This is a genomic window from Spirosoma rhododendri (assembly GCF_012849055.1).
GTDB classification, from domain to species: Bacteria; Bacteroidota; Bacteroidia; order Cytophagales; family Spirosomataceae; genus Spirosoma; species Spirosoma rhododendri.
The window spans coordinates 115,344-230,686 of record NZ_CP051678.1; the positions used below are offsets into that span (position 1 = coordinate 115,344).

General features: G+C 51.0%; 103 protein-coding genes, 1 tRNA gene and 6 pseudogenes (1 of these 110 only partly in view). 69 read left to right on the top strand and 41 right to left on the bottom strand.

Features of this window, described 5'->3' with window-relative positions; genetic code table 11:
• Window positions 1-226, top strand: the 3' end of a protein-coding gene (locus tag HH216_RS24730; RefSeq protein ID WP_254448890.1) for an alpha/beta fold hydrolase. The gene continues 659 nt to the left of window position 1, outside the view; 226 of the gene's 885 nt are visible here — the last part of the coding sequence; its start codon lies off the left edge, out of view; it ends in the stop codon at window positions 224-226.
• Window positions 227-653: 427 nt separating this feature from the next.
• Here the strand turns inward: HH216_RS24730 and HH216_RS24735 are convergent, their stop codons facing one another.
• Window positions 654-989 (bottom strand): hypothetical protein, encoded by a 336-nt coding sequence (locus HH216_RS24735; RefSeq protein ID WP_169553592.1) that lies wholly within the window; start codon window positions 987-989, stop codon window positions 654-656.
• A 329-nt stretch (window positions 990-1,318) separates the two neighbouring features.
• Here HH216_RS24735 and HH216_RS24740 point away from each other — a divergent pair, with 329 nt between their 5' ends.
• The 5 genes from HH216_RS24740 to HH216_RS24760 all read left to right on the top strand — a co-directional run bounded on the left by HH216_RS24740 (window position 1,319) and on the right by HH216_RS24760 (window position 10,917).
• Window positions 1,319-2,425 carry a FecR family protein gene (locus tag HH216_RS24740; RefSeq protein ID WP_169553593.1) on the top strand — a complete coding sequence of 369 codons (1,107 nt, stop codon included), beginning with the start codon at window positions 1,319-1,321 and terminating at the stop codon, window positions 2,423-2,425.
• A gap of 38 nt (window positions 2,426-2,463) precedes the next feature.
• Window positions 2,464-5,835 carry a TonB-dependent receptor gene (locus HH216_RS24745; RefSeq protein WP_169553594.1) on the top strand — a complete coding sequence of 1,124 codons (3,372 nt, stop codon included), beginning with the start codon at window positions 2,464-2,466 and terminating at the stop codon, window positions 5,833-5,835.
• 89 nt (window positions 5,836-5,924) lie between these two features.
• Window positions 5,925-7,382, top strand: a complete 1,458-nt coding sequence (locus HH216_RS24750) for a RagB/SusD family nutrient uptake outer membrane protein (RefSeq protein WP_169553595.1) — start codon at window positions 5,925-5,927, stop codon at window positions 7,380-7,382.
• A gap of 164 nt (window positions 7,383-7,546) precedes the next feature.
• Window positions 7,547-10,048 carry a glycoside hydrolase family 2 TIM barrel-domain containing protein gene (locus tag HH216_RS24755; RefSeq protein WP_169553596.1) on the top strand — a complete coding sequence of 834 codons (2,502 nt, stop codon included), beginning with the start codon at window positions 7,547-7,549 and terminating at the stop codon, window positions 10,046-10,048.
• A 284-nt stretch (window positions 10,049-10,332) separates the two neighbouring features.
• On the top strand, window positions 10,333-10,917 hold the full coding sequence (locus HH216_RS24760; RefSeq protein ID WP_169553597.1) for an RNA polymerase sigma factor: 585 nt from the start codon (window positions 10,333-10,335) through the stop codon (window positions 10,915-10,917).
• Between the two features lie 328 nt (window positions 10,918-11,245).
• Here HH216_RS24760 and HH216_RS24765 read toward each other — a convergent pair whose 3' ends face one another.
• From HH216_RS24765 to HH216_RS24780, 4 genes are all read right to left on the bottom strand, one after another.
• Window positions 11,246-11,623 carry a VOC family protein gene (locus tag HH216_RS24765; protein ID WP_169553598.1) on the bottom strand — a complete coding sequence of 126 codons (378 nt, stop codon included), beginning with the start codon at window positions 11,621-11,623 and terminating at the stop codon, window positions 11,246-11,248.
• 402 nt (window positions 11,624-12,025) lie between these two features.
• Window positions 12,026-12,511 (bottom strand): DUF305 domain-containing protein, encoded by a 486-nt coding sequence (locus HH216_RS24770; RefSeq protein ID WP_254448891.1) that lies wholly within the window; start codon window positions 12,509-12,511, stop codon window positions 12,026-12,028.
• 392 nt (window positions 12,512-12,903) lie between these two features.
• Complete coding sequence (locus HH216_RS24775) at window positions 12,904-13,110, bottom strand: PH domain-containing protein (protein ID WP_169553599.1); 207 nt, start codon at window positions 13,108-13,110, stop codon at window positions 12,904-12,906.
• Window positions 13,111-13,364: 254 nt separating this feature from the next.
• Complete coding sequence (locus HH216_RS24780; RefSeq protein ID WP_169553600.1) at window positions 13,365-13,913, bottom strand: RNA polymerase sigma factor; 549 nt, start codon at window positions 13,911-13,913, stop codon at window positions 13,365-13,367.
• 1,154 nt (window positions 13,914-15,067) lie between these two features.
• Here HH216_RS24780 and HH216_RS27000 point away from each other — a divergent pair.
• The 4 genes from HH216_RS27000 (at window position 15,068) to HH216_RS26395 (ending at window position 17,222) form a co-directional block, all read left to right on the top strand.
• Entirely contained in the window at window positions 15,068-15,280 is a 213-nt protein-coding gene (locus HH216_RS27000) for an IS3 family transposase (RefSeq protein ID WP_169553601.1), read from the top strand.
• 315 nt (window positions 15,281-15,595) lie between these two features.
• Window positions 15,596-15,751, top strand: coding sequence for an IS3 family transposase (locus HH216_RS27005; RefSeq protein ID WP_408641813.1), 156 nt, complete (start codon window positions 15,596-15,598; stop codon window positions 15,749-15,751).
• A gap of 489 nt (window positions 15,752-16,240) precedes the next feature.
• The gene (locus HH216_RS26390) at window positions 16,241-16,600 is read left to right on the top strand and encodes an IS110 family transposase (RefSeq protein WP_408641814.1); all 360 of its coding nucleotides are present in this window, start codon (window positions 16,241-16,243) and stop codon (window positions 16,598-16,600) included.
• A complete protein-coding gene (locus HH216_RS26395; protein ID WP_254448893.1) occupies window positions 16,593-17,222 on the top strand; it encodes a transposase in 630 nt (209 codons plus the stop codon). The genes HH216_RS26390 and HH216_RS26395 overlap by 8 nt, the downstream gene beginning before the upstream one ends.
• Before the next feature lie 1,831 nt (window positions 17,223-19,053).
• Here HH216_RS26395 and HH216_RS24800 read toward each other — a convergent pair.
• Both HH216_RS24800 and HH216_RS24805 read right to left on the bottom strand, forming a co-directional pair.
• Window positions 19,054-19,182 (bottom strand): annotated as a pseudogene (locus HH216_RS24800) (IS3 family transposase); the annotation flags it as partial.
• 177 nt (window positions 19,183-19,359) lie between these two features.
• Window positions 19,360-20,752: pseudogene (locus tag HH216_RS24805) on the bottom strand (DUF389 domain-containing protein).
• A 102-nt stretch (window positions 20,753-20,854) separates the two neighbouring features.
• Between HH216_RS24805 and HH216_RS26400 the strand changes: the two are divergent.
• The 10 genes and pseudogenes from HH216_RS26400 to HH216_RS24845 form a co-directional block, all read left to right on the top strand.
• Window positions 20,855-21,373: pseudogene (locus HH216_RS26400) on the top strand (cation:proton antiporter domain-containing protein); the annotation flags it as partial.
• A 115-nt stretch (window positions 21,374-21,488) separates the two neighbouring features.
• A complete protein-coding gene (locus HH216_RS26405; protein ID WP_254448865.1) occupies window positions 21,489-21,860 on the top strand; it encodes a cation:proton antiporter domain-containing protein in 372 nt (123 codons plus the stop codon).
• Between the two features lie 29 nt (window positions 21,861-21,889).
• The gene (locus HH216_RS26410; RefSeq protein ID WP_254448866.1) at window positions 21,890-22,363 is read left to right on the top strand and encodes a helix-turn-helix domain-containing protein; all 474 of its coding nucleotides are present in this window, start codon (window positions 21,890-21,892) and stop codon (window positions 22,361-22,363) included.
• A 19-nt stretch (window positions 22,364-22,382) separates the two neighbouring features.
• Entirely contained in the window at window positions 22,383-22,898 is a 516-nt protein-coding gene (locus HH216_RS26415) for an IS630 family transposase (protein ID WP_254448867.1), read from the top strand.
• Window positions 22,856-23,170: a cation:proton antiporter domain-containing protein gene (locus HH216_RS24820; protein ID WP_332871526.1), complete on the top strand. Its 315-nt coding sequence runs from the start codon at window positions 22,856-22,858 to the stop codon at window positions 23,168-23,170. The genes HH216_RS26415 and HH216_RS24820 overlap by 43 nt, the downstream gene beginning before the upstream one ends.
• 170 nt (window positions 23,171-23,340) lie before the next feature.
• A complete protein-coding gene (locus tag HH216_RS24825; RefSeq protein WP_169553603.1) occupies window positions 23,341-24,252 on the top strand; it encodes a sensor histidine kinase in 912 nt (303 codons plus the stop codon).
• On the top strand, window positions 24,249-25,322 hold the full coding sequence (locus HH216_RS24830; RefSeq protein ID WP_169553604.1) for a response regulator: 1,074 nt from the start codon (window positions 24,249-24,251) through the stop codon (window positions 25,320-25,322). The genes HH216_RS24825 and HH216_RS24830 overlap by 4 nt, the downstream gene beginning before the upstream one ends.
• 307 nt (window positions 25,323-25,629) lie before the next feature.
• Window positions 25,630-26,646 (top strand): fatty acid desaturase, encoded by a 1,017-nt coding sequence (locus tag HH216_RS24835; RefSeq protein ID WP_169553605.1) that lies wholly within the window; start codon window positions 25,630-25,632, stop codon window positions 26,644-26,646.
• 335 nt (window positions 26,647-26,981) lie between these two features.
• Window positions 26,982-27,317, top strand: coding sequence for a hypothetical protein (locus tag HH216_RS24840; protein ID WP_169553606.1), 336 nt, complete (start codon window positions 26,982-26,984; stop codon window positions 27,315-27,317).
• A gap of 224 nt (window positions 27,318-27,541) precedes the next feature.
• Window positions 27,542-28,015 carry a response regulator gene (locus HH216_RS24845; protein WP_169553607.1) on the top strand — a complete coding sequence of 158 codons (474 nt, stop codon included), beginning with the start codon at window positions 27,542-27,544 and terminating at the stop codon, window positions 28,013-28,015.
• Between the two features lie 18 nt (window positions 28,016-28,033).
• On the opposite strand, the gene HH216_RS24850 is transcribed toward HH216_RS24845, so the two are convergent.
• The 4 genes and pseudogenes from HH216_RS24850 to HH216_RS24875 form a co-directional block, all read right to left on the bottom strand.
• The gene (locus HH216_RS24850) at window positions 28,034-28,753 is read right to left on the bottom strand and encodes an ATP-binding protein (RefSeq protein ID WP_169553608.1); all 720 of its coding nucleotides are present in this window, start codon (window positions 28,751-28,753) and stop codon (window positions 28,034-28,036) included.
• A gap of 33 nt (window positions 28,754-28,786) precedes the next feature.
• Window positions 28,787-32,743 carry a CheR family methyltransferase gene (locus HH216_RS26420; RefSeq protein ID WP_408641815.1) on the bottom strand — a complete coding sequence of 1,319 codons (3,957 nt, stop codon included), beginning with the start codon at window positions 32,741-32,743 and terminating at the stop codon, window positions 28,787-28,789.
• Window positions 32,732-33,261: pseudogene (locus HH216_RS27010) on the bottom strand (chemotaxis protein CheB); the annotation flags it as partial. The pseudogene HH216_RS27010 and the gene HH216_RS26420, both read right to left, overlap by 12 nt.
• Window positions 33,262-33,265: 4 nt before the next feature.
• Window positions 33,266-34,363 (bottom strand): chemotaxis protein CheB, encoded by a 1,098-nt coding sequence (locus tag HH216_RS24875; RefSeq protein ID WP_169553609.1) that lies wholly within the window; start codon window positions 34,361-34,363, stop codon window positions 33,266-33,268.
• Window positions 34,364-34,836: 473 nt separating this feature from the next.
• Here HH216_RS24875 and HH216_RS24880 point away from each other — a divergent pair, with 473 nt between their 5' ends.
• The 14 genes from HH216_RS24880 (at window position 34,837) to HH216_RS24945 (ending at window position 45,431) form a co-directional block, all read left to right on the top strand.
• Entirely contained in the window at window positions 34,837-35,763 is a 927-nt protein-coding gene (locus tag HH216_RS24880; protein WP_169553610.1) for a DUF937 domain-containing protein, read from the top strand.
• Window positions 35,742-36,110: an OmpA family protein gene (locus tag HH216_RS24885; protein ID WP_169553611.1), complete on the top strand. Its 369-nt coding sequence runs from the start codon at window positions 35,742-35,744 to the stop codon at window positions 36,108-36,110. The genes HH216_RS24880 and HH216_RS24885 overlap by 22 nt, the downstream gene beginning before the upstream one ends.
• A complete protein-coding gene (locus HH216_RS24890; protein ID WP_169553612.1) occupies window positions 36,101-36,550 on the top strand; it encodes an OmpA family protein in 450 nt (149 codons plus the stop codon). Before HH216_RS24885 ends, HH216_RS24890 begins: the two co-directional genes overlap by 10 nt.
• 408 nt (window positions 36,551-36,958) lie before the next feature.
• Entirely contained in the window at window positions 36,959-37,996 is a 1,038-nt protein-coding gene (locus tag HH216_RS24895) for a YrzE family protein (RefSeq protein ID WP_169553613.1), read from the top strand.
• 221 nt (window positions 37,997-38,217) lie between these two features.
• A complete protein-coding gene (locus HH216_RS24900) occupies window positions 38,218-38,688 on the top strand; it encodes a YsnF/AvaK domain-containing protein (RefSeq protein WP_169553614.1) in 471 nt (156 codons plus the stop codon).
• 84 nt (window positions 38,689-38,772) lie between these two features.
• Window positions 38,773-39,627 carry a YsnF/AvaK domain-containing protein gene (locus HH216_RS24905; protein WP_169553615.1) on the top strand — a complete coding sequence of 285 codons (855 nt, stop codon included), beginning with the start codon at window positions 38,773-38,775 and terminating at the stop codon, window positions 39,625-39,627.
• A 189-nt stretch (window positions 39,628-39,816) separates the two neighbouring features.
• Window positions 39,817-40,779, top strand: a complete 963-nt coding sequence (locus HH216_RS24910; protein WP_169553616.1) for a sterol desaturase family protein — start codon at window positions 39,817-39,819, stop codon at window positions 40,777-40,779.
• Window positions 40,780-40,803: 24 nt separating this feature from the next.
• The gene (locus HH216_RS24915) at window positions 40,804-41,067 is read left to right on the top strand and encodes a hypothetical protein (RefSeq protein ID WP_169553617.1); all 264 of its coding nucleotides are present in this window, start codon (window positions 40,804-40,806) and stop codon (window positions 41,065-41,067) included.
• Between the two features lie 461 nt (window positions 41,068-41,528).
• Window positions 41,529-41,666 carry a DUF4136 domain-containing protein gene (locus HH216_RS26430; protein WP_254448870.1) on the top strand — a complete coding sequence of 46 codons (138 nt, stop codon included), beginning with the start codon at window positions 41,529-41,531 and terminating at the stop codon, window positions 41,664-41,666.
• A gap of 169 nt (window positions 41,667-41,835) precedes the next feature.
• Window positions 41,836-42,396 (top strand): hypothetical protein, encoded by a 561-nt coding sequence (locus HH216_RS24925; protein WP_169553618.1) that lies wholly within the window; start codon window positions 41,836-41,838, stop codon window positions 42,394-42,396.
• Window positions 42,397-42,533: 137 nt separating this feature from the next.
• On the top strand, window positions 42,534-43,412 hold the full coding sequence (locus HH216_RS24930) for a mechanosensitive ion channel family protein (RefSeq protein ID WP_254448871.1): 879 nt from the start codon (window positions 42,534-42,536) through the stop codon (window positions 43,410-43,412).
• On the top strand, window positions 43,409-43,942 hold the full coding sequence (locus HH216_RS24935) for a DUF421 domain-containing protein (RefSeq protein ID WP_169553620.1): 534 nt from the start codon (window positions 43,409-43,411) through the stop codon (window positions 43,940-43,942). Before HH216_RS24930 ends, HH216_RS24935 begins: the two co-directional genes overlap by 4 nt.
• A 128-nt stretch (window positions 43,943-44,070) precedes the next feature.
• Window positions 44,071-44,472, top strand: coding sequence for a hypothetical protein (locus HH216_RS24940; protein ID WP_169553621.1), 402 nt, complete (start codon window positions 44,071-44,073; stop codon window positions 44,470-44,472).
• Window positions 44,473-44,498: 26 nt separating this feature from the next.
• The gene (locus HH216_RS24945; RefSeq protein ID WP_254448872.1) at window positions 44,499-45,431 is read left to right on the top strand and encodes a DUF3078 domain-containing protein; all 933 of its coding nucleotides are present in this window, start codon (window positions 44,499-44,501) and stop codon (window positions 45,429-45,431) included.
• Window positions 45,432-45,438: 7 nt separating this feature from the next.
• Here HH216_RS24945 and HH216_RS24950 read toward each other — a convergent pair whose 3' ends face one another.
• From HH216_RS24950 to HH216_RS27015, 6 genes and pseudogenes are all read right to left on the bottom strand, one after another.
• Window positions 45,439-46,218, bottom strand: a complete 780-nt coding sequence (locus tag HH216_RS24950; protein ID WP_254448873.1) for an endonuclease/exonuclease/phosphatase family protein — start codon at window positions 46,216-46,218, stop codon at window positions 45,439-45,441.
• 300 nt (window positions 46,219-46,518) lie between these two features.
• Window positions 46,519-46,839: pseudogene (locus HH216_RS24955) on the bottom strand (APC family permease); the annotation flags it as partial.
• Between the two features lie 102 nt (window positions 46,840-46,941).
• Window positions 46,942-47,289 carry a DUF1622 domain-containing protein gene (locus tag HH216_RS24960; RefSeq protein WP_169553623.1) on the bottom strand — a complete coding sequence of 116 codons (348 nt, stop codon included), beginning with the start codon at window positions 47,287-47,289 and terminating at the stop codon, window positions 46,942-46,944.
• 15 nt (window positions 47,290-47,304) lie between these two features.
• Window positions 47,305-48,636, bottom strand: a complete 1,332-nt coding sequence (locus tag HH216_RS24965) for a DUF2254 domain-containing protein (protein WP_169553624.1) — start codon at window positions 48,634-48,636, stop codon at window positions 47,305-47,307.
• Between the two features lie 752 nt (window positions 48,637-49,388).
• Complete coding sequence (locus HH216_RS24970; protein ID WP_169553625.1) at window positions 49,389-49,703, bottom strand: DUF1622 domain-containing protein; 315 nt, start codon at window positions 49,701-49,703, stop codon at window positions 49,389-49,391.
• A complete protein-coding gene (locus HH216_RS27015) occupies window positions 49,693-49,911 on the bottom strand; it encodes a DUF1622 domain-containing protein (RefSeq protein ID WP_408641808.1) in 219 nt (72 codons plus the stop codon). Before HH216_RS27015 ends, HH216_RS24970 begins: the two co-directional genes overlap by 11 nt.
• Before the next feature lie 546 nt (window positions 49,912-50,457).
• On the opposite strand from HH216_RS27015, the gene HH216_RS24980 reads away from it, so the two are divergent.
• The gene (locus tag HH216_RS24980) at window positions 50,458-52,614 is read left to right on the top strand and encodes a catalase (protein ID WP_169553626.1); all 2,157 of its coding nucleotides are present in this window, start codon (window positions 50,458-50,460) and stop codon (window positions 52,612-52,614) included.
• Window positions 52,615-52,945: 331 nt separating this feature from the next.
• On the opposite strand, the gene HH216_RS24985 is transcribed toward HH216_RS24980, so the two are convergent.
• Window positions 52,946-53,137, bottom strand: coding sequence for a hypothetical protein (locus HH216_RS24985; RefSeq protein ID WP_169553627.1), 192 nt, complete (start codon window positions 53,135-53,137; stop codon window positions 52,946-52,948).
• Window positions 53,138-53,771: 634 nt separating this feature from the next.
• Window positions 53,772-54,029 (bottom strand): type II toxin-antitoxin system Phd/YefM family antitoxin, encoded by a 258-nt coding sequence (locus HH216_RS24990; RefSeq protein ID WP_254448874.1) that lies wholly within the window; start codon window positions 54,027-54,029, stop codon window positions 53,772-53,774.
• Window positions 54,030-54,344: 315 nt separating this feature from the next.
• Here HH216_RS24990 and HH216_RS26435 point away from each other — a divergent pair, with 315 nt between their 5' ends.
• Window positions 54,345-54,485, top strand: a complete 141-nt coding sequence (locus tag HH216_RS26435) for a hypothetical protein (RefSeq protein WP_254448875.1) — start codon at window positions 54,345-54,347, stop codon at window positions 54,483-54,485.
• Window positions 54,482-55,321, top strand: coding sequence for a site-specific integrase (locus HH216_RS24995; protein WP_254448897.1), 840 nt, complete (start codon window positions 54,482-54,484; stop codon window positions 55,319-55,321). Before HH216_RS26435 ends, HH216_RS24995 begins: the two co-directional genes overlap by 4 nt.
• A 1,016-nt stretch (window positions 55,322-56,337) precedes the next feature.
• On the opposite strand, the gene HH216_RS27020 is transcribed toward HH216_RS24995, so the two are convergent.
• Window positions 56,338-56,688, bottom strand: coding sequence for a LytTR family DNA-binding domain-containing protein (locus tag HH216_RS27020; RefSeq protein ID WP_169553707.1), 351 nt, complete (start codon window positions 56,686-56,688; stop codon window positions 56,338-56,340).
• 463 nt (window positions 56,689-57,151) lie between these two features.
• Between HH216_RS27020 and HH216_RS25005 the strand changes: the two genes are divergently transcribed.
• From HH216_RS25005 to HH216_RS25020, 4 genes are all read left to right on the top strand, one after another.
• Complete coding sequence (locus HH216_RS25005; protein ID WP_169553628.1) at window positions 57,152-58,273, top strand: transposase; 1,122 nt, start codon at window positions 57,152-57,154, stop codon at window positions 58,271-58,273.
• 145 nt (window positions 58,274-58,418) lie between these two features.
• Window positions 58,419-58,679, top strand: a complete 261-nt coding sequence (locus HH216_RS25010) for a hypothetical protein (protein WP_169553629.1) — start codon at window positions 58,419-58,421, stop codon at window positions 58,677-58,679.
• 2,280 nt (window positions 58,680-60,959) lie between these two features.
• Entirely contained in the window at window positions 60,960-61,568 is a 609-nt protein-coding gene (locus tag HH216_RS25015; protein WP_169553630.1) for a DUF6436 domain-containing protein, read from the top strand.
• On the top strand, window positions 61,561-63,813 hold the full coding sequence (locus tag HH216_RS25020; RefSeq protein WP_169553631.1) for a response regulator: 2,253 nt from the start codon (window positions 61,561-61,563) through the stop codon (window positions 63,811-63,813). Before HH216_RS25015 ends, HH216_RS25020 begins: the two co-directional genes overlap by 8 nt.
• A gap of 77 nt (window positions 63,814-63,890) precedes the next feature.
• Here HH216_RS25020 and HH216_RS25025 read toward each other — a convergent pair whose 3' ends face one another.
• On the bottom strand, window positions 63,891-64,313 hold the full coding sequence (locus tag HH216_RS25025) for a BLUF domain-containing protein (protein ID WP_169553632.1): 423 nt from the start codon (window positions 64,311-64,313) through the stop codon (window positions 63,891-63,893).
• Between the two features lie 578 nt (window positions 64,314-64,891).
• Between HH216_RS25025 and HH216_RS25030 the strand changes: the two genes are divergently transcribed.
• Together HH216_RS25030 and HH216_RS25035 are read left to right on the top strand one after the other, a co-directional pair.
• Complete coding sequence (locus tag HH216_RS25030; protein WP_169553633.1) at window positions 64,892-65,302, top strand: response regulator; 411 nt, start codon at window positions 64,892-64,894, stop codon at window positions 65,300-65,302.
• Window positions 65,303-65,582: 280 nt separating this feature from the next.
• On the top strand, window positions 65,583-67,055 hold the full coding sequence (locus HH216_RS25035) for a PAS domain-containing sensor histidine kinase (RefSeq protein WP_254448898.1): 1,473 nt from the start codon (window positions 65,583-65,585) through the stop codon (window positions 67,053-67,055).
• A 307-nt stretch (window positions 67,056-67,362) separates the two neighbouring features.
• Here the strand turns inward: HH216_RS25035 and HH216_RS25040 are convergent, their stop codons facing one another.
• The gene (locus HH216_RS25040) at window positions 67,363-68,883 is read right to left on the bottom strand and encodes a hypothetical protein (protein WP_169553635.1); all 1,521 of its coding nucleotides are present in this window, start codon (window positions 68,881-68,883) and stop codon (window positions 67,363-67,365) included.
• 214 nt (window positions 68,884-69,097) lie between these two features.
• Between HH216_RS25040 and HH216_RS27025 the strand changes: the two genes are divergently transcribed.
• Entirely contained in the window at window positions 69,098-69,331 is a 234-nt protein-coding gene (locus HH216_RS27025) for a transposase (RefSeq protein WP_169553636.1), read from the top strand.
• A 171-nt stretch (window positions 69,332-69,502) separates the two neighbouring features.
• Here HH216_RS27025 and HH216_RS25050 read toward each other — a convergent pair whose 3' ends face one another.
• The 5 genes and pseudogenes from HH216_RS25050 to HH216_RS25070 form a co-directional block, all read right to left on the bottom strand.
• Window positions 69,503-71,455, bottom strand: a complete 1,953-nt coding sequence (locus tag HH216_RS25050; protein WP_169553637.1) for a hypothetical protein — start codon at window positions 71,453-71,455, stop codon at window positions 69,503-69,505.
• On the bottom strand, window positions 71,452-72,009 hold the full coding sequence (locus HH216_RS25055) for a hypothetical protein (protein WP_254448876.1): 558 nt from the start codon (window positions 72,007-72,009) through the stop codon (window positions 71,452-71,454). Before HH216_RS25055 ends, HH216_RS25050 begins: the two co-directional genes overlap by 4 nt.
• A gap of 5 nt (window positions 72,010-72,014) precedes the next feature.
• Window positions 72,015-73,241 (bottom strand): dsDNA nuclease domain-containing protein, encoded by a 1,227-nt coding sequence (locus HH216_RS25060; RefSeq protein ID WP_169553639.1) that lies wholly within the window; start codon window positions 73,239-73,241, stop codon window positions 72,015-72,017.
• Window positions 73,242-73,248: 7 nt separating this feature from the next.
• Window positions 73,249-74,226 (bottom strand): competence protein CoiA family protein, encoded by a 978-nt coding sequence (locus HH216_RS25065; protein ID WP_169553640.1) that lies wholly within the window; start codon window positions 74,224-74,226, stop codon window positions 73,249-73,251.
• Between the two features lie 82 nt (window positions 74,227-74,308).
• Window positions 74,309-77,106 (bottom strand): annotated as a pseudogene (locus HH216_RS25070) (DNA methyltransferase).
• A 150-nt stretch (window positions 77,107-77,256) separates the two neighbouring features.
• Between HH216_RS25070 and HH216_RS25075 the strand changes: the two are divergent.
• Window positions 77,257-78,663, top strand: a complete 1,407-nt coding sequence (locus tag HH216_RS25075) for an AAA family ATPase (RefSeq protein ID WP_169553641.1) — start codon at window positions 77,257-77,259, stop codon at window positions 78,661-78,663.
• Window positions 78,660-79,367: an RloB family protein gene (locus HH216_RS25080; protein ID WP_169553642.1), complete on the top strand. Its 708-nt coding sequence runs from the start codon at window positions 78,660-78,662 to the stop codon at window positions 79,365-79,367. Before HH216_RS25075 ends, HH216_RS25080 begins: the two co-directional genes overlap by 4 nt.
• 169 nt (window positions 79,368-79,536) lie before the next feature.
• On the opposite strand, the gene HH216_RS25085 is transcribed toward HH216_RS25080, so the two are convergent.
• Together HH216_RS25085 and HH216_RS25090 are read right to left on the bottom strand one after the other, a co-directional pair.
• Window positions 79,537-80,919 (bottom strand): McrC family protein, encoded by a 1,383-nt coding sequence (locus HH216_RS25085; protein WP_169553643.1) that lies wholly within the window; start codon window positions 80,917-80,919, stop codon window positions 79,537-79,539.
• Window positions 80,909-81,859, bottom strand: a complete 951-nt coding sequence (locus HH216_RS25090) for an McrB family protein (RefSeq protein WP_169553644.1) — start codon at window positions 81,857-81,859, stop codon at window positions 80,909-80,911. The genes HH216_RS25085 and HH216_RS25090 overlap by 11 nt, the downstream gene beginning before the upstream one ends.
• Before the next feature lie 568 nt (window positions 81,860-82,427).
• Here HH216_RS25090 and HH216_RS25095 point away from each other — a divergent pair.
• The 12 genes from HH216_RS25095 (at window position 82,428) to HH216_RS25150 (ending at window position 94,809) form a co-directional block, all read left to right on the top strand.
• Entirely contained in the window at window positions 82,428-83,024 is a 597-nt protein-coding gene (locus HH216_RS25095; protein WP_254448877.1) for a recombinase family protein, read from the top strand.
• 137 nt (window positions 83,025-83,161) lie between these two features.
• Window positions 83,162-83,320, top strand: a complete 159-nt coding sequence (locus HH216_RS25100) for a hypothetical protein (protein ID WP_169553645.1) — start codon at window positions 83,162-83,164, stop codon at window positions 83,318-83,320.
• 652 nt (window positions 83,321-83,972) lie between these two features.
• Window positions 83,973-84,143, top strand: a complete 171-nt coding sequence (locus HH216_RS25105) for a response regulator (RefSeq protein ID WP_169553646.1) — start codon at window positions 83,973-83,975, stop codon at window positions 84,141-84,143.
• 466 nt (window positions 84,144-84,609) lie between these two features.
• Complete coding sequence (locus tag HH216_RS25110) at window positions 84,610-85,365, top strand: hypothetical protein (RefSeq protein WP_169553709.1); 756 nt, start codon at window positions 84,610-84,612, stop codon at window positions 85,363-85,365.
• A gap of 169 nt (window positions 85,366-85,534) precedes the next feature.
• On the top strand, window positions 85,535-88,147 hold the full coding sequence (locus HH216_RS25115; protein ID WP_169553647.1) for a beta strand repeat-containing protein: 2,613 nt from the start codon (window positions 85,535-85,537) through the stop codon (window positions 88,145-88,147).
• Window positions 88,148-88,220: 73 nt separating this feature from the next.
• On the top strand, window positions 88,221-88,619 hold the full coding sequence (locus tag HH216_RS25120; RefSeq protein WP_169553648.1) for a hypothetical protein: 399 nt from the start codon (window positions 88,221-88,223) through the stop codon (window positions 88,617-88,619).
• 261 nt (window positions 88,620-88,880) lie between these two features.
• A complete protein-coding gene (locus tag HH216_RS25125) occupies window positions 88,881-89,405 on the top strand; it encodes a hypothetical protein (protein ID WP_169553649.1) in 525 nt (174 codons plus the stop codon).
• 4 nt (window positions 89,406-89,409) lie between these two features.
• Window positions 89,410-89,931, top strand: a complete 522-nt coding sequence (locus HH216_RS25130; RefSeq protein ID WP_169553650.1) for a CsgE family curli-type amyloid fiber assembly protein — start codon at window positions 89,410-89,412, stop codon at window positions 89,929-89,931.
• A gap of 68 nt (window positions 89,932-89,999) precedes the next feature.
• Window positions 90,000-90,422, top strand: coding sequence for a curli production assembly/transport component CsgF (locus tag HH216_RS25135; protein ID WP_169553651.1), 423 nt, complete (start codon window positions 90,000-90,002; stop codon window positions 90,420-90,422).
• A 63-nt stretch (window positions 90,423-90,485) separates the two neighbouring features.
• Window positions 90,486-91,895 carry a CsgG/HfaB family protein gene (locus tag HH216_RS25140; RefSeq protein ID WP_169553652.1) on the top strand — a complete coding sequence of 470 codons (1,410 nt, stop codon included), beginning with the start codon at window positions 90,486-90,488 and terminating at the stop codon, window positions 91,893-91,895.
• A gap of 23 nt (window positions 91,896-91,918) precedes the next feature.
• Complete coding sequence (locus HH216_RS25145; RefSeq protein ID WP_254448878.1) at window positions 91,919-93,454, top strand: carboxypeptidase regulatory-like domain-containing protein; 1,536 nt, start codon at window positions 91,919-91,921, stop codon at window positions 93,452-93,454.
• Window positions 93,455-93,969: 515 nt separating this feature from the next.
• Window positions 93,970-94,809: a DUF4041 domain-containing protein gene (locus HH216_RS25150; protein ID WP_169553653.1), complete on the top strand. Its 840-nt coding sequence runs from the start codon at window positions 93,970-93,972 to the stop codon at window positions 94,807-94,809.
• Here the strand turns inward: HH216_RS25150 and HH216_RS25155 are convergent.
• From HH216_RS25155 to HH216_RS25175, 5 genes are all read right to left on the bottom strand, one after another.
• Window positions 94,806-95,273 carry a hypothetical protein gene (locus HH216_RS25155; RefSeq protein WP_169553654.1) on the bottom strand — a complete coding sequence of 156 codons (468 nt, stop codon included), beginning with the start codon at window positions 95,271-95,273 and terminating at the stop codon, window positions 94,806-94,808. The two genes, HH216_RS25150 and HH216_RS25155, sit on opposite strands and share 4 nt — an antisense overlap.
• A 637-nt stretch (window positions 95,274-95,910) precedes the next feature.
• Window positions 95,911-96,402, bottom strand: a complete 492-nt coding sequence (locus tag HH216_RS25160) for a hypothetical protein (RefSeq protein ID WP_169553655.1) — start codon at window positions 96,400-96,402, stop codon at window positions 95,911-95,913.
• 11 nt (window positions 96,403-96,413) lie between these two features.
• The gene (locus tag HH216_RS25165) at window positions 96,414-96,779 is read right to left on the bottom strand and encodes a helix-turn-helix domain-containing protein (RefSeq protein WP_169553656.1); all 366 of its coding nucleotides are present in this window, start codon (window positions 96,777-96,779) and stop codon (window positions 96,414-96,416) included.
• Window position 96,780: 1 nt separating this feature from the next.
• Entirely contained in the window at window positions 96,781-97,143 is a 363-nt protein-coding gene (locus tag HH216_RS25170) for a hypothetical protein (RefSeq protein WP_169553657.1), read from the bottom strand.
• Between the two features lie 161 nt (window positions 97,144-97,304).
• A complete protein-coding gene (locus tag HH216_RS25175; RefSeq protein WP_169553658.1) occupies window positions 97,305-97,949 on the bottom strand; it encodes a recombinase family protein in 645 nt (214 codons plus the stop codon).
• A 126-nt stretch (window positions 97,950-98,075) separates the two neighbouring features.
• On the opposite strand from HH216_RS25175, the gene HH216_RS25180 reads away from it, so the two are divergent.
• On the top strand, window positions 98,076-101,159 hold the full coding sequence (locus tag HH216_RS25180) for a Tn3 family transposase (RefSeq protein WP_169553659.1): 3,084 nt from the start codon (window positions 98,076-98,078) through the stop codon (window positions 101,157-101,159).
• Between the two features lie 48 nt (window positions 101,160-101,207).
• On the opposite strand, the gene HH216_RS25185 is transcribed toward HH216_RS25180, so the two are convergent.
• A complete protein-coding gene (locus HH216_RS25185; protein WP_169553628.1) occupies window positions 101,208-102,329 on the bottom strand; it encodes a transposase in 1,122 nt (373 codons plus the stop codon).
• Between the two features lie 120 nt (window positions 102,330-102,449).
• Between HH216_RS25185 and HH216_RS25190 the strand changes: the two genes are divergently transcribed.
• Complete coding sequence (locus HH216_RS25190) at window positions 102,450-102,995, top strand: DinB/UmuC family translesion DNA polymerase (RefSeq protein ID WP_256366373.1); 546 nt, start codon at window positions 102,450-102,452, stop codon at window positions 102,993-102,995.
• Window positions 102,996-103,046: 51 nt separating this feature from the next.
• Here the strand turns inward: HH216_RS25190 and HH216_RS25195 are convergent, their stop codons facing one another.
• The 4 genes from HH216_RS25195 to HH216_RS25210 form a co-directional block, all read right to left on the bottom strand.
• Complete coding sequence (locus tag HH216_RS25195; RefSeq protein WP_169553660.1) at window positions 103,047-103,364, bottom strand: hypothetical protein; 318 nt, start codon at window positions 103,362-103,364, stop codon at window positions 103,047-103,049.
• Window positions 103,365-103,493: 129 nt separating this feature from the next.
• Window positions 103,494-104,999, bottom strand: coding sequence for a hypothetical protein (locus HH216_RS25200; protein WP_169553661.1), 1,506 nt, complete (start codon window positions 104,997-104,999; stop codon window positions 103,494-103,496).
• A gap of 988 nt (window positions 105,000-105,987) precedes the next feature.
• Complete coding sequence (locus HH216_RS25205) at window positions 105,988-106,149, bottom strand: hypothetical protein (RefSeq protein WP_169553662.1); 162 nt, start codon at window positions 106,147-106,149, stop codon at window positions 105,988-105,990.
• A 19-nt stretch (window positions 106,150-106,168) separates the two neighbouring features.
• Window positions 106,169-106,633 (bottom strand): DUF6934 family protein, encoded by a 465-nt coding sequence (locus HH216_RS25210; protein ID WP_169553663.1) that lies wholly within the window; start codon window positions 106,631-106,633, stop codon window positions 106,169-106,171.
• A 213-nt stretch (window positions 106,634-106,846) separates the two neighbouring features.
• Between HH216_RS25210 and HH216_RS25215 the strand changes: the two genes are divergently transcribed.
• The 7 genes from HH216_RS25215 to HH216_RS25245 all read left to right on the top strand — a co-directional run bounded on the left by HH216_RS25215 (window position 106,847) and on the right by HH216_RS25245 (window position 112,142).
• Window positions 106,847-107,446 carry a ParA family protein gene (locus HH216_RS25215; RefSeq protein ID WP_169553664.1) on the top strand — a complete coding sequence of 200 codons (600 nt, stop codon included), beginning with the start codon at window positions 106,847-106,849 and terminating at the stop codon, window positions 107,444-107,446.
• Window positions 107,447-107,453: 7 nt separating this feature from the next.
• Window positions 107,454-107,714 carry a hypothetical protein gene (locus HH216_RS25220; protein WP_169553665.1) on the top strand — a complete coding sequence of 87 codons (261 nt, stop codon included), beginning with the start codon at window positions 107,454-107,456 and terminating at the stop codon, window positions 107,712-107,714.
• A gap of 155 nt (window positions 107,715-107,869) precedes the next feature.
• A complete protein-coding gene (locus tag HH216_RS25225; protein ID WP_254448881.1) occupies window positions 107,870-108,694 on the top strand; it encodes a DNA/RNA non-specific endonuclease in 825 nt (274 codons plus the stop codon).
• Between the two features lie 97 nt (window positions 108,695-108,791).
• Window positions 108,792-109,289: a hypothetical protein gene (locus HH216_RS25230; protein WP_169553667.1), complete on the top strand. Its 498-nt coding sequence runs from the start codon at window positions 108,792-108,794 to the stop codon at window positions 109,287-109,289.
• A 288-nt stretch (window positions 109,290-109,577) separates the two neighbouring features.
• Window positions 109,578-110,447, top strand: a complete 870-nt coding sequence (locus tag HH216_RS25235) for an SDR family oxidoreductase (RefSeq protein ID WP_169553668.1) — start codon at window positions 109,578-109,580, stop codon at window positions 110,445-110,447.
• Window positions 110,448-110,462: 15 nt separating this feature from the next.
• Window positions 110,463-111,383: a helix-turn-helix domain-containing protein gene (locus tag HH216_RS25240; protein WP_169553669.1), complete on the top strand. Its 921-nt coding sequence runs from the start codon at window positions 110,463-110,465 to the stop codon at window positions 111,381-111,383.
• A 438-nt stretch (window positions 111,384-111,821) separates the two neighbouring features.
• On the top strand, window positions 111,822-112,142 hold the full coding sequence (locus HH216_RS25245) for a hypothetical protein (protein ID WP_169553670.1): 321 nt from the start codon (window positions 111,822-111,824) through the stop codon (window positions 112,140-112,142).
• 30 nt (window positions 112,143-112,172) lie between these two features.
• Here HH216_RS25245 and HH216_RS26470 read toward each other — a convergent pair whose 3' ends face one another.
• Together HH216_RS26470 and HH216_RS25250 are read right to left on the bottom strand one after the other, a co-directional pair.
• Window positions 112,173-112,307 carry a hypothetical protein gene (locus tag HH216_RS26470; protein WP_256366366.1) on the bottom strand — a complete coding sequence of 45 codons (135 nt, stop codon included), beginning with the start codon at window positions 112,305-112,307 and terminating at the stop codon, window positions 112,173-112,175.
• Window positions 112,308-112,416: 109 nt separating this feature from the next.
• On the bottom strand, window positions 112,417-114,630 hold the full coding sequence (locus HH216_RS25250; protein WP_169553671.1) for a PAS domain-containing sensor histidine kinase: 2,214 nt from the start codon (window positions 114,628-114,630) through the stop codon (window positions 112,417-112,419).
• 214 nt (window positions 114,631-114,844) lie between these two features.
• On the opposite strand from HH216_RS25250, the gene HH216_RS25255 reads away from it, so the two are divergent.
• Entirely contained in the window at window positions 114,845-115,150 is a 306-nt protein-coding gene (locus tag HH216_RS25255; protein ID WP_169553672.1) for a hypothetical protein, read from the top strand.
• 103 nt (window positions 115,151-115,253) lie between these two features.
• Window positions 115,254-115,329 (top strand) — tRNA-Lys (locus HH216_RS25260).
• Window positions 115,330-115,343 lie beyond the last annotated feature (14 nt).

Here is a 115,343-nt window from a genome sequence, read left to right on the forward strand (position 1 = left end):
TGGTTGGTATCAGGCCTTTGCTGAAGACATTGACGATATCAAGGGCAAGCGAATCGAAGTGCCCACAATGGGTATCGCTGGTCCTGCCGGCTTTGAACTGTTTTCTTATGCGTTACCCCCATACGTTGACCAGTTGACCTTAAAAGAAGTGAAAGGATCAGGCCATTTTGTACAGGAAGAAAGACCGCTTGAAACGAGTGAATTCATTCGCGATTTTCTTAGCTAGCTGGTTCAGTAAATGACAGGTGTATATGCTGTTTGTCGTAGTCGGCTCTTGTTTTACAGTATTGTCTCTCGAAATGCTCCCTATGAGACGACGAACGCTTCATTTTTGGAGATCAACGATGTCGACTGCCTTTCTACACCACCAAGAAAGTCCTGGTCAGCTAACCAGAACTTTCTTGGTGGTGTAGAAAGGCAACTAGTCAGAGGACTATAGGAAACAACTTCGTATCAGGCGAGAGCGTATCTGGTACAGGTGAAAGGCAGTTGTAAATCCGAGGGAAGTCACTCAGTAGGATCTACTAGCTGTAGTATAAATATCGCATTTACATCAATCCCCTACGGCAATACCCAGTTTGGACTCAGAAGACGAAGGTCCCTCGCGCGCTACTCTACAAGCGTGAGCAATCGAGAGGTGCACAAGCCAGCTTTCAGTTAAGACAATCAACGGGCTGGGACGCCAATAGGGCTGGTGCCGAGACAATCTCAACATCGGTGAAACTATGCAGGTAGGCTTCGATGAACGGCTTGTGGGCCGCACCAACGACTAACAGGGTCCGTCCCCCGGCGATCGGGGCCGTCGCTTCCCGGATGGCCATCGGTAAATTCTGAGCTTCCCAAGCCGCTACCCGCTGGCGGCCCACCCGGCCCATCTTGGTACTGCGTAGCATCGAGAACCATTGTGCGTCGGCATTCAGTGCCCCGAACTTGGCCGAGTTTTTCCACTTGAAAACAGGCTTCACCTGATCCGCCGATCGTAGCTTCATGGTATCCTCAGGCACCGCCGCAAAAGCCGCTGTACGATGGTTGAACAGCTCTTTTAACGCTGTAGTGGTCACCTATTCAGAAAAACTATTCAACCGACGGGATGCTAGAACAACCCTTTTCCTCTGAAAAAAACTGTTCTTCCACAAAGTAGTATTTCATCGAATTGCCACTCGGCTTACCTATAGAATGTACGTCATTGATAAGTGTCTATGAATGAGTGCGTATCAAATTAAATTTAATTTTTTCTGAAAAAACTTTCATTAAGTGAGTATCCAGACAGCTCCTCTTGGATAATAGCACTGAAGAGTTTAATCATGATAAGATTGCAATGCAGTACAAGGATGCGCTTTATCAACAGCTTTTAGAAGATCAGCGATTTGTCCGGTGGGCTACTGGTGAGGCTCCGCAGGATGATGAGCATTGGAAAAACTGGGCCCGGGAAGACAGTAGTCGACTCGATACGATGGAACTGGCTCGCCAAACGCTGTTGGCAATTCAGGGTGGTCCGGTAGACCTCTCTCAGGCCGACATTGACTATCAGATTCAGCGGGCCTTGTACACCGCTAAACAGCGCGAGATGCAGACTCGTATCCCGGTCGGGCGGGAGCATCGTCTGGCCCGCTTCAACTGGGTCGCGGCCGCTTCGTTGCTGTTCCTACTAGGTTTTGGCTGGTACGGGTATCTGAATCGGACCACGCTTACTAGGTCTTTGTCGGTGAAAAAAACGCAGCCTACAACTGACCCGCTATTGGTAAGCAACCGGCTTCAGTGTGTAGCCAATACAGACAGGCCGGCCCGGCATGTGCTGCTACCTGATGGCAGTTCGGTGGTTTTATACAAGAATAGTCAGGTCAGCTACGCGTTTGCGTTCAACGGCCCTAGGAGGGAGGTGTATCTGTCGGGCGAGGCTTTCTTTGAAGTGACCAAAGACCCCGCCAAGCCTTTCTTTGTGTACGCCGACGGATTAGTGACGAAAGTGCTGGGTACCAGCTTTACCGTGAAAGCGCACCAGCAGGCGGAGCAGGTAATCGTAGTAGTCAGAACGGGGAAAGTAGCCGTTTTTGCGCAGGCTGATCCAACGGCCGATGCGATCCGGACGAATCTCGAACTAACAGGGCTAGTGCTAACACCCAATCAGCAGGCGACGTTTGAACGAACCAACGCCCATCTGAGCCGAACAGAGACGGACGCGCCCACTGGACAGCCATCCTTTGAGTTCCGGGCAACACCGGCAGCCGACGTCTTTGCGGCGCTGGAAAAAGCGTATGGCGTAACCATCCGTTTCGACCGGGATGTCATGGCGCATTGTAGCCTGTCGGCTACGCTGGGCGACGAACCGCTACAGCAAAAATTGCAGTGGATCTGCACCATCCTGGAAGCTACCTATCAGGTAAAAGACCAGCAAATCAGCATTACCGGCAAACCCTGTCAGTAAGCTCTGTTTCGTACGCCTAACTCAACAAATTCCGATCAATGAAGCAATTCTCACCCTTACACAACGTGCTGCCAATCCTGATGCGCCTTAGTTTAATTCCGTTCGTCGTGATGATTATGTGTACCGGTTTCTCACTGGCCCGCGACGGATACGGGCAGGACGTACTTAACCGGCGCGTCACACTTCAGGTGACGAACCAAAAAGTAGAGACGGTACTTACGAAACTGGCCAAAGCGTCGGGCATCCGTTTTATGTACAGCCCGGAACTGATTCAGGCGGGACGAGCTACGTCGCTGAACGTGAAAGACGCCCGCCTGGCGATTGTACTGAATGAATTGCTGACACCTTTGAAAATTGGGTATGAAGTAGCCGGCGATCAGATTTTGCTTAAACGCCTGCCTCTGTCTGGTCAGCAGCCGGTGATCGAAACCACACTCCAGTTAGCCGTTGGTAAGAGTGCCGACATCACCGTGACGGGCCAGGTCATTGACAATACGGGCGGTACCGTGCCGGGGGCCACGGTGGCTCTGAAAGGCAGCGGCACGGTCGGTACGACGACCGATGCGAATGGGCAGTTTCGGCTCAACCTGCCCGAAACCGGCACCCATACGCTGGTCGTTTCGTCGATCGGGTACGTCACCCAGGAGGTAACCGTCAACAACCGCAAGCAGGTGGAAATTACCCTGGTGCCCGATGTAAAATCGCTCAGCGAAGTGGTGGTGGTGGGGTACGGCACCCAGCGTAAAGGCGACGTAACGGGCGCGCTGACGTCGATTTCGGCCGAGAATTTTAAGGATCAGCCGGTCACACGCCTGGATCAGGCGTTGCAGGGCCGGGCGGCTGGCGTGCAGGTGACCAGCTCGGCCGGAGCACCGGGTGGCGACGTGCGTATCCGCATCCGGGGATCAAATTCGATTAACAGTGACAACAGCCCACTGTACGTAGTCGACGGGTTTGTTGGGGCCGATTTCAACAACATCAACGCGCAGGATATTGCCTCGCTAGAGGTGTTGAAAGACGCGTCGGCAACGGCCATTTATGGTAGCCGGGGCGCCAATGGTGTAATTATTATTACGACGAAGGGGGGCAGTAAAAAGGGTATGCAGGTCAATTTCAACACCCGCATCTCGACCTCCGAGGTACTAAAGAAAATTAATACGCTTAATGCCGGTGATTTTGCGCAGATCGTCAACGAGCGGCAGGCAGCAACGGGTGGTAACCCCATTTTTACCCCGGCACAGATCGCGGGCTACCAGCAGAACGGGGGTACCAACTGGCAGGATCAGATACTCCGCAAAGCGGGTGGTCAAGAGTATCAGCTTGGCGTGTCGGGCGGAAACGAGAAAACACAGTACTTAATTTCGACCAATTACTTGGGTCAGAACGGGATTATTAACAACTCGGATTACAAGCGCTACGCCATCCGGTCGAACATTTCGTCGCAGGTGTCCGATAAGTTTTCGGTGCGGCTGAATTTTACGGGTACCCGTCGCGAGAACCATAATACCGGTGGGACAGCCGCCCGTTCGGGTGCGCTGGCGCAGGCGTTTGCGTGGGCACCTACCACGCCCGTTCGCGACGCCGATGGCAACTATACCTACCGCGACCCAGTGGGATCCATTTTTGAAAATCCGGTGGCGTTAACTACCGATGCCGACAATCGTACCAACAGCACAACGGCCAACCTGGTCGGGGGCGTACGCTACGAGTTTATCCCCGGACTGGCCCTGGATGTGCAGTACGGTATCAACTACAACAATCAGCAGGGAAAATACTACTCCGGCCCGGTGATCGCCAACCGCCTGCCCCGCGCCAGCCGGACGTCGGGTGAGCAGATTACGCTGCAAAACACCAATACGCTGAGCTACAAACGGGTGTTTAACGCCATTCATCGGGTCGATGTAACCGGCGTTTTTGAAACCCAGCAACAAACCGGCGAATCGTTTTACGCCAACGCGACCAACCTAACGTACCCGGCACAGTCGTACAACAATCTGGCCCTGGCCGAATCAAACCAGATTGGGTCGGGCTACGGAAAATGGAGTCTGCTGTCGTACTTAGGCCGGGTCAACTACGCCCTGAAAGACCGCTACCTGGTATCGGCAACGGTGCGCCGGGACGGGTCGTCCAAATTTCAGGGGAAAAACAAATACAGCGTGTTTCCCTCCATGGCGTTGGGCTGGAAAGTATCAGAAGAGCGGTTTATGCAGTCGCAGAAGCTGTTCAGCAACTTGAAGCTGCGGGCAAGCTGGGGGCTGACGGGCAATCAGGCCATCAACCCGTACGGTACGCTGTCGACCTATACCACGAATGTCGACGACGCGGCCGTTGCCTTTCGGTCGGGCTACTTCACCAACGGGATCACGAACGGCATCCTCCTCGGCAATCCGGGCAATCCCGATCTGAAATGGGAAACGACGGAACAGATCGACGCCGGCGCCGACATGACATTGCTGAACGGCAACGTGACGCTCTCCATCGACTACTTTGTCAAGAATACCCGCGACCTGCTGCTCAGCCAACCTCTGCCGGATTATGTCGGTGGAAACAGCATTCTGCGCAACGTAGGCCGGGTGCAAAACAAAGGCTGGGAGTTTTCGCTCGATGCGACGCCCATCGACCGCAACAACTTCAGCTGGAACACTTCCTTTAACGTGTCGTTGCTGCAGAACAGGGTAGTCAGCCTTAGTTCGAGCAGCGATACCATCTACGCGTCGAACGAGTTTGTCTTGATTCCGGGACAGTCATTGACGTCGTTCTGGGGCCTGCGCTACCTAGGTACGTGGAAACCCGGCGAAGCCGATCAGGCTAATCGATACGGTGAAAAACCCGGCGACGCCCACTATCAGGACCTGAACGGGGATGGCGTTATCAACGGCGCCGATTACCAGGTGATCGGTAACGGACAACCGAAAACGTCGCTGGGTTGGAACAACACGTTTACGTATAAACGCCTGTCGCTGAACGTCTTCTTTCAGGGCCTGTTCGGCTTTGACAAACTCAACTATACCTACGCCAATGGGATTGTAGGTAGTACAGACGCCCGGCAGCCGACGTTTGCCGATATCAAAAACCGCTACATCACCGGTGTTAATGAAACCTCCGACATTCCGGCTTTCAGCAACGTGAAGGAAAACTTTTACGTGCAGTCGACCCGGTTTCTGGAGAAAGGTGATTTTGTCCGCCTGAAAAACATCAGCCTGTCGTATAACCTGCCCAAATCAGCGTTGAAAAATCTCGGTACGGTCGGGGTGTTTGTCAGCGCGACCAATCTGCTGACGTTCACCAAATACAAAGGCATTGACCCTGAATCAACATCGAACGGGTCCGGCGACATTGGTCAGAACATCGACTACGGTTCGTATCCCAACGCAAAGACGTACACCGCTGGTTTGAGCCTCACCTTCTAATACCTTACTGGAAATCAAAAATACGCAGGGCCTGCTCAACGAGCGGAAGTTTGAGCCTCATCTTCTAATACCTTACTCACAAAACTGTCATGAAAAAACGAACCCTGCTTTGTCTGCTTCTTACCCTGGCTGGCTGCACCAACTATCTTGACGAAGTGCCCCAGGGGCAGGTCGTTGGCACCAACGCCATTCAGGATGTAGCCGGCCTTGAAGCCGCGCTGACCGGTACCTATAAGGGTATGCTGCGCACCTGGGCCCGGGGGTTTCTGACCTCTGCGCTGGAAGCCTACGTGATGGGAGCTGACGACGTTACCTCGCTCAGCGGTGGCAACAAAGCTGAATTCCGGCAGACCGATCAGTTCGACGTGGTATCGTCCAATTCGCGGCTGGCGCAGATCTGGAGCGGCTGTTACAAAACCATTCAGGGTGCCAACAATATCATCACGAATTACAAGACCGTTTCGGGCGATCAGACCACCATCAACGCCATCGTGGGTGAAGCGTATTTCCTGCGGGCGCTGGGCTATTACTGGCTGGTGCGGGGCTACGGCAACATTCCGCTGGTTACAAGCGCGGACTTTACCAACGATCTGCTGACTCTCCAGAAAAGTGCCCCCGCCGACATCTACAAACTGATCGAGAGCGACTTACTGCAGGCCGAACAACTGGTGCCCAACACCAAACGCGATGCCGGTCGGCCCAATAAGGGGTCGGTGAAAGCGTTGCTGGCCGATGTGTACCTGACAGAAGGCGGCTGGCCCATCAAAGACGCGTCGAAGTATGCGCTGGCGGCAACCAAGGCCAAAGAAGTGATCGACAACAAGACCACGTATGGCTTTGACCTCGTACCCGATCTGGCGACGCTCTGGTCGGGTACGCCCGCGTCGGTGGGTACGTCGGAAGAAATTTTCTCGTTCCAGACCTCGGTGAACTACGGCGGGTCGGCCAACGCGTTCTACGGCAGCTCGGCCACGCCCGGCGACGAAAACGGCTGGGACGATTTCTTCGCTGAAGTTGGTTTCTTCAACCGCTTTCCGGCTGGTAAGCGCAAGGATATTACGTTCTACACGGAGTTCACCAAGTCCGACGGTACCACGATTTCGTGGCAGAACAGCCAGTCGAAGCACCCCTATTACCGCAAATTTCGTCTGGCCGATAACACAAACTACCAGTCGTCGATGCCGGTGCACATGATCCGCTACGCCCACGTGCTGTTGGTATACGCGGAAGCGCAGGCCCGGTCGGGTAACAGCGTCAGCACGGATGCCTACACGGCAGTAAATGCCGTGCGGAAACGGGCCGGGCTGGCTGATCTTACCGGTTTATCGGCCACTAATTTCGCTGCTGCCGTGGTGGACGAACGGGCCTGGGAGTTTGCCGGCGAATGGACCCGCTGGTTTGATTTACAGCGGCTGGAGCAGGTCGAAGCGGCCAACGCCCCCGACAAAAAAGGCGCGGATGATCTGAAACCGCTTAAGTCAATCACGAAAGCGAATTACTGGTATCCCGTTCCGATCGGTGATGCAAACATCAACCCGAACCTGTAACCAGCAGGCGTGCCAGTCCTTGCCGGGTTAGGCGGTGTGATAGGCTGCATGTCTGTTCAGTCAGTAACGGTTCTAAACCGGCGGGCCTATACGTCCGCCGGTTTACTATTGCTGTAGCCATTGCCTGGTCTGCACAGCGAATTTGGTTTAGTATGACGTATTTGATGAAACAGCTAGTACTGCTATTGGGGGTGATGGGTACGCTCACGGGCCGGGCGCAACAGGCTTCCCTGGTCTGGCCGTCAGCGGTCAATTCTACTGCCCGAACCCAGCTTTTTGATCAGGACTGGCGCTTTCTACGGGATAGTGTGCCGGGAGCGGAACAGCCTTCGTACCAAGATGATACCTGGCGACGGCTTACCCTGCCCCACGACTGGAGTATCGAGGACCTGCCCCCCCAACAGGCCGGCACCGTTGCGGGGCCGTTTGCCAGAAGCAGCGCTGGGGCTACCTCGACGGGGTACGCCGTGGGGGGAACCGGCTGGTATCGGAAGACCTTTACCTTACCGCCCGCCACAGGAGCCAAACGCGTTTCGGTTCGCTTCGATGGGGTATATCGCAACGCCGACGTCTGGCTGAACGGGCATCACCTGGGCTTTCACCCCTACGGCTACACGCCGTTTGTCTACGACCTGACGCCCTATCTGCGCCACCCTGGTCAGCCCAATAGCCTGGCGGTGCGGGTACGTAACGGGGGGCAGAACACGCGCTGGTATACCGGCTCGGGCATTTACCGGCACGTCTGGCTGACTATCGCCGAATCGATTCACGTGGCTCCCTGGGGCATTACCGTCACCACTCCGCAGGTGTCCGACAGCGCCGCGCAGGTGCAGGTTCGTACGGTAGTGGTGAACCAGGGCTCGATAGCCGCGCCAGTTACCGTTCAGGTATTGCTACAGACGGCGGACGGGCGAGTAGTGAACAGCACCCGAAAGACCGCGACTGTTGCCGCCGCAGGCCGGACCGACGTCACGCAGACCCTGACGCTGGCGCAACCCAAACGCTGGTCGGTCGAGACGCCGTACCGTTACCGGGCCGTCGTAACCATCCGGCAGGGCAGCCGAACCGTGGATAGCCTGTCGACACCGTTTGGTGTGCGTACGATTCATTTTAATGCACAAACCGGGTTTACCCTCAATGGCAAACGTGTATGGCTCAAAGGCGGCTGTGTTCACCACGATAATGGGCCGCTCGGTGCAGTGGCGCTGGATCGGGCCGAGGAACGCAAGGTCGAGCTGCTGAAAGCCAACGGATTCAACGCCGTTCGTTCCAGCCATAACCCACCGTCGCCCGCTTTCCTGGACGCCTGCGACCGGTTGGGGATGCTGGTGATTGACGAAGCCTTCGATATGTGGCAACGCCCCAAAAAACCGGACGATTACCACCTTGATTTCGACGCCTGGTGGGAGCGCGACCTGACGGCCATGATCGAGCGCGATAGAAACCACCCGGCTGTTATCCTGTGGAGTGTGGGCAACGAAATCAGCGAGCGCGCTGACTCGTCCGGGCTGGCTATTACCCGAAAACTGGTCGATGCGGTACACCGGCTTGATCCGACCCGACCAACGACGGAAGCTATTTGCCGCTTCTGGGAATATCCGGGTACGCCCTGGGAAGCATCGGCCAAGGCGTTTGCTCTGCTGGATATTGGGGGTTACAATTACGAATGGAAGCACTACGAATCCGATCATCGGCAGGCACCGAACCGCATTATGGTGGGTACCGAAACGTTCGCTAAAGAAGCCTATGAAAACTGGCAGCAGGTCGAAACGCATCCGTACGTGATTGGGGATTTCGTCTGGACGGCCCTGGATTACATGGGCGAAACGGCCATCGGCCATTCGCTGCTGCAACCCCGAACGGATAAAGATAGTCTGGCGGCCGTGCTGCCCTGGCCCTGGTTCAACGCCTTCTGTGGCGATCTGGATCTGATTGGCACCAAGAAGCCGCAGTCCTACTACCGCGATGTTGTGTGGCGTAACAGCCCGGTCGAGATGGCGGTTCACGTCCCCATTCCCGATGGCATGAAAGAAACGGTTACCAGCTGGGGCTGGCCCGATGAGCGACAAAGTTGGACCTGGTCCGGCCCGGATGGGTCCGGCCTGGACGGGTCCGGGTTTGGGGCCGCAGGTAAGCCACTTCAGGTACGGGTCTTTACCCGGAGCCAAAAGGTACGTTTGCTATTGAACGGTAAGCACGTCGGGGAACAGAGCCTGCCCGACAGCAGCATCGTGGTGGTGTTTACCGTTCCCTATCAGCCGGGTACGCTGGAAGCCATCAGCCTGAACGATGGCCAGGAGACAGGCCGTGTATCGCTCACAACGGCATCGTCTCCTCACCGTATCCGGCTCACCGCCGACCGGCCGACGTTGCGGGCCGATCAACAGGATCTGTCATTTCTGACCGCTGAGGTAGTCGATGCGCAGGGGCGGGTTGTGCCCGACGCGGCCCTGCCGTTAACGTTTCAGGTGAGTGGAGCGGGTAGTCTGGCGGCCGTGGGCAGCGGCAATCCAACGGACATGGCCAGCTTCCAGCAGCCAACGCGGACGACGTACCGGGGCCGGTGTCTGGCTGTAATTCGCGCTACCGCTACCAAAGGCAGCATTACGGTAAGGGCGTCGGCGGCCGGACTGGTTCCGGCGGAGGTAACGCTCAGCACACAGTAGGTGAATCGACTTTTAGGATTTTACAGCCTGCGCTTGCGTTGTTGCTTTGGCTAAGACATCAGGCTGTGAACCATACTAGGTTGCCGAAAAATGGAATCGCTTTCGGCAGCTTGGTAATACGTTGAGCGCCCGCCGATTTCTCGGCTTTCAAAAACGACGAAACACTAAGCACTTTCCTACAATGCAAACCTCAACGTTAGCGGATCGAGTCGTGACGCCTGTTTGGAGTACTCCAGCTACACGTTGCATAGAGTACGTTTGCTTTGGCTCAATTCAGTAGCAATATGGATGATCAGGCACTGTGGCAATTGCTTCGGACAGGTAGCGAGGAGGCCTACAGCGTCTTAGCCCAACGGTACTACGCTAAACTGGTTCATTACGGTCAAAAGTTTACGCCAAACCGACAACTCGTTGAAGATGCTCTTCAGGACCTGTTAATCCGGCTGTGGTTAGGCCGTCAGCGACTCAGCGATACACCTTCTGTCAAATTTTACCTGTTGAAAGCATTTCGACATCAATTGTTCAAAACCCTCAACAAATCGCTTCGCCATTCGGAAGTTGAAGAAGCAGATATGGCTGAGCTAATGGTATTTTCTGTTGAAGATCAATACATTGAACTGGAAAGTGACCTGCGATTTACTAGTGAATTAACGGAACGCCTAACTCATCTACCAACGCGGCAGCGGGAAGTGATCTACCTGCGGTTCTTTCAGGGTCTTACTATCGAGGAAATAGCTGATTTACTCGTGATACAGACTCAGTCTGTAAGCAATTTATTACAACGAGCACTGACAAATTTAAGATCAAGCTGGTTCATCACTACACCGGTAATACTGGCGTTAGCATATCGCCTTATCCCCCTTTTGTAAACGCAGATCAGGCAAAAAATAGAGCCCTGCCTCATTTTTTACCAATAGATCGGGTTAAAATTATGTACTACAAAGCGTCAAAGCGGGAACAGCTTTCGGTAGCTATTGCTTTTCAGTTGTGGGCAAGGTAAATCGTTCAGATACGGCCAATCAAGGTGGCCCTCCGATCCACCCGTTCGTTGTTCCCCATTCTATTCACGTGGTCGATTGATATGGTGTCAGACGGTTGCCATGCCGTTGCGAACCGCATCCAGCATTAACTTTGGTGGTGGCTGTTCGCTGTTCAGAGGAGCAGTTTCTCTTTAAACGCTCGGAGCGAGGTACAGAGCTAATTGATCTCTTCCCACAGTTCGATTTTGTTGCCTTCCGGGTCCAAAATATGCACAAATTTACCCTGCTCGTAGACGGTAATTTCATCTATCACCGCAACTCCGTCTCGCTTTAGCTGCTCTACCAACGACTCAAGCTGATCGACCTGATAATTGATCATAAACTCCTTGGGGGAGGGCGCAAAATAGCCAGTGTCTTTACCGAAGGTGGCCCAAACTGTTGTTCGTTCTTGACTCGGATTATTGGTATCACGCCACTTGAATAATGTACCATACTCCGCCACCGGCAGGCCCAGGTGATAAGCATACCACTGGTTGATCGCTTGGGGATCATCGCAGGTGAAAAAGATGCCGCCTAGTCCTATTACCTTTCCCATTTTGAGCCTATTTTGATTGATTTACCAATAGTAGACAGGCCAACACGTAATCTATTTACGTGGTTGTTCAAATGAGTATCTACACTGGCTATTACCAATGAAAATAGTAGGACGTTGACGGCAAAATGACAAGACATCCAGTAGTTGACGTACTGTAAGTAGTTATGTTGATAAACCCGGTTACAGTAGAACGAATTAAGAAGACACCATTTCTGCTACTTTAAAGTCGAAGGCCAAAGCCTCTCACAAATCGCTGATTTCACTCCGCTTTCTTGTTAGTGTTTATCCTACCTGAATGGCCCTGTTTACCAATCACGCTTCCTATCGATTCTTGACTAGCTACCAGGATAATATCGGCTTGCTGCCGGAATAAGCCAAACACCACCAATTGTCAATGCCAATTCACTTTGTTTCAAGTCTAGCTAGAATCCGTTTCATCTGAGCAATCTCCCGCTCCTGTGCGTCAATAATATTTTGGGCTAACTGCTTCACCTCGGGGTCTTTCAAGTTCGCTCGCTTGCTGACTAAAATGGCAATCGAATGGTGGGGAATCATCGAGTGCATGAATAATTTATCATCGATAAAGGTTTGATTACGAACGCCGACTAGGGCCGCCACAAACAGCCCTACGCTCCCAGTCACAATCAGCTGATTCAGCCGTACGTTTCGATACATACTCCGCATAAACCCCAGCATAATAAGGGACATACTGCTGATCATTAACGTGGTCATATATAGACGGTTAACGCTCAGGTAAAGATGATCCGCTTGTTCGGTGTTCAAGTACATTGTCAAGTGCATCACCACGAAGGAAACGCCTAACATCAAAAAAAACCTGGTGTAATTGCCTTTGGTCATCGGCGGCTGACGGGCGGGATTCGAATTCATGGAAAAGGTAGTTAGCAACCCGTTTGGGGGAGGGACTGGTAATCAATTGTAGCAAAAATAGCCTCTACTTTTATCGGATAACGAATCCGGCGATTCTATTGGCTGAGCCGGCGGAGCGTTTTCCAGAATAGTGTACGCTTGGCGACTAATTTTGTTACTCAGCGAAGGCGTGTTGGCAGGCTACTCCCCTTCGGCTGAGCTGTATCCTACCAAGCTTACCAGTGGTTAAGCCTTAACAACGGCGGAGTCCGCCAGTCGGGTGCGCATGAGATTGTCGGTAAAGTCTGTCTCGATCATACTGGCTCCGAAGAGGGCGGTTGCACGTTGTTTGTGGCCGAGTAACTAAGCGAGCCTCATGCGCTTAAGCCGCTCTTTGAGTCCTTATTGCCTGATCAGAGTAGCCTCAAAACCCGCTTCCGAATAGCCTCCTCTACCTGGTCCGCGATGCGATTATCGGTGGTTTGAACCGTTAGCAGGAAATCTGGGCTATCGGTATTCAGGTTCCAGCCATCGACCTGTTCGATGTCGTTGAGGGGCTGTGTAACGGCCGCCACATCATTACTAGTTTGGATGTTGGTCTTGAAGTTGAGTGTTTCCATAACAGGTCTACTTCATTTTCAATACAACAAAAAGAAACCGGAATTATCCCAGAAATAGCTATCTCAGGATTAGGACGGGATTATTTTTCATTAAAAAAACGCTCGCAAATTGGCCACAGCTTGAATCCGCCCACGATATCTGTTCGGAAAATAGACCCGAAACGAAAAACAAAGATAGGATAAACTATGTTTATAGTTTTTACATAGACAACTAGCTGTTTGTCAAATAGACATCTACAAAATAGTAGCTAACTTCATCGACTTAATGCGTAATCAGCTGCTAGCAGGGGACGTAGCATTCGTAGTGTCTGCCGTAGCGTGGTTTTAACCGTTCCTAGGGGTAGCGTCAATTGCCCGGCTATATCGCTCAGAGTCTGATCCTGCCAATAACGAAGCTCAAGCAGATGACGTTGACGACTGGTCAGTCGTTGATCAATGTAAAATCGTAACCCAATGTCCTCAACCGATGGCCACTGGGTGAATAACTCCGCCGTATTGGCTTCAGTCAGCTCAAGCTGGTCAAGCCTGTTCCGGTGACGCAATGTGTCGATAGCCGTGTTACGGGCCAGATTGAGTAACCAATTGTAGACTCCGCCTCGTTGGGGGTCATAGGAAGTCGCTTTTTGCCATACTTTCAGATACGTGTCATGCAAGGCATCTTCGGCCGCCATTGGCTCTTTGACAATCAGCGTAATCGAGTGCAGTAAGGCTCGGCGATACCGCCTGTACAAGTGACCAAAAGCCACCTGATCGCCTAGACTTATTTGCTTAATCAATTCCAATTCGCTCTTGTCTGCAAACATGGTCAGGGGCTGGTAACCGATTCGTAGCTAGTCACTACTTGCTCAAGTGGTGACGACTAAAAGGGATAATATGATTACCGTCGATATTGTTAGACGAGAAAGACAATTACCATGCCGCTCGAGTATGAAATCGACATTTGTCGACCCATGTTGCGTGAGTGGTGTCCTCCGATGCGTAGCTGCCTGCGGGTTGTAAGGCAAGCTTACGGGTCGGTGATTATGTCCGGCGGTGCTTTTTTCCCTTTCCAACCCCTTCCGATGGCGGATAACAAGATCTTACCTACGCTTTAGGCTGAGTGCCGACGAGTGAAAACAGATCGAGAGTTGCCCCGACCGGATCGGACTAAGCGTGCGCAAATACGTGCGCCGGGTGGCCCCCGCCAGACCGTGCAGGAGCGGTTACCAGCCACGCTACAGTAGACGCTGGTTGGTATGGTCAACAATTTCAATCAGCTGACGCAGTATGAGCACCATCGGTAAGTTATACGTGACTAAGCCGCTCATCTGCCTGATCGGCTTATTTATAGCCAGTGTATGATACAACGCTTTACGGATAGTCTCATCGTTTACATCAGCGATGGTAAGGAAAGCCTTATATCCGGTAGTTTGATCTGTTGTCTCTCTATTCGCAACAACTGACTCCAGTCTACCGTAGATGGATTGGTGTGGACTTGCTCCATTTGACTGGAGACGGTTTTTAGTCACATTTGGGGGCAAACCCGAAAGTACCCATGAAGAAAAGACGCATTTTCGATCAGGCATTCAAACTGTCCCACGCCAAAGGCCCTGTACAGGAGGCTGCCCGTGAACTCGGGATCGACTCGATCGCACCGGCGAACCGGTCGGATCACCAAATGGCGACAAATTCACAAAAGTCCTGGCCAGCTCGTTACTGCTACCAACGGGCTGAGTCAGGAACAGCAACTAATCAAACGACTGCAAAAGGAATTGAAAGACGCTGAACTTGAACGCGATATTTTAAAAAAGGCGGTCTGCATCTTTTTCAGGGGCGACCGCGCGGCGGACCGTGGGAAATCTTCCGATTTAAAGCGGAACATGCCAGCCAGTTTCCTGTTGAGAAGATGTGTAAGGTGCTGAAAGTGAGCAGTAGCGGTTATTACTACTGGCGTAAACACCCGGTCGGAGTCAGGCAGATGAAACAACGTCAGTTACTGGCTGACATCCGCCAGATACGTACTCAGAGTCAGGGCCGTTACGGTAGTCCATGCATTGCCGACGAACTGCGGGAACAGGGTGTAAAAGCATCGCGAAACCGGGTGGCCCTGCTGATGTGCCAAGCGGCTATTCACAGTATCATGTACAAGAAATACTGGGTTCAGGCCACAGACTCAAGGCATGATATTTAGTAGCTAAAAACCTGTTAAACAGAGAGTTTATGGCTGAAAGGCTTGGCCAGAAGTGGGTGTCTGACATCACGTATATCCCCACTGATGAAGGGTGGATGTACTTGACCACCGTACTTAACCTAGCGGACCGAAAAGTGATCGGCTAGGCACTGAGTGACGGCCTCAAAGCTATTGATACGAGTGTGGCAGCGTGGCGTATGGCTCTTAAAAAACAGAGCGATACAGGGACAGTTGCTATTCCATTCAGATCGGGGCGTACAATATGTCTGTACTGAATTCGAGAATCAGTTGAAGGGTCTACCCGTAGTGCAAAGCATGACGGGGCCACCCGCTGGTCGCAAGGGAAACTGCTGGGACAACGCGGTAGCGAAGAGTTTTTTCAAGACGTTTAAAAGTGAATTAGTGAACCATGTCGCATTCCAGACGCGGGCTGAAGCTCGATTGGCCACCTTCGAGTATATAGAAGGTTGACGGTCCGCCGCTCATATCTTTGACTTTCTTTGATATAGTTGGTAAAAGTGCAATTTTGAGTTAGTCTCTGACAGGGGTGAGCAGTAGCTCGGGTTCCGCCGTTGACACGTCTTTTTCACCTGATGATGTTGGGCCGCTGGTCAATCTGTTCACCGCCCGGCGGCCCGGCCCGTTTTTCCTTCAAACTTCAACAGTACCTAAGAGCGTAGTTTTGTCGCTATGACTCTGCATGCATGTGCCAAAGTGAGGAAAAGCCGTCAGTTGATTAGCCACTAACTTCCCTTTCCGACTACCATGAAATCAGCAACCATACCCCTTCGTTACTGTGTCGGTTTTGACATTAGCGGACGCCGCGCGGTAAAGATTCGATTCAGGTCTGTCTCTCTGTTATCGACACCGCTGGTAAGGTAACTATCAGAGGTACCACCGCACGGGCGGCCCCGCAAGGTTAGCAATAAGCTTTCCGCTTTTGCTGGTCTACAGACTTGGATTAGCAAGCATTATAAGCAGACTGACCTACCTATTCGGTGTGTAATGGAATCGACCGGCGTCTATCATGAGCAATTGGCTTGGTATCTATTCAACGCAGATGGAGCCATTAGTGTGATTTTACCTAACAAGGCCAAACACTATCTGAAAAGCCTGGGCCATAAGTCTAAAAACGATAAGATCGATGCTCAGGGTCTAGCGCGTATGGGCCTGGAGCAACAGTTGCCTTTATGGCAACCGCTATCGAAAAACATTTACTCACTTCGTTTACTGACTCGTCAGCATCAACGGTTGCAAGAATTAAAAAATCAATCGGACAACCGCCCGGGCGGCCCCACAAAAGCACTCCGTCATGCATAGCCAAGTCAGTGATGTGTTCATCATCAAACAGTTAGATAAGCTCATCGCCTTGTATGAGAAGCAAATGGTTGACATTGGCAAAGCGATCGAGAAGCTGTTACGGGATGATCAGGCACTCAAAGCAAGCGTTGATCGACTCTGTGCAGTAAAGGGATTGGGCTTGCTATCAGTAGCGACATTAGTAGCCGAGACTAACGGCTTTACCGGCTTTGATAACGTGCGTCAGGTAGTCAGCTTTGCCGCCGGGCCGCCGGGCGGCTATGATGTGGTGGAAAACCAATCCGGCCAGCGGGTAGGTAAGACGCGCATCTCGAAAAAGGGTAACAGCCGAATAAGGCGTATTCTTTACATGCCCGCTTTAAACGCGGTTCGGTTTGGCGAACCAAGCTGTGCTGCTCTCTACGAACGCATTTATGAGCGCAGCCACATTAAGATGAAGGCTTACGTAGCAGTCCAGAAGAAGTTACTGACTTTATGCTTTTCGCTTTGGAAAAGTGGTACTCTCTATCAACCCAATCATTCGCCCATGATGAGCAAAAACGAATTTCCCGTTAAAAAAGTAGGCCCGACTAGCGGGCCTACACAGGATCAATCTGCCTTGGCAGAGTTGTCCTTTGGTTAATTCAAAGATATTGAAAAAATACTAACCCAAAAGTTGTGTCTCACGACAGTACCAGCGGTATAATCGCCGACGGCGGCATTCAAGCCTGAATTACCGGATCCCAGCCCAACAGGAATCTTATTTTTACACCGCTCCAATGGCTGCTTGAGAAAAGCTCCATTTTACTGTTGCAAGTCCAATATAATCATAAGTGATAACAGGTCATCTGCTAACGCCTATGTGTAAATGCAATAAGCAGTTCTGCGGACGGGGCTTAGTCAACCGATTGTCTGAATATGGCATAAAATTGGTTAGCCTTGTCTAGTAGGCGCATAGTAGAGGAACGTTTATAATTCAGCTAGTGACAGCAAAGCCCCTGTTCGATGGATGGGGGCTTTCTTTTTGGTAATAAGTTACCCTATTACCCTTTACCTCACTAAGTACGATCAGTTAAAACGGATTGATTTCCAGCATGTTCCACTGTTGATTAGGTATATTTTTAAGTGAGAATGCGCGAGAGTGTCACCTGCCTAGGTGGCATTTTCTTTGTAGTGACGTAAGTGGGTTATATGCTAATAGACGCCCCGCCGGTTGGTGGGGCTTTCTTTTGTGACCTCAAAGAAATTCATACGTTTGTATATAAATACTAATTTACTCAACGGCAACCTGCTTCTCTACCACATAAAAAAGCCTGGCTCCGATGGGGCAAGGCTTTTTGCTTCTATCCACACCATACACACCCGAGGGCGTGTTTAGTACAACGAAGGTAATTACATGACCTAATTGACGTTTCGGTTTGTAAACGAATCACTCGAATGGGAATACACCTACCGGCTACACAACAAAAAAGCCCCGACTGGTAATGGCAGGGGCTTTTTTGTGTGCGAACTATACAGTTACACCACTGGTTGTTATCCTTGAGAAAAAAAGTTTGGTAATCCAGCAAAGCCGTATGTCATGTACGGCTTTCTTATGGACGTAGCTTTATCAACAACCATGCCTGACCAAAAAAAGGCCACCCACAACGCAGGCAGCCTTTCGCAATCATCACTTTTTCTGTACAAAGCTGGCGGTGTAACCATGCCCCCATATTCATTGTTGTAGGATTGCATATAATCTACTAGTAGTAAAAAAGGCACTCCGCATTGCAGGGTGCCTTTTTGGTTAAGTGTTCATTTGTTCAACCGTATCTATAACTTACCTAGCTTCGCTTTGTTAAGCAATGCGTTTGACGGGCCGTGGCCTGCCGGTTGCCCAAAGCGTAGGTGACGCCGGGCGGGTATGATACGTCATACGGTCGGTTATTTACAAGTTAGGGTGAGTATATAGAAGCCCTGCCCGGCGTTGGGCGGGGCTTCCTTATGCGCTGATAGTGACAATTATTGTCGTTTTGTTATCAGCATACTTCTACCTGAACAAGAGGATAACTGATTGATAAACAGTGATACAAATTCTACATTTGCTCCCCGCATAAGAGCTTAAGATTACATTTTTTAGCATAAAAAAGCTCCGACGGGTGAAGGGTCGAGGGCTAGGCTTGATTAAACCAGATGCGTTCGTGAATCGTCATGCAAGCGTACTGCACGCTGTAGAGCATGAACAGGTTGGGCGGTTGATGATGAAATGACCAGGTAGCGGCTTGATTCATAAAGGTTTGGGTTTTACTCTAAATATACAATCATGCCTACATATGTCTATCTATCAGTTCGATCTGGTTTGTAGATTGCCTGTAATTGTGGATGAATGGGGGTTAATTCATGTGCATGAGCCAGCTACTAGCGAAGCCGGGGGTAAACGGTAATACTTGAAAGCAAGCTTTGTCGTAGTAAGGTACCCCCAAATTCTGGACCGCTCAACGATTGAGGATCGAACGTTCATTTGTTCTCTTTTTCCCTCCCATTCCAACCTCATCCGGTGTTAACCCACCAAACGAGCTGTAAGGTCGGAATGCATTATATTCTTGTCGCCAACATTCGATTTTTTCCTGGGGTTTTCTTAGTAATGGGACAAAGAATTACTCTAAGCGTTTTTGGCCTGTAGCCGGTACCCATTAGGCGTAGAAATATGGTACATTGAAAAACGGTATAAGTTTTAGCTACTACTTAAAAGAGCAAATTCTATCGTTTCCGTCACCTTTCAGAGCTGTACCGAAAAACGTTCATTCGACGAGTAGCTTTACTTTTTTGCTTTTCGTACGGCTCTGTAACCAACGCTCAATCCTACGTTTCTCCACAGCCGTGTGCCTGCGGGAAAACCGGGCATATACCAACATCACGGTATCGGGTTGGTTACCGGTAGCGCTGATCACCAGTGACCGGGCGGCTGTAAACGTTCGTACATCTGGCATGATAATTTTAAGCTCATTCCGCAAGTCGGCTACGGGCAATCGCGACGTTTGAGTAAGATCGATGTACCGGCGTAGCGAGTCAATAGTATGATCCTTACGGGCAATGGTTTGTTGACTGTATTGAATAACCTGATCGGCCAAGGTTGCTTTTAATTCGTTAACGTCGATATCTGTGTCTTTGAAGTTTCCCTGTTTAACAACCAGATTGGTACCCTCAAGGCCATAGGCGGTCAATTTGGTACGTAGCAGATTAATCGAATCCTTCGGCAAGGGTTCACCTATCAGCGATAGGTCCAACGTACTCTGATACCGATTGAACCGGGCTGTATAATTAATCACCTGTCGATACTGGAAATTACATTCAGTCGTGATAAAACGTTTGGCCGACTGTTCGAAAATCGTTTTGCGGACAATTTGATACCCCAAATAGCTACTCGGTACAACCACAATCAGTACCGCCAGCCAGATGGTGTTCCGTACCCGCCGTTCCACCTCGAGTGAGGGATATTCTTTCTGATGAAAATTTAAAAAGCGAACGATCAGTACAGTGGCCAGACTGATACAGATGCTATTGATCAGAAACAGATAAAAGGCTCCGGCAAAATAATACAGGTTACCGCTCGATAGACCGTATCCGGCGCTACAGAGCGGCGGCATAAGCGCCGTGGCAATGGCAACTCCTGGAATAACGTTGGTCACTTTGTCCCGACGGGAGCCCGCAACAATACCGGCCAAACCACCAAAAAAAGCGATAAACGCGTCCCAAACGGTGGGCGATGCGGGCCAGTATCTCAGATTGTGCCAAGTGTAGGGGACTAATGAAAAAGTAGAGCGTTGACGTAAGTAAGCTGATGAATACCGCAATACTTAAGTTCTTCAACGATCGCTGAATCATAGTCAAGTCGTTGATTCCAATGCCCAGACCTATACCCATGATGGGGCCCATTAATGGCGAAATGAGCATGGCTCCGATAACAACCGCCGTTGAATTAACATTGAGCCCGATGGAAGCAATAAAAATGGCAAAGATGAGTGTCCATAAATTAATACCCCGGAAGTCGATCCCCCGGCTAATGGCCTGAATAATACCGGCTTCGTCGGCTTTATCTTCTTCTAAACTGAAGCGCTCACGAATCATCTGGCTAAAACGAGCAAGCGTATCCAGGCGATTCGGTTGTGGAATTTTAGGATCGTTAGCGGTCATACTCAAAGCCGGTTAAAAGATTGTACGTATAAATGAGGCTGATTAAAACGAGCAATTTAAACGGGAAATTAATGTACTCTTGTGCACTTCTTCTTTCCTGGTATGAATGTATTTACGCTGATTACCCTACTCATCGTCGTCACAGCTGTCTTGGCTTATCTCAACACGCGCTGGCTAAAGCTGCCCGATGCGATTGGGATCATGGTACTCTCGTTATTGTTCTCGGTGCTGCTCATCAGCCTCAATGCGCTACTGCCCACTACCTTGTCCTTAGTGCGACAGACGATGACCACGATTGACTTTGGGAAGGTGCTATTCGACATGATGCTCAGCATCTTGTTGTTTGCCGGCGCGTTTCATACCGACGCGGCTCAACTGCGTGTGGAACGCCGATCGGTGATGCTATTCGCTTTGGTGGGCGTTCTGTTGAGTACGGCCCTGATCGGGACGGGCCTTTACGGGCTCACCAGCGGGATTGGTTATTCGCTGTCCTATCCGCTTTGTCTGCTGTTTGGGGCTCTCATCTCACCCACTGATCCAATCGCCGTACTAGGTATTCTGGCCAAGTTCAAGTTACCTGAAAATGTCAAGCTCAACATTGTTGGTGAATCGTTGTTCAATGACGGAGTCGGCGTGGTGGTCTTTGCCACCCTCTACCGGCTGGTCCAAGACGGAGCGGGTAACCTGAGTCTGGGCGGAATTAGGGCTCACCTTTCTGGAAGAAGCTGGCGGTGGGGTGCTCTACGGACTAGCCTTAGGCTACGGGCTATATCGCCTGTTACGCTCCATCAACCATTATCAAACGGAAGTCCTGCTCACGATAGCGGGGGTGATGGGTGGGTATCTACTCGCGCAGAAACTCCATATTTCGGGACCGCTGGCCATGGTCGTGGCGGGTCTGTTTGTGGGTGATCACGCCCGGGAACATGCCATGAGTCGCCAGACGGAAGACTACATCGACAAATTCTGGGAATTGCTCGATAGCATGTTAAATGCGCTCTTGTTTGTGCTGATGGGGTTGGAAGTGCTGGTGATTGATGTGGGAAGCACACCCTGGAGTCTGTACGTACTGGTCATTCTGCTGGTTGTGTTATTGATGGGTGAGTAAGTCTGTTAATATTTGTGCTTTGGTTCGTTATGGCTACTTACAAACAAGCAGATTATGAAGCCCTGCGCCATCGCTGTGTCGAACTTAAGCAAACCGGATGGAAGCAGGCCGATATCGCCCGGGCATTTGGTCTGACACCTGCCTGGGTCAGTCAGACGCTCAAAACCTTTCGTCAACAGGGGGAGACCGGCTTAATAACCGGCAAACGGACCGGGGCACCACCCCGGCTGACAATAGAGCAACTCGATGAGTTAACCGCCGAGTTGACTAAAGGCGCGGAACACCACGGCTTTTCAGGCCAAGTCTGGACTCGATTACGCATCAACCAGGTTATTAACAAACTCTTTGGTGTTAGCTATGATCCGTCTCAGATCGGACGGCTACTCAAAAAAGTGGGTTGGAGCCGACAAAAACCGGCCCGGCAAGCCCGCCAGCAAGATCCGCAGGCCGTGGCCAACTGGCAAGCCGAGCGACTACCCGCGCTCAAAAAAAGCGCAAACTGAGCGAAGAACAATCCTGTATGTGGACGAGTCAGCCTGCTATTTGTTGCCTTTTGTGGCCCACAGTTGGGCTCCCCGTGGCCAAACACCGCTGCTGTTAGAACAAGCGGGACGGGCCCACTTAAGCCTAATTGCGGCTGTCTCTCCAACGGGTCGATTGTATCTGGCGGGTCAAGATCAACCCTTTACTAGTGAGGATATAACATGGTTTCTAGGCAAACTCTGCTGGCAGTATCGCCGTCAAAACATGCTGGTGATCTGGGATGGGGCGGCTATCCATCGATCACAAACCGTTCGGAACTGGCTGCAAAGCCGACCAGGGCGGGTTCATCTGGAGCGTTTACCCGCCTACAGTCCCATGCTCAACCCAGTAGAGTTGGTCTGGAGCCAATTAAAGCGGTCGCTAAAGAATCGGGTCTTCACGAGCTTAGAATCGCTTCAGGCTGCGGTGATGGACCAAATTGATTTTTTACAGGCCGACCGAAGGCGAATTCAATGTTTCTTCCGCAAGAAAGAAGTTGCCTTCTTCACAGACTAATTCACGGAGCTATAGCACGTTATTTCGCCATTCTTATTCCCTTTGTGCTAGCTCGTCGATGGCTGGATCTCGATGATAAAGCGCCCCTAATGCTAACCTGGGGTGGCTTGCGGGGCGGATTGTCGATTGCCATGGCTTTATCCATCGACAGTAGTGTAGTCCATAAAGAATTCATTGTCACCATTACCTATGTGGTAGTACTGTTTTCAGTGATTGGCCAGGGCTTAACCTTAAATCGAGTCATTCGCCGGCTTTATCCGGAAAGCCAATAGCATTCTAGTCGCCGATTAACGGTGTGACACAGTGCTTAACCTTTAGCGACCGTTTGGGCAGCCTTGGATTAACTACGCCGGGCAATTATGTAGCCAGTAAACCGCCTGTTCTTCGTGGTTTATCTGAATGATGCGTTTCTTACAAAGGGTTCGTTTATTTAACCAAACCGATGGAAAACCCGCCCACTCAACAACCGTATGAGAACGACCCTGTCAACCGTCACCTGATTCGGCTTGAACAGATGAATCAGGAATTAATCCAGCAGATCACCAACTGCCGGCAGGAACTTGACCAGGCGCAATCGGCCCTTGGTGAAGCGCGGATCGTGTTAGCTCAGCGGTATCGACTGGAAGTGGAACAGGATCGGTTGCTGACGCAGGAACGCGGATTGAATGAATTGAAATCGAACTTCATTACGCTGGCATCCCACGAATTTCGCACGCCGATGATGACGATTCTATCGTCTGCTTCCCTCATTGGTCGCTATAGTGGTTCGGAAGAGGGCGATGAGCGGGAGCGTCATGTGCAACGGATCAAAGCGGCCGTAAACAGTTTAACAACCATGCTCAATGATTTTCTAGCAATCAGTCAGATTGATCAATACGTTCCAGACAGCAGCACCCAGTCGCTGGACGTAACCGCACTGTGCCGGGAAGTGATTATGGCGGTACAAACTACGGCCAAACCTCAACAGCGCTTTCATTATCAGCCGCAGACAGGACCACTGCAGCTACAACTGGACCGTCAGCTTCTCGAACGCATTCTGGTCAATTTATTGACCAATGCCAGTAAGTATTCCCCTGACGATACGGATATTCAGTTGACCAGCACGATCTGGAACAGGCGGGTTCTTTTTACTGTAGCCGACCAGGGAATCGGAATTCCCGATTCGGATAAAGACAGGCTGTTTACCCATTTTTTTCGTTCCCGTAATGCTAATCACATGCAGGGTGTGGGCCTAGGGCTATACCTGGCGAAACGCTATGCTGAACTGCTGGGGGGCTCCATTACTTTCACGAGTAAGCTGGAACAGGGAACTACCTTTACGGTCGAGTTGCCATTACTAACCGGACGGGCATGAAGACGATTCTGGTCATTGAAGACAAGAAGGAAGTTCGCGAAAACATCGCGGAGATGCTGAAACTGGCCCGGTATGAGGTCGTTCAGGCCAGTGACGGCCGGCAGGGCGTTGCTCTTGCCCGTTCAACCGACCCCGATCTGATTCTGTGCGATATCATGATGCCTGAACTGGATGGCTACGGTGTTCTGCATATTCTGTCTAAGGACCCTAATACGGCCCGAACACCCTTTATTTTTCTAACGGCAAAAGTTGATCAGCATCAGATCCGCAGCGGCATGAACCTGGGGGCGGACGACTACCTGACCAAACCCATCGACGATATTGACCTGCTGGCGGCCGTTGAACTTCGGCTCAAAAAAGCCGGACAAATGCAGCAACACGTCGATCAGCCTGGACTGACCGGGTTTCTGAACGCGTTGCGTCAGGTACAGGCATGCCCTTATTCGACCTTTCGCTACGCCAAAAAACAGGTACTCTACGCGGAGGGCGACACGCCGGCGAATTTGTACTATATCCGGAGCGGGCAGGTCAAGCATACCAAAACGGATGCTTCGGCCAATGTGTTTATTACGGCACTGGCTGGTAAGGGTGATTTTGTGGGTTTGCCCGACCTGTTGCAGGACACCCCCTACACGGAATCTGCCGAGGTACTGCATGACGCGGAGATCTGTTTAATCCCCCAGGCTGAACTGCTGACGTTATTAACCAGTCACGCTGATATTGGTGCTTACTTCATGCGCCTGCTGGCGAGCGAGGTAAAGCAGCGCAATGAGCGCCTGCTCAAACTAGCCTACCAGCCCGTTCGCAAACGGGTAGTGGAGGCCTTACTACTCGTTTACCGAAAATTCTATTCTCTTCCAGACGACCCGATAAACACGCCACTCGAGCAGGACATCAGTTCGACTCCATTCATGACATTGTCGCGGGAGAACTGGGCGCAACTGGTGGGTGCGTCGATGGAAACGGTTATCCGGGTACTGAGTGATTTGCGTGCCGAAGGGATGATTAAACTGTCAGGTAACCAGATTACCTTACTGGACATCGACCGGCTACTCCGGCTCAAACATTGATGGGTTGATATGCGTCAGCAGCGAGGTTGACATTGGTCAGCCGGCTAGTTGACGTGTATCGTGGCCACTGGGCTTGCAGTCATAGGATGCAGCCGGCATACAACCGAACTTTGGGCTGTATTTATCCGATGGCAACGGGTATAGGCATGGCTGTTATGGCCTGAAACGAGCTTACCGGTGTTGCAAACGGGTGTGGTCTGCCCCGCTCGGGCGGTTAGTTGGGTCGTCTGATGGTCCGAACGACTACAGCACATTTCTTGTCCGCCTGTCCGACGTTTGCCCGAAATCTGTTTAATCCGCTCAACGAATGGCTTTTATTGACAACGTGCTCCAGCAACCCACGTATGGTTGGAGCGACAAAGCTGGTAACTTAATTATTCCCACTAAAAAGCAGCTCTTCACCGAAGCGTTTTCCCGCGTTAACATCCTGAGAACCCGAAAGAACTGGATATCGGCCATTAGCTGGCTGATGGCCACCTGCATGGTTCCTTTCCTGTTAGTGTTTACGTTCAGGTATTTTTCGCTGCCCTTGCTGGGGCTGCTCGTGCTTTATAGTATGGTCATTATGAGCACCCAGGCCACCATCTGGTTTCATCGATACAGTACGCACAGAGCGTATACCTTCAGCCACCCGATCTGGCGATTCGTTACGCAGAACCTGGTTCTACGTACTTTCCCGGAAGAAATTTACGTGGTTTCGCACCATGTTCACCACGCCAAATCGGATCAGCCGGGCGACCCCTATAATGCCCAAGCGGGTTTGCTGTACTGTATGCTGTCGGACGTAAACCATCAGAGCATTACCAAAGATTTATCGGAAGCTGACTACACGAAGGCCGCCGGTTTTTTACGTCATACCGGTGTGTGGATCAACTCCTATAAAGCCTACCAGAAGTGGGGCTCCATTGCGTCTCCGGTATATACCGTCGGCTTGTGGGTACTGAACTGGTCGTTCTGGTACACGGTCTTTTTTCTGATTGGTGGTCATGGCCTGGCCTGCGCCTTATTTAGCGGGGCCTTTTTCTGGTTCGTTCTGGTGCGGGCTTTTAACTACACCGGGCACGGGAAAGGGCAGCAAAAACACGTCGACGGCGTAGACTTTGACCGGCGAAACCTGTCGCTGAATCAGATCAGGCCCGGTCTTTTTTCGGGCGAGTGGCACAACAACCATCATCTGTATCCAAGCAGTGCCCGGGCCGGCTTTCTGCGGTTTCAGCTTGATCTGGCCTGGCTCTACATTCTGGGTCTGTATAAGCTGGGCGCAGTAGCTTCCTACCGGGATAGCAAAAAAGAGTTTCTTCAGAAGTATGTGTTCACCAGGTAAATCACCCGCTTTAGCGTTATAGGCAACGGACGGGCCGATAGCCTGTTTATAGTATGTTTCCGTTGTACACTCAAACGTATTCTGACTGTCCCTTAATTGGCCTGCCTCGTGCGAGGATACCGTCGGGGCCAATGACGTAGTACCATTACCGTTCGGCAATACGTGAAGAAATCATCATAATACGTCGTTCAGTATACAATACCTGGCAACAAGACGCTGAAGCGGTTGGGCCTTTACGTCGACGACTGTCGCCGAGTATAGTTTCTGCGCCGGCTGAGTCGCTACCCTAAATCAATCAGTCATGATTCTATACACACCATTAACGACGAGAACCGATGGGTCAAACCAACGATGAATTAACCGATTCAGAGTATATCAGGAAGGTAAATGCGCGTTTTCGTCAATTATTTCCTGACACGCAGACAGCTCCTGAAGCAGATGAAGACAACCATCCGAAAAAGTATCTGTCGACCAAAGAACGGTCGTGCTGGGATCCGCTTCAGGAAACCTCACCAGAGTTAGAGACGTTTACGGAGCCCCATTCTTACCTGATAAACCCGAACGTATCCTGCCAGCAATTCAACCACTTACTGCATCAGTATAAACGGGCCGTTTTCGAAGTATATCAACGTCAGATTGCCGCTGATGATGGCGCGACTAATTCCGTGTAGTTTCGGTACTTCAGCCGCAGCTTGCCGAGCAGAATAATTGACGATTCGACGGGTAGAAAAGCCGTGTTGAGTGTCCCTATAATCTTTCGTCAACTAATGGTCGTTGTGCAGCCCAGAAACGACGTAAGTCTGTCGAATAGATACCTGATTACTATCTTTCAACGGGTATACTTCCAAGGTCGTAGAAAGATTTGTCAATACGCCCGTCCGAAACCGACCAGCTCATGGATGATTTCAACCCGCCACCGGCCACAAATCGGCGAACTATTCAGAGGACTAGAATTCTTTTGATCGACGACAATCCCGATCAGTGCGATATAATTCAGACTGTGCTGCACGATTGTATGCCAGAAGTAGATTTGTCGATCGCTTCCACCGGAGAATCAGCGTTTAACCAGCTTCGCCACTGTCTGGATGCTAAGCAGGTCTTGCCCCGGTTGATTTTGCTGGATTTGTATCTTCCGCTCGCCGAAGATGGATTCCGCATTATTGAACAAGCAAAAAGCAGCGATTCTCCTTACCGCCTGGTTCCCATCACCCTGTTGTCCCAGTCAGTCAGGCAGCCAGATGTTCAGCGAGGCTATGATCTGGGTGCCAACTCCTACATTGCCAAACCTACCAGTTATGCTCAGTGGCTACTCTACATGGAGTCGTTGCGGGACTACTGGTGGCATACGGTTACCCCGCCCCCAGGCTAAACTTCGTTACTGACAGACTTACTCCGCCTGCGCGTTCGTCAGCAGTTGGTTTAACCGGTGGGTGGCAGCATTCACATTCCGGCTTATCATGTCCCGGTATTTTGCCTGATCATCGGCTGTAATCACTTTTTGTAACAAGCTGGTTGCTGTGGTTATGATTCCCAAGTAATTGTGCATATCGTGGGCAACCTGATGTAGTTGACTCACGCGTTGATTGTTTTTCTGCTGGAGCCTGTCAAGCGCGGCTTGAAGGATTTTCACCTGTCCGTCGGCCCTCGTTTGCCGTAACTGATCGACCGGTAGCACTACACTTGCATTGACTAATTTCACCAATTGACGTAGCTGGCTATAGGCCAGTACAATAATGCCAGGACGAGTTTGGGGATACTCCTTCAGAAAATCCTGGATTTCTGTATCCAGACCGGTGTAAAAGTTGTCGAACTCCGTCAGCAGATTCTCCAGGGAATAACTGTAGTGCCAGCGGTGAATCTGGTGTTGACATAGGCTGTCCACCAGCTCATTTTCCTGGTTCTCCCCCGCAATACCTCGCGTAAAAAAAGTTAGCAAGAGCGGCAGTAAACCGGCTAGTTCCTCCCCGGACAAATGGGCACCCTCTTGAAGGGCTTCATCCGGGGCGCATGTCATCCGCCAGTAATTCAGAATGATTTCCTGATGCGCAGCTAGGTAGGCGGCTAACTGCTTGCGCTGTAGGTTGAAATCATTAGTTGAGCTAGTCATAACTGAATCAAATCAAGTGAATGGCGATGAGGGTCATGATGCAGAACGGATTTCCGGCGGAACAATAGAAACCAGCAACTGAGTCAGCGTCTCCAGCTCGACCGGTTTGACCAGGTGCCCGTCGAAACCAGCCTCCTGACTCAGCCGTTTGTCGTCGGCCTGCCCGTAGCCTGTCAGCGCGATCAGGATCAGGCTGCGGCCCCAGTCCTGTTGCCGAATCAGACGGGCCGTTTCGTAGCCATCCAGGTCGGGCATACCAATGTCGAGCAGCACAACATCCGGCTGTTCCTGCTCGACAGCTGCTATTGCCTGCTCACCGCTGTAGCGTACATCAACGGTATAGCCGCTTACTTCCAGTAGCATGGCAAACGAGTCAGCTGCGTCCTGGTTATCGTCTACGACTAGGATACGTTGTTTCGTTGTGGCCGATTCGACAGGGATTGGCTGGGCAGCCGAACCTTCGTTGATACCGGATAAGACAGGCAAATAAACCAGGAATTCGCTACCTTGCCCAAGTCCCGGGCTTCGGGCTTCCACCCACCCCCCGTGCAGCTCAACCAGTCGTTTGACCAGCGTCAGGCCCAGCCCCAGCCCACCCTGCGTACGGTCCAGTGAATTAGTAACCTGTGCAAACAACTCGAAAATACGCTCCAACTGATCATCCGCCAGCCCGATACCGTTGTCGCTAACCCGCAGACGGGCCATTACGTCTGCCCCCTGATTTACCTGGTCTAACCTAACCCAAACGTGCCCCCCTTCGGAAGAATAGCGGGCTCCGTTGGTCAGCAGGTTGGTTATAACCTGCGTCAGCCGAGTACCATCACCCAGCAAATAGATGGGTTCATCCGGCCCGGAAACCGACAAATCGATCTGGCGCTGTGCATAAAGGGGAAGCAGGACCGCTGAGACCTCCTGCATCAGTGTGTTCAGGTCGAGTGGCTCTAGCCGTAACGTAATCTTTCCCCGGTTAATCCGGCTCACATCCAGTAAGTCATCGACCAGGCGAACCAAGTGATCGACCTGGCGATTCATCATGGTAATGGCCGCGCTCATCGTTTCGTTCTGACCGGCACTTAGGCCCAGCGTCTGCAGGGTATTGCGGACGGGAGCCAGCGGGTTGCGCAGTTCGTGGGCGAGCATGGCCAGAAACTCATCTTTCCGCTGGTCCGATTCCCGCAGGGCTTCTTCCGCCCGTTTGCGCTTATCAATATCGAACATTACGCCACTCATGTGGGCTGCGCTACCGCCCGTATGCTCCACTACACGCCCGTAACCGCTCATCCACCGCTGCGAGCCGTCGTCCAGCACAGCGCAGAACTCCGCATCAAACACACCCCGACTGGCAATGGCCTCCTGCAACTGGCGGCTAATCCGTTCCCGGTCATCAGGGTGCACGTGGGTAAAGTAGACGCTTGGGCTGATAGGATTAGGCTGGGGCTCCATGCCAAACAGCCGGAAGTGCTGCTCGTTCCAGACGACTTCATTGGTGATCAGATTCCAGTCCCAGGTGCCCATCCGGGCAGCTTCGATGGTGAGCCGGAAGCGTTTCTCCGACTCGCGCAGGGCTGCTTCGGCGGCCTTGCGCTCGGTGATGTTGCGGGCTACACTCGACACGCCCATGACCTGTCCCTGAAGATCTTTCACCGGTGAGAGTACAACTTCCAGCGTCAAAGCCTGACCATCCTTAGCGATTCGAACGGTTTCGTAGGTTTCAACCCGCTGCGACTGTTTGATTTTTTCAGCCAGATTCAAGACCTCACTCAGGCCCTGGGGTAGCGTCAGCATGCCGAGCGACTGCCCAATGGCTTCGGCGGCAGAGTAGCCATACAGGATTTCGGAAGCTTTGTTCCAACTGGTGATCGTCCCCTCGAAATTGACAGTGATGACCGAGTCCTGCGATGATTCGACAATAGAAGCCAGAAAATAGTTGGCTTCTTCAACCACCTTGCGCTGGGTGATGTCGACGAAGGTCAGCACAATGCCGTTGATACGGTCGTCGGTTGTTCGGTAGGGAAGCACACGCATCATGTACACGCGCTCATCGGTCGTTTGCACCTCCCGCTCCAGGGGCTGGAGTGTTGCCAGTACCCGTTCCATATCTCCCTGCAAATAGGGATAAACTAATCGGTTGGTAATGTCGGTCAGCGACCGGCCGAAATCCGTCGAAATCAGGTTGAAAATAGTCCGCGTGGCCGGCGTAAACAGGTTAACCCGTAAACGGCGATCCAGAAACAGGGTAGCCATGTCGGTCGAGTTAATCAGGTTCTGCAGGTTGTCGCCCACCAGTGAAAGCTCTTCCACTTTTATTTTCAGTTCCTGATTGACCGTCGACAGCTCCTCGTTAATCGACTGAAGCTCTTCCTTACTGGTTTCCAGCTCTTCGGCCGATGACCGTAATTCCTCGTTGATGGCCTGCAGTTCTTCGTTTGTCGCCTTGAGTTCTTCGGCCTGCAGTTCGTGGTGCTCGTTGGCCGAACGTAACTGCGTTTTAGTCCGAATCAATTCTTCCTCCAGGTGATGGGCAATGGGTTCGACCGACGTTAGCACCCGGTCTGGCTCGCCAGCCTCCTCGGTAGTAGGCTCAAAGAGGACCACCATAAATCCCCGGGCTGGATTGCTCCGGGCTGGATTGCCCCGGGCTGGATTACCCTCGCCAATGACCGGGCGTATGTGGAGCGTCAGCGTCTGAATTTGATTCTCTAGGCGAAGTTTGAGCTGACGCACGGCTACATCCGATTGCTGCTGGCTGGCCTGGTAGAAAGCCGTGCGCAGTTCCAGCCGCAATTCGGGTCGGATGAGTTTAAGCAGGTTTTTGGAAGGCTCCCCATCGCTAATCTGCAGGTAAAGCCCCGCCCGTCCGGATACGTTCAGGATATCATATTCGGCGTTCACAAGGATCGATGGGGGCGCGTACTGATTCAGTAACTGCTGGTGCAACTCACTGTAATTCAGCCGTACGTCTGGATATTCGTCTTCCCGGGGTGCCGGTTCAGGTAAGGATTTCCGTTGGGAGGTCAGCAACGAACCCGTTTCGGTTACGGGAAGTAAAGGCGTCGTTAAGGAGCGACTTTGAAACAGGTGCTGTTCCCGATTCACCGGCGCAAACAGATCGCTGGTTCCATCGGTGGTTTCGGCCAGCCCCAGCAACAGGTAGCCGCCGGGACGTAAGGCAAAGTGAATTGTTTTCAGCACCCGTTGCTGGGCCGTCTGATTCAGGTAGATGAGCAAGTTGCGGCAGCTCACCAGGTCCAGCCGGGAAAAAGGTGGGTCTTTGAGTACGTTGTGATAAGCAAACAGGATCATCTCCCGAATCTCCCGACAAATGCGGTACTGCTCACCTTCCTGGGTGAAAAAGCGACGCAGCCGCTCGGGCGATACGTCGGCGGCATCATTAATGGTGTAAAGCCCTTCGCGCGCGACAGCAATGGCCGTCTGATCGATGTCGGTAGCGAAAATCTGCACATGCGGAGCATCAAGAATATCCAGGGTATGCTCAGCGAATAACATGGCCAGTGAGTAGGCCTCTTCGCCTGTTGCACAACCGGCCACCCATATACGCAGGGTGTTATTTCCCTCTTTTGCTTGGGTTAGCAGCGGGATCACCTGCTGCTCCAGGGTAGTAAAGACGGACTTGTCGCGAAAAAAATTAGTAACTGAAATCAACAGATCGTTGAGCAGCGACTGCGTTTCCTCGGGATGCTCCCGCAAAAAGACGACGTACTCCGGCAGGCCCGGCAGGTTGCGGACATTGATTCGACGCTCCAGCCGGCGCAGCAGCGTGGGGCGCTTATAATTGGAAAAGTCGTGGCCTGTGCGCTGGCGTAGTTGCGTAAGTACGTCGCGCAGGGCCTGCTGCTGATTTTCTGCATCCAGCTGGGGTTCCAGGCCAATGGTATCCCGATTTTGCGCGTAGGTCAGCAGCCGGGCCGGAATCTGGGCCACGGGCAGAATGTCGTCCACCAGCCCGGTAGCAATGGCATGGCGGGGCATTTCGTTGAAGGCAGCCTCGCGGGGGCTCTGCACAAAAGCCGCCCCACCTTCTTCCTTGATTCGCTTGAGGCCCATGGAGCCATTGGCACCCGTGCCCGACAGGATAACCGCTACAGCTTGGAAGCCGTGAGACTTGGCCAGGGTGCGAAAAAAAATATCCACCGGTGCCCGCCGGTCTTCAATGTGTGCATTGGGTAAGACGACGATGTCCCCATCCGCCATTTTCAAGTGTTTATCGGGGGGACTACGTAAATATGATTGGCAGCGACCGCCACTCGTTCTTCCACCCGGATAGCAGGAATGCTGGCCACACTTTGCAGAATTTGGGTAAGCTGGCTATCATAATCGGGGGAGAGGTGTAAAATAACGACGTAGGCCAGGTTGGAGTCGGCGGTAACCTGCTCAAAAAACTGGGTCAGTGCTTCCACACCACCCGCTGAGCAGCCGATGCCGACAATCAGGGGCTGAACCGGAAGGGTCTTTTTGGTTTTTTTTGAGGCTGTTATTTTCTTGCTCACCGGATTACATTGGTCGGGTTATGAGTGGTGTGTTGGCAGGATGCAGTTCCTGAAACCGGTCGTCGCTGGTTGTGCCGGTTGCCTGATGGGCGAGACTGTCAAGACTCAATGGCTCGTGCGAACGGATGGCCTGACGGATGATTTCTCCCCGCCGGAGAGCCTCCTGAGCTTTCTGGAAATAAGTACCGGCCTGCTTCGGTTGATTAGCGTCGGCCAGTTTGTCGCCCAACCGGTTAAGTAGAATCACGCTTTCGTCTACCCCGCGGACCGCTCCGTAAAGGTTGTCCTCGATTTGCTCCGTTATGGCTGCCAGCAGCGTGTCGACCGAGTAGGCATGGCCGGTATGGCAGCGAAAGCGGGCCAGGGGGCCTTCCTTAATTTGCGTCAGTACACCGTGACACTCCGGGCACGCGTAGCGGGTGGGTTGACCGTACTCGGACAGGTTCAACCCTAAAGCCGTCTCGTCGGCTGCGATGCGAATTTCTGTTTTTATTTTCTGATTCTCTTCCATAGAAACCTGTGGCGTTTCTGAAACATCTTCGCCGACTAACTGGACCAGTTGCGTCGCTAACTGGGCTACGGGAAGCACATAATCGATGGCTACCTGACGAATGGCATTCTCAGGCATGGCCGCTACCAGGGCCTCCTGGGGGTCCTGCACCAGGGCCAGACCTCCCCGGTGTTTAATGGCCCAAAGACCCGCTGTTCCGTCGTCGAGTGCCCCGGATAAAAGTACCCCAATCACTCGGTTTCCGTAGGCGTAGGCGGCTGAACGAAACAGCGGATCGATGGCGGGCCGAAATCGGTTTTCCTTGGGGCCATGAGTGATGCGGATGTGGCCGTTTTCAACCAACATATGGTGATCGGGCGGGGCTACATAAATGCGATTAGTCTGGACAGGCTCGTTGTCGTAGGCGTGAGCGGCTGGAATGGCCGTAAATCGACTCAATAGCTGGGGGAGTATCCCGTGCACGGTGGGAGCCATGTGCCAGACGATAAAAATGGCTGCGTCCAGATCGGTGGGTAAGCAGGCAATAAAATGCTGAAAAGCTTCAATACCACCAGCCGATGCACCCATAACAATAATATTCCGTTTTTCCATACGATGAGTACATGTTAGTAACTCGGCTACCGTAACCGATTACAATTCATCCTTCATTCACTTACCCAATCCGAAGTAACCTTCTCGTGAAGATACTGAAACCGTATTGGAAAGAATGCCTTCGAAAGAGCCAGAGAGTGGGTTCGTAAAAGTCAACCATTCGTTCGGTCTATTTGCAGACCAGCTAATTCATCAAAACTTTATTCATCAGGAAACGGCTGCAACTTCGGTTATCTATCAGGTATACGGCTACAGAGCATCAGGTCGGGTGCTGACGGGCATCATAGTTTTTCACTAACGGGTACCTCTACTTTTGCGCTTCACGGCTATCCGTACGCTTCACGGCTATCCGGCTAGTCAACAAAATCTTGCATCAATTCAGAAATCGCCTGATTTGTCTACTCCCATTCCAAAAAGGTGTTTGACGGCTAAACGACCCGCCTGAATCCGCAATCAATACACAACAATTACGTATGGCAACGCTACCACTGGACCATCTGCGGTCTATTTTTAACCCGTCAGCGGTTAATGAACTGGCCCGCAGTCTGAATGAAAATAAGGCAACGACCCAAAAAGCAATTGATGGACTACTGCCCACTGTTACGGCGGGGGTTATGAACCGGGTAACAGACAGAGAGGGGTCTAACGTACTGTATCAGCTGTTAAAGAATACGCCTTTTGCCACCGAACCAACCATTAGCGAACTGGTGGATACCAGCAGCGAACGGCAGAAAGCCGCCGAGTCGGGCAACGATCTGCTCAGGAAATTATACGACCAGCGGGTTCACCAGGTCGCGCAGGAAACAAGTCGGTATAGTGGCGTGAGTCTGGGGTCGGCTACTACCCTGACGGGGCTGGTTGCTTCGGTGATGATGGGCTTTTTGCACCGACAGGTCGTGAGCAACGATATGACCGAAGCACAACTGGTCGCCATGCTCAACAGTGGAGTCGATGCTACCCGGTCGGTCACACCGGTTGTGTTTGGCCTTCCACTGGCCTGGTTCATTGGTACGGCTTATACGGCCCCCACACCAGCGGTTCCCGTTCGGGAGAACCTAACACTGGGAAGTGGACTATTGTGGTGGCAATGGTTGCTGATCGCTTTGGGCCTGATTCTGCTAATTCTGTTATTGCTACGAGCCTGCAACCCTTATAGAACTACTACTGCTGAAGAGACAAACCAGCCAGCAGTGACTGCATCGACCGATTCGCTGACCAGCAATCTGGACGGTAACGGGGCGGATTCGGGCCTGGCTGCCGTACCCGACGTAAAAGTGGGCGTTGATCTGCCGGGTGGGCGAAAAGTAAACGTGGCCGAACGCTCCTTCAATTACGCTCTGATTCAGTATCTGGCCGCCAAAGACGGCCAATACCCCGGGTGTTTGCGTTCGATAACCTAACCTTTGAACCCGGTTCGGCCCGCATCACGGCGGATTCCCGACCCAACGTAAACGATCTGATCCAGATCATGCAGGCGTACCCTTCGCTCCATATCCGCGTGGAAGGCAATACGGATAACACCGGCACCAACGCTCAGAATGACGCCCTGTCCGGCGAACGGGCTGAAGCGGTCAAAGAGGCCCTGGTTGCCGGTGGTATCGAGCCGAATCGTGTGGCTACACGGGAACGGGGTGATACCATGCCGGTAGCAACCAACCAAACGGCGACCGGTCGCGAACAAAACCGCCGGATCGACGTAGTCGTTCTGGGCGTGACTGCCCCCCCGCCGGGCCGAACGTGCGTGTAGCGGTCGATGCCCCCGGTGGACGTAAACTCCTGCTGACCGACAAAGCCTTTACCTATCAGCTAGCCCGCTACCTGGCTACAAAAGGCAGCCGACCCAACAAATCGTTTCTCTTCGATGAACTCCGATTTGCCACGAACACCGCGCGAATTACCCCCGATGCCCAGGCTGAGGTAACTGATTTAGCTCAGATCATGAAAACGTACCCGGCCCTGCATATCCGTGTTGTGGGTTATACGGACAGCGTCGGGCCTGAGTCCGTCAACAAACCGCTTTCAGCGGCCCGCGCCAGTTTCGTCAAACAGGCACTGGTTGAAGCAGGCATTGGTGCCAACCGAATTACGACCAGCAATGAGGGGCAGGATGAACCTATTGCGACCAATCAGACGGCCAAAGGACGACGGCGAAACCGGCGCGTCGAGATCGTTGTGACGCAGTTGTAATAAACGTTCTTCTACTTCTGTATCAGAAGCAGGAGAACGGTACAGACAAGACGAAGCTGCCCGGCAGCGTAGGCCGTTGCTGCCGGAAACAACCCTGCTAGGGCACCACTATCGGTTAGGTATTGAGCAGGTGATTAAATGACATCCATCATAGCCCATAGTGACAACCCTCATAGACTTACTTACCTGCAGGAACTAGCTTTGCTACTTCCTGTTCCCGTTCGGATGACGGATAGCCGGGGGACTGTGTTGGCTGTTCATTGCCTCATCTTATTTACAGATACGATCCTGCCGGCACCCGTTACTGCTGATTTGACTAATAGGTGTCAATGCATCCAATGCCGTGAAGTGGCCAATGACAGCGTGGCTTCGTTTTGCTGTCTTACTCAACTGAATAATCAATACGTTATGGAAAGAACAGTAGTATACCCCGATAGCCCGACCCGAACGGGCTTTATGAAACGGATTTCCTGGAGTGCCGTTTTCGCCGGTGTGCTGGTAGCCATTGTAACCCAAATTCTCCTGACCCTGCTGGGTTTGGGCATCGGTCTGGGCACGATTGACCCCGTTGAAGAGCGCAACCCGATGGCCGGTCTGGGCATCGGCAGTGCCATCTGGTACATCATCAGCAGCTTGCTATCGCTGTTTATCGGCGGCTGGGTGGCCGGTCGGCTGGCCAGTACGCCCCGCTCATTCGACGGCATGATTCACGGCGTACTGACCTGGTGCCTGGTTACGCTGCTGACCATCTATTTCCTGACTACTACGCTGGGCAGCATCATCGGTGGCGTAGGTCGGCTGGTGGGCGGCATCGTTAAAACCGCAGGTACGGGCATTGCCGCTGTCGCACCCGGCATCGGCGACGCCGTTCAGGATCAGCTTCAGGCAAACGGGGTCGATCTGGACAACATGAACCTGACAGATCTGAAAAACGAAGTCAACGCTGCACTTCGGCAGACGGGCGATCCGGCCCTGAACCCCAACACGCTGGAGCGCAAAGCCAATCAGGCGGCTGATCAGGCCGGCAATGCCGCCGACCGGGCCGCAGCTAACCCGCAAGCGGCCGACGACGTGGCCGGTAACCTGTTCAGCCGGCTCTTCAAGCAAGGACAGGCTACGGTCAATCAGGTTGACCGGGAGGACGCCATAAATGTGGTCATGAAGCGGACTGGTAAAAGCCGGGCCGAATCAGAACAAATTGTCGACAACTGGATCAGTACGTATCAGAAGACGGCCGCGCAGCTTAAGAAAACCACCGCAGAAGCGGGCAACAGGGCCCGTCACATCGCCGACGATGCGGCTTCGGCCGCGTCGAAAGCTGCCATCTACGGCTTTTTCGGGCTATTGATTGGCGTAGTCGCGTCGGGCTTTGGTGCCAAACTGGGCACCGATTCCAAAGACGACTACACTGCGTACGACCGTCCGATTCAGGAAACGGTACGATAGAGAAAGAAAGCCTGTTGAGAGCGTGTTTGGCCCAGCTTCCTGGAAACAACAGGAACCGGAAACAAAAACCGGAAACAGGATGAGCACCTACCCAGCCTAATTTCTCTTCTCAATAGCTGTCAGCCAGGTATGTATCTCACCGGGAGACCGATTGTCATTCTGTCCCGATCATACCCAAATTTTAGGCTATCGACTCCACGCAGTTTGTTGCCGCTTCCGCTATGATTCCCCAGAAACCAACCGATGAACAGGGTAACGAAGCGCTGCCCCCCGCTGACCCGACGATTCCATTCCAGAACAGCGAGGCCGTGTTTTTGACCATTCCACTGATTAGCGAACAGCTTCAGGTCAACAAACAGGTTGTTGAAACGGGCCGGGTGACGCTTACCAAAACGGTTCAATCGCACGAGCAGACCGTCCAGATTCCCCTGCTTCGGGAAGAGGTAGTGGTCGAGCGGGTAGCCGTCGATCAACTTGTCGATGAGGCACCCGCCGTGCGGCAGGAAGGCGACACGACGATTTATCCGGTACTCAGCGAGGAGATTATCGTGCTGAAACGACTGCGGCTGGTAGAAGAAATCCGGGTTACCCGGCGGCAGTCTGAAACGACCGATACGCAGACGGTTTCGCTCCGGCAGGAAGCGATAACTATTGTGCGCACGGCCTTACCCCCAACTGAACGCTCCGAGTAGGCCGCTGATGCGGTCAACGCGTCGGCTTACTCGTCGTTATAGATTACCCCAACTCATTTCTTACCAGTAAAAACAACTTTACGTATGGCACTTACAGTCATTGGCGTTTTCGATAACGCATCCGAAGCCCGGCAAGCCGTTGAAAACCTGGTTAATGCGGGCTTTACCCGTCAGAATATCGATCTGTCACTCCGCTCAGATACATCGGCCACTTACGGCGATACCACATCGACCCAATACGCAACCCGCACCGACGCCGATAATGATTCAGGCAGCGGTATCGGTAATTTTTTCAGTTCGCTCTTTGGCAGCGACGACGATGACGCGAACCGGTACGCCCGGGCCACCGAAAGCGGTTCGCTGGTGACGGTTCACGCCCAGACGGAAGACGAAGCCGAAAAAGCGGCTGATGTGCTGGATGAGGCCGGTGCCATCAACGTCAACGAACGGACGCCGGTAGCGGATAGCCTGACCCGCGAACCCAGTGCATCGATGGGGGCCGCTTTTCTGGATACGGATCAGCCGGCAGGCGATCAGACCATCAAAGTAATTGAGGAAAATCTGGAGGTCGGCAAACGCACCGTCGAAACGGGTGGTGTGCGGCTTCGCAGCCGGATCGTGGCCAAGCCCGTCGAAGAAAGTATTCGCCTGCGCGAAGAACGGGTTACCGTGCAGCGTAACGCGGTGAACCGCCCGGCTACGGCTACCGACCTGGATGCCTTCAAAGAAGGACAGATCGAGCTGACCGAGCATCAGGAGGTACCCGTAGTATCGAAAACGGCAACGGTAGTCGAAGAAATCTCGGTGGGTAAGAACGTAACCGAGCGCGATGAAGTAGTCCGGGACACGGTTCGCAAAACCGAAGTAGACATTGATGATACGACCGATACGACCAAGCCCCGGCTCGACGGCGACGACGTGACGTATTCAACGAAGTAGTCGACGCGACTGACAACTCCTGAAATGGCCGGAAAAGGCTGTTTCAGGAGTTGGCTTGTCTGGTCAAATCAGAATGCATTATAAGATTGATAAATAGTCTGTTTGCTACGTTGCCAATGCTCTGGTAAAGAGAGCGTACCCGGTAAAAACCCAGACGAAGCAACTCAGCGATGATACCTTCTCCTACGTATGCAAGAAGCCTTATTTGGTGCGCCGGTTATTCCACTGGAGCAACTCTGGACCGTCGAGAAAGCCGCGCCGAATCTGATTATCTGGGCTGCGCCGATCATGTTTTTACTAACGGGCGTCGAAATGTTGATTACCTATCTTCAGGAGAAACCGTACTACAATCGGCAGGAAACAATCGGGTCTACGCTGGTAGGAATCGGCTCCGTCGTCATTGGCACCGGCCTGAAGTTCGGCCTGCTGTATGGTGTTGTCTGGGTCTATAACCTGCTTCCCTGGCGCATAGCGCTTGCCTGGTGGACGTTCATCCCCTGCTACGTTATTTTTGACTTTTTCAGCTACTGGGCCCACCGTATCTCCCACGAACGCCGGTTCTGGTGGACGACCCACGTGGTGCATCATTCAAGCGAACATTATAACCTGACGGTGTCTTTCCGGCTAAGCTGGATACAGAACCTGAAGGTCATTTTCTTTCTGCCCGTAGCGCTGATTGGATTTCATCCTGTTGTTTTCTTTACCGTCAGTCAGGTCGCGGTTCTGTTTCAGTTCTGGGTGCATACCGAATACATCCGTCGATTGCCCCGATGGGTCGAGTTTATCTTCGCTACGCCGTCGAATCACCGGGTTCACCACGGATCACAGGAAAAATACATCGACAAAAACTACGGGGCGACATTTATTTTCTGGGACCGCCTGCTGGGTACGTATGAGCCGGAAGAAGAAGCGCCCATCTACGGCATCACCACGAACATCGGCAACAAAGCCAACCCGATTCACATCAACTTTCACGAGTTCATTGACATGGTGAATGACGTAAAAAAAGCCCATGGACTACGGCAGAAGCTGTTTTATTTCTACGGCAGTCCCATTGCCGTAGCGCTAAAAAAGCAGCAGTTGGCCCAGCAAACCGATGATTCGATGGACAACTGCCTTGAACAGCCGATGGAAACTATAGACCAGTCCTAATCTAGTTTTACCAATTAAAATACTATGGACAGCGAAGACCGAGAAGACATCATCCGGGCCAAACAGGCCATTTCGCCCAACGGGCTGGAAAACCAGTCGGCCGAAGGGCACAGTGACGTGGGTAGCGAACAACCTATCAGCGATTTACCCGACGAGAAACTACCTAATGACGATTTGAGAACTAGATACACGGACGGCCCCGACGAGCCGGGTGAAAACGTGCGGGTAATGAACCCCAATCGTAACCCGAATGACAAGCCAACCATCGATAAACCAGCCTATGATTAGGTCGGTGGACCGCAAAAACAAACTCAAGTTTAAACTCAACGTATATGAAAACTGTAATTATTGCCGCCAGTTTTGTACTGATGGCCAGCATCACCCAGGCCCGGGACGTACCAGTTGAGGCCGACAAAAAGCTGTATACCGATTTCAGTAAGACAAAACATACACTTGGGCATCGCAGGTAGCTAATAAGCTTGATCCGTGCTTTTGTTTCCTGAACGCCCTGAAACCGAAACAGTGCATTCACAACGCAGTTAGTTTAGAGATGGCCGGGCACGGCTATAAATAAACCCGGCAGTCGCCCGGTTTGCTGATCAACTCCCAGATCTTTGAGAAGCCGACTGTTATTAAAGGTTATACCGAATACGGGTTCACGTACTTTGCACGATTGAAGTGCGTGAACCCGAAGACGCCACGATGTATGAAGTAGATGCTGGGTCGGTTTTCATGTCAATATGATTGACATGAAAACCGGACAGTTCGTCTGGCGTGGCTTTGCGTCAGGCATGACCAATAGCAACGGCTTCGACCGCGGCCATGATGAAATCAACTACGCGGTTAACCTGCTTTTTGAAAAATATGGATACAGGGCGGATAAATAGTAACCGATAGCAAGCGCATAAACCAATGGTTTCTCAGTTAGGTGAATCGTTGGTTTATGCGCGACTTGTCCTGTTGACATTCGGGTTGATTGGGCACTAGCTCAACAACCGGTACATCAACGAAAATAACGAATAGTTAACCGCACGTTCATTCTAACCCTTTTTTCCAATGGCTACCGACCAGCGAACCCGGCACGTAACGACGAAGCCCAGCCCAACCATTCTGTACGTACTCTACGGCGTCATTGCCCTGCTGGTTTTGGGCGTGGGTTATTTACTCTACAGAAACACAGTCCTGTCGAACGAGTTCGAGCGGGAACGTAGCGAGATACGGGAAACCGTACGCAAAAATCAACTCGCCAACGACCGCCAACAGCTCCAGTTTAGCATGAAAACCTTTGTCTGGGCGGTTCGTAATGCGTTGCTGCAGAACAAAGCCGGTGAAATCAACGAGTACTTCAATACCCTGGTCAAAGACCGGGGCATCAAGGAAATGCTGCTGGTTGACCCGGCCGGACAAGTGACGATTTCGACCAACAAGAAAAATCAGGGCATTTCTTTTGCCAGCCGATTTCCCACCGATCTGCTCGGGCAGGACGATGTTTATTTTAAGGATGGTGTGCCCTATGAACTGTCGGCACCAGTTACCTCACCGAATGAGCGGCTTGGTACGCTGGTCATGTTTTATAAGCCAGCCCCTATCCTGCCGGACTCGCTCAGCAGCCAATAAGATAAACGCTTAATCCAGTTTTTCTGCTCAACATTATGCTTTCACTATGGAGTTTTTTTCAGCCGCCCCGGGTCAATGAACCGCCCTTTACGGTCAATGACGCCCTAACCTTATTCTGGCACACCGTTCGCGATTTTATGAAAGGAGTCATTGAACGACTTCCTTATCTCATCGTTGGCGCGGTCGTTTTTTTATTGTTCTGGCTGCTGGCAAAAGGCATTAAGAAAGTCATTAATAAAGTGGCCGTGCAGAGTCACTCGATCGATGATACCCTGGCCAGTCTGGTGAGCCGGATTGTCAGTACGCTGATTACTATCATTGGCTTTCTGGCAACCTGCGTGGTTATTTTTCCGTCGTTTAAACCCGGCGATATTATTGCAGGCCTGGGCGTTACGTCGGTGGCTATTGGCTTTGCCTTTAAAGATATTCTCCAGAATTTCTTTGCCGGCATCCTGATTCTGTGGCGTCGGCCGTTCAAAGTCGGCGACCAGATAAAAGTTAAAGAGTACGAAGGAACCGTCGAGGAAATCAACATGCGCTCGACGCGGCTCAACACGTATGATGGTGAGCGGGCCATTCTGCCCAATGGCGATGTGTATACCAGTTCCATTCTCGTCCGAACGGCGTACAATAAACGTCGGCTCAAGTTTGTGGTCGGTATTGGTTACCCGGATTCCATTGAGGAAGCCCGACGTGTCATTCATAGTGTACTGGACGGCATCGAGGGCGTTCTGAAAGAACCCGGTCCCTGGGTATACGTTACGGAACTGGCGGGCTCATCGGTGAACCTGACGGTTTTTTTCTGGGTCGAATCCCAGCAGGCCAACGCGCTGAAAGTAAGCGACCAGGTGGTGACGGGCATCAAACTGGCCCTCGACAAAGCCAGTATCGATATGCCTTTTCCGCATACGGTAGTTTTACTGGAAAAGCAACCCGATACGGATGGTCCGGCCATCTTATCGCGTCCTGCGGCTAAAGCGAAGACCGCTCCCACGTCAAATGGTCAGAACGCATGACCGACGCAGCAGCAACCCTACACGACTGGGTCTTCAAGGGCTGGGAAAGCATCGGGCGCGTGGTATTCGTGGGGGTACTGGCCTACATTGGTCTACTGTTTTTTCTGCGCATTTCGGGAAAACGTACCCTCTCAAAGATGAATGCCTTTGATCTGGTGATAACGGTGGCGCTGGGTTCCACCTTTTCCACCATTATCATCTCCCGCCAAACGGGCTTAGCCGATGGCCTCACCGCGCTGGCACTGCTGGTTACCCTTCAATATAGCGTTGCCTGGCTGTCCATCCGATGGCCCTGGTTCCAGCGGGTAATAAAAAGTGAACCTACCCTGCTGTTTCACCAGGGTCAGTATCTCCGGCTGGCGTTGCGCCGGGAACGGGTTGCCGAAGGCGAAGTACTCGCGGCCATACGGAGTTCGGGCGCGGCCCGGCTGGAAGACGTAACGGCGGTTGTCCTGGAAACCGATGGTTCGTTTACGGTCATTCAAGGTGTCAGTCAGGACAGCGTCACCAGCCTTCAGAACGTCCAGTGACAACGGGGCGGTTGACCTGGTGCTACTGCTACTTGGTGGTTGTCGAAGCGCTTTATGTGAAAGCCCAACTGGAAAGAAAACCTGATTTGTTATTAATCAAACCAATGCACTATAAATACGTGAACGCTATGAAACTAATTAAACCGATTGCCACCGGGCTGTGCTTCGCCCTGCTCCTCAGTGCCTGCACGCCAAAAATGTCGTTTACAAACTCATCCGTAATTCCCGCAGCCACCGGAACGATTGCTGTTAAAAAAGACAAAAACGAGAATTACACGTTAGCTGTGCAGGTGAAGAACATGGCCGAAGCCAAAAATCTGACACCGGCGAAAGATACGTATCTAGTCTGGATGAAGCAGGATGACCGTTCGGTCAAAAAACTGGGCCAGTTAAGTCCATCCGGCAAAACCCTCACGGCATCCCTAAAAGCGACAGCGGTTGCCAAGCCGCAGGTAGTGTTTATTACCGCCGAAGACAACGTCGACGTTCGCTATCCAGCGGGTCAAACCATTCTGACAACCGAAAAATAACAGGGGTACTACGTTCTTTTACCATTATGCGCGTTTGTAAGGCCCTGATGACCGTGTGGCTTTCGGGGACCGGGCCAGTTTATAGTCAGACAGATACGCTGCCCGCGCTGCGAACACTACTGAATCAGGAAAATACCGTTGATAGTGTTGTCGTGCGGCCAGACTCTACCTACTGGCGGCATAAACTGGAAGCGGGTCTAAACCTCAATCAGGGTTCATTCAGTGGCAACTGGAAAGGCGGGGGCGTCAATTCGATTGCGCTGGGGCTGCTGTTGAATGCGCGGCTGTCGTACCGGCGAAATCGCTTTAACTGGAACGTCAGCACGCAGATGCAATACGGGATTGTAAAAAACGCCCAGCAAAGGCTACGCAAAAATACGGACCGTCTGTACGTGGATGCCAAAGCCGGTTACCGCATCAGCACCCGCTGGCAATGGTTTGGGTCGGTTAATCTACTCACCCAGTTTGCTCCCGGCTACGACTACGTGACGCTACCCTCGGGTCAGGAACAGGCTAATCCTATCTCTAACCTGTTTGCGCCCGCATACCTGACCGAATCACTGGGTATATCGTACGAGCCTAACGATGTGTTTGACCTGCGCCTAGGCGTATTTACCATTCGGCAGACGTTCGTGATCGACCCGGCAGTTCGGCGCTACGTACCCCAGAATTACGGCGTACCCCTTGACCAGACGGTTCGTAATGAAGTAGCGTTTCAGGCGCTGTTCAATTACGACCAGGACATTGCCCAAAACATCAACCTGAAATTTCGGTACTTATTTTTTGTCGACTACCGCAACCTGAAAGCCACCGATCATCGACTTGATTTTACGCTGACGGGTAAGATTAACAGCCTGCTCAACGCAACGCTGAACGGAGTAGTTCTCTACGATCAGGACCAGGATTACCAGATCCAATACAGCCAGGCCCTTTCCGTCGGTTTGCTGCTGACCCTATAGTCTTTCCTTAGGGCTGATGGGTCAGCTGCACATAATACGGAAAATGATCGGAGCCGAACGCCGGTAACCGCTCGAGCGCGATCACCTTGAACTGGCTGGAGACAAACACGTAATCCAAAGGCCAGCGCATCAACAGCGACTGAGCATCGAACGTATTGTACAAACCCCGGCCACACCGAACATCCTGAAGGCCGCTGATCGCCGCAAACTGCGTCATGTTGTGTGACCAGCCTACATCATTAAAATCACCGGCCGCTACCGTCGGTAGGTCCTGACGGGCAATCAGGCGACCGGCTTTTAGCAGGGCCACTTCCTGACCGCCTACGTTGGTTGGGTACTTACTGGGGGCGGGGGCTACCGGATGCAGCGTATAGAGTTGAAACTGACTGCTATCGGGCAGCGTGATCCCCATCGTGAAGGAAGGTACCCGGTCGTGGTGTAGAAACATCCGTTGCGGCTTATGCAGGGGCAGTTTCGAGTAAAGTGCCATGCCATAAGCGTTATCGGTAGGAAATGTAAGGCGATACGGGTAGTTTTTTTTCAGCACGCTCAGTTGATGTACCCACCAGTCATCAACCTCCATTGTGAGGACAAACGTCGGGTCTTTGTCGGCTATGATGGCCAATAATTTATCGATACGTCGGTTGGTTATCAGCACGTTGGCCACCACGATGCTGAACACCGACCGACTGTCGACGGTGGTTTCCGTGGCTGACTCGACTTGTTTACCGGCCAGCGGTGTGTACGGAAACAGAATATACGCCTGTATGCCGATGGACAGAACCATACCGGACCCGAAAACCAGGACAGCCACCGATTTTTTCCTAGAAAACAGCAGAAAAAGAAGCAAGCACAGGCTCAAAGCAACCAGCATAGCCAGCCTGGGAAAATTAAGAATCTGTAAAAACCAGCGGGAACTATTGTAAACCAACGACAACAGGGTGGCGGTGATCAAAAGCGTACCACACAGGAGTAAACAGTAGAGAAGAAGTTTCCGAAGGATCATCATAATTAAGCGGTGAATGCACTACAAAGATGCCGGAAACAACCTGCCAACGGGCAATTTCTCACTCAATGAAGCCGCCTAATGAATGGCTTCGCTAGCGGAACTAACGCAGGTCGCTACGTAGAGCAGTATCATCAGGCAGGCGGCCAAGGCAACCATCGATTTGTTGGGCGAGCTGAGCAGTACATTACAAGCCACGGCGTTGAGTGGCGGGGCGCCCACTACCTCACCGTAAATTTTACGAAATAAAAACAGCGTGCCGCCCACCGCCATCAGGGGGAGCCAGGCGTACTGGCCGGCGTAGAGAATACTGAGGGCGGATACGTAGAGATACGACGAACTGATGTCGTTGCCGCAGATAGCCGATGCTGTCAGTTCACCCAGTTTGGGAGGCAATTTCATAAGGAAATGGCTTGAAAGTCAGTTCGTTGTCAAAGGTTTCGACTGGGTTACATGGCTGATGCTTTTGTACCCCACAGGCAGCTTGGTTCAGGCCGTTGGTGGCTAGCCTATACTCCCTCGCTGCTCGGCGTTGCGTAATTCGCGTTCAAGAAAATAGTTGAGGGCGGTTCGTAGTACGGCAACGGCAGCCAGCAGGCCGATGTCGTTCCAGGTGGGCGCAACAGCTGTTTTCAGAATATCGGCACCCAGTTCCAGTTCGAGCGCTAAGGCCAACGAGCGGCCTAACGACAACCGGATTTCTTCTTTAGGTACCATCAGGCTCCGGTCGGTCAGGATGGCCAGCAGAAACAGCCCCAGAGCCCGTACCGAAGCAATGGCAATCACTGTGGCCGCACCCGCCTCAATCCAGCGGGCCAAAAACAGGGTAGCCGCTTTGACAAATTCTTCCATGGCGCAAGTGGCGGGTTATGACCAGCTTGAAGCTAGTTCGCGCTGCAACGCATGCACCGCTTTTTTCTGGTCGGACGTGGTCAGCGTCTGATCGGCGTACTCTATCAGGAGCCGGGCCTGTTCCGCTAGTACGGACTTTCGTTCGGGCGAACAGGTGGCGTCGGCCACGGCGGCCAGTGCCCGCAGCAGTCGGCGGAACACCGCGTGGTTTCCTTTGGCGTTGATGCGTGGCAGCTCAAAGGCCAGTCGGACATACGTCTCGAAATCACCCGTACGGGCCAGCACGCGCAGGTGCTGGCCATCCGACCGCAGCCGGGCCGGAAATTCGCGTTCTGCCAGTCGCCCGCCAATAGACCCCAGGTAATCGACGGCCATGATAGCCGTCGTGGTATCGTTGATACCGGGTGAAAGGGCTTTGAGCGTAATGTCTACTAGTTGCTGTATTCCAAAAGATACGTCTTGCTCCACGTTCCGATGACGCCCGATGCTGACAAAATCGAGCAGGTCGTCTGGCCAGTCGGCCTCATCGGGGTCTGGGCGTTCCATGCCGCTACGCACGCTGAACAGGCAGGTACCTTTGTTGATAAAGGAGCCCATGTCGCGTTCAATCCGCAGCACCACCTTGTGGCGGGTCGCCCAGTGGAGCAGCCCGTCCGTTTCGATGCGTTGCAGGTAGCCCGTCTGGGCTGAGCGCACCGGCCACCAATGGTCCTCTTCATCGCTGTAACGAAGAGCGGCTTTTGCTTTAGCCGGATCGTCGATGGGTTCGCCAAAGCGGTCAGGGAACAAGTCGTCGATGGCCTTGCCCGTTTCGTGAAAGATATGCTGAACGATCGTGCCGGTCTGGAGCGATTCAGCAATGTGGTGGATAAAGAAAATCAGCGCGGCCACGCCCCCAAGGGCTAGCAGTAACCCCATCAATACCGCTGTGGCCGGTACGAACTTCTGCTCATCGGTGCCGCGAATTGTTCCCAGCACGATCAGGCAATACGCAAAGACGGCCACGAAGTATCCCATGACGACCTGGTTGACCCGGTCGCGCATGAAGTTCCGCAGCACCCGGGGCGAATACTGACTGCTGACCTGCGAGATGGTTGAGAGCGTCAGCGAAAAAGCTAAGGCTGCCACCGTCAGCATGGAACCGGCAATGGCCGTAAGCATACCCCGGGAGCCTTCGGCACCGACGCCAAACAGCAGCGGGAACTGTTTGGCCCCATTGAAAGCCGTGTGACTGTCAAACTCAATCAAACTGTAAGCGAGTCCAAAGGCACTGAGTACCAGCAAACCCGGCACGAACCAAAGTGATTCGCGCAGCAATTGCCAAGCTTGGCGTAGATGGGTAGTCATATAGAGCAGACGTAGGGTTAGTAAACCAACCCTATCGGTTCTGAATAGTTAGACAAAGAGCCTATAACCGCCTTCATTAATGCTGCCTACTCTCCGCCAAAGTTGATCCAGTTTAGCGGCACACTGAATTTATCAGATTTTTGTAACAATGATTCTCGAAGTATTCGGGACTTTGATAGCCCAGCGACGACCGGGCTGTTGGCGCATTGCTTTCTTGTCCGGTTATAATAAACTTCAATGTACTTAGCCCCCTATTAACTAGACAGATTGGGTGCTAAGATAGTCAGCGGTCTTAAATCGGTACAAAACGGCAGGGTGAACAGGTCCAGATCAAGCCCCGTGGTCTGGTAGCGAAACCAGAATGTCTTTTCTTCGATCTGGTTAGGGGCTGGGTTGTAATGCAGAAAGAACAGCTGAGTTGAATCAGCCTAGTCCAGCGTACGAGAATTGGTATCAGAAGCTGGTAGACTTTGCCCCACAAATTCAGCGTAAAGTGTATCGTGTTTCTGGTAGAGAGCGGCTTGGGCTGGTCGAGGTAGAGTTTTGGTAGTGACTCCATTTTGCGTCTATACGCGTAGAGTTGCTGCTGGCGGGGAATGCAGAAGACTTGGCTAAGTTGGGTAGTGTCGTCGCGCTGGCTCAGCCGGTCAGTAGCCCTACTAATGACAAGAAATAAAGCGGTTTTTTTATCGGTCAGCAAGTTGATATAGGGTTTAGCCGTTGGCAACAGAGAGCACTAGCGCGCGGTGATACTAGTGCTTTAAGGGAAAGATCCACCCCACGCTTTTACTCAGGAAGAAACGTAGCCCGATAACGGCTATCACCAGCAGAAAATGCGGCCAGTCCACTACCGTCAATGTTCGGATGATGCCCGCCCCACTCTTAAAGGAAAGGGCCATTACCAGATCGGCCGCTAGGGCCTGCTGAATCGCGTTGATCCGCAGGGGCTTATCATTGGCCCGCACGTAGTGGACCAGCCCCCGCAGGCTACCCACTTCGATGAGCAGCGTGCCCATCAGGTCGACCAGGGAGGCCACGATTGGCAGGTGAAGCACGTCAAGCTGCATCGGGGGATGAGGAAGGGAAAGTGGCTGTCAACACAGGCTGGCGCCGTTCGGCGTTTCGCAACTCGCGCTCCAAGAAGTAATTAAGGCCCGTCCGCAGCACGGCAATGGCGGCCAGCAAGCCAGTATCGTTCCAGGTCGGAGCCACAGCCGTTTTGAGAATGTCAGCGCCCAGCTCTAACTCCAGAGCCAGGGCCAGCGAACGACCCAACGACAGGCGGATTTCTTCTTTGGGAACCGCTCGGTCGCGATGGTATAGAGGAACCGGGCCAGGGAACGGACCGACGCGATGGCAATCACCAGGGCGGCTCCGGCTTCTATCCACCGGGCCAGCACCAACGTCATCAGTTTGATCTAGTCTTCCATTTTGGGCAGTCGATTTATTAGGCAGCGGCCCTATGCCGCTGCCGCCTTATGTAGTCGGTGATAGCGGGCTGAACAACGGATTGATCAACTTGCCGGACTGCGCCTCGCGCTAAGCCAGGATTTTACGGTTGGTCGCTACCCGACGAAAGAACAAAACGACTTAAAAGTCGATAGGAGATACGTTTGCCCTGAATCGACATTGATAGTACATGGCTGAGTATAAATTGGCTAAAAGTACGGATCGTTTTAAACAGTGCCAGGCAACACAGGCTTGTAGATGTACAAATCTATACGTATTGCTCATGAATCAGCATCACCAGAACTTCGATCGTCCTAATTCGACGGGTACAATGGGCCCCGGGGGGAACAGGCCAATCCACCCGATGGGTCAATGAAGGACGAAAAGAATCCCGGGCAGCCGATAATTCCCGTAGGATGTCCGCTGTTTGCCGACAATAAATTACCCCTGACCACCAACGTTGGCCAGCCCATTGCCGATGACCAGAACTCGCTGAAGGCGGGCCAACGCGGCCCGACTCTGTTGGAGGATTATGTATTGCGGGAAAAAATACAACATTTTGATCATGAGCGGATCCCAGAACGAATCGTTCACGCCCGGGGGGCCGCTGCCCACGGTTATTTCCAGCTGTATGAGTCGCTGGAAGAGCTGACAATGGCGAAGGTACTGACCGACACGTCGGTCCAGACCCCCGTCTTTGTGCGCTTCTCGACGGTAGCCGGCTCACGTGGTTCGGCCGATACTGCCCGCGACGTCCACGGCTTTGCCGTCAAGATGTACACGCCGGAAGGCAACTGGGACATTGTGGGCAACAACATTCCGGTCTTCTTTATCCAGGATGCCATCAAATTTCCGGATCTGATTCATGCCGCCAAGCCCGAACCCGACCGCGAAATTCCGCAGGCGGCTACCGCCCACGATACCTTTTATGATTTCATCTCGCTCACGCCCGAATCGATGCACATGCTGATGTGGATTATGAGCGACCGGACCATACCCCGCAGTTTTGGCATGATGGAAGGCTTCGGCGTGCATACCTTCCGGCTGATTAATGCCCAGGGGAAATCAACGTTTGTCAAATTCCACTGGAAGCCGCTACTGGGCGTTCATTCGCTGGTGTGGGATGAGGCCCAGCAGATTGCGGGGCATGATGCCGATTTTCACCGGCGCGACATGTGGGATGGCATCAAGGCGGGGAGTGCGTTCGAGTGGGAATTGGGGATTCAGACGCTGGCCGAAGCAGACGAGCAGAAGTTTGACTTTGATATTCTGGATGCCACTAAACTGTGGCCCGAAGAGTTGCTACCTGTTCGCCGGGTGGGCAAACTGACCCTGGACCGCAACCCGGATAATTACTTTGCCGAAACCGAGCAAGTAGCCTTTAACACGACCAACATCGTACCGGGTATCGATTTTAGCAACGACCCGCTGCTGCAGGGCCGCAATTTTTCGTATCTGGATACGCAGCTCAGCCGATTGGGTAGCCCTAATTTCACCGAGTTACCCATCAATCGACCCCGCTGTCCGGTTTCCAATAATCAACGCGATGCCCACATGCGCCACACCATCGACAAGGGGCGCGTTTCGTATGCACCCGCTTCGCTCGACGGTCACTCACCCGACGAGGTAACCCCGGCCCGGGGTGGCTTTGTTAGTTACCCGGCATCGGTCGATGGTCCCAAAGTGCGGGCGCGTAGTGAAAGTTTCAATGACCATTATGGCCAGGCTAAACTATTCTGGAACAGCATGAGCGGTCCAGAGAAGGAACATATCGTCAAAGCGCTTCAGTTTGAGTTGAGCAAGGTTGAAACCCGCGCCGTGCGGCAACGGATGCTGACCCATCTCCAGCAGATCAACGGTATGCTGGCCGAGCAGGTGGCTGCGGCCCTGGGTGAACTACCCGCCGACCAGTTATCCGCAGCCAGCCCGCGTGGCACGGCCGATTCGGTTGAGGGGGCCGAGCAGTTGGCCAATGCCCTGTCGGAAACGAGCGCATCGGGTGGGGTGCAGCAATCGAGTGCACTGAGCATGGAAAATCAGCCCAGGGGTCCCAAAGGTCGTAAGGTGGCCATTCTGGTCAACGCCGACGTGGATGCCGGGCAGGTCAGCCTGCTGAAACAGGCGCTCCAAAAAGCAGGTGCGCTGAGCGATTTAGTGGGTCCGCACTTAGGTACGCTCCAGGGGCCGGATGGGCCCCTGAGCATGACCAAAACCCTGGCTAATACCAGTCCGGCGCTGTACGATGCGGTCTTCGTACCGGGTGGTGCCGGTATAGCAACGCTGAAACACAAAGGCGATCCGCAAGTATTTCTGGCCCAGGCTTACAAACATGGCAAACCCATTGGCGTTCTGGATGAGGCTATTGACCTGCTGACCGCTGCCTTACCGGATGGCATTAGTGGTAAGGAGCTGACCGATCTAGGTATTACGGTGGGCCATGGCGATTCTCAGCAGGCCATTGACCAGTTCGTCGGCACCGTAGGAACACGCTACTGGAAACGATCCGCCCTCGACCAGGTGGCGGCTTAAGTGTAGCACTGCCGCTGCTGAAAACGAGTGGTTGCGCACTGTCAGGCTGCAACAGCCGGACTGATTTAATAAAAAGAAGGGCGGGATGCTTACGGATGATGAGCTAGTCCCGCCCTTCTTTTGTTAGTGGTCAATAGCCACACTTGCGTGGCTAGCTATCAACGAATTGTGCACAGCTATCTATAACGTCCTCACAATACCCATCCCAAAGATGGCAAGGTCTAGTCAATCCATTTTCCGTTTTTTAAACACCCTTTTAATCACAGTTACACGTATAATCTGTTCCTATACCTATACTTACTAACATAGGCTTGGATGGATAGCTCAAGGCTCAGCCTATATTGGCAGGCGAAATGCTCAAGGGCTCCTGAATGGACAGGTGGGGGTAAATGCTTTTGCAGATAGCCCGAAACGTCTTCTCCTTATCCTCCAGGGAATCAACCCCAAACAGGATGCGAGCCAACTCCGCTTTTACTTCCTGATTTGGATCGATAAGTTGGGCTTTGAACAACAGGGCGGCCATGATGAGCAGTTGATTAGCCTCTAAAAATAAGCTTGAATCAAAATAAATACTAGAGAGTTGAACATACAAGGGCTGTCATTGTCTTGTACCGCTTTTACAACGGTCCTTCGATAAGGCTACAACCACCCGGGCAAGACCGTTTAGAAATTCTTAACAGACGTTTGAGACGTATAAAAATAGGCCCAGAAAGCCGACATTTGTCAGGCGTCAATACCTTGCCAGTGGAGACATTATATTACTATCTACTCGGTCATGTAGCTGGGCTAAGTTGGTTGGATTACGTTGATGCTGTTATACTGATCGCCCTAATTAGTTACGGGCTGTATCGGATTGACCGCAAAATTCATTCGCTTCTTGAACACATTGAGGAGTTGACTTAAACTAACAGTCAGCAGCAGGGCCTGATCGAATCGCCGACCGAGGCCTTGTTCGACTTACACCATCGGGTGTGTGAAATGGCCTACTAGCAGCGGGAAGTGACGAAACTGTTTAGCAATCGTAACCGGGACCGCAATAACTGATGCCACGCCGTTCGAGGACAGCCCGAATAATAGCGAGCTGGTTTGACCGCAATCGCTTCAACTAGAGCATTAGTGGCCAGTATATTCATGGCACTCAGGCGCGATGATCGAATTTAATTGGTTGGCGCATCAATGGATGGATCCGCTTGCGGATCAGCCGCCAGGACTTGACTAGCCAGTTGGTCTTCCAGTTGAGTCAGCCGCTCCAATAGACTCATCGGTACCAGAGCCGCCATCGGCCGGTTCCCTTTCATCAGCGTGAAGGCTTTGCCCGCGTAGTAGGTCTGGTTAAGATATTCACCAACCTGCTTACGAAACTCATTGACCAGTAAAGTGTCAATACTGGGCGATTGTGTATTCTTGTTCATCATGATCAAAGTAACACATTACTCGTACGACTAACAAGTGCACAGTTGATAAAGGACATAAAATGTGAGCATGTCATTAAATCAGTTATATCACTAATATCTTTCTTTATTAGTTACCCTTTCCAACCAAAATAGAATAATGCATTGTTAATAATAGAAATTGACTTTCGTCGTTTGTGCTATTACTATTGATAAGTAAACCTTATCAATAGTAATAGTGTGGTATATTAGTTAGCTTTGTTCGGTCGACTGATAAAACTGTACGGACAATCTTTTTTGTCATAAAATGTTAAGCTGATGAAATCATCAACTGCCCCCTTGATTACCTTGACCCCGATCGAGCCAAATCCGCTGCTGGCCACCGTGCCCCTGCCGCTGGTCGGGCCGGCCCAACAGGCTTACCTGCTGAAAGGACTCAAGGGGCCGCTAACACCGAGCGGGCCTACCGGGCCGATCTGACCCACTACACCGACTGGTGTGCAGTGCAAGGGATCGACGGCCTGCCGACTACACCCGCCCTGTTGGGGCAGTACGTTTCCGAACTGGCACCCATTCGTAAGTGGGCTACCATCAGCCGTCGGCTAGCCGCCGTGCGCAAATGGCACGAGCTGCACCAGCTCGACACGCCTATCGATGACCACTGGCTGCGGGCCACGCTCAAGGGTATCCAGCGCCAGCACGGTACCCACGCCGAGCAGGCGCCCGCCTTCGGAGCCGCTCAACTCAAGCGTATCGTCGGTGGGCTGATCACCGAGTCGGATGGGGTACCCCGCTTCGGCCCCCTGCGCGATAAAGTGGCCCTGCTGCTGGGCTTCACCGGAGCTTTCCGCCGATCTGAACTAGTCGCCCTCAACGTGGAGCAACTGCACTTCAGTGACGATGGGGTCGTCGTCACTTATCACGGCAGCAAGACCAATCAAGTGGGGCAACGGGAAGAAAAAGCCTTGTTCTATAGTGCTGATCCGGCCATCTGCCCCGTGCGGACGTTGCAACGCTGGGTAGCCCTGCTGGAACGGCCCACCGGGCCGCTGCTGGTGCGGGTGCGCAAAGCCAACGAGCTGACCCAGGAGCGGCTCACTGACCAATCAATTAACCTATTGGTCAAGAAGTACCTGGGGGATCGCTACTCGGCCCACTCACTGCGAGCCTCGTTTGTGACGACGGCCAAACTCAACGGGGCCGATGACTCGGAGATCATGCAGCAGACCAAGCACAAAACATCCGCCATGATCCGGCGCTATACCCGGCTGGATTCGATCAAGCAACACAATGCGGCCAAAAAGCTGGGCTGGTAGTACCAACAACCTCGTCAGCAAACCAGCGCGCCAAGCCGTTCGTCACCTAGCCGCCGATTGGCAGACCCGTCAGGCGGACCACCTCACGGCCCTGACGTCGGGGAATGGTGATCCGCACCTGATTCGCGCCCGCTCTCTTGGCAGTTTATTTATTTAAAGCCTTTAGCCTGCATTCAGATTACGCTCTATAGTTCGCGATTCGGCCACATCTCATTGATGTGTCTTAACTGAGACTGCGAAAAGTCCTTAACACAACGGGCGAAATTTTTTGATGCTAGCTGGCATCGACCGTGAGCATACGGTCCGTCTCAATCGGTTCATTACCCACTCATGGAATTTATATCAATTCTTTAACTGACTCATTAACAGATCGTGTAGGTGTGGATTTTTCGGATATGGCTTGTAGGGCCAACCTTATATAAAACCTTCCTCGCTATGTGTACACCTATTCTTGTTTCTTGTCATTTTGATCTGGCAACTAACCTGACGTGCATCATCTGGAAGGGTTTTGACAAAGGCTGGCAGTACTTTATTACGCACCATCCTGGTTATCATCGCAGCGCACCCGTTAGGCCATTTTCCTCGTTTACTATCCAGCAGTAGCGAAAAAATCCCCTGCCATTACCGGGCGGGGCTTTTTTGTTGTGTAGTCGGTAGGTGTATTCCCATCCAAGCGATTCGTCTACAAACCGAAACGTCAATTAGATCATGTAACTACCTTTGTTGTACTAAACACGCCCTCGGGTGTGTATGGTGTGGATAGAAGCGGAAAGCCTGGCCCCATTGGAGCCAGGCTTTTTTGATGTAGTAGAGAAGCAGATAGCTCTTGAGTAAACCAGTAGTTATATACAAACGTATGAATTTCTTTGAGGTCACAAAAGAAAGCCCCCATCCAATGAACGGGGGCTTTACTGCAAATACACATTAAAACTAAGTTGAAGCGTAAGATAAGTACTGTCACCGAATGAGATACTAAACAAACCGATAACGATCATCTTTCTTATGACTACTACCTACTACTCAATTACAATCCCTGTACGCTGCGCTAGAACGGGGGCAATTGCATTGCCCTTGCGACGGGATGCGGTAATACGGACCTTGTTACGCATGGTGACCGCCAAAACACGTTTGTTTATAGTTTTACCTACCCAGCGGATATTAGTGATACCAGCTGTTGCGATGGCATAGGACTTATGGATTCGTATCAGGGCTGGCAACTGATTAGCTACCAGCATTAGTGTCTTGGCAACCATATGCTTACGCCCGTCGCTAAAATGAATGATAGTATAATTGCCGCTACCTTCCAGGTAGAGGACACTAACTGGATCAAGGGCGGGTATCCCCGCTACTTTGACTGTACCGTTGATAGTTCCACGGGGGGAGTGCGGCTATAGCTTACTGAACGAGTTTCCATACTGTAACGTCGAGTATTAAATCAGACTGATTGATAAGTTAGTTTTAATATATTTACCAATACTGGGACGTTAATTACTCTTAACGTCACTAAACGTATTGACTAATTTACATCAGACAAACTTGCCTTTAGTCTACCAGAACTATAGGTACATACGGTATTTTACCGTTCACTGGTTTTGGTAGTCAGGTTTAAATGCGTCACTCAGCGAAAAACGCGTGTCTCATTCATACTGCTGTATATATTTAAGTGTGAGAAAACCGCATTTGTGTACCTATTCAATATTTGTTCATAACAAACAGAATATCAGCTACTTGTCTCGCGTTTGTGTTTTTGCGCCAGACTACTGGACATTTTAAGAACGTGAGCCTAGTCTAGTTAAATTGGGTCTAACTGACACATAGCCCCAACCTCCGATGCTTCCTGTTACTTTTCAGCAACTTACGCCCCATTTAGCGCCCTTCAGCCGGGGAATCGTCAAAAACTTGTTCCTTATTGCTCAGGCTCTGGTCACCAGCCGAAGTAGCAACATGAACACCGTCAAAGACCGCTTGGCTACACTCTTAGGTAAGGCAAACCGACAACCCGCCAGCCACTATAAACGACTCATCCGTTTTTTCAATACGAGCCAGCCACAGCAGTTGACCAAAGCCATTTTGCGGTGCACGTTTACGCTGCTTAGTGGCCGGGTTAGGTACCTTATTTTAGATGCAACTACTTGGCGATTAGGTCAGAAAGATGTGCATCTACTCGTGTTAAGTTTTATTTATCAAGGAGTTGCCATACCCATTTTGTGGCGTGATCTCGACAAAAAGGGTCACAGTAATTCACATGAGCGGCAGTCATTTATGGAAGAAGCCGCTCAACTGTACAATCTGAAGGGGAAGATTCTGTTAGCTGACCGGGAGTACACGGGTAAACTCTGGTTTACTTTTCTTCATCAAGAAGGGATCGATTTTGTGATTCGGATACAACGCGAGTGCTACAAACATGATACACTTACAAGCTATCCGACACTGGAGAGAAAGGCCATGCGCCGGAAACGGCCCGTGTGGACTTGGCTAAACTGGGCTGACTGTCGGCTCAAACTAGTGATGTGTCGCAACGAAGATCCGCGCCCGCCGAAGGATCCGCGCAAGCGGGCAGAACCGGTCTTTTATTGGCTGACTAGTCTGGAGAATGCTCAGGTTGTACCGGCTCATTATCGCAAGCGGTGGCGCATCGAGCAGTGTTTTAAAGCCCTCAAAACGAACGGGTTCCATTTGGAATCAATGAACTTCAAACAATCGACTAAGATTGAACTGCTCCTAGCCGTGGTCGTCTTTGCCTACGTACTGAGTGTAAAAGCGGGCGAAGCGGTCAGCGATCAAATCGGGACAAAAACCTACCAAAATGGCACTAGCAGTCCGGCGCAGTCACTGTTCAAAAAGGGATTGGAGGTGCTCAATGCGACGCTGCTAGTTTTTGATCAGTTTATGGGCTACCTGCTATGTATTTTTAAGTTGGCAAAACCACGTCGATTCTGTTTTGTCCAGTAGTCTGTTTTTGCGCCGCGCATTTCCTTCCGGGTGCGTGTTCAGTTACACCCCTTGACAGGCATTGTAAAAATTGGTAGCTTTAAAAACTCCTTCTTATCCTTATCGGGCAGTACACAGACAGTTTTTAAACTGGTACTGTGTCCCGATGAAAAACCAAGATACGCCCCGCCCCGATTGCGCCGACAGTGTTAAGCCGCGCACCAACTGGCAGCAAAACCTACTCTTTCTTACATACCTATTCGAGCGCATCCTTGCCGCGATCAAGCGCAACGGTATGGAATACCTGCTGCCGATCCTGTACTGCTGTCTGTTTTACTTTTTCGGCCCAGTGGCACTGGTCGCTATACTGCCCATGCTGCGCGTCACACTGAAGCGGCCCTTATCAAAACGGAATGATAAATCCTAGATTCCCGCTACATGATTTAGCCTCTCTCACTACCACGGCTGGCTCAGTTTAGACTAGCCCGTAAAGTAAGTTAACTGTCTGTCTAGAATGATAATATATAGTATATGTATTGCATCTGCGATAGGCATATAGGCATATAGGCGTATATTGACCCGCTATCAACTACTCAACGTATGTCTTCGATCTCAATAACCTGGCGGTTTATGCCGCTCTGCGACAAAGTCTGTATTCAAGTAATAGCGTTTACACCCGGCCATGCTAGTAGCTGGCTCATGCACATGAATTAACTCCGTTCATCCACAATTACGGGCAATCTATAACCCAAGTCAAAGTGATGGGTAGACATATGTAGGCAGGTTTGTATATTTAGAGTCTAGCCCAAGTCTCTATGAACCAAATTGCTACCTGGTCATTTTATCATCAGCCGCCCGACCTGTTCATGCTTTACCGTGTGCAGTATCGTTGCATGGCAATTTACGAACGCATCTGGTTGAACTAGCACAAGCCCCGTCCTGATCCGGCGGGGCTATTTTCATGCCAAAAAATATAGCCTAAAGCTCTTATGCAGGGAGCAAATGAATAGTTTATGTTACTGTCTATCAATTAGTTATTGTCTTGTTCAGGTAGAAGTATGCTGATGACGAAACGGCAATAATGGTCACTATCTACGGCCAAAAGAAAGCCCCGCCCAACGCCGGACAGGACTTCTATATACTCACCGTAACTTGTAAATAACTGACCGTATGACGCACCGTTTCGTCCGGTGTCACTCATCGAGTAGGAAATTTTAAAAAAAGTTGAGTATATGTGTAACCTGGGACCGGCCTATTTATCCCAATGGCATCAAAGTTGACTAGCTTTGACCATTACCGGTAAAACGATCTCCCCGATGAAAGACGGCCACCCTGTGCAGTGTGGCCGTTGCTTTTTTAGGATACGGCAAGCAGCATGGTAGGTCACAAAAGAAAGCCCCACCAACCGGCGGGGTGTCTCTTGTCATATAACGTCACTACAAAGAAAACGTCCCCTAATCAGGCGACGCTCTTAAATCATCTATGAATGTCTTTTGACCAAAGGCAGAACGCGCTGAAAATCAATGCGCTTTAACTAAGCGTACTTAGTGAGGTAAGGGGCGTTAGGGTAACTTATTACCAGCAAGAAAGCCCCCATCCAATGAACAGGGCTTTACTGGCGTTAAACAACTTTTATAAAGCGTGTAAGATAACCTGTCTCTATCATAGCTGATATAGGTTACAAAAAGAAAGCCCCGGCTCATCGAACCGGGGCTTTACTACAAGTACATATTAAAACTTCGTTAAAGCGTAAAGTACTTAATAAATATTAAATCCGTTAGTTACTGCTCATTCCGACTGTAGCAAACCTCCACTACACGTAGTAGGGGTTCTTCTTCCAACGGGACGTTTCTACACGCTAAGAAACGTCCCATTGGAAGAAGAACCCCAATGCAGGTTATAAATCACCGATCCGCTACAAATAATAAGCACTCCCTTTTCACATAGCGATTTGAGTTGTGTTGCCAGATTGAAATGATAGGCTGGCCTGGCATAGTAGGGTATTTTTGCCGTTTCGTACGAAATCCGTCACTTATCCTAAAAAATTTCCACGTCTTAAGTAGAGGAGCGTTTTTTTGAGAATAATAAAACTATCCCCTCGCTGCAAGCACCGGGGCCGTAACCAACCCCTGCGTTAGCTACAACCCGGGGTATAACCTGCGTGGTGACAATACCTAAGCGGACTTTTCTAGCCGGCAAGCGCACCGAGGTGGCGCTGCGAGCTGGCTTCATCCGCGCCTGGTTTGCGCTGGCCCCGCCGACCCATACTTCCTCGTCGTACTGGCGTCTGCTTAGGGAAAGTTGGTTTGCTGGAGGGGGCTGGGGCGGCCCATCGATGACTGGCCAGTAGGAAATTGGATTGGACAGCAGGGACCTCCCCGGCCAAGTAAGAAAATCAACCGTTACTAAAATCCATACCCGTGTCACCAGGGCATTCCGATAAATGCATCCATGAGTACCTATAATAATCCAGCAGCCTACTCATGACCCGGGCGCATTGGCCCTATAATTGTTACTACTCCTGTGTTTTATGTTACAAGACGGGCGACTGTGGATCGCTTACGCCAGCCAACGGGTGGGGCCCTGGCGGTACTGCTCGGCACCTTATCCACTCACTTGGCTGATGGAAGCAGCACAAGCAGGTGAGGGCAGCAGGCAGGCGTATTGGCGGGCAGCAAAAGGGCGTTTAACCAGGTTCATTGACACCATGAGTAGACAGGGATTCGTAATAGGCTGGTTGCTGGCACTGCTGGCCGCCGTAGGCAGCTTGTTCTGGTACCAGGATTGGCTTTATCAGTTACCGACGCCCCTACCCAGCGTGTACAAGCCCGTTCCGGTGGGCACCCGCATCCAGGCCCCCCAACTAGTCAATCTGCCGGCTGATAAACCCGTCTTCCTGCATTTTTTTAACCCCGATTGTCCTTGCTCACGCTTCAACCAACCCCACATCAAGGCCCTGGTGGGGCAGTTCGGCCGGCAGGTAAGCTTCCTCGTGGTGGTGCTGAGTACAAAGGCCTACTCGCCCCAGCAGATCCGCCACCAGCTCGGCCTGGACCTCCCCGTTCTACTGCACACCTCCCTGGCCAGCCTGTGCGGCGTCTACGCCACGCCCCAGGCCGTGCTCCTCGACACCCGGCACCGGCTCTACTACCGGGGCAACTATAACCGTAGCCGCTACTGCACCGACGAGCGGACAAGCTACGCTAAACGGGCCCTCAGCAGCCTGCTGGCCAACCAGACCGGGCGCGTCGCCGACGCGCGGGCATTGACGGCCTACGGCTGTAGTCTACCCGCCTGTCCCCGCCACGATGACTAATCACGCAGCCCTGACGACGCCCCCGGCCCAGGCCTTGAGCCGGCGGGTGCAACAACGTTCGGATCGCCTGATGAACTACTTCCTGGGCGGCTATTTCCTGGTCGGCTTACTCTTCGCCTTCGTCTACGACACCTGGCTGATTGCCCTGGGCGTGGGAGGGCTGCTACTGCTCGCTTATTATTCGGTCAAGTACCTGCTGCCCGCTTCAAGCCTGTATCAGTACGTGCTCAGCACGGTGCTGGCCGTGTTTATGGCCCAGTACATTTATCAGCTGCACGGGTTGTTCGAGATGCATTTTTTCGCCTTTATCGGCAGTGCCGTGCTGATTACCTACCAGAACTGGAGGCTGCAACTGCCCTTTCTGGTGGTGGTCCTGGTGCATCACGCGGTTTTTGGGTATCTACAAAACAACGGCTGGCCGCAGCTTTACTTCACCCAACTGGCCAGCTTTGATGGGCTCACCTTCCTGATTCACATGGGGCTGGCCACGGTCATCTTTTTTATCAGTGGGTTGTGGTCCTACCAGCTCCGAAACTACACCGAACGGCACCTGGAGCAGGCGATGGCGCTGGCCCAGCTGCAGCAGGAAGCCCAGCTGTCCCGGGAGCGAAAACAAAGCGCTGACCGGCAGCAGCAAACCAACCAGCAACTCCGGCGCCTCAACCAGCAACTGGAGCGGGCCCGGCACGAGGCCGAGCAGGCCAGCCGCGCCAAGAGTACGTTCCTGGCCACGATGAGCCACGAAATCCGCACGCCCATGAACGGGGTGATCGGTATGGCCGCCCTGCTCCAGGAAACCCCCTTATCCCCCGAGCAGCGGCTGTTCACCGACACCATTGCCACCTGTGGCGACACCCTGATTCAGGTAATCAACGACATTCTTGATTTTTCCAAAATCGAGTCGGGTCACCTCGAGCTGGAACAGCAGGCCTTCGACCTACGGCAGTGCCTGGAAGACGTGCTGGACATGTTCGGGGCCAAAGCGGCCAAACTCGGCATCGAGCTGCTCTACGAGCTGGCCGACGAGGTGCCTCACCAGTTGCTGGGCGATGCCCTGCGGCTGCGGCAGGTGTTAATCAACTTGGTGGGCAATGCGGTGAAGTTTACCCACCAGGGGGAGGTCTGCGTGCTGGTCCAGCGCCGGGGCATTGCCGAGCCGGGTCTGGTAGGGATCCAGTTTGAGGTTCGGGATACGGGCATCGGTATGGCGGCGCACCAGATGGATCGCCTGTTCAAGGCCTTCTCGCAGGTGGATGCCTCCACCACGCGTCAATACGGGGGCACGGGACTGGGCTTGGTTATCGCCCAGAAACTGGTTCAGTTGATGGGCGGCACGATTCAGGCCGTCAGCCAGCCGGGTCAGGGCTCTACCTTTTCCTTCACGATCCAACTGGCTCCGGACGCCAGCTCTACGGGGAATCGCACCCGGTACGCTATGGCCGCGCTGGCGGGCAAACGCATCCTCATCGTCGATGATAAGGCGACCAACCGGGCCATTCTCCAGCGACAGTTGGCGCACTGGCAGCTGCAGCCGCTACTGGCCAGTAGCCCTCAGCAGGCCCTGGCAATGCTAGCCGGGGGGATGGCCGTCGATCTTATTGTGATCGATCGGCAGATGCCGGGCCTGGATGGGCTACAGCTGGCTGGCCAGCTGCACGAGTGGTTCCCCGCCATTCCCCGGCTACTGCTCAGTTCACCGGGCGACGAGGTCGGCGGGGCGCAGCGGTCGCTGTTTGTGGCCGTGGTGGCCAAACCAATCCGGCAACACGTCTTGGCCCGGCACCTCCAGCAAGCCCTGCAACCATCGTCGCCGGCTCCCCTCCAATTCATACCGCCCGCTCAGTTAACCCCTGATTTTTCGGTCCGCTACCCGCTGGCCATTCTGGTGGCCGAGGATAACGTTATGAATCAGCGACTAATCGGGCACGTGCTGCGCAAGCTGGGCTACCAGCCCGACATCGTCGACAATGGGCAGCAAGCGCTGGCGGCGTTAGCGCAAAAAGCCTACGGGCTGGTGCTAATGGACATGCAGATGCCGGTGCTGGATGGGCTGGCCGCTACCCGGCAGATCCGGCAGCGGCCCGGGTACCAGCCCGTGATTATTGCCTTGACGGCCAACGCGCTGGTCGAGCACCACCAGCAGTGTCTGGCCGCGGGCATGGACGATTTTATCACCAAACCGATTCGGCTGCCCGAGCTGACGACCAAACTGGCGCACTGGTATCCCCGGCTCGCCACCAACTGATGAAACAGGGCGACGGTAGCCCCCCATATAGTCGGGTTGCTGTAGGGCGACGCGGCAGGCAGCCCGGCTACGCCGCCTCAGCTACGGTGGTTGTTGTCATAGAATACCTTGACCAGCGCCAGAATCACGTTGGACGTAGTAGCCTTGGCTGGGGCGACCCTGTCGGTGAAGGGTAGTGCCGTCCGCAGGTGGTCTAGTTCACGAACCGACATAGTCTTGTAGCCCATCGACCAATCCGCAAAGGAGCGGTGGGCAATAGGGCCGCTGAAGAGTTTGGTGACCTGGCTATGCTGGGGGTCCCGGGTAATTACGGCGTACAGGGCCTTGACGCGCTCCTGGGGACCTTCCAGCACCTGGATGATACAGCCGTTGAGGTAGAGTAGCACCCCCGTAATGCCCTGCGCCCGGTTGTTTCGCTGACTCAGGGTCAGCAGGCGGGCCAGCTCGTCATCGGTTAACAAACCGCTCGAGGAGCTAACGTAGACGATACAATAGTCCATGCATACAACGTAGTTACTAAGAGGGCAGCCCCAATCGGTTCTCTAATCAAGGTATGGGCAAGCGGTGATGGGGCGGCGAGTCACCGACCCAACCTCTATACCTAAGTTGGTCCAGCCTGAACCAGCGCACCCGTGCCGACAGCAGGGTGACAAAAAGGGTACCAAACTACGCTGATACCGCCTGTATCATTGGCACGGTGACTACACACCGACCAACAGGCTTACGTATCGTTCAGTCGAGTAGTGGAGCACTGATGTGTCGGCAAAAGCGGCCCCCGGCCGAAACGGGCAGCTTAGCCCAGCCGGGTCGGACCTGGATGCAATTAATCCGTTAATGCGCACGGGCTAGGCTATTGTGATTAATTGGTTGGCTTGCATTACTGAAAAAAGAGATCGGCTACCGGAGTAGCCGGCGAGTTCTTCCCAAGAGTGGCCCTGCGCCCACCGAGTGGGGTATCGCTACCAGGGCGGCTTCTTACCGCCGCATCATCCACCCCTAACTACCGCCTCCAAAAACGGCCTGCTTTTAAGTATACTGTTTAGATAATACCTTTACTAGTCTATTCCCCAGTGCTCTCATGGCTAACCACTTGGTGTATATCGTCGACGACGACGAGGATGACCGGCTCTTGCTAGAAAGTATCTTTACCGACTTCTTCGAGCCGTGCCGGCTACGCTTTTTTGAGAACGGTGCCCAACTGCTGACCACGCTGACCCACCGGCTGGACGAGCGGCCACCAGCGGTCATCATACTCGATCTGGAGATGCCCGTGCTCAATGGCTTTGAGACGCTGCACTACTTAAAAAACAACCCGGACTTCAGGCGTATTCCCACGGTGGTCTTAGCCAGCTCGAACCGGTCCCATGATCAGGTACGCTGCGCCCAGTTGGGCAGTAACGAATACCTGGTCAAGGAGACGGAGTACCCTCAGTGGATCGGGTTAGTGAGTCGACTGCATACGAGATGGGTCGAGACGGCTTGCCGGTAAGTGGCCGCCCACCCCGTAGCCTAATCCAGCCAGCCGTTAACTCGAACGGAACGGCAACGGGTTGAGTCAACACCCAGCGTAGACCAAGGGGGCCTGGTGACGCCTTTATCTGATACGTCCGGGTGGCCCCCCTCGGCGTCAAGTCAGTTAACTACTCCATTTTGTGAGCCCCACTCCCCCCGCTCCTGCCCCCCAGGCGCCGACGCCGCCACCCGCCACGACGCCCCCGGTAGAAGCACTGGCGGCCCTGGCCTTTACCCAATCGACTACGGCCGCTTTGGTGGTCTTTGCCGGGCTGGATGCCCAGGGTCAGCTCGCCACCCTGGTGCCGGTAGTAGCCAATCGAGCCGCCGAAGCTTTACTGAATCAGTCCCGGGTAGCCTGGCTGAGTCAGCCCCTTGAGCAGGCCGGGCTGAGCTGGCTCAGCCCACTGCTGTATCAGCAGGCCAGGCGGCTGCTGACAACGGGGCCGTCCAGCCCAGTCCAGCCCAGCGCCATCGAGTCACCAGCCGCACCCGCTGGCTGGATCGAGGTAGTCAGTCAGCCCCTGGGCGATGGCCAGCACCTGCTGGTGAGTCTAACTGCTCTCACCGCCGATCCACCATCAGCGCTGGCTCAGCCACAGGGTACCCGCTACTTTGAGGCCCTGGCGGCTAACATGCCCCATATGGGTGTACTGGTCGTTAATCCACGGGGGACAATCGAGCAGGCCTTTGGGTTGCTACCGGGCCTACTCAGCCAGCGCCAACCCGAGGCCTTGCCTGGTCAAACCCTGCTCGAGCTGGTGTTGCCCGACTACCGCTCGGATTGGGAACGCTATCTGACCACAACGCTCCGGGGGGAGTCCCACTTTTTTTCTGACCACTGGAACGCCTGGCGCTGCGAATGCTACGTGGGCCCGGTGCCAGGCGTTGATGGAGAGGTAGATGGTGCCCTGGTGGTGTTTCGCAATGTCACCGAGCAGTACCGCCAGCAGCAGGCCCTGCAAGCCTTAAACCAGGCCCTGGTCGAGTCGAATCAACGCCTGGAGCGATTTGCCGCGGTGGCCTCCCACGATTTGCAGGAGCCGCTGCGTAAGATTCAGTTGTTTAGCCAGTTGCTGCAGCAGCGGGCCGCTGGCCGGCTGGAGGCCGCCGATTTGGATCGGCTGAACCGGATGCACGCAGCGGCCCGGCGGCTGCGTGAGCTCATCGAGTCATTGTTGGTACTGACTCAGGTAAGCGGTCCCGCCCCGGTCAAGACCCTGGTCGACCTGGCGGAGTTAACCCTAACGGTCATCAGTGATCTAAGCGTCCGCATTGAGGAGCAGTCGGCGCTGGTGGAGGTGGTACCGCCCCTGCCCCCGGTGCTGGGTGATGCGCCCCAGCTTAGGCAGTTGTTCCAAAACTTACTCAGCAATGCCTTGAAGTTCACCGCCCCCGAGGTGGCCCCCCGGGTGGTCATCCAGGCCCGGTTGGTAGCCGCCTCGACGGTACTGGATTTGGGGCTCTCCTCCCAGTTTACCTACGTAGAGGTCAGCGTCAGCGATAATGGCATTGGCATCGGGGCGGCCGATGTCACGTCAATCTTCGGCTGGTTTAGCCGCTTGCATGGCCGGCAGCGGTACGAAGGCAGCGGCCTGGGGTTGGCCACTGTGAAGCAGGTGCTGGACAATCATGGGGGGAGCGTACGGGTTGAGAGTCAGCTCGGGGTCGGTACGACAATGCGTGTTTATCTACCCGTGGCTCCAGTTGTGGGCTCTGCGGAATCGTGATGTATTGAGGCGAATTAGGAAAGCCCTTTTCTGAACGGTTGCATGGATAGGGATGAAAATGAACGTATCGACCTGTAAATTAGAGGTTTACGTACGGTCAATTAATAACCCCCTAAGGGCATTTTCTGACCTAAAATGAGTAGACTGCGTGTAGAGCTATATTACTATTATAACTTTCAATCGATTCTTAGGTATAGAGTATTTTGCTGACGCCGCCTGCTAAGAACGTGTTTGGGGGTTGGTGAAGGCTGAGCGTCGAGCCCTTTTTGTATCGACGCTCAGCCTTCACCAACCCCCAAACACGTTCTTAATCATCGTCTATATTAACAATACTTTTTAACTCATCGAATAACAAATCATTTAGTCTTCTATTTTCACTGTCCCAAGCTATAGATGAATTTACTTCTTCAATTTTTCTTAAAATGCTTCTTTTTTGAAAAGCAATTTGTCCTGGTATTTTTTCTTCCGTTTCATTAATAGCTTCACTTATTTTCTGATACACAAAATGCTGAATTTCCGAAGAAACAGAATTCAAGAAAAGAATAGATCTTTTGTATACCTTCTCGTCAAAATCGAATAGTCCGCTACTAAGAGATACAAAACTTCCGTAAGCAATGCCGCCCTTTACCCAATCAGAGTAACTATATTTACCATCCAATATAGAGTCGATAAAATTTTGAGTTTTCCAATGATTATTTGAGCTTGCTGATTCAAGCATCCTCCCAAGAGAGAACTGGCTATCATCATCTAAGATATTAATAACCTGAATCCCCATTGGAGTTTTTAGATAATCAATAGCAGGATTTTGAGTATCAAAATTATAAGTCATCAAATTAGCTTTGATTCTTAAATAAGTATCTTCAGATCTACCATAATAATTAATAGCGGATTCGAATGACATTGAATCGAGCATTTGATTAAATATAACAATGTATTTATCTTCTAATACACTAGAGTTTATTAATTGACCAATAACTTGTCTTACATAATTGGTTTTCCGACTATCGTTTTCCGATACGGCATATGCAATTATCATTTCCTTTATTCGCTCAGGTATTTTAAGCCAAGTGTCTGAGCGAATAAAGCCTAACATACATTCGTAAGGAAAGCTTGTAACTTTATCTTCTAACCCCCACTTACTATCATCTAAGCTTGTAGGCGTTCGTATGAATAATTCGCAGATGAATGCTCTAAGTTTGAAGAGTTCCTGAGCCTTACTATCAATCAAGCATATTTCCCCTACTTTTGCCAAGAAAGTTTTGAAGAAAAAAGGATGCAAATTTTCATTTGTTCTTGTTACTGCCCTAACAGCATGATCTCTAACTTGCTCTGAACCGGTAGGTATATAAAAGGGCTTATTAGCGACATTATTCGCTAAATCACTTAAGAGCAGTTTGTTGTAATGCAATTCCTTTCCTAAGGATATTTTTACTATTTGTGTAAAAATATATCTTATTTCCTCAGTAGTAGGTCTTTTGTTATATGGGTGAACAAAAACCGATCTCTGCTGCCAAAAATGGTTAACTGAACTTAAATCAGAACTGTCAATTATTTCACAGGTTTTTGCTTCTTCAAATATAAGTTTGTCAGTCGATGAATCTTTACTCTCAGCTAAATCAATCTTTATGATGGCCGCATTGGAACGACTATCTCCTAAATTATCAAATTCGTATATTTTCCTTTTTAAAGATTCAATCAGTGAGACCCAAGCCATAATATAAGCTGATCTGTGATAACCGGACGAGTAACATCCGGCGGCTTCATCAAAAAGAATTCTGTCTTCTTCATTAATGATTTTATTTTGCAAGTCTTTAACCCAATCTTCCATATTTGTAGGGGCAGTGCCGATCTATGTGCTTTCGAAACGGGTTTTACAAATCCAAAGATAATCCTCAATTATCGTATTGAGCTCGGTTTGTATAGTAATACTAAATGAATTTTTAAGATTTTTGGCTTGTCTATGCCGCCGGTATCGGAAACGAAATTTATTGGTGATCTGGGATGGGGCAACCATTCACCGTAGTCAGGCAGTTAAAGACTGATTGAAGCAACGGCCCGGTCGGGTCCATTTAGAGCGTTTACCAGCCTACAGTCCTGAACTAAACCGAGTTGAATTTCTCTGGAGTCAGTTGAAGTGGAGCTTAGTCAACCAAGTATTCTGCAATTTTCCGCAGTTGACTGAGGCCATCATCGTGCAATTAGCTACACTCCAGGCCTGTCCTAATTTGGGTACTACCTTTTTTCGAAAGAAAGAGGTAGCCTTCTTCACAAGCTAATACACGCGTCAATAATAGTGTCGGGTTACTGTATTTGTAATGCTACTATTTTAGATAGAATCTCCAAAATCTTCGCTGAAAAATTATCTCTCATCTTGTGGTAAGAATTATTAGTGCATTATACCAATACAGATGGATTTCTGAATTAACTTTAAGCATGGTTATATTACTTTAGTGGCCCCGATAATAGCTAATTAAAGGTGGAAACTCGTCATTGTTGGGAGTCATGTGTCTAGTAAGTACATATAGATCAAGACTTTCATCTGGCTCACAATATTCCTTGTCTATTAATATAAATTGCGTATTAGCCAAATCTGTAGTTGCCAATTTATAAACTAAGTTGTGAAATTGACGAAAAGCATCCTCGTTTTCTCTTTCACTAATGTTTTTCATTGGGGAGTCAATAATCAGAAAGTTTGGCAATGATGCTTTCGTCTCAACCGCCAGCCGGTGAATAGCCAGTGAAAAGCAACATTTGAACAGTACTTTTTTGCCACCACTGCTTAAGTTACTGAATGATGTTACGGCTACATCGTCGCCCCCATTCGGGGCAACAAGTGGCAAAAAAGTCGACGTAGATACATTTACTTTATCTTCATTTTGAATACCAGGTACGCCAGCTTGAATTAAGTAATCAAGAAAATAGCGTTCCAGTTTACGGATGTTCTGGACATCTTTCTCGGCAGCGATCCGGGCTTCTTTCAGGCTTTCCCGTATTCCCTTTTCTTTTACCTCTAACTGATCGGCACGGGCTAACTGCTCATCTACTTTTTTAAATAGCAGCACGGAACGATTAAGGCCGCTAATCATTTGTTCCAACTCAAAACGGCGACGTTCAAACTCCAATATCGTGGCTAGGTAGGCTGAGTCATACCGTTTCATCTCCTCGGTTATCTTACCATCAACAAGTCGTTTACGGGCTAACTGTTCGTCGTAGGAGCGATATAGTTGCTTGACCTGCAACTCATAATTCTGTAAGATCTCTGCTAACTCACTAATCCTGGAATCCGCGTCTCGCTGAATCAGTGCTACATCTATTTTGCTGGTTTCGGCGGTTGGTTCATTCTGATCGCAGACGGGACAGACGCCAACGGGACGTGCGGGTAAAGTCTGTGCACAACGAGGGCAGGACTCGAATTGAACGTTGCTGAGTACATAGCGAGCTGACAGTCCCCGTTGATATTTTATTTTTAACGACTTTATTTCGTTAAGATGAGCGGCATTGGTATCGATCAATTGATTAAGCGCTTCAATACCTTCGCGCGTTGCGTCGATGTCTCTAGCCAATTGTCTTCCTTCGTCTTTCAAACTGTCAACGATATGGGGCACATCTGTACGCTTTACCTCAAACTGTAGACTCGAGATACGTTTTCGTACATCGTCAAGATTCCTCCCAAGCTGCTCAACTTTCTCCTTCGTTTCTTCCTGAGAGGTTATACCATTGTTTGTCAGCGTTTCCCTCAGTAAAACAGCTCCTGAGCGCATCTGATTTTTGAGATCGCGTACACGTAGGAGTTCAGATTCCAACTGGGCTACCGCTTCCTGATGATATCCTAAAATGGAGCGTAGTACGTCCCGGCTTTTTAGCCGCTTAAAATTGTTTGCTTCAATTTCGAGATTGAAAAAAGAACTATCAATCGTGTCCTGATCAAGATAGCAATACCACAGATAATCTCGAAGGCTAAGGCGAACTAACGCACTGTCTTCGGAGCTTTTACTCTTTCTCACCCGAGGAGGAGTAATACCGGCGATGTAAAAAATAAAATCGGACAGAACTTCAACATCTGTACCAGCCAATACTTCACCACCCGCTACACGGGCCGGTAGTAACAGTGTGTTTTCATTACCAGACTCCCCCCAAACAGCGACAACGTTATCGGAACCTCGCTGCCGGTCGATGGTTGTTTCAGTGCCATTTACGTTAATAAGTAATGCCGCAGCCACAAATTCCTGTTGAAAAGCGGGGGTCAGGTCTAGATCACCTCCCAGACAATAGTCAATCAATTGGGCAATGCTGGATTTCCCAGCCCCCATTTGCCCAAAAAAGTAGGATATCCTGTCAAACTGAATGACCTCAGTCGACCGTTTGAAAACCAGTGTTAATGTTTTGATGCGAAAGTTCATAGTTGAATTTCCTGACCCCACTTAATTGTGACAATCTCCGGGAAAACCTCGTAGATGAAGTCCTTTATTTTAGTAGCTGAGAAGTCGCCGAAGTTCTTATAAATCAGCAAGCTTCTTTGGGCGATCAATTTGAATTCGTCTTCCTCAGCAAACAGCCCGGCTACTTCTTTACCTTTATCGGTAATAACGACGTGTACCGTATTACCCTCAACATACGTATTCACTAAACCTTTGGCTGATAAGAGGCCAATCCAACGCCGGTAACGTGCATCCCAGGGACCGTACCGAAATCGAATCATTTTTGCCTCAATACTTGATGCTTCGACCTCACCGACCTGGGCTAGATCGTCGCTTTTGCCAATCGCTTGCAAGGCTCTTGTCAGGCAATTCGGATAACGTAATAAAAAATCGAGCTTGGCTAGCTTCGTAATGCCTTGTACACTGTGTCGTTTTTTACGTCCCTGGAATGCACCCAATAATAAAAGAAGCCTGCTCAAGTGGAAGTCATCTAAATTTTCAGTTTCGGCTGCTGCTCGTAGTAAACGTAAACTCATAGCCATTACTGATTTATATCGAATTTTTCGCTCCACCACACCTTGCACTCGCCAGTTAACAAACCTGCGAAGCCAATAAGCGTATCGTACCGCTCATTTAGCACGAAAGCCGGATCATTGTCGGCTATATGCCGAAGCCGCTTGTGGACGCTGAGTAGCATCTGCTCACCCATTGGTCCGTCGCTGTATTTAGCTTCCAGTAACGCTTCGTCACACTCCGCCTGTACCACGCTTTCTAACTGATCGATCAACTGTAAAAGCTTTTCCGGCTTTGTTGTGTTTAGTTCGAGAAGTCGTTGCTCGGTTGCTAGGGCCCGGCGTTGCATAGTCATGGTGTGGTCGCCAAGCCCACCCCGTTCCAGCTTCTTAGCCAGCTTAGTTAGATCTCGGTTGCCATCCGCAACTACCAGCGATCCAGAACCTGGTAAGTAGCTAAAATGGCCGGTTATGTGTTTTTTGATGATAGATCGGGTTTCCTCGACAAAGATTCGCTTTTCTAACAGGCGTGGGTTTGTCTCATCACGGCTGAAATACGATTGTAAATGTTCGGCCGGGTTATAAATTCTTAAGGAAGATGCCTGGAATATACGTAGAATCAGATCAGATACGATATTCTGCGCTGTTGGAATGGTGCAATTCTCACAGCCTTCAATTTCCACGATATGGCGTTGAGCAATGTCAGTTTCAAAACTTTGACGGCCTGGCCCAATGATCAAATCGACTTTCTTTAATGTGTTCAAAAGACTTTGCCCATCACACTCGCACTCGTTTTTTAATTTGTCAAATGCGGCCAGGAAAGGTTCTTCTATAGTAGAGATACTGTCTGTCAGCTTTACCACTTCTAACAACCGGCCTGGGCACCGGGCTATCTTATCGGCCTGATCTGTATCCAAAAAGCTGGTGTTAGACACGATATACATATTTCCAATGGCGTCGCCGAACAACTCATGCAGCGTGACAAAGCGCTTGATCGTTTTCTTTATGGAATCTGTGAAGAGATGGAGATGTCCATTTTCCGGTGTACTCGTTTTTATCTGATAGCAGTCGAACATACTATCACTGCGTTCGCAGATCAGGTCTTCATGTTGTTCACACCACATTGAAACATAGTCTCTTTCGCCACGTAGTGCCGATAACAGCAGAATAACTCCATACCCAAATTGATAGCGGAAATTCCGGAGTGTTGCGTCCCCCGGATCGTTTTGATCAAGCTGTTTTATCAGGCTACTCATGTTGACATTATACGCTTAGGGATGAATTCCTGGAGTTTGCTACTTTGTAATCGTCAAAGTCAAAGTAGGTGTCCTCTGCTTCGTCAGAAGTTGGGCCTTTAGGCACTTTTGTCGTATCGTTCCACCATGGAGCTCGGGAGTCGCGGGCTATTCTTCGGGATGGCACAGTTAGCAGTTCATTTTTGGGTTTCCATTCCTCTACCATTTCGCAAATGATATCACGGCAGATATCAACCTTGCTCCCAAAGCACGGCTCCCGAACAGTCCGATAACGCTTCCAGTAACCACCCCCGGATTGCTGGTCGCCGTCGCTGTCGTACCAGTCCCGGCCCTCAATCCAGCGATACGCCGGTGAAAAATGAACTGGTATTAAAGTTGATTGACATCCGTCTATCCAATAGTAGACCCGGTCGAAGTACATCTGATGAAGAAACTTCTCGTAAAGGCGAGGCCGGAACGGATCGTTACCAAGCTCATCGCGCAACGGGATGATCCACAGGATATGAGCTTTACGTTTCGTATATTCTTTAGTGCGATGAATGATTTTGTCAATGGAAATTACACTCTTCTGAACTTCTATCACTACAGCTTTCTCGCTAATACGACCACTGATATCTGGTACAACTTTAGCTAAACCTTTTTCTTTGTTAGCCTCAACTGCCCGCTCTTTCTCCCATTTCCCTTCAGGAAAAGCAGCATTTAAACAGGCCAAAATATCATCCTTACACTTGATGTGCAATGCGCTTTCCGAATTTCTTAGGATTGGGCTCTGCCGTGCTTGATGTGCAAAATGATCCCTCTTTTCCTTACATTTTCGGATGATAACATTCGAGTAGCACTCTGAGCAATAAAAAGGTCCCTGCTGTCTTGTAACATAGGAAGCACTTACCCGTTTGTTATCAGTAACCCGAACAGCAGTCCCTTCCATGAGGGCCATACATGATGCACCTACAGCGTCCTGCTTCAACAATTCTCTCTCATCCATATTTACTAAGAATAAACTTTGTTTTTATTCGCCGTGAACTCGGTCAGCCATAGTCTACATTAAGTTACAGGGCGTAGACACCTCATGATTTCTTATTTTTTATTGTCCGGACCGGCGTGGCGGCAGCCATCAGTGGAGCCGTGTATATCTCATACAGTTCAAACAAGTACTCGATACGCCGGGTCTCGTTAGGGAAGGCTTGGGGTCGATAACATAGATCTACGGCCCGGTCAAGATCCTGATGTGTTTTGACTAAGGTAGGCGGCATCGTGAGTGGATCGTAGAGGTGGGCGAGACTACTGCCGACGAAAGAAGCCCGCACGTCGAGTACCTGTTGCGCGGCCGTCTCAACAGCTTTGACCTGCTTTTCTGTCGGGGTTTGTGGCCACGGGAAGTTATTGTAAACAATACTGTTTGAGTATCTGTAATCGCTTTTTAGTCTCCCACACACATAACGTACCCAAGTCATGTGCATCTCCGATGTCAATATGCCGAACATAAATAAGCTTGCTCCGTCAACAGTTCGGGCCAGATCACTGGCTATTGTGTCTTTGTCTAAAAATCCAATTGGTATATACCTCCTGTTTTCAGATGATACGCCCGGAATTAGCAGGTAATTCTTCTTAGGTTGGCGTATCTCTCCAAAAAGCGTTGGGAAGTTAGCCAGTTTTCTTGTGGCCTCACGGGTACTCTTTTGACGGTACTCTCTGACTAAGTTGATACGTCTTAGTACCTCCCGGTGATCTCGTAAAACATTTGGGGGTACATCTTTTAGCCATATGCACCATCTCTTAATCCCGTTTATGAACTCTTGAGAGCCTAAAAATGGTCTAATCAGTTTTGTGGCTTGTGGCTCATCAGCTATAATGAGATCTTTTTCAAGATCGGTCAATAAAAGAAATCCACCGTCATTAGCCATGCTTCCGTACGATATTTCAGGTACGTTGCAAATCGGTTTTCTACGGTTAATCACAAGTATATTCCGGCCTTCAACTAGGTAAGGATTAATTGAGCGCACCGACCGTTCGATAGGTTCGCCTTTTACATCGGGGTACTCGTATAATATGCTGCTGTTTACTGTGTTATTATTGGACCTAGTCCAATAATAACACAGTAAACAGCAGCATTCCCCCTAGCCTCATTGCTCCATTTGAAAGTACGATGAGCAAACAAAATCGCCACTTTATACCGCTGTAGCAGTTCACCCCATAGTATTCCGACCTGTTCGCCCTGAGTGATTGAGTTTGTTGAGACGAAAGCTGCTTTTGCAGCCGTTTTCTGAATGATGTCTGCCACTTTTGCGTACCAGCCTGACACATAATCCAGCGTACCAGCTCCACTGACACCTTGGAAAATAGCGACAATGTCCCTCCGTTGTTCGTCGGTCATCATCTTGGAGCCAATGAACGGCGGATTGCCAATGATGAAGCTATAGCGTAGTGGCTCCTCTCCTTCTTTGGATTCTGGCAACAGCGATTGCCAGTCGGTGCGGAGGGCGTTACCATGCACAATGGTTGCGGACTTGGTGAGTGGCAGACGAATGTAGTACTGGCCAAACTCCTCTGAAATTCGCATATTCATCTGGTGATCAATGAGCCAAAGGGCTACCTGAGCAATTTGAGCCGGAAACTCTTCGTACTCGATACCGTAAAAGCGGTCCACATCGACCAGTACCAGGTCATTGACGCTGACAAACTGCTGACCTTTCTGTAACGCTTTAATGACGTCAATTTCGAGTAGTCGCAGTTCTCGATACGTGATGATGAGAAAATTGCCGCAGCCGCAAGCTGGGTCCAGAAACCGTAGGTTGGCTAGCTTGCCATGAAAAGTAGTCAGCTTACGCCGATCCATCTGAACAGTTCTGAATTCGCGCCAGAGGTCATCCAGAAATAGTGGTTTAATGACCTTCAGAATGTTCTTCTCCGACGTATAGTGTGCACCTAAATTTCGACGTTCGACGGGATTCATCACCGATTGAAACAGTGATCCGAATATAGCCGGCGAAATACGTCCCCAGTCCAACGCGCAGCAGTCTAGCAGAATTTGCCGCATGGCCCGGTCGAAACTTGGAATCATCAGGTTTTCGGCGAATAGCCTGCCATTGACGTAAGGGAACTGCGTCAGATCATCGTCCAGATTCTTCGACCGTTTTTCGGGAGGCGTGTTCAGAACCTGGAACAGCATGGCCATTTGCGAGCCCAGGTCGAAACCGTCTTCGCGGGTATTCTGGCTCAGATAGTCCTGAAAGGTGCCTTTGTCGAAAATACTGGTATCATCGGCAAATAGGCAAAACAGCAGGCGTACCAGGTACACTTCGAGTGGGTGACCATCGTAACCCACTTCTTTCAGCTTATCGTGTAGACCGCCCATCATTTGAGCCGCTTTGATATTGACGGGATCTTCCTCCTTATAGGTCCGTTTCTGATAGCCCAGCATAAAGCCAAACTCCTTGACATGGTGATGCAGATCGGCTAGCGGAAATTCATGGTACTGCCTTGCAGAGCCGGTTTCCATTTTCTCATCCAGATCGTAGAGTCGGAAGCGGGCAAAATCCGACACCAGTATATATCTGGGTAGTTCATGATCTTTCAGCCCAATGAAATAAGCGATAGCCTGGCTGTAGGCATCATCTAAGCTGCGACCGCGTGATTTGTGTTCGACAACCAACGTTCCTGGCCAGAATAGATCGACAAATCCTTTGCTTCTGCCAGGTCGCTCAACCGCTTTTTCAAATTGCGCCAGTCGTCGGCGCGTAACGCCGAATACGTTGAAGAAATCATCCCAGAACGACTTGGCTTCCGCGTCTTCCGAGGCGTCATCTTTCCATTCATTCGCGAAACGCAAGGCGCGGTCTTTTATCTCAGTCCAGCTAAGAGCCATTTAGTGTATGGGGAAATAGAGTAGTGCATCTTAGGCTTAAAATAGTAATCCATCTAGCTACTTTTGGTAATAAATATTGATATAAACAGATAAAATAAATTATACGGGCAGTTACTGCGTTATTTGTTCAAATAAAAGCCGTGTTTGGTTATGTTGGTTCAATTTTCTGTTCAGAACTATAAGTCGTTTCGCGACGAAGCTAAGCTGAGTCTGCTCGCATCGGGCTACGATAAAGACCCGCTTACCGAAGCTAATTTGATTTCGGGTGCTTTGACCGGACCAGTTCGGCTACTGCGGACGGCCGCCATTTACGGAGCCAATGCGGCTGGCAAAAGCAAGCTGGTGGAAGCCATGCATGTAATGCGACTGTTCATCATGCGGTCAGCAGCCAGCACCGGGCAAAAGATTCCAGTCGTCCCGTTTCGGTTGAACCCTGACACAGAACAGGCCCCATCAGAGTTTGAATTGGTTTTTCTGCACGAAGGTGACCTGTTTCGGTATGGCTTCGCGTCCACTGCCGAGCATATAGTGGCCGAATGGCTATTTTATCGACCCGAACTGGCCCGTCCTAAAACGAAGGAGATCGAGATTTTCTACCGTGACAAGCAAATCTTTGATGCTGTGCACCCGCGCCAGTTCAAAATTGGAGCCCGACTAATCAAAGACGGTATGATCCGGCCCGACGCGTTGCTGTTATCGGTGGCGGCTCAGTTCAATGAAGTGCTGGCCCAGCGGGTGTTTAGTTGGCTTGGCCGCTTCAACATTATTTCGGGTTTGCAGGAGGAAGGCTATGAAGGGTTTACGGTCAGTAAAGTAATGAACCCCACTGGCAAGGGAACAATCATGGGCTTTTTGCAAGAGGCTGACCTCGGCATTACCGATGTCCGGGTACGGACGATCGAACAAGAAAGTGATTTGCCGGGAAACTTACCGACTGACTTGCGAGAGCGACTTACAACCGCCCTGACCGAAAAAAACGGACTGATTTTCGGCGGGGCCAAAGCTGTTCATCGGGTCTATGATTCGTCGGGCAATCGGACGGGTACGTTGGAATTTGATATGGAGGATGAATCATCAGGAACCCAAAAATATTTTGCCCTGTCGGGGCCGATTTTGGAGACGCTACAACAGGGCGACGTACTGGTGATTGATGAACTGGAATCAAAGCTACACCCAAATCTGGTACAGAAGATTGTGGGTCTGTTTCACTCACCAGTTACCAACCCCCACCATGCCCAGCTCATTTTCAACACGCACGATAGCAACCTCATGACTGCTGAAGGCCCTTCCGGGGCGGGTTCTTCAACTCCGCTACTCCGGCGTGATCAGATTTGGTTTGTTAAGAAAGACCGCTACGGTGCATCGTCACTGTATTCGTTAGCTGGCTTCAAAACCGATCAGGTACGTAAGTCAGACGATTTCCGGGAAAAATACCTGCAAGGTCGATACGGGGCTGTACCCTATCTCAACGAATACGAAGAGGGCATTAGCCAATTGGTACAATCAAATGAGCAGTCGGGCGGTATCCCGTTAGCGGAGCCAGTCGGGATTTTATGAGACGATTGGACAAAGCCGCACTTGAAACGGAACAGCGGCAGAAACGCCGACTAGCTAAACGTAAACCGTTTTCGCTGACACGCAACGATCCGGCAACTGATGTTTCGCTACGGTTATTGATTATCTCGGAGGGCGTCAATACAGAAGTGAGCTATTTCCGGCAGTTCGAGCAGCCTACCATTCGGGTAAAAGCGGTCGGAACTGGCTTCAATACTGTTTCCTTAGTGCGCCGAGCAGAGCAAATTCGGGATGAGGAAGCGGCCAAAGGTCGCCATTACGATCAGGTTTGGTGCGTTTTTGACAAAGACGACTTTCCGGCACAAGACTTCAACGAAGCGGTCCGGCTGGCTGAGCAATTATTTGGGCCGGGTCGGGTAGCCTACTCCAACCAGGCATTCGAGTACTGGCTATTACTGCACTTTTTGGATCACCAGGGTGGAGCTATGCACCGCCGACAATATGATGCCCGGCTCAACGAGTGCCTAAACCCCTTCGGCGTTCAGTACGACGGTCAGGCCAGTAAACTAGTCAGCAATGAGTTCTTTGACCTATTACTAGCCATTGATCCTAAAACGGACAAGCCGCGTGTTCGGCAGGCCATCAGCCGGGCTGAACGCTTGGATGAACGATACGACCATAGTAATCCTGCTATGGAAGACTCCTCAACGACTGTATTTCGGCTGGTAAAGGTGATTTTGGGGTGAATCTGACTTCCGACGATCCCTTTACTGAGAATGACTAGTGATAGTAAGCTACGAAAGGAATCAACTAAACAGATGCGTATAGATTTTAAAAGAGGGTAAGAAGGAGAACCAATAGACATAGCAAATGAACGACTATTAATTCCACAGGTACCGAACAGGGCATTGATAATTACAAGGTACCTAGAAATGAAAAGGCGCTTTCGAGATCAGTAATTAGTTGAGCTTCCATGCGTTCTCTGGAATCGCTGGTAATACGTAGTTCAGCGGCACGGATACGAATTGGTTCGTTACCAATCATGGCTGACGATACGGTGAAAGTCACGGTTTCAGTCGGTTCGGCCCCTTGTCTGACTGGATAAAGTAACAGTACTTGTCGAGTATTACGACGTAAGGCGTAGCTCACCATTTGATACATATCAGTTTGGCTAACGCCCGCCTTCTTATCAGCCTCGTCGTTGCCCTGCCGAATCTTGTATTTCATGTCGACAATGAGTTGCTCACCCTTCTGACCGAGTTTTTTGCTGGTTAAAAGTAGATCGTTTTTGATTTGGAAGACTTTATCATGTAAACCGTTAAGCGAGTCGCCTGAATTGATCCGTGAGGCGAGGTAATCAGTAGCCTGTGGTTTTATTGTAAATTGGTTAGTAAACGTCCGTTTAATTACGCTCGCAATTAGATCCTCATAAACACGGTCCATCGGAACCAGAAAGCAGAAGTGCCGCTGCTGGGCGTCTTGCTGACTGATGTATTGATGCCTCAGAAAGAACCGGCACATATCAAGGCAGTGCTCGTACTGATGAAAGAAACGGTTCAACAATACCGCATCGCAATCCTGTGCGATGCATGGGCAGTCGTCGACTTCGTCCAGTACAAACAGTATCTGCTCCAGTTGCCGTCGCGTTTCGAGCCGACATAGGTATGTAAGCTGCCGCGCAACATACTTAATGATCTGATTCAGCCGATTATTGAACTGAAACGGCTCATAGTCGCAAACTAGTTGATGCCAGTTGCCCCGGCTTAGGCTGTTGTTGACGTAGCCCTGTATATTTAGCCGCCCCCGCAGATGGGTCATCGTTTCCGTGACTTCCTGATACTGATGGTAAGGCTGCTCATTAACCAGCGTATGCGCGAACCGGGCAAAGTAACGGATCAGCGCATCGGGGAAATTGTCGATGGTTTCTGAATCGGACAATAGGTCTGCGAAGGGGAAGTTGACCCGTTCGCTGTAGTCAAGCCACCATAGTAGATGGCGAAGCGCTATATCGCTCTCGCCTTGTTTGAATACTTTTGGAAGAATCTGAATGGTTTGCCCGCCATACTGGATGAAACCAACGTACTGCCCCGCTTTTATGGTTTCTCTACCCTTACGACGTTCGAACTTCAGAAACGGCTGTTGTTTCGAAGCAGAGTTTTCAACATCCTCTGCGTAAAACACCGACCGGCTGGCCCACACCCCATCGAGGTAGGATTGCAGCCCGGTCACACCGTCCCGTAGCGCCTTGGGTAGCGCAACAAGGTGATGCTCTATCAGCACAATCGGACTACTCCACATAGCTTACCAGCAGTTGGTCCGTAATCTCGTCTGGGTTGGCGGTAATGCCAGCTTCACCTAATAGCTTGGCAACGGTTTTTGTATTGCCATTAAAATATTCCATCAGTAATGGAATGACCCGATTGTTAAACACTGAAGCCAGATCACTTTTGCCGATAAAATAGGCGTGTCCGATTAGGAAATCAGCGGATTTATGGTTGGCTCGAATGGCGCTATTTAGCCTATCTAATATTTCACGGGCTGGGCTTTGCAACAGGTTGCTGTCGGGTTTCTGATAGATAAACTCAAACCGGCGACGCAAGGCAATATCTAGCAAGGCCAGTGATTTATCGGCGGTATTCATTGTGCCGATTAGGTACAGGTTGGGCGGTATGGAAAACGGCTCGCCCGAGGGCAGCGTGATCGTCAGTTCGTTGGGCTCATCCAGCCGTTTATCGTCTTCCAGCAGCGTAATCAATTCGCCAAACACCCGAGACATATTGGCCCGGTTGATTTCGTCGATAATCAGAACGTAATTTTTAAGCGCTACTTTTTGGGTAATTTGCTGCCCCAGCTTGGCTAGTTGTTCAGAAAGAGGCTGATAATAGGGCCGTAAGCCGTTCGGGCGAATTTCCTGAGTGCCTTCATAAATCTCACGTAACGTTGTGATACTTAGCGTGTGAAGTGTACTGCCGTTCGCTTTACGGAAGCTGATACTACGCTCGGAAACATCATATACAACAAACTCTACTCCCGACGCCATTTTTACACAGATTTCCTGATCGGCGTCAACCAATGGTTGCATAAATTCGTCGAATACTACCTGAAACGGTCTTACTGTGGGAATACCTTTACTGATCTGACTAGCGCTGTAATTGTCACGCGCCCTTTTCGCAATCTGGTAGAAAATACCGTAACGCTGTTCAAACTTTAAATCACCGCCATCCGTGGCCGGTTTCAAGCCCGTTACGAAGTCTTCGTATGTGTAATTTTGATGGAAGGTGACAAAGTCAATCTGCTCACCCGTACGGTAGGGGTAGTTAACACATTTGGGGTATATTCGCCACCAATACAACTTAACTACCTTAATAACAGCAGTTTATAAGAAAACTTATGCGCTTAGCGTTCGTTTTAGCGAGCAAATAATTTTGCTGTTTATTTACGTGTAAAAGCAGCCATTTTTAATGCTCTTAAGCTTTAAAAAGACGTTATGACCATCCAAGCACGAAACACAGTGGTCAGTGACCCTAAATTCACACTTATTCTGGGTATTATACGCAACTTGCCAAAGTAGCTCCCACTATAGGTAATTATATCTGTGTAACTGTTTGATTAACAAACTTTTATAGGCTCTACGTGGCGGATATACTCTGAATGTGTCAGCTACCCTGACGGTAGTACGAGCAGGACAAACTATAGATTTTATACGCAGCCCGGTACTGTTGTTTTAGTCAATGCAACTAAGTGATGTCGGCTTGCATCTCTTTCAAGGATATACGATCGATCCTACCTCACGTTGAGATTACTTTATGGAGCCCGCTAGTGCTATGTTATTTGGCTATGCCCGCGTATCAACTCAAGATCAAAACCTTGATCTCCAACTGGACGACCTAACGAAGGCTGGCTGTCAGCGAGTGTTTCAGGAAAAGGTGTCTTCGGCCAAAGCCCGCCCACAACTCCAGAAAATGCTGGACATTCTCCGAGAAGGCGACACAGTCATCGTCTGGAAATTAGACCGCTTGGGTAGATCGTTGAAAGAGCTTTTCACCCTAGTCGATGACTTTCAGCGTAAAGGCATCGGTTTTCGTAGTCTCAACGACGCGATCGACACAACTACCGCACAGGGCCGGCTAGTTTTCAATCTGTTTGCCTCGCTGGCAGAGTTCGAACGCGACATGATCCGAGAGCGAACCAAAACAGGCTTAGCAGCCGCTCGGGCCAGAGGCCGGGTGGGTGGCCGTCCCAAGGGCCTTTCCGTGCAGGCTCAAGCCAAGGCGCGAGCTGTCAAAACAATGCATGGCCTGAAGAACCACACGATTTTAGATATTTGCCAACTCTTTCATCTGAGCCGAGCAACGGTCTATCGTTATTTAGCTTGGCGAGAAGAAACGATAACTACTGGTTGATAGATAACAGTGTATCATAAAACGGGTGAAAACAGGATCCGCACGCTTCCAGTCATTCCCGAAAGCCACCCTAAAACCCGCCCGTCCAACCGGCGGAACCGGCGCTAAACGTATTCATTATTTTTTAAAACTAACCCATGAAGAAAGTACTCCTTACCGGAACCGCATTATTGGCTTTCGCAGCCGCTGGCTTCGCCCAGACCAACCAGGCCACCACCAACCAGGCCGGTATTAACCAGAGGGCTGCCCAGACCCAAACGGGTAGCTATCTGAAATCGACCATTACCCAGACCTAGGGTTCCGCCACCAACGTTGGAGACTACGGCACTACTCGCCAAACCAGTACGGAGGCCGGGGGTAACCAGGTCACCATCAGCCAGACCAACGGGGCCAACTCAAACCAGGCGGGCGTAACGCAGTAGGGCGGCACGGGCAACAGCGGTACCATCACCCAGGACATGTCTAGCGGCACGGGAACCCTGCCCGTAACGGCTAGCACCTGATAAGTGGTGTAGTGACAATAAAACTAGACCGGACTGACTGACGCAGATGGCCAACGCAGCGACGCTAAGGCTGACGATGCATGGTGGGGTCATCTTTTTATCCGTGTCGAGCATGCCCACCGCACCGTCCGGCTGCGCCATGACCTGATCGAAACCGACCGTATAAACCCCAACGTTCGCCAAGACAATCTACTCGTGCACCTGGCAAAAAATGGCTGATTCTGCGTGAGTGGTAAGCGGGCGAATTAGTCGTTACCAGCGGGGTTGCCACGTATTATGATCATTCATACCTGGCAAAGCGCAGTTGACATACAACAAGCCGAACTTGGTACACAAATGGCCAAATGCCGCCCGAATGAAAAGTGGCGGATGAGGGTGCGAAGTCGTCTAATAAGATGGAGTGTATTGCCACACCCAGGACTAGCCTACAACCACAGTACCCTGCATGAACCACACCACACGGATCAACCCATTGTTGATCGAAGATGTGCCTATTATGGCCATGAACCTGGCCGGCCGGTTGGAAGGCGAAGGCTACCGCATCGTCGGTAGTACCACCAACGGCCCCAAGGCGCTCGACGCAGTCCGGTGCGACGTCGTCATCAAGGATGAATAAGCCGGCATCGAAACCGCCTTTTAGCTGCTGGCCCAACGATCCAGGCCGATCCGTCACCTGACGGCAGTACCGGAAACAACGCCTGGCTGAGACGGAGCAGCGGTAATACGGTTGCCTCATGCCAGGGGCGTTCAGTTGAGCAGCCTGCGTTACTTGCTGTCGACTCAAGCACATAAGTAACTTACGTAAGCCGCGGGCTGTCAATTAGTCGACGCCCACAGGGAATAGATAGATTCCCGAACGACGATTTGTGTGCCCGACCCACCCCGTGTGGTTAAGGCACACGAATCTACCCACCGTAGCTCACCAGGCAACGCTGGGTACCGCACGTACAACAAAGTGACAACGCTCGCTGGCCAAGAGCTGATCACCCGACGGAAACGCGCTTACGATACCAAAAGGCGCATCGAACGCCAAAAGACCTTACGTTTCAATTCATCCTTTTTAGTTTTTACTACCCCAAATCATGAAAAAAGTATTTCTTTCGCTTGCTGCTGTGTGTGCCATCACTACTGCTTTTGCTCAAAACCAAGCTACGCTCAATCAATCCGGAACTAGCCAACAGGCAACTATAAAACAAGCTGGCCAAAACCAGGCCTTAGTTACACAAAACAACGGTTCGTCTACTGGCACGGGGGGTAATAGCCTGACTTCCAGCCAGGCAGGATTCGGCAATTACCTGCAGTCTACGCAGTCCGGAACAACGAACTCGGCCAGCTTTACTCAGAAATTACAGGGAAGTTCATACGCTTACTCGACGCAAACGGGAACGTCAAACAAGATCACGTCTGAGCAGGCGAGCTACAGCGGGTCGGCGGCTACGGCTACCTTCACTCAAAGCGGTACGAGCAACGAGGCAACGCTCAGCCAGGCCGACAACGTTAGCGGTCAGGGAGGTACGTATGCTACGTTTACGCAAACCGGCGAAAAAAACGTAGCCTCTATCAAGCAGGGTGATGCGACTACTGGCGATGGGAACACGGCTACCATCACGCAGAAAGGCAATTTAAACACAGCTAGGCTTGAGCAGACAGGCGTGCTACTTAATGCCGACCTCTCTCAGGTTGGCAACAACAACGTAATCAAAGGGTTGAGTGGCGATGTCGCTATTCAGAACGGTATGTCTAACAGCCTCACCATTAGCCAGAACAGTAATTTTAACACGGCTTCGGTTGGTCAGAGCGGCATGGGAAACATGGGTACTATTCAGCAGGGCAACTAATCATTGATTTGCCTGGGCGGATCAAGCCTGTACTGGTACGAACAAGCCGTCCTCCTAGCAGGACGGCTTGTTCCTGTTCTAGTCAAAAAGTAGAGTAGTGAACTCTTCTCTTTGGATACAACCTGCCATTTATCTAGTTATTACTGTTTATTCTTTCCAATCTGCTCACGTGAAGAAAAGTATCCTCACCGGCGTTGCGCTTATGGTTTTTGCCGCAGTAAGCTACGCTCAATCGAATCAGGCTACGCTCAATCAGGTGGGTAATCAGCAGACAGGAAACGTTACGCAGGCCGGTGGTTCGTTACAATCGAATATCCAGCAGACGAGCGCTTCCGGGGTTACCAATACTGGAAATTACGCTAATACGTCGCAGGCACCTAACTACTACTCGTCGTCTAATCAGGCTAACGTCAATCAGTTGGGTAACAAATCTGGCTTTGCCAACATAGGTCAGGAAGGATCCGGTAACGCGTCTACCATCAATCAGACTAACAACACGGGGGGAAATGGCAACCAGAGTACAGCGGTCAATGCACCAGGGGCTGTAGCCAACGCTAACAACGTTCCCAATCAGGCGGGTATCAACGCCGTAACGGGCAACGGAGGTAATTACGCCAATACGTATCAGCGGGGGTTCAATGAGGCTGTAACCGTTAATCAGAACACCGGTTCAGCGGGCAACTACACCGATTCCCGGCAGGACGGGGGCGGAGGCCAAACGGTGACCGTGAACCAGAACAACACCAGTTCCGGCAACAAAACAACCGCCAACCAGTTTGGCCAGTCCAACAACCTGTCGGTTAGCCAGTCCAATAATTCATCGGGCAATACGGCCGCTGTTCGTCAGGGGTTTTCGGCTGCCGTGGGTGGCCCGAATACAAGCGGGGTGCTGGCTACTGTCGAGCAGCATGGTGTTGTTGGCGGAGCCGCCAGTAGTGGCAACCAGTCGACAATCAACCAGGTTGCAACGGGTGGCGGTACAACGGCGCTCAGCCAGCAGAATGCTGGTCCATTGGGCGTATCGTCAGGAAACATAGCGGAGATCAATCAGCGCAATGGTAGTCATCAGGCTACCGTTCAGCAGAACAACAGCAGTACAGGCAACACGGGTACCGTGTCGCAGCAGGGTTCGGGTAACGGCGCTACCATTGCTCAGTCGACGAACAGTGCTGCCAACCAGTCAGCTGTCGTACAAACCGGTACCAACGGACAGGCCTTTACCAATCAGGCAGGTACGTCGGGCTTTACCAGTGCGGAAAACAGAATTTCGGTTGACCAGGCGGGTGATCGGCAAACCGCAACGATCAATCAGAATGCAGGCGCTAACGGACCCAGCACCGGCAACCGTAGTACCAGCACGCAACGGGGAGCCCTAAATACCATGACCGTTAACCAGACCGATCGGAGTATAGGAAACCAGTCGACGGTAGCGCAGTACGGAGCAGGTACCACTGCCAACACGGTTCTGGTTAACCAGTCGGGTACGTCGGCCCGTCCCACGGTGAACAACAAAGCAACTATTTCGCAGGGAACAGCGGCATCGGCTTGGAATAACAACTCGTCGACGACGTCTCAACTGGGTGCCTTCAACGAAGTTACTGTGGCCCAGATCGGTGGCAACAGTAACGCGGTCTCCTCCGAACAGACAGGTGACCGGAACCTATCGACGCATAACCAGAACGGGGCGTCGAACTCGATTGTCGAGTTCACGTACGGTACTAATAACCGGCTTGACGTCGTGCAGACGGGAACGGCTAACGGAGCCCGGATTCAGATGCTGCCAAACGGCGCGGTGGGTGGTAACGATAACAATAGCAGCCGGATTGCTCAATCGGGCGCGGCCAACTACGCGGAACTAAATCTGCGAGCAGCCAATTCGTCGCAGCCAGGCTCGCCTAACTTCCTAATCGATCAGACAGGGCGGAGTAATTTCGCCAAACTGGAGGTTCGCGGCAGTTCAGGTTCCGGTTCGGGTACTCCTGGTCTGAACAACTCGGTTCAGATCGTTCAATCGGCATCGTCGGCAGGCGGTACCCTGGGCCAAACAGCCAATGGCTTAGTCTGGGGCGATCAGAACGCAGTAACCATCAATCAGTCGGGCGTTGACGATAATACCATTGGTGGTACATCGACCGGGCAATATGGTTTCGAGATTAAAGGCAATAACAACACGGTTGGTTTAACGCAAAATGGTAACAAAAACAGCATCAACATAGGTATTACCGGTGGTGTTGCGGGCAGTGGAAACCAGGTAGCCATCAACCAAACTAACAGTAACAACCAGGTAGGCACAGGATTTGGTGGTGGCACTACGGTTACGAATACGTCTGCCCGGGGGTTGTACATTACTGGAAATGGTAACTCCGTAAACATCAGTCAGGATGGTGGTGACGAAGTCAAAGTACTCCAGAGTGGCGATGACAAACTGATGGTCAAACAGCAGAATGGTATGTCGAGTGTTGCTCAGTCGAACCGGGTGCTTATTGACCAGGGGGCAGGTAGTCAGGACGCTGTCATTACGCAGAACGGCGCAGGTAACTTTGTGTATGGACTGGGTGGTGCGGGCACGTTTGCCGTACAGGGCGGTGGATCGGCCAACCAAGCGGTTGTAACCCAGAGTGCATCGAACGGTTTTACGAACGAACTGCGCCTTAGCCAGATCAGCACAGAGGCTATGAATATGGCGACGGTTAATCAAAATGCAACGGGAGTCAGTAACCTGGCCGAGGTCAAACAGAATGGCTCGGGCAATAGGGCGACAATCAATCAAACAGGTAACTAGTAGTCGACAGGAAGGCTGGCTCGTTTCGGTCAGCCTTCCTGTTTAAAACAGCTTACCTATCAACCTTACTAGTATGAAAAATATCATTCTCTTGGGTTTGGCGGTTTTAGGTGCTGTATCGGCCACTGCACAAAATACAGCGGTTGTCACCCAGCAGGGTAATACGCACGAATTGTCGGTTGTGCAGCGGGGTTCGGGCAACACATCGGTCGTTAACCAAACAACTGCCGGGTCGGCAAATCGGGTAGTCATCACGCAATCGGGTGCCAACAACGTCGCAACCGTTAATCAGGGGGGCGAGTCGATCAGCAGTGAGGCCAACACGCAAAACACAGTCACGGCAACACAGGCTGGCGATGGAGAAACCATGATTAACCAGACCAATGGAGGCAATACGATAAGCGTCTATCAGTCCGGTCTAGCCCCCACTGACAAAAAGAAGAAAACCAGCCCGAAACGGTCTGCAAACTAGTGGTCGCGGAGCCGGTTCCTGGCCGACTCTACCCGATCATTAACTAGTTAATTTAGTAAGCTACAGTTTCCAACTAGACAAGTTCTGCCAACGGCTCTGGTAGCTGGCAGACTTACTTTAATTGAACCAGCAATCGATCCTCAATGCTTAATCAATAGTAACTCAATGTCAGATTTACTCATTAAACGTCTATTCACCTTACTATTTGGTATGATCTGTGGGGCGGCTAGTGCTCAGGTGAATTCAGTTCCAACAAACAACTTGGATGCTTACTGGAATCTGACGTCGATACCGAATCAGGCGCAGGTAAGCCTACAACCCGGTCTGACAAACCTGACTGGCCTGAGCGGTTCCATCAACAGGGTTATTACGCAGCAGGATGGTCTTGACAATGCAGCGCAGCTAGCCATTACGGCAGGTTCTCAAAATCAACTGAGGCTTAATCAGACAAACAATACCAACTACGCAGATGCCACCTTATCAGGCGTAAGCAACAACGTTGTTATTAGTCAAACGGGGGGAAACAATAACCTCGCCTTTGGGCTGAATGGTACTAATAACCGACTCGCGCTTACGCAGGACGGAAGTGATCGTCTCCAGATGATAGGGCTTCAGCAGAACAACACCCGTCTCGACGTGAATCAGGGTGCTGGCAACAATTCACTGACCATAGACAACACGACATTGTTCAAAGACATTAATGGCACAGGTATTCCTAACCTACGCATTGAACAAACGGGGGGCGCTACGGCCACCATCCAGAACGGACGGATTTTTGGCAATTAAAGTGATGATTACCCTACGTAGCCTATCGCTTATTTGTCTGGTGCTACTGCAGTCGGTCTGCCAGGCACAGGATCCTGATCTGGACGGTAAACTCATTGAGGGGACCATGAATGAAGCGGTGGTCGCCGAAGAGGGTACGGAAACGCTGCTGCTTGATCAGACGCGCAGCAAAATCGGCCGCGACTTCTACGACGCGTTTTTCCGGCATTACGCCGAACTACCCAAGGCACCCGGCCTGCCCGCGCCGACTGACTCGACCCGCCGGATCGAACCGAACCTCGAACTCGATCTGACGGCCTTCGTCGTCACAATCGAGGAGCTACCCGCCTTCGGCGTCGGCACGACGGTAATCGTGGTGTCGCTCAACGATCAGGTGATCTGGCAGAACTACGTGCAGGCGCGAGCCGAGACGCTGGAGGCATACGCCTTTGATGCGTCCGAACTGCTCAATCAGTACGTCATTAACTATCAGGACGTGCAGAATCAGCTCGAAAGCGCCGATCAGCGCGGATCAGGTATTTTTTGACAAATAGTTTCAGGTTTAACGTGTAAAGGTCAAGGCTGACCGGTATACGTGTAAAATAGTCTCCATCGATGAACAAACGACTACTCGTTCTATTGTGTCTGATGCTGTTCGGCACGGTAGCCGCCCACGCGCAAAGCTTTGTGTACCATCCAAACAACCCCAACTTCGGGGGCAATACCTTCAATTATTCGTGGATGCTGAGTTCGGCCACCGCGCAGGACCGCACGACCGACCCGTCGGCCAGGCGAAACACGGGCACATCGACGCAGACCAGCACACTCGACAGCTACGCCCAAAGCCTGCAAAACCAGTTGCTGAGCCGGATCACCAGCAACCTCATTAGCAAGCAGTTCGGCGAATCGACGCTCAAGCCCGGCACCTATACCTTCGGTGAATTTCAGGTCGAGATCACCAATGGAACCAACGGCGTGGTAGTCCGCATCGTCGACGGGAAGGGGGGCGAAACCTCCATCACCGTGCCTTATTTCTGACCCGCCCCGGCACCGCCGGTACTTCCGTTCATCAATCCACTCGTAACCCCGACTCGTACCATAATGGCAACTTCATGGCTGCCCCGTTTGCTGGTGCTGACAACCTGCGTGAGCCTGCTGAGCAACTGCACCGCTTTTTTTTACCAGCCCACCGGTCCTCGCCGGGCGCGGCTGGGTGAAGAAACCCCGACAACCACAACGCTCCGGTCACTACCCCCGGCTAAAGAAAAGATCGTGGCCGCCGTCTACAAATTCCGCGACCTGACGGGGCAGTACAAACAGACCGAAACGGGCGCGGGCTTCTCTACCGCCGTCACCCAGGGAACGACCAACATCCTGCTCAAAGCCCTCGAAGAAAGCAACTGGTTTGTGCCCATCGAGCGCGAAAACGTGAGCAACCTGCTCAACGAACGCAAGATTGTCCGCTCCAGCGTGGCCCAGTTCAAGGAAGGCGAAAACCTGCCCCCGCTGCTGTTTGCCGGGATCATTCTGGAAGGCGGGGTCGTCTCCTACGATGCCAACATCATCACCGGTGGCGGTGGCCTGCAATATTTCTCGGCCGGTGGGTCCACCCAATACCGGCAGGACCGCGTCACGGTCTACCTGCGGGCGGTCGCCACTAAAACGGGTAAGATTCTCAAGACCATTTACACCTCCAAAACCATCCTGTCGCAGACGGTCAGCGCCAGTCTGTTCCGCTACGTGACGTTCAAGCGACTGCTGGAAACCGAAACCGGCCTGACCACCACCGAGCCGGGACAGATGGCCGTCACCGAAGCCATCGAAAAGGCGGTCGAAGGCCTGATTATCGAGGGTGTGCGCGACGGGCTGTGGGCCGCCGAAGACAAACAGGCCGGACCGATGAAGAAAGTGCTCGACGCCTACGACACCGACAAAACGCGTATGCAGGAAACCGACGTCTACGGCATACGCCCCGAAATCGACGCGCCCCTCGTTACGCTGCAACCCTACGCCGGGGTGATGCGCTACTACGGCGATTACGCCCGCCACACCATGACCGGAGCCTATGGCGCATCGCTGGACGTGTATTTAACCTCGAAGTTTGGTATTCAGGCCAATGCCGCCACCGGAACGCTGGCCAGCGAAGGCGCTTTCTCAACCCGCATAAGCTCGCTGGAGGGCAACCTGATCTTCCGGCCAACGCCCTTTCAGCGCTGGACCTCGCTGCTCTTCATCGGGGCGGGCATGGTGTCGCGGGCGGGCAGCGGGCCACTCAACCTACAGGGCGACCGCTACCTGCAAGCGCAGGGGGGCGTGGGGATTCAGTATTCGACCAGCGGGCTGTTTGGCTTTCGCTCGACGATTGCTTACAATCAGCCGTTTACCGACGCGCTCGACGGCATCGTGGCCGGCAACCGCAACGACTATTACCTGCGCGGTACGCTGGGCCTGACGCTGAACATCGGCAGTATCTACCGGCCGAAGCGCACCCCCGTCAACACCCGTAACTAATCACCCTTCATCACTCCATTGCCGTGATTCCCCGCCCTCTTTTCCTGAAATCCATCGCTTTTGTACTAGCCCTATTGACCGGCCTGCTCGGCTTGTGGGGCTGCAACGAAGATACGTACATCGACCCGGTGCAGCTCACAAGCGTACGCGGCCGGGTGGTGTACAGCCTCAACCAGCAGCCTGTTCGCAACGCGACGGTCAAGCTGACGCCCGGTAGCCGGGTCGTCTCAACCGACTCGGCGGGGGCGTTTCGCTTCGATAGTGTCGTGGTGGGAAACTACACCGTGCAGGCCTCGAAAGCGGGGTATGGTACGCAGGTAGCCACGGTATCGGCAACGGTAGGTACGACGCCGGTCGTGACGCTTCAGTTGACCGACGATAAGTCGCAGAATCGCCCACCGACTACGCCCGCGCTGGTAGCCCCCGCCCTGAACAGTACGGCCCAGTCGACCACGCTGACGCTGAAATGGAACTCGACCGACCCCAACCGCGACACGCTGACCTACAACGTGCTGCTCTACCGGGCCGGTGCCGCCACGCCCACCAGTTCGTACACCGGCCTGACGGCCGATTCGGTGGTCGTGTCGGGGCTGGACTACAACACGACGTATCTCTGGCAGGTGATCGTGAGCGATGGGGTCAATACCGTCAACGGGCCGGTATGGTCGTTCCAAACGGGAAGTTATCCCGACTACAGCTATGTGTTTGCCCGGCGTATGAGTGGCCGGTTCCAGCTTTTTGGGGCCACGGCAGCCGGGGCTGTCAGTCAGTTAACGTACGACGACAGCAACTGGCGACCGATTGTTAGCCCGAACCGACAGCGCATCGCGTTTATTTCCAACACCGATACTGAACTGCAACTGTACGTGATGAATCTGGACGGCAGCAACCGCCAGCAGGTCACGTCGGTGCCCATCGCCGGGCTGTCGGCGGCTGATCTATCGTTCTGCTGGTCGCCCGACGGCACGCAGTTGCTGTATCCCAGCAACGACCGGCTTTACGCGGTGCGCACCGACGGCACCGGTTTGCGGGTGGTGGCACAGGCCAGCAGCGGCCGTATCTGGGCGGGCTGCGACTGGACCCCGCAGGGCAACCGCATTGCCGCCCGCACCACCGGCACGGGCCTGTACGACAACGAACTAAGCGTATTCAATAGCGACGGTAGTGCTGCCCGGACGGTCTACACCCGGCGGGCGGCCCGCGTGGGCAACCCGGTCTTCTCCGTAACGGGGCAGCAACTGCTATTCTCGGCGGACTCGACCGATTTTCAGAACGAGCAGGGCCGTCAGCTCGATGCCCGGCTGTACAGGCTCAACCTAACGACGGGTGCGCTGACAGATCTATCGCGAAATCAGATGACCAATAATCAGACGGCACAGACCAATAAAGTTGCCGGGACCAATGACCTCGACCCGCGTTACTCGCCCACCGGTGCCAGCCTCATCTTCACCAATACCGCCAATACGGGTATCGGTCAGCGCGACGTCTACACGGCCGACGCCAACGGACAGAACCGTAAGCTGCTGCTCTCCCAGGCCGAGATGCCTTACTGGCGATAATAAACTCACCCGACGTATTGGGATGGGCTACCCATCAGGTAACAACGTCACACCGATGGGTAGCCCATCCCGCTCAAACCTCGGTACTGTACGCCCAGAGAACGGTTGGATAAGTAGTTTGTACTGTTAACCTACGCCCACTTGAGGGTAGCTGACACATTCAGAGTATATCCGCCACGTAGAGCCTATAAAAGTTTGTTAATCAAACAGTTACACAGATATAATTACCTATAGTGGGAGCTACTTTGGCAAGTTGCGTATAATACCCAGAATAAGTGTGAATTTAGGGTCACTGACCACTGTGTTTCGTGCTTGGATGGTCATAACGTCTTTTTAAAGCTTAAGAGCATTAAAAATGGCTGCTTTTACACGTAAATAAACAGCAAAATTATTTGCTCGCTAAAACGAACGCTAAGCGCATAAGTTTTCTTATAAACTGCTGTTATTAAGGTAGTTAAGTTGTATTGGTGGCGAATATACCCCAAATGTGTTAACTACCCCTGAACTGGAACAACATGGGCAACATGGAAGCCCGCATCTCCAAGTCGTTCGAAGCCATCAACAAGTTAGGTAGCGTCAACCAGATCAGCATCACCCAGCAATACCACGATCTGCGTAAGTCAGAGTTACAGTTAGAGTTTGAGTTGCAACAGAAAATCCAGTCAGAGAAAGAAGAGCAGCGTCTGATTCGTGAGCAGATGCGGGAAGAGGAGAAAGCGCAGCGGGAGATCGAAACGGCGCAGCGTAAGGCCGAAGACGAAGAAGCCCGTTACCAGAAAGCATTACTCAAAGCAACCGAAGACGCCAAACGGGCTACGGGCGCGCAGCTGGAAAGTCTGGATCTAAAGATTGCAGAATTGGAGCAGCTACTGTCGGCCGCGCAGCTTCAAAAGGAGCGGGCCCTGTCAATGGCTCAGCAGACCAAATCAGGCCACGTCTACGTGATCTCGAACATTGGTTCGTTTGGTGAAGACGTCTTCAAAATCGGGATGACGCGCCGACTCGAGCCCATGGACCGGGTACGGGAGCTGGGTGATGCGTCTGTACCCTTCAGCTTCGATGTTCATGCCCTAGTCTATTCGGATAATGCCCCGGATCTAGAGTACAAGATTCATCGGCAATTGATAGAGCGCAGGCTCAACTTAATCAATAACCGACGGGAGTTCTTCCGTGTCGATTTAGATGAAGTGGAAACAATCTTCAGCAACGCTGGCCATCCACTAACTCTGACCCGACTAGCCGAAGCCAGAGAGTACCGGGAATCGCTGGCCATTCGCGAATCAAAGAGTCGAGTGGGAGAAGAGATCGAGAGTGATCTTGTAGCAGATCTCATACCGCTATCGCTCGATGACTAGTAGAATGTCTTATTCGTAACCCATTCGTTCAGTTCTTCAACGAACGGATAAGCGATCAGTATACGACCCTCTTGCTCATGACCAGCCTCTGCAGGGTTCAAGACTTTCCAATTTTGGGCAAACTTCTCCGAGATAGCATATAGATCAGCATCTAGATTTTTCAGCTGCTTAAGTGCCCGGCCGTAGTTATGTTCAGGATTGGGGCACGCAATTATCGCAAAGTAGCGCCCTATATATGCATCAAAGGCTATCTTACTATAATGCCCCTTGAACAAGAATGCTTTAGTAATAGGGAGTATGAGCTGGTCTGAACCTTTGTCAAGCGCGTAGTCGGCTATGAATTGGCGGGGTTCATATCCTAGATCAAGGAACAAAGGAAGCATCTTTAAGTGATCCAGCGCATTAGCTAAGAACTCTAGTAACTCTTCAGATAACAGCGGGCGAAGCTTCGGTTTCTTCGACACGCATACGTTTAAAACTAATCTAGAGGTAGCTAACACATTTAGGGTAAATCCGCCACGCAATGCCTATAAAGAGCTGGTATTTAAATGATTATGCGATATTTCTCATGATTTTTCACCCAGTACGCTCGTAGCAACGTTAAAGATTATTTTTAGTTGGTTCGCTTGGGCACGGGGGCTACATTCGTACGAAATGTTCTATCAGGTAGCGAATATATATCAGGGTCTTGGGTCCAAAATAGGGCCACCGTGGCGCGGCCGTCCAGTCGGACAGCCGAAGCAACCGGACCAAACTGAAAATAGCCCTTCTTTATTCCTTGTTCATCGATGATAGTAATCAACGATCTCAAGCATATAGGTCAGATCACTGGTCTTGGTTAGGGGCACCTTAAAGATGTCGATGTGAAAACTCCCGGTCTGTATATCAAGTAGACCCGTAATGATTTTGTACGTGTAAACATGCGGGCGCTCAGATGACTCCGTAAAGCCAAGTTGCAACAGACCTTCGGGCGTAATGTTCAGCGGCATATGGGGTTAGTACAAAAAGTATTGATAGGCTCTTCAGCAGAAGTTCAATTAGTCTTTCAACTGGCTACTCCGTACATAAACGTATAGCGTCGGCTTGCTGATAGCCAGCAATTCACGGATTCTCTTGACACTTGTTTTCTAAGGGTTTACTACATTCATTATAATAGGCATAGTCCTCGGCACTCAGGTTCAAGCGTAAAAACTCATCCATGCCTATATCGTGCCGCTCCAGTAGGTAACGCAGGAAAGGGATACTGGTTTTAGCTTTGTCCAGTCCTTCCCGTACCATTGTTCGACGCAGCCCTTCGTGTGGAAACCCTTCCAGATACTCCTCAAAATAGGCGGTCAACAACTCCCGAGCGGAACTGCTCTCCCTTGAAGTGGTGGTCTGTTGCTCTAACCAGTTGATCACCCCATCAAGTGAGTTCGTTGAGGGCGAATCGGTTGATGGGCTAAATACCAGTAGATCAGTAGCCCGTTGGTAGTATCGGTAGCTTGCATTCCCGATCCGAAAGAAGCGAGCCATAGACGCCCGCTGGTCTTGGGGTAAGCTGGCTAGGGCATCGGCTTGATCCTGATTATATTTTTCGATGGGGTGACGCATAAGGTTGCAAATTAGGTGTGGATGCTCGTTGACTGACAAGTTTGATAGGCTGCCGTTACTAAGGCCGACAAAACTTGGGCGGCCGAAAGTGTAAGGGAGGGATCTGAACGGATCAAGTCCACAATTTTAGCCTGCGAATAGGTGGCGGTTCCAGTCTCACTATCCGATTCGATGAAGAATGTATTCGGTGATACGTTCAGCCACTCGCAGATCCGGGTAAAGACGTGCATATCGGGAAAGTGGTTACTCTCTAATCGGTATAGTGTCGAAGCACTCACCGTACCCAGTTCATCGGCGATCTCTCGATAGCTTCGGCCCGCTCGCTGTTGCCTGATCATCACGCCCAACTTATTGGCGTCAAAAACTAACTTTGCCATCTCAACTGATTCGGAATAGCTTACCCCGCTCGAACATTGTCTGTAGCGGTACCTCGGTCATGATCTCTTCCATGCGCGCATCAACCGCAACCGCGTTGGTATACTGCCCGTCCTGCTTCTCCAGACAATCCCGAATTTTCTCCGCCAGTATCGGTGGGATCGTGAACGTTTTCATAGCGGCAATAACGTTGGTATGCGCATCCAACACAAAGAAGATAATCGTATTGCCTGACCCATTCAACCAGGCATTGGCATGCTCATCGGTGAGTGTGTGAATATTCAGGATAACCTCAAACGCCATCTTACCGGGCCAGTTTAATAGCACAAATGGGATGGCATCTTTCTGGTAGAGACCCACGTGCATGGCTGTTGACGCTAACCCCTTGTCAAGCTGAGGTTGGCTTGAATGAAGTACGATATTAAAAAAGCCATTGGGTATGATCATGGCCCGGGGGGCATCGAAGCCAACCCGCTTTAACTCGGGGTGAGGGAATACGTCACCAATGTGATAGACCAGCATAGAAACTAATAAATAGGGGTTGGTGGGGTTTGTAAAGCCTTTGCCTTTCGCTCAATGTATTTTTTCAGGGAAAGGTATTTGCCGTATTTCAGATGGACGTCGATGATAGCTCGAATGGGAACACCTAAATTTTTTAGATCCATGATGCGATTATAATCTTTGTCATAGATCGAGGCCTGAACAACTCCTTTGGGTTTACCTAAAATGACCCCTCGTTCCCTGCGTGCTCTCAACCCTTCTTTCGTCCGCTCCGAGACAAAATCACGTTCCAGTTCAGCCATTAGACTAAAAACGGTCAGTAATACTTTGGTCATCATATCCTGATGATTCTTGGGGTCAATATCAAGGCCCTGTTTGATCATGACGACCCGGCACTTTTTTTCCTCTATGAGTTTCTTGACTAAACTTAGCACTTGCTGGGTCGAGCGACCCAGCCGTGAAAGCTCCGAAACGATGATCGTGTCAACACTGGTCACCTTGTCGACTAGCTCGGTAATACGACGCTTCTTTTCCGATTGACGAGTGGACACATCAACCTCGATCCATTCATCGACAATCATCTTCCGCTCGACTACGTAGCGAGCAATCAGACTCTTTTGACCCTCGGCCGTCTGATCCGTTTTTGATACCCGGACATACCCAAAAATCATAAGAAAAATTGCTTTTACTCTTAAGGCAGTATTACGTACTAAAGGTAACGAATCGTGATGTACTTACACGTACCTTTATTGCATAAAGTTTATACGCTTTAAAACGGTCGTTATTACTATCACCCAATGCCTACTATTCGGCCCATTTTAGAAAAAGGCCAGCAACGTGAGTTTGAGACACCACCTACCTTCACCTATGCTCAACGTCGGTTCTTCTTTCAAATTACCGATGAAATCAAGCCGCTGCTGGCGGGTCTGGATACCCCGGCTAACCAGGCTGGTTTTCTGGTCCAGCTAGGCTACTTCCGGGCGACCAGCCGGTTCTTCTCCCCAGCTACTTTTGTGGGAAAAGACTGGGAGTTTGCCGCTCGACGGGTGTCTCGGAAAGGAACGCCACTACCTACTCAGCACTATGCTGACTCAACTGCCCGGCGTCATCGGAGCCTGATCCTGTCGGTGCTGGAGGTGATGCCCTTTACCCAGGCGGTCCGGGAGCAATGTCAACGGGAAGCGAATGAACTCGTTAGGCAGGGGCTGCGGCCACCTCAGGTGTTCGGGAGCTTATGTGACTTCCTAAGGAGCCACCGCATGGAGATACCGATTTACTCCGCGTTTGTCGATATAATCAACCAGGCCATTCGGGCCTTCGATGCTCATTTGCGCCAGGTACTCCATACTCAACTGGATGAAGCGCAGCGGGCGGCTCTTTACTCCCTGTTAGTGCAAACGGCCGACGACAAAACACCCCCGCATACGACGGCACCCATGCAATTGACGCAACTCCGTACTACGCAGGAGCTGATGAACCTAAAAGCCATTCGTGAAAATGTCAGGCACTTTTGTCGGTTAAAGACGCTCTATCACCAGTGTCGACCAATTCTGGGGGCATTAGCCTTACACGAAGCCGTGGTCGAAGACTACGCCTTAGAAGTCATGCGGAGCCGAAGCTGGCAGGTCAAACGATGGGTGGGACAGGAACTGCACCTGTTGTGTTTTATCCAGTATCAGTACTTTTACCTCAACGATACCTTGGCTAAAACCCTGGTCATGGCCACCGAAAACAGCGTCAATCAATGCGAAAAACGCTATAAGCTGGACCGGCAGGAACGGTATGATCATAACCTGGGCCAGTTAACCGATATTCTTCAGGAGTATATCAGTCAGGCCGGGCGACTGGACCGGATGCAGGAAGTGAGTTATGACTTCTCCAAACCCTTAGACGAGAAGTTCAAGACGTTACTGACTACGCTGCGCAGCCCCGAGACGGCCTCTTTTCTGGCTAAGTTGCCTCTGGTGCGCGACTTGTACGCCCAAACGAGTCGGCATCTCAAGGATGGGGATTACTACGATGAGATCGCTCAGGGATCGCAGAAGTTGCAGAACCGGGTGGCCGACTTGATTCGACACTTGGAGTTCAGCACGGAACCCGCTGGCGAAGAACTGGCCAAGGCGATTCGATTCTTCCAGCAGAAAGACGGTGTGCTAACGGGTAGCGTTCCGACTGACTTTTTAAAGCCCTCTGAACGGGTAAACATCCGGGATGCTGATGGTAAACTGCGCGTCAGCCTGTACAAGGCCCTACTGGCCCGGCACATTACGCGGGGCATCAAAGCGGGTAGTGTCTATCTGCCTATGTCACATCAATATAAGTCGGTGGACGATTATCTGATCGACGACCAGATCTGGCAAACGACCAAACAAACCCTGTTGGAACGAGCGGGTATGCGCCATCTGGAATGCTGGGAAACGGTTGCCGATGAGCTACGAGGTCGGTTACGGGCTCAATTTGGGGACACCATGGCCCGCATCGATTCGGGCGAAAACCTATGGGTTGAAAAGCGTAAAGACAATACACTGCGCTTCAAAACACCCGTATTGGATGAGTCAGACGATAAAGCTTCGGTGGATTTGTTTCCTCAGGATCGGGTCATTCCGCTCTACGAAGTACTGGAAACGGTTAACCGGGTCTGTCAGTTCTCTGATACATTCAAAGCAGCCCGTCTGGATCATGGGCGGGAACGGCCCGCTGCCAATCTATTTCTGGCCGGCATCATCGGCCTGGGTTGCAATCTGACGACACAACGAGTGGCTAAAACGGCCAAAAACTTATCGGCCGCCACCTTAGGAACAACCGTACGGAACTATTTCAGTTCGGCCAACTTGCTCCGGGCAAATGACCAGGTCAGTGCGTTGATTGAACAGATGAATGTGGGGGCTTTCTTTGATCACAATCCACATGGTAAACATACCTCCAGCGATGGGCAGAAATTCGCTGTGGGTTTCGATTCGATCCACAGCACCTATTCAGCGAAATATTTCGGTAAAGAAAAAGGCATCACCATTTACAGTTTCATTAACGCGATTCATGATCTGTTTTATTCGACGGCCTTTTCGGCTTCTGACCGCGAAGCCTGGTATGTCGTTGACGGGCTGATGCACAACGATGTAGTACGCTCCCAGATTCACTCAACTGATTCTCATGGTGCTACCGATCCCGTGTTTAGTGTATCGTATCTACTAGGGATTGACTTTCAGCCACGTCTGGCTGGTTTGCATCGGCAGAAGCTGCACGGCATGGCTGGCGTATCTATGGGCCATTCGACGGATTATCAATTGGCCATTGGTGAGGAGATGGATGAAGCCCTTGTGGCCCGGCAATGGGATCGTATTCTGCGCTTACTGGTCAGTTTTAAACTAAAGTATACACTGGCCTCGCTGGTGATGAAGCGACTCAACTCATATGCGCTACAGAACCCGCTGTATCAGGCACTGAAAGAGTTGGGGAAGGTAGTGAGGACTGAATTTCTGCTACGTTATATGAATGACGAACAAATGCGCCATCGTTCGCATCAGCAACAGGAGAAGATTGAAAGTGCTCATGCCCTAAGCCGGGCTGTAAGTTATGGCAATAACGGTGTGCTTCAATATGCCAATCAGGAAGAGTTGCTGACCATGCAGGGCTGTAAGCGGTTGATTGAAAACTCAGTCATTTGCTGGAATTACCTGTATCTGAGCCGTTTATTAGTCAACGCGACCAAAGCGGAGCGAACGGCTATTTTGGATATGCTCCCCCGCACATCACCGGTTGCCTGGCAACATATCAATTTTCAAGGCGAATTTAATTTTGATGAAGACTCAGGGCGCGATCCATTGGAAGCATCCTTACTAGCTATTTTATCCTATGAGCCAGAAGCAGTTAAAGCCTCATAATTAGCTAGAAAACAGCTAATTAAAGCCTTTACGTGGCGGATTTACAGACTACTGGACAAAACAGAATCGACGTGGTTTTGCCAACTTAAAAATACATAGCAGGTAGCCCATAAACTGATCAAAAACTAGCAGCGTCGCATTGAGCACCTCCAATCCCTTTTTGAACAGTGACTGCGCCGGACTGCTAGTGCCATTTTGGTAGGTTTTTGTCCCGATTTGATCGCTGACCGCTTCGCCCGCTTTTACACTCAGTACGTAGGCAAAGACGACCACGGCTAGGAGCAGTTCAATCTTAGTCGATTGTTTGAAGTTCATTGATTCCAAATGGAACCCGTTCGTTTTGAGGGCTTTAAAACACTGCTCGATGCGCCACCGCTTGCGATAATGAGCCGGTACAACCTGAGCATTCTCCAGACTAGTCAGCCAATAAAAGACCGGTTCTGCCCGCTTGCGCGGATCCTTCGGCGGGCGCGGATCTTCGTTGCGACACATCACTAGTTTGAGCCGACAGTCAGCCCAGTTTAGCCAAGTCCACACGGGCCGTTTCCGGCGCATGGCCTTTCTCTCCAGTGTCGGATAGCTTGTAAGTGTATCATGTTTGTAGCACTCGCGTTGTATCCGAATCACAAAATCGATCCCTTCTTGATGAAGAAAAGTAAACCAGAGTTTACCCGTGTACTCCCGGTCAGCTAACAGAATCTTCCCCTTCAGATTGTACAGTTGAGCGGCTTCTTCCATAAATGACTGCCGCTCATGTGAATTACTGTGACCCTTTTTGTCGAGATCACGCCACAAAATGGGTATGGCAACTCCTTGATAAATAAAACTTAACACGAGTAGATGCACATCTTTCTGACCTAATCGCCAAGTAGTTGCATCTAAAATAAGGTACCTAACCCGGCCACTAAGCAGCGTAAACGTGCACCGCAAAATGGCTTTGGTCAACTGCTGTGGCTGGCTCGTATTGAAAAAACGGATGAGTCGTTTATAGTGGCTGGCGGGTTGTCGGTTTGCCTTACCTAAGAGTGTAGCCAAGCGGTCTTTGACGGTGTTCATGTTGCTACTTCGGCTGGTGACCAGAGCCTGAGCAATAAGGAACAAGTTTTTGACGATTCCCCGGCTGAAGGGCGCTAAATGGGGCGTAAGTTGCTGAAAAGTAACAGGAAGCATCGGAGGTTGGGGCTATGTGTCAGTTAGACCCAATTTAACTAGACTAGGCTCACGTTCTTAAAATGTCCAGTAGTCTGGCGGATTTACCCTAAATGTGTTAGCTACCCCAATAAGAAGGCGATCTGCACGGCACCGTCATTCGGCCGGGGTGTATCAGATATGGACACGATCAGCCAGGCACTGATCACCCACCTGAGCCGGGCAGCTGAGAAGTTACGCCGGCAGGGCTCGTCAGCCAGTGCGGTAACGGTGTTTCTGCATACCAACCGGCACAAGATCACTGCCCATAACGGGCAAGCCGCCAAACAGTACCACGGGAGTCGTACGGCCGAACTACCCCACGCCTGCAACAGCACGGCTGAATTAGTCAGCTACGCCCACGCCTTGCTGAAGGCAGTTTTTAAGTTCGGCTACGAATACCAGAAAGTGGGGGTTATGCTGTCGGGGCTCGTGCCGGATAGCCATGTGCAACAACACCTATTTGCCGAGCTGCCCGACGAGCGACTGAGCAAATTATCCGGCCTGATGGACGCACTAAATAAACGCTACGGGCGCGACCGCATACGACTAGCTGGGGCAGGATATGACTCAAGTTGGCATCATAAACGACAGTGGATGTCAAAACGTCGGACTACGGACTGGAAGGAGATATTGACCGTTCGGTGATCGCGTTGGGCGAACAGGCAGGCTTGAGTATTCCTACGTAACCGGGGTAAGCTAGAAATAAAAAACTAGCACCAACGGCCCGTCGGCAACGTTACGGCCTGTATTGAACTTGATCAATTTCGATAGATTGTAGTATTGCTTGTACCCGTAGCTATCCGCGATTGTCAAAAATTGCCCTTCAATCGCAAAAACAGCACCGTATTGCTGCTGTACGGTGCCTACGATTACGTTTGCCAGTCTAACGTTTTTTTCATTAACAACAGCCTGAACTGACTGAGCCATTTTCTCGCCTTCGGTTACCACATCTTTCTGACAAGCTCCAGTTGTGATTAATAAAAGGCACAACGACAATACTTTAAGTGCTTTCATAAGAGTTCGTTGAGATAGAATCTTGAGCAAGTATGCCAATAAAGACATGTAGGCTTACCCAATACTTACACGTGACGCACAAAAAGCCCCAACCGGTTCGGAAGGGGCTTTTTGGGACTATCATCTTTCTTACCAAGGACTCTGGCCCTCTGGAATATTCACATCTGAAAACGTCCTGTTGCCTTCTAAAAACGTCCGTGCAACTGTGTAGTGGCGGGAACCGTTTCGGGGAACCACTTCAAATGAAACGCGAATGCCAACAACGCCAAGCTCTGGGGTTTCAAGCTCATTGTCATTTCCTTGTATGCCCACAGAAGGACCCGTCAAATAGTTACTTCCTTGTATGTTTTCGACTGTACCACGAAAGTTATGCTGTCCTCCATCATAACCAGTCAAAACGGCGTCGTATCTGATATTTTGAATATCCACTTCCACATCCTTCACATTGTTATTCCAGATAAGGCGGAATGAATTTGGATCGACGGTGTATAGAAACGAACGTTTTTCATCGACTGACTGACCGTTTATCGTTCTGGGCTGATGAAACGTTGTTTGCTGAATAGTAGGCCCGTTTGAAATGTAGAACAACCCATACGGTTTATCGTATTGAGACACGCCGGTCGACAAAGGATATTCTTCCGCAATCAAATCAGCGGTGCTGGAGATAGTTCCGTTCAAGTCTATTTTGGAGTCCAGTGTCAGGCGCGTTTCTTTAGTTTCTCCAGTACCGAATATGCCATTGAAGATACCTTTTACAATGCCGCTTACTCCGGCCGTTATTGCATCGGTTACTCCACTCAATGCCGCCGAGCCTAATTTATTAATAAGCGAGGCTTCATCATCAGCGGCTCCACTGACTGTTACATTGCCTCCCTTATTGGATATGTTAACAGAATTGCCACTGGTGAATGAGAACGTATTGCCACCACCATCAGCAGCAACCTTTCCGCTTAACGTCCCGGACTCTTTACCATTCAATGCTACTTTAGCATCATTCAGCCCCTGTAGTATCCAGCTTAAGTTAACCGTTTTGCCTCCATTATTTTCATCGTACGGGATCTCAAACTCTACACCGTACCATTGAAGCGGGGGCACGCCGCCACTAGCGGCCAAGGCAACAGAGCGACTATTGCTACCGATGCCTACTATGCTTTTTGCTGCATAGTTTAGGAAGGGGGTGTCTGACGACCCACTTGATAGTTTGAAGGTGTGTAAAAGCGAACTCGCATCTTGGCCCTGATTTGAATTACCGTACCGATAAAAGTAGAACCGTATTAACCCTCGATAGCGATTATACAGCACAAAATAGAGATAAGGTGGTATGGAAGAAGTGTTAAACGTATTGTACACCAATGACCATCCATCTGATTTGTGGTAATCATACTTCATATTGTCTTCTAGGTAGGCGACTGACCCTCCTCCGTCCCACGGGCTAGGAATTGTTGTGTTCGATGGAAAAGGCATCCTTTGGTGGTCACTTTCGCCAGTATCCCAGTTTAGGGGATAAGAGGCAATTATCGTTTGTGCCTTAGCCCCGGAGTGAGCAGCTGTTACGGGTGGCTCAAGGCCCACTTTAGAGCAGCTAATCGACAGGATAGCTAGTGTACTAATGACAGCATAAACAAGAGTTTTCATACAGTTTAGAATTAGCGTGAAGTGCTTTATTTGCTGAAAATCACATTAATAACTTACCTGATGTATACCCTTATTGCCCGCTCAGAAAGGTGAATTAGAAAGTTATAAATTGAGTATACGAGTCATTGTTTAGACATGTAATGCAGTAATATTACCTAATTTATTTGTCCAGATGTTATCAATTTCTATATATACGTTACATAAAGGCATTAGTTCAGTTGGTTGTTATGACTAAGTATTTGACGTCATTAGCCATAAAAATTCTTTAAAATTTACAATCAATTGATCCGTCCACGCTACTTACATAAACGTAGGCCTGTATAAGTCGAATTACCCTTTATTATTGAACGCTTGAATAATTGTGGCGATAGAAGCCATGATTGTCGTCACCTTGTTCAGGGTTTCGGTCTGGTTGGGTTGTAACTGCCTCTTCAGCGCATCTAACTCATACAACAACTTTTGTGTATTGGCCTCGTTCAACGCATCCATTAAGGCAAAACCGCCACGTAGTAGCAAGTCGTGGGCCTTGACGGCTAAAGAGAAGTAAGTTCGCTGGAGACTACAGTTCAGTCGACTTAGTAAGCCTGAATCTTGAAAGTCGTCTAGTATGGCGAAGGTTATATTTATATCGTCACCCGCAATTGCCCTAAAACCGTCGTATTCATAAACTGTGCATAGCTGATTTAGTGGAGCGTTCTCACATACGTATTTTAATATGCCGTCTTATGCTGCGAGGTGATGATGGCTAGTGGCATGGGGGGCTATACAGTAATAAGTAAATGTGTTATTTGATTACTCGTCGATCGTTTGCATCAGACTTAGACTTGACTTAATAACCGTAGCTGATATACAAACAGTTATCATTTATATATAGTATCATTTATATAAATGACAATTATCTAATTAGTGATGTTGCTGATGATAGAAGGAAGAAAGAGGTATTTCGATATAGTATCAGACCACCTTAATAAGATTGTGACTCTGTTCTCTAGCTATGAACAGGCTTGCGCGCAATGGCATCTATATCCCCAGGGTTGACCCGTGCTAACAGCTCGTTAGCTTTATCCAGTTTTGATTGCGCACTAGGGCTCTTGCTGGCCGCAGCTTGAGCGCTGTTTATCGCACGATTCTTTTTAGCTATCTCTTTCATATGCGTAGTTAGGACTAGCCTATCTTAATCGTAGTATGAATGCCTCGGTACCATTACCCGGTGGGTGGTACGGATACAAGTTACCCATTTTATCGATACCGAAGAAGTCGATCCGGTCGCTGACCTCATGACCATATAGGTTTACGACGCCACGGTAGAGCCGGGTTCTGGCATCGGTGCTCCCTGTTAGGAAAACAAGTTTATCCGGATGATGTTCCCAGAACATAAACAGGCTCTTTATAACCGTTGCAATCACTTGGTTACGGTTACCGTTATCGAGCACTGTCCTATCGTCGAGCCGTCGCTTTTGCCGATTGTCTTCTTCGTAGTCGACCCAAATACCGAAGCCTAAATTCCAGATCAGCGGGTTCTGCGTAACTTGGTACTGTATGCCCATCTGGAACGAGCCCCGTAGTCCTTCATTGACAAAAGCGAAAGCTGTTCCCCTCTCTGATTCCTTTAACTCGTAACTCTCAATATTCATTCCTAGTGTTCAGGGCCCTCATACCTTGACTATGTATCGGGCATAAGCTCGCGTGTAACCGACGCAATATTACAATATAATGGCCTTAGTAAGATAGCTATACACTTCCTTGTTTATGCATTTGTTCATGCCAACTTATTGATATCAAAACTCTTATCATTTATATAAATGGTAAACTATGTAATTAAGTAAATGATGATATAACTTGCCAGCATGAAAGTGATAACCATTGCTCACCAGAAAGGCGGTGTAGGAAAAACCACGCTTGCCGTCAACCTAGCTTACTGCTTCGGAGAAGAGTCTAGGGTGGCCATAGTCGACGCCGATTTACAGGGATCTGTGACTGATTTGAAAGACTTCCTAACCGGAGTCGACGTGCACGACCTCGACAGCCTGCTGAGTGGTAAGCTAGCGGACTACGATCTAATCGTGATTTATACCCCGCCGTATCTGTCAAGCCGGTTAACTGAACTGTTTACACTGTCTGACTACGTATTGGTCCCGACCAAAGCGGGTATACTGGATGCGATGGCGATCCGGGCAACGATAGCGTTATTGCAACAGTCCATGAATGCAAAGCCAGCACTGAAAGCCGGGATCATTCTCAACATGGTACTTCCCCGAACCTCGCTTAATGAGGAGGTAAAAGAGATATTGACGGGATATGATATACCGCTACTCTCCAGTCGGATCAGTCAACGCGTGAGCTATACCCGCTCGCCTATGACAGGAAGCATATTCGGTAGCGAAGACCAACGGGCTAAAGACGAAGTGATCGAGCTGGCCACTGAAATCATGGAACAACTAATCTAAGACGACTATGAGCAAAGACTATCAGGATAATCGCAAGAAGTTAGGGGCGATGCTAAAAAGCGAAACGCCAAAAACCCCCATTCAGGAAGTACGGCCGGTACCCAGCCCCGAACCAGTTGCTGATGCAAGGCAAAGGCCCAGTCACCTTAACTTCTGGGTTGAAGACCAGCTTATGCAGCGCCTAAAAGTGTACGCAGCAAAGAGCCGTAAAACCATCAAGCAGATTGGTAACGAAGCGTTAGAAGCATACCTCAAAGAGCATGAGTAACGGTATAAATGATGACTTATAGTATTATATAGTTCATCATTTATAGTTTTATATAATTGATAACTCTTTCAGGTACAAATCAATATCAGTTTATATAAACTATGAGTAGATTGAGGAACGATATCCGGTTGCTGCTTAGACTGTGTGTACTAAGTATGTTGCTGTTGCTCAGTCAATGTAAGCAACCAGAGGTTTCCCGGCCGCAGTCGGACATACCTACGCGTGATGATAACCTGGCGCTAGGCAATCCCGATGGAGCCATAACATCGAGTAGTAGCCCTTCTGCTTATCTAATCAATCGAAGCACTTATGCCTTATCCTACAACCAGACAACAGGTATCGCTAACTGGTGCAGCTGGCATCTAAGTAGTGCCTGGAAAGGATCGGCTGCTCGCTACGCCGGAAACTTTATCCCTGACATAAATTTGCCCGCAAGTTGGTATCAGGCCAAGCACAGCGACTACACCAACACAGGTTTCGATCGGGGACACCTTTGCCCCTCGGACGATCGAGACAGCACGGCCGCAGAGAACCAAACGACGTTCATCCTGACTAACATCGTTCCGCAGGCGCCAACGCATAACCGGCAAAGCTGGCGGCTGCTGGAAGAGTACGCGCGGCAACTGGTAACAAAGGGGAACGAGCTATACATCATTGCTGGAACTGCCGGTAGGGGAGGAGAGGGGGACAACGGGGTTGCTAGTAGCATTGCCGCCGGTAAAATAACCGTGCCTGCTGCTCTCTGGAAAGTGATCGTTGTCCTGCCTGTAGGATCTGATGATTTGAAGCGGATCGACGCTCAGACGCGCGTTATTGCCGTCTGGATGCCTAACACAAACACGGTGGGAGCCCAGCCATGGGGAAACTATCGGTTAAGCGTCGACGAAATAGAAAGGCAAACGGGCTACGACCTGCTATCAAACGTCCCTGCTAATGTTCAACGGGTGATTGAGGCTAAAGTCGATAGGGTAGTACTTTAGTGGGACTCACCTCAACATATTCGCGACTACACTCTATACATAAGTCTGGCCCCACTTTTGCGCGAAGCAACATGCATATTCACGCAAAAGTAGGTGTATGGGCTATTATCGACCCCGACCGATTGAGGCCAAACAGTGTAAGCATTGCAGCATTCCATTCGAGTCCCGGCATAAGCGGACCATATACTGTGGCGAATCCTGCCGGCAGCAAGCTTATCAAGCTCGGCAAAAGGTTAAGGAGAAAGACCATAAGAAGGCCTTAGGTGATTTAGCCTTCTCACTACAAAACATTGGCGTAACAGCAACGGATGCAGCTGTGGCAGCTGCCGGTAATTATCTGCTCAATGATCAGCCGGCACAGCGGGCTATTCTTGACGAGCTTAAGAAAACCCGACAGCAGGTAGAGCAGTTGCTTCAAACTAATAGCTTACTACGCGATTACGTCGATCTGCAGCTGCAAAGAGATCCTATGCTGGCTATAGAACTAAGCCAGAAGCAGGTAGTACGCATAGAACAATCCCAGCACAAGGAAAAGCTGAAGCAGGACATGTTGAACAAGCTGCTTGCCAAACGGGGTAACAAACGAAACGGGTAGCACTATAGAATTGCAACTAAGCAGCTTGGTCTCGCGAACTCGACCGGTCACCGGAAAAGAGACTATGATTCGAGAGACGGCAATTTGAGAATCGATTAGGCACTGAACAATCATCGCTGACGCGGCTGATTCGACGACTCGTAGAAACGGGCGTTTCCTGATACGGATGATTCAGTAGCTAAGTGCTTGTCAGTGCAAAAGTCAGATTTTGCTTGCACATAGCACGATTTGGTTCATTCCGAGAAAGGTCATTCCGAGAACTTTGTCACAACGCAAAAACGGACAACTATGATCTTAATTACAGGAGCAACCGGAAAATTGGGCAGCCAAGTCATCCAAACCTTGCTCACCAAGAATGTACCAGCTAATCACATTGTCGCTCTAGTACGCGACGAAACAAAAGCGGGCTACCTAAAAGAAAACGGTATTCACATCCGCATCGGTGATTATGACGACCGACCGGCCCTCGAGCAGGCCATGATAGGCATTGACAAAGTCTTGCTGGTATCCGGCTTAGACGCTAGCAAAGTCGTCCGACAGCATCAGAATGTAGTGGATGCCGCTAAACAAGCGGGTGTAAAATGCCTGGCTTACACCAGTAACAGCCTGCGGGACCGACATACGCTGCTCAATCAAGTTATGATCACTCATGTCCAGACCGAAGATTATATTATTGCGAGCGGTCTAAACTATCTCATCTTCCGCAATGTTCTCTACATGGATTCGATGGCACTGTTCATGATCGGAGGCAAAAATGTACTGGAAACAGGTATACATTTACCAACGGGTGAAGGGCAGGTAGCCTATGCCTTAAGAAGCGACGAGGCCGAAGCAATTGGTAATGTGCTAGCCGGGGAGAATTGCAGTAATCGAATCTATACTTTTACTGGCAGCCAGGCGTATTCATTTGCTGATGTGGCGGATGCGCTAAGCGAGCTATCCGACAAACCTGTCACCTATACACCGGTTGACATGGACACTTACCAGGCCAGGGCGCGCGAGCGGGGGGTGCCTACCCATGCAGTGGCGATGATGGCTCCTTTCATGACGGACATTAAAAACGGACAAGCAAGCATAATCAGTTCAGACCTAGAGGAGGCCCTGGGGCGCAAACCCGTTGATCTAAAAGCGGGCCTGAAGCAGTTGTTGGACCTATAAACTTGCTGATATTCAATGGCTCAGGAGGCCCCCGTTCATATTCAATCCATTTCGCAGTATCACCGCTTGTTGGGGTTAGCCAAGCCTGAACACTCCTTGGTCAGTGTAAGTCGATTTGAGGATGTTCAACACAATTCAGACCTGATTTCCCAAGCGGTTATTCATAATTTTTACAGTATTGCCCTCAAGAAGACCTTTCATGCCCGGCTTAAATACGGTCAGCAGGAAGTCGATTTTGATGAAGGGGTCCTGTTGTTGATGGCCCCCTTGCAGGTGTTCGCCATTGAGGGTCCACAAGAGCCAATCGAACCGCATCAAGGGTGGCTGCTGCTGGTTCATCCAGACCTGTTGTGGCATACGCATTTGGCTACTAAAATCCGGCACTATGAGTTTTTTGGGTATAAGGCTAATGAGGCCCTTCACCTGTCAGAGCGCGAAGAGCAGATCCTCGTTGGTCTTATGCAGAGCATCCAGCAAGAGTACCGCCATGGGGTTGATGATTTCAGTCAGGATGTCATTGTCGCCCAGTTAGAGTTACTGCTCACCTACGCCCAACGTTTTTATCACCGCCAGTTCATGACGCGTAAAGCGAGTAGTCATCAACTACTTAATCGGCTGGAGGACCTGCTGGATGCGTATTTTGTAGATGATAAACTACCGTCGCAGGGCGTACCTACGGTCGCTTATCTTTCAGACGCCTTGCACCTTTCTCCCAACTATCTAAGTCGATTGCTAAAAACGCTGACGGGCCAAACGACCAAACAATTCATTTTGAGTAGAGTCATCGAGTTGGCCAAGGAGAAACTATCTACGACTAATTTGACGATTGCCGAAATCGCCTATGCGCTCGGCTTTGAGCATCCCCAGTCCTTCAATAAGTTCTTTAAAACTAAGACTAACTTAACGCCAATGGCATTCAGGCAATCTTTTAATTGATCATATTGGATGTCAAATTCATATTTGTGAAGATTGCCAGAGAACAGTCTCAATAATCGCTGCTTTTCCGTTCTTTGCGGCGCTTCTGAGCTGAAAAGCAGAGTCAACCTGCTAGAAAGTCCTGTGCCGCAGAAGCCTTCTCATAAAGGTTTAAATCGAAACTAGTCGATCAGCATAGATCGACTAGTTTTTCGTATCATAGTCCTGATGAAGGCATTCCCCGTAACCCCTCTAAGCTCCCATCGCTTATCAGGTAAGCGGTTACCCAAACTCCTATGGTCAAGCACACACTCAATGAACTCATGAACCTGCTGCTGGGCAACAGTCGTTACGTCCACTACAGTAGAAAAGATCACCTCATCTTGTTACTGCTAGTGGGATTGCTATTGTTATCGCCCCTTTTACTGCTCTGTCTCAATTAACGAGCCCTGTTCAGCCATGGTAACCGACCTGTTAATTGATGTTTACGGCTGGGCCAAGGGCCGGATTGGCAGGCCCGTTTTGCTACGTTACCAAGTTAGTAAAGTCAATGGGCAAGTGCCCAACAAAGTTTCTCTGCTGTTGCGGGAGTTGAATGCCGTGAGAGTTAATGCGGAGATTGAGGTGGAGTATAACCCGGCTAAACGCTTGCCCTACCAGGCCGTATTCAGCCTATTGCCCTTCCCCGCGGAGTCGGTGCGGCCTGTTTCGCTCAGACCCAGTTTTGCCACCCAGCAGGAAGTTATCCACTGGATCAGTACAGGGGAAAACTGGGTCTGAGCGAAAGAGGTTGTGTCCCATTTAACGGGCCTATATGATGGCAGTTGTCAGCACAATATTGTCGGGTACTTTGGGCGTAGCTTGTGGTTTACAGGGGCCTGTATGCTTCGTTTCCAGAAAGAAGTCGTCGAGAAAGCAGTAGATTGCAATCACTTTTTCAGCCATAGCCAGAGCGGGTTATCAATGTTTTCGCACCTCAAAGGTAAGCCTGCTCTACGCTATGTCTTTTTTGTGCTTGTATCAAGTAGCTTTCATACAACTTAGATTAGTTAATTTAAGCTGGCAAATACACGTTGAAGGTAGCCCCCTGTCCCGGTTCACTACGGGCCGTAATAGCCCCTCCATGATTAGTTACCACCTTCTCACAGATAGCCAGGCCAACTCCCGTCCCTGCATACTGGTTTTTCCCGTGCAGCCGTTGAAAGACTTGAAAAATGCGGTCTAGGTACTTCTCATCGAAACCAACACCGTTATCTATTACCTCAATTAGGTGATAAGTTGGCGCTGGACGAGCAGGCTTAATCATTGGGGGTAGTACGTCAGCTGTTATTAGCTGGTTAGTGACATGAATGTGAGGAGTCAGATCAGGCCGGTGGAACTTGATGGCATTACCGATCAAGTTCTGAAAGAGTTGACCTAACTGAATTGCATCGCCTAATACTATGGGCAGCTGGTCAATCTGCACCTGGGCTCCTGATGAGTTGATAGCTACTTCCAGTACATCCAGTACCGTGGCTACTACCTCGTCGAGGGCGACCAGCTCGTTCGTGCTGCGTTGAGTCGAAATACGCGAATAACTCAGCAGGTCCTTGATCAGCGTCGACATACGACTAGCGGCTAACTGCATTCGTTCCAGATAGGATAAATCCTCGCTACTGATTGACCCCGTCAACCGCGTTTTCAAGATATCGCCAAAGGACTGAATTTTGCGCAGCGGCTCCTGCAAATCGTGGCTGGCTATGTAAGCAAACTGTTGTAGGTTATCGTTAGACCGGTTTAACTGCGAGTTCGATTCGGCTAATTCTTGATTGACAACAGCGTATTCCTGGTTACTGATGGCCAGGTTTTGATTCGTAATTGCCAACTCGCTAATGCGCTGCTGTACTTGGATCTCAAGCTGCTGGGCTAACTCTCGGTATCGGCTTTCGCTTTGCCGAAGGGCTTGCTCAGACTGGGTCCGGTCGATAGCAGCCACTAATCGCTCAGCGACCAGATCCAGTAAGTTCAGCTCATTCGCTGACCACTCATGAGCTTGCTGGAAATGAATGAACAGCACAGCCATTAAACGGCCATTTTTGCTGAGTGGCTTGTTGAGTGTAGCGCCCAGTTCAAGCACCCGATGGGCTTCTTTCTCGACAGGGGTCAGTGTAGGGTCCTGAGCGATATCAGCGCGAACCACTGTGCGACCCGCCCGGAACTCAGCTAATAGGGGACCGTAGTCCGCGTACTGGTAAGTCCCTTCGAGATCGGACACGCCGTTGACATAATTGCGCAGCACCACAATCGTATCGCCATCCCCTTGATCCTCGGCATAGCCCACTCGATTAGCACCTAAGTATTCGCCGACCAGACAAGCTGTTTGGTAATAGACCGCTAGCGGATCGCGTAAGGAGCGTAGCGAATCGGACAATAACAACAGAAAGCGTTGCTGGGCTTGTTGTCGCTCAAGGGCTTGCTGAATTAATACTTGCTCAGTTACCTCAAAGGACGTATTGAGAATACCGTATACCTGACCGGTAGCGTCCTTTAAGGGGACATACGATGCATTGAAGTACTGCTGAACCGACGCTTCGTGTTTAATGATAAGGGCGGGGGTGTTGAAACTATGAAACGATTGCCCGGTGCTGTAGACTTGAGTCAGTAAGTTGAAGAAAGGCTGCCCATCCAGCTCAGGCATAACCTCCCGCAGGGGTTTACCCTCAATGGCACTGCCTTTGTGAATCGTATCGATAAAAGTTTGATTGGGCGCTTGAATAACAAAATCCAGCCCTATCAGCAGACAAATGGAGAGGGTTGGCGGGACATGATCGATTACAGTGCGTAGAGTCTGCTCTCGTTCTTCCAGTTTTCGGTAGGCCAATCGCTGAACCGTAACGTCCTGCGCAATACCTGCAAAACGAACCAATTCACCGTTAGGAGCAACGCGCGCTTTTCCCCAGAAGCGCACCCATCGTACGATAGCATCGTCGCCCACGGTCCGGTAAGTTTCATCAAAGCTGTCAACCAGCCGGGCAACCATAACCTGCTGTAACGCAGCCATCACCCGGGGGAAGTCATCGGGATGAATGTACTGAATCGCCTGGTCAAAGGGTAAAGGGGCATCGTTATCTAATCCAACCAATGCCTGACAATATTTATCCCACAGCACTTGGTTGGTTTTAGGGTCTATTTCCCAAACGCCTAATTCAGCGGACTGAATAGCAAAGTCGACATCGAGTCGCTGATTGAGTGTATTACTTGGGCCGGTAGTTTGGTCTTCGCCGGTCATGAGTGGTTAGATAATGATGTTCGGATTAGTCTAGTTACCTATACAAGTTACCAGAACTTGCAAGTACAAATACTTGAGTTGTTAACTAAAAAAACTGAGCAGAGTTAACAAAAGGGTCCGAACTGGGAGGGGGACAAAAGAGTAAAGCCGGAGATACTACCAGTTGGATAGATGTCACTTAAACCATAGTATACTCTATTAAGTTAGCTGATACATGATACCTAAGCCATCCGAAGCCGCCAATGCGTTAACGCTTGAATTTGTCGCTGATCTGAGCTATAACCCCCGCACCAACCAATACCGTATTGATTTGGTTGAGCCCTTCCGTTCAGAGTTGCCACGCACCCGTAATTTCCTGCTGCTGGATGTAGCGGGCTTTACCGTCGAGAAGGTGATGAATGCCTTCAATGACAACGTGATTAATTTTTACCAGCAAAAGTGTGATGAAGCCAGAGAGGTCTTCAAGCGGGTAAAGCGTAGTCAGGATAGCAGCTCAAAAGACATCATGAATGAGCTATAGCGATGAGCACTGCTTGATTACAGCTATAACTAATTAGTTTGTGATAGGACAAACAGGCACCTATCATAGCGGTAAATGATTAAACTATTAGCCAGGATTGATTGACTCCGTAGTTCAGTTGGTAGAGTAATTGACTCTTAATCAATGGGTCGGCAGTTCGAACCTGTCCGGGATCACCAGAGCATCAAAGAGG

Coding starts and splice junctions, on each gene's coding strand:
- HH216_RS24735 (WP_169553592.1), bottom strand. CDS start 989: ATGAAGCTACGATCGGCGGATCAGGTGAAGCCTGTTTTCAAGTGGAAA.
- HH216_RS24740 (WP_169553593.1), top strand. CDS start 1,319: ATGCAGTACAAGGATGCGCTTTATCAACAGCTTTTAGAAGATCAGCGA.
- HH216_RS24745 (WP_169553594.1), top strand. CDS start 2,464: ATGAAGCAATTCTCACCCTTACACAACGTGCTGCCAATCCTGATGCGC.
- HH216_RS24750 (WP_169553595.1), top strand. CDS start 5,925: ATGAAAAAACGAACCCTGCTTTGTCTGCTTCTTACCCTGGCTGGCTGC.
- HH216_RS24755 (WP_169553596.1), top strand. CDS start 7,547: ATGAAACAGCTAGTACTGCTATTGGGGGTGATGGGTACGCTCACGGGC.
- HH216_RS24760 (WP_169553597.1), top strand. CDS start 10,333: ATGGATGATCAGGCACTGTGGCAATTGCTTCGGACAGGTAGCGAGGAG.
- HH216_RS24765 (WP_169553598.1), bottom strand. CDS start 11,623: ATGGGAAAGGTAATAGGACTAGGCGGCATCTTTTTCACCTGCGATGAT.
- HH216_RS24770 (WP_254448891.1), bottom strand. CDS start 12,511: ATGAATTCGAATCCCGCCCGTCAGCCGCCGATGACCAAAGGCAATTAC.
- HH216_RS24775 (WP_169553599.1), bottom strand. CDS start 13,110: ATGGAAACACTCAACTTCAAGACCAACATCCAAACTAGTAATGATGTG.
- HH216_RS24780 (WP_169553600.1), bottom strand. CDS start 13,913: ATGTTTGCAGACAAGAGCGAATTGGAATTGATTAAGCAAATAAGTCTA.
- HH216_RS27000 (WP_169553601.1), top strand. CDS start 15,068: ATGAAACAACGTCAGTTACTGGCTGACATCCGCCAGATACGTACTCAG.
- HH216_RS27005 (WP_408641813.1), top strand. CDS start 15,596: ATGACGGGGCCACCCGCTGGTCGCAAGGGAAACTGCTGGGACAACGCG.
- HH216_RS26395 (WP_254448893.1), top strand. CDS start 16,593: ATGCATAGCCAAGTCAGTGATGTGTTCATCATCAAACAGTTAGATAAG.
- HH216_RS26410 (WP_254448866.1), top strand. CDS start 21,890: ATGGCTACTTACAAACAAGCAGATTATGAAGCCCTGCGCCATCGCTGT.
- HH216_RS24820 (WP_332871526.1), top strand. CDS start 22,856: ATGTTTCTTCCGCAAGAAAGAAGTTGCCTTCTTCACAGACTAATTCAC.
- HH216_RS24825 (WP_169553603.1), top strand. CDS start 23,341: ATGGAAAACCCGCCCACTCAACAACCGTATGAGAACGACCCTGTCAAC.
- HH216_RS24830 (WP_169553604.1), top strand. CDS start 24,249: ATGAAGACGATTCTGGTCATTGAAGACAAGAAGGAAGTTCGCGAAAAC.
- HH216_RS24835 (WP_169553605.1), top strand. CDS start 25,630: ATGGCTTTTATTGACAACGTGCTCCAGCAACCCACGTATGGTTGGAGC.
- HH216_RS24840 (WP_169553606.1), top strand. CDS start 26,982: ATGGGTCAAACCAACGATGAATTAACCGATTCAGAGTATATCAGGAAG.
- HH216_RS24845 (WP_169553607.1), top strand. CDS start 27,542: ATGGATGATTTCAACCCGCCACCGGCCACAAATCGGCGAACTATTCAG.
- HH216_RS24850 (WP_169553608.1), bottom strand. CDS start 28,753: ATGACTAGCTCAACTAATGATTTCAACCTACAGCGCAAGCAGTTAGCC.
- HH216_RS26420 (WP_408641815.1), bottom strand. CDS start 32,743: ATGCCCCGCCATGCCATTGCTACCGGGCTGGTGGACGACATTCTGCCC.
- HH216_RS24875 (WP_169553609.1), bottom strand. CDS start 34,363: ATGGAAAAACGGAATATTATTGTTATGGGTGCATCGGCTGGTGGTATT.
- HH216_RS24880 (WP_169553610.1), top strand. CDS start 34,837: ATGGCAACGCTACCACTGGACCATCTGCGGTCTATTTTTAACCCGTCA.
- HH216_RS24895 (WP_169553613.1), top strand. CDS start 36,959: ATGGAAAGAACAGTAGTATACCCCGATAGCCCGACCCGAACGGGCTTT.
- HH216_RS24900 (WP_169553614.1), top strand. CDS start 38,218: ATGATTCCCCAGAAACCAACCGATGAACAGGGTAACGAAGCGCTGCCC.
- HH216_RS24905 (WP_169553615.1), top strand. CDS start 38,773: ATGGCACTTACAGTCATTGGCGTTTTCGATAACGCATCCGAAGCCCGG.
- HH216_RS24910 (WP_169553616.1), top strand. CDS start 39,817: ATGCAAGAAGCCTTATTTGGTGCGCCGGTTATTCCACTGGAGCAACTC.
- HH216_RS24915 (WP_169553617.1), top strand. CDS start 40,804: ATGGACAGCGAAGACCGAGAAGACATCATCCGGGCCAAACAGGCCATT.
- HH216_RS26430 (WP_254448870.1), top strand. CDS start 41,529: ATGAAAACCGGACAGTTCGTCTGGCGTGGCTTTGCGTCAGGCATGACC.
- HH216_RS24925 (WP_169553618.1), top strand. CDS start 41,836: ATGGCTACCGACCAGCGAACCCGGCACGTAACGACGAAGCCCAGCCCA.
- HH216_RS24930 (WP_254448871.1), top strand. CDS start 42,534: ATGAAAGGAGTCATTGAACGACTTCCTTATCTCATCGTTGGCGCGGTC.
- HH216_RS24935 (WP_169553620.1), top strand. CDS start 43,409: ATGACCGACGCAGCAGCAACCCTACACGACTGGGTCTTCAAGGGCTGG.
- HH216_RS24940 (WP_169553621.1), top strand. CDS start 44,071: ATGAAACTAATTAAACCGATTGCCACCGGGCTGTGCTTCGCCCTGCTC.
- HH216_RS24945 (WP_254448872.1), top strand. CDS start 44,499: ATGCGCGTTTGTAAGGCCCTGATGACCGTGTGGCTTTCGGGGACCGGG.
- HH216_RS24950 (WP_254448873.1), bottom strand. CDS start 46,218: ATGGTTCTGTCCATCGGCATACAGGCGTATATTCTGTTTCCGTACACA.
- HH216_RS24960 (WP_169553623.1), bottom strand. CDS start 47,289: ATGGAAGAATTTGTCAAAGCGGCTACCCTGTTTTTGGCCCGCTGGATT.
- HH216_RS24965 (WP_169553624.1), bottom strand. CDS start 48,636: ATGACTACCCATCTACGCCAAGCTTGGCAATTGCTGCGCGAATCACTT.
- HH216_RS24970 (WP_169553625.1), bottom strand. CDS start 49,703: ATGCAGCTTGACGTGCTTCACCTGCCAATCGTGGCCTCCCTGGTCGAC.
- HH216_RS24980 (WP_169553626.1), top strand. CDS start 50,458: ATGAAGGACGAAAAGAATCCCGGGCAGCCGATAATTCCCGTAGGATGT.
- HH216_RS24985 (WP_169553627.1), bottom strand. CDS start 53,137: ATGGCCGCCCTGTTGTTCAAAGCCCAACTTATCGATCCAAATCAGGAA.
- HH216_RS24990 (WP_254448874.1), bottom strand. CDS start 54,029: ATGATGAACAAGAATACACAATCGCCCAGTATTGACACTTTACTGGTC.
- HH216_RS25005 (WP_169553628.1), top strand. CDS start 57,152: ATGCTTCCTGTTACTTTTCAGCAACTTACGCCCCATTTAGCGCCCTTC.
- HH216_RS25010 (WP_169553629.1), top strand. CDS start 58,419: ATGAAAAACCAAGATACGCCCCGCCCCGATTGCGCCGACAGTGTTAAG.
- HH216_RS25015 (WP_169553630.1), top strand. CDS start 60,960: ATGAGTAGACAGGGATTCGTAATAGGCTGGTTGCTGGCACTGCTGGCC.
- HH216_RS25020 (WP_169553631.1), top strand. CDS start 61,561: ATGACTAATCACGCAGCCCTGACGACGCCCCCGGCCCAGGCCTTGAGC.
- HH216_RS25025 (WP_169553632.1), bottom strand. CDS start 64,313: ATGGACTATTGTATCGTCTACGTTAGCTCCTCGAGCGGTTTGTTAACC.
- HH216_RS25030 (WP_169553633.1), top strand. CDS start 64,892: ATGGCTAACCACTTGGTGTATATCGTCGACGACGACGAGGATGACCGG.
- HH216_RS25040 (WP_169553635.1), bottom strand. CDS start 68,883: ATGGAAGATTGGGTTAAAGACTTGCAAAATAAAATCATTAATGAAGAA.
- HH216_RS25050 (WP_169553637.1), bottom strand. CDS start 71,455: ATGAACTTTCGCATCAAAACATTAACACTGGTTTTCAAACGGTCGACT.
- HH216_RS25055 (WP_254448876.1), bottom strand. CDS start 72,009: ATGAGTTTACGTTTACTACGAGCAGCAGCCGAAACTGAAAATTTAGAT.
- HH216_RS25060 (WP_169553639.1), bottom strand. CDS start 73,241: ATGAGTAGCCTGATAAAACAGCTTGATCAAAACGATCCGGGGGACGCA.
- HH216_RS25065 (WP_169553640.1), bottom strand. CDS start 74,226: ATGGATGAGAGAGAATTGTTGAAGCAGGACGCTGTAGGTGCATCATGT.
- HH216_RS25075 (WP_169553641.1), top strand. CDS start 77,257: ATGTTGGTTCAATTTTCTGTTCAGAACTATAAGTCGTTTCGCGACGAA.
- HH216_RS25080 (WP_169553642.1), top strand. CDS start 78,660: ATGAGACGATTGGACAAAGCCGCACTTGAAACGGAACAGCGGCAGAAA.
- HH216_RS25085 (WP_169553643.1), bottom strand. CDS start 80,919: ATGTGGAGTAGTCCGATTGTGCTGATAGAGCATCACCTTGTTGCGCTA.
- HH216_RS25095 (WP_254448877.1), top strand. CDS start 82,428: ATGGAGCCCGCTAGTGCTATGTTATTTGGCTATGCCCGCGTATCAACT.
- HH216_RS25100 (WP_169553645.1), top strand. CDS start 83,162: ATGAAGAAAGTACTCCTTACCGGAACCGCATTATTGGCTTTCGCAGCC.
- HH216_RS25105 (WP_169553646.1), top strand. CDS start 83,973: ATGAACCACACCACACGGATCAACCCATTGTTGATCGAAGATGTGCCT.
- HH216_RS25110 (WP_169553709.1), top strand. CDS start 84,610: ATGAAAAAAGTATTTCTTTCGCTTGCTGCTGTGTGTGCCATCACTACT.
- HH216_RS25120 (WP_169553648.1), top strand. CDS start 88,221: ATGAAAAATATCATTCTCTTGGGTTTGGCGGTTTTAGGTGCTGTATCG.
- HH216_RS25130 (WP_169553650.1), top strand. CDS start 89,410: ATGATTACCCTACGTAGCCTATCGCTTATTTGTCTGGTGCTACTGCAG.
- HH216_RS25135 (WP_169553651.1), top strand. CDS start 90,000: ATGAACAAACGACTACTCGTTCTATTGTGTCTGATGCTGTTCGGCACG.
- HH216_RS25140 (WP_169553652.1), top strand. CDS start 90,486: ATGGCAACTTCATGGCTGCCCCGTTTGCTGGTGCTGACAACCTGCGTG.
- HH216_RS25150 (WP_169553653.1), top strand. CDS start 93,970: ATGGGCAACATGGAAGCCCGCATCTCCAAGTCGTTCGAAGCCATCAAC.
- HH216_RS25160 (WP_169553655.1), bottom strand. CDS start 96,402: ATGCGTCACCCCATCGAAAAATATAATCAGGATCAAGCCGATGCCCTA.
- HH216_RS25165 (WP_169553656.1), bottom strand. CDS start 96,779: ATGGCAAAGTTAGTTTTTGACGCCAATAAGTTGGGCGTGATGATCAGG.
- HH216_RS25170 (WP_169553657.1), bottom strand. CDS start 97,143: ATGCACGTGGGTCTCTACCAGAAAGATGCCATCCCATTTGTGCTATTA.
- HH216_RS25175 (WP_169553658.1), bottom strand. CDS start 97,949: ATGATTTTTGGGTATGTCCGGGTATCAAAAACGGATCAGACGGCCGAG.
- HH216_RS25180 (WP_169553659.1), top strand. CDS start 98,076: ATGCCTACTATTCGGCCCATTTTAGAAAAAGGCCAGCAACGTGAGTTT.
- HH216_RS25185 (WP_169553628.1), bottom strand. CDS start 102,329: ATGCTTCCTGTTACTTTTCAGCAACTTACGCCCCATTTAGCGCCCTTC.
- HH216_RS25195 (WP_169553660.1), bottom strand. CDS start 103,364: ATGAAAGCACTTAAAGTATTGTCGTTGTGCCTTTTATTAATCACAACT.
- HH216_RS25200 (WP_169553661.1), bottom strand. CDS start 104,999: ATGAAAACTCTTGTTTATGCTGTCATTAGTACACTAGCTATCCTGTCG.
- HH216_RS25205 (WP_169553662.1), bottom strand. CDS start 106,149: ATGAAAGAGATAGCTAAAAAGAATCGTGCGATAAACAGCGCTCAAGCT.
- HH216_RS25210 (WP_169553663.1), bottom strand. CDS start 106,633: ATGAATATTGAGAGTTACGAGTTAAAGGAATCAGAGAGGGGAACAGCT.
- HH216_RS25215 (WP_169553664.1), top strand. CDS start 106,847: ATGAAAGTGATAACCATTGCTCACCAGAAAGGCGGTGTAGGAAAAACC.
- HH216_RS25220 (WP_169553665.1), top strand. CDS start 107,454: ATGAGCAAAGACTATCAGGATAATCGCAAGAAGTTAGGGGCGATGCTA.
- HH216_RS25225 (WP_254448881.1), top strand. CDS start 107,870: ATGTTGCTGTTGCTCAGTCAATGTAAGCAACCAGAGGTTTCCCGGCCG.
- HH216_RS25230 (WP_169553667.1), top strand. CDS start 108,792: ATGGGCTATTATCGACCCCGACCGATTGAGGCCAAACAGTGTAAGCAT.
- HH216_RS25235 (WP_169553668.1), top strand. CDS start 109,578: ATGATCTTAATTACAGGAGCAACCGGAAAATTGGGCAGCCAAGTCATC.
- HH216_RS25240 (WP_169553669.1), top strand. CDS start 110,463: ATGGCTCAGGAGGCCCCCGTTCATATTCAATCCATTTCGCAGTATCAC.
- HH216_RS25245 (WP_169553670.1), top strand. CDS start 111,822: ATGGTAACCGACCTGTTAATTGATGTTTACGGCTGGGCCAAGGGCCGG.
- HH216_RS26470 (WP_256366366.1), bottom strand. CDS start 112,307: ATGGCTGAAAAAGTGATTGCAATCTACTGCTTTCTCGACGACTTCTTT.
- HH216_RS25250 (WP_169553671.1), bottom strand. CDS start 114,630: ATGACCGGCGAAGACCAAACTACCGGCCCAAGTAATACACTCAATCAG.
- HH216_RS25255 (WP_169553672.1), top strand. CDS start 114,845: ATGATACCTAAGCCATCCGAAGCCGCCAATGCGTTAACGCTTGAATTT.